Below are 115,343 nucleotides of genomic sequence, written 5' to 3' on the forward strand. Positions count from 1 at the left end.
CAGGATCAAACTCTACATTGTATAATTGACTTTTATCTTCAACCCTCAACGGACGTAAAGCCCGAAGGGTCTGTTCCTTTGCCGGAACGCCTTATCCCATAGCAACGGGCCGCCGGAACCGCGGAACTTGCCGCAGGCCTTTGGCCCACATCGGATAGCCTGAATGACCAAGGGCCAACAGGCAAACCTGAATGCTACTCTCTCCTCGTCTCTGTATCTCAGTTTCTCAAAGAACTCTTTCTTTTGGTGCTCATCAGGTTGTTCCCTGAAAGCGGATGCAAAGGTATGACGTTTTTCGCAATCCACCAAACGATTCTGCAAAAAAGTTTCAAAACAGGATAAATTTTTCTTAATTATTGACAAAACAAGGCCCATATTACACAAAAAGGCACTATCTTTGTATGTTGCATACCCGCTGGCAAACCGTAAGCTAACGTTGCTTGGACAATGCCTGCAGAACGACGCAGAGAGCCCGGACGCGACAGGCGGCAGAAAAGCAGCGTTGAGGTATGCAACCCATACAATAATATATAACAGGAAAAAAGCCAGACCAAGCATGCGGCGGAGGCACAGCAACAGCAACCAAAGCAAGGCTAAAGCAAAACCCAAAACAACGACTGACTATGGGAACAGAGTATATACTACGCATTTCGGTAGCCGCCATACTTGGCGGAATAATTGGCTTGGAAAGAAACTACCGCGCCAAGGAAGCCGGGTTCAGAACCCACTTCCTGGTTGCATTGGGCAGTTCGCTCTTCATGATAATATCGCAATACGGGCTGGCGTTTGACATGACAGAGGCCAGCGACATATCGTTTGACCCCTCACGCATAGCATCGCAGGTGGTAACGGGCATAGGGTTTATAGGAGCCGGCACAATAATACTACAGAAACATGTGGTGAGAGGGCTCACCACGGCTGCCGGCCTGTGGGTTACCTCGGCCATTGGCCTGGCCTGCGGTTCGGGGATGTACGCCCTGGCCGCAGCCGCGACAGTGTTCGTGCTGATATGCCTGGAGATACTAAGCGTGATGCTCGACCGCTTTGGAACAAGGAACATGTCGCTCACATTCACAGCCCCCGACCGGCAAAGCATAAGCCACACCATAGGCAAACTGAAGAAAGACCGGGTGAGAATATACAACTACAGCATAAAAGAACAACATTCGCCGGAGGGAAACAAATATAAAGTGTCGATGGAAATAAAAGTGAAACGAACACAATACGAGAGCAAGATGGCCGAATTTCTGAACGAATATGACGGCGTAAGCATCGAGAGCATTGAATGAGAGCCACAGGCAGCCATGGCAAGGCGTGCCACCACCGGCAACAAACGGGCAACCACCACACGGCACAGGCAACCGGAAGCAAGAGCCAAAGGCCTCGGAAAACTTTTTACAGGCAGGCGTTTGCCGGGAAGCGAACGCCCATGCAGGGTCACAGAATGCACCATATTGGCACTTGAAACGGGCAGTATTGCAGCGCAAAACGAGCCGTTTCGGAACGCAAAACGGGCCGAGCCGCAACCCTCTGACATACAATCCGTTATGCAACGACGCAGACGTGGCAATAAAAAATTACAATGCCGACACTTCCACAACATCCAATCCGGCAAACCGCACAACATGCCAAGAAAACCGACATACACAAAAACATAACCCAGCTGACGGCACATCCGACTGCGGCCACCACAAAACATTCTACTTAATTAGCTGATTTGTTTTGGCGGTATGGCATATTTATGTTATCTTTGCATGAATGAAACCGCGCACGGCAACGCGCAAACAGGCAGGCTGGAAGCCCATTCGCAACACCTGACACATAAGGCCGGCCCAGCCAGGCTGCCACGGCCAAGCAAACCAGACGCCCGCCTTGCATAGGCAAAAGGCAAGCAAGGCCAAGACAGAGACGCGCAACAAGGCAGCCTCGACATACCGACGCCGGGCCGCCAAGGCTAATGCGGCGCTGGCAAATAAAGGGCAAGGCCCAGAAGACAACCAGAAACAGACATACAGCAGGACACAACAACAGACAACATATTATGGACATTACAGAGAGATTTTTAAACTACACAAAATTCGACACGCAGTCGGCCGAGGACAGCCAGAGCGTGCCGAGCACCAAAAAGCAACTGGCTTTTGCCGAATACCTGATGAAAGAGCTCAAAGCCGAAGGCCTTGACGACGTGGAGATGGACGACAACGGCTATGTTTACGCCACGCTCAAGTCGAACGTCAAGGGCGAAGTGCCAACAATAGGCTTCATCAGCCACTACGACACAAGCCCCGACTGCAGCGGCAAGGACATCAAGGCCCGCATAGTGAAAAACTACGACGGCAGCGACATCACGCTGTCGGATGGCATCGTCTCGTCGCCGAAGAAATTCCCCGAACTGCTCAACCATGTAGGCGAAGACCTCATCGTCACCGACGGTCACACCCTGCTCGGGGCCGACGACAAGGCCGGCATAGCCGAGATTGTGCAGGCCATGTGCTACATGCGCGACCACAAGGAGATAAGGCACGGCAACATACGCATTGCGTTCAACCCTGACGAAGAGATAGGCATGGGCGCCCACCACTTCGACGTGGACAAGTTTGGGTGTGAATGGGCCTACACCATGGACGGCGGAGACCTCGGAGAGCTGGAATATGAAAACTTCAACGCCGCCTCGGCCAAGGTGAACATCAAAGGCGTGAGCGTACACCCGGGCTACGCCAAGGGCAAGATGGTCAACGCGGCAAGGCTTGCAGCCGAGTTTGCCTCGATGCTGCCGGCTGACGAGACCCCCGAGACAACCGAGGGCTACCAAGGCTTCTACCACCTGATAGGCATGAATGCCAACATAGAAGGCGCCACACTGTCGTATATAATACGCGACCACGACCGCAAGAAGTTTGAAGACCGCAAGGACTTCATAGAAGACTGCGCCCGCAAGATGAACGAAAAGTACGGTGAAGGCACGTGCGTGGCTGAGGTGAAAGACCAGTATTACAACATGAAGGAGAAGATAGACCCCAACATGCACGTAATAGACATTGTGCTGAAGGCCATGCAGGAATGCGGCGTGCCACCCCGCGTGCAGCCCATCCGTGGCGGCACCGACGGTGCGCAGCTCAGCTTCAAAGGCCTGCCCTGCCCCAACATCTTCGCTGGAGGAGTCAATTTCCACGGTCCTTACGAATTCGTAAGCATACAGGTAATGGAAAAGGCAATGTCCATCATAATCAAGATATGCCAGCTCTCGGCCGAGTATAACGACTGATAAACACCGGCAGCGGCCATGCCTGCGGGGCAGGCCGCTGCCGGACATTATGTGCGCCACAGTGCCCGCAGGGCCATCCCACAAGCAATGGGACTCTTTGCCGAATGGCTTTCGAGGGCACGGCAAACTTACATGTAGACGTCGAGCACGCCTCCGGCCATTATGTCGGAATGGCGCAAGACATACCGAAGGTGAGCCTTGCCATTGAGTCTCATCGCCTTTATCCTGTGGCCATGGCAGCCCTTGCGGTGCACCCTCACCTCGAATGTGCGCCCGGAAGCCAGCCTTATAGCCACTCTGTCGAACAGTGGCGACCCTATTGAATACTCACCCGACACGGGATTGACCGGATAGAAACCCATCGACGAGAACACAAACCATGAAGACATCTCGCCACAATCGTCGTTGCCGGCATATCCCGACGACGAATTGTTGTACAGCTCCGTACATATCTTATGCACAAGGTCTTGCGTCTTTTGTGGTTTGCCTGCATAATTGTAAAGGTAGGCAACGTGGTGGCTCGGCTCATTGCCGTGGACATACTGGCCTATGAAGCCGCTCGCATTGTCGTTCTTTGCCCCGCTGCTCTCGGTTAGTGAGAAAAAGGCGTCGAGCCTGTCGACAAACTTCCTGCGGCCACCGAGCAGCTCTATCAGCGCAGGTACATCATGAGGCACATACCACAGATACTGCCATGCATTGCCCTCTGTGTAAGGGTTGCCGCCGTTGGCGCCATAGCGCAGGGGGTCGAAAGGCTCAACCCACCTGCCGTCGGACGTTCGCCCACGGAAGAAACCGCTGCCGGCATCATAGAGGTTGGCAAAACTACGGCTGCGGATGGCAAAATGCCTGGCCACGCTATCGCTTTCAAGCCTCGACGCCAGCTGCGCCACACACCAGTCGTCGAACGACTGCTCGAGGGTGATGCTAACCGACTGCGACTGCAAATCCTCGGGCATATAACCGTATTCCTCCCAAACATCGAATGGCGAACCGGGATGGACAGTGGTGGCAGACGCCACACAGGCCCTCAGCGCACGCTCGGGGTCGATGCCACCTATGCCCTTGAGCACAGCATCAGCCACTACAGGAATGGCATGGTTGCCTATCATGCAATAATTGTCTTGCCCCCACAGCGACCATATCGGCAAATAACCGTAAGAGTCAAAGTGGGCAAGCATGCTGTTTACAAAGGCCGCATCCATCTCGGGGGCAATGATGGTGTAAAGCGGATGGGCCGCCCTGAACGTATCCCACAGCGAGAATGTTGTGTAATACTGCTGCCCGTGGGGCATCTTCTGCGTCGAATAGTCGGTAGAAGTGTATTCGCCGTTGATGTCGCTGATAACGTTTGGCTGAATCATCGTGTGGTACAAGGCAGTATAAAACTTCTGCATCTCTGTGCTGTCGCCCTTCACCTCGATGCGCCCCAGCATGCCATCCCACACCGCGTCGGCCCGGCGGACAAAGCCGTCGAAATCCCATCCGGGCGCCTCGTGCGCCATGTTGGCACGCGCATTGGCCAGGCTTGTGGTCGAAAGCCCTACCTTTACCACGACACAGTCGCTCCCGTCAGGGTCGAAATCCACCCATGCCTTAAGGTTGTTGCCATTGGCCACGGCAGCCCGCCCGTAGTCACGGTCGGCCGAGAGCAAAGAGCACGATGCCATGGGCCGCGACAGTTCGATGTGGAAATACACCCGGCGCAGCTTTGCCCAGCCCGTCATGACACGGTAACCCTCGATGGTCTGCGGCCCGGTGACACGCAGTTGCGACTGTATGATGCGCCTGTCCCAACTGCCTTTGGGCGCCGAGTGGTCAAGGTCTATATATAAACGCTGCCTACACCCTTTAGGATAAGTGTAGCGATGTATGCCCGTACGGGGCGTAGCCGTGAGCTCGGCAAGTATTCCCCCGTCTAATTCAAGTGAGTAATATCCCGGCGAGGCCTTCTCCTTAGAGTGGTCAAGGGCCGACCATACGCTGCTGTCGACAGACGGCATGAGCAGCAAGTCTATCAAATCGCATGCCCCTGTTCCGCTCAGCCGAGTATGGCTGAAGCCGCAAGTGTGTGTGTCGTTGTAGTCATACCCCGACGCCTTGTCCCAATCTGGGGCAGCTTGAGTGTCCGGGCTGAGCTGCACCATGCCAAAAGGCACCGTTGCCCCGGGGTAACAGTTGCCCGACAGAGAGTTCTCCACAGCCCCGGTGCCTATGGACGGGTTGACGTAAGCAGTGTATTTGCCGCAATATGCCGACAATGCGACAGCCAAAGACAGCAATGTGGTGATGTGTTTCATTTGTCAATAATCTGAGTTAGAACGGTATTTTCCATAAGAAAGCAGAGGCCAGTCGTCTGTACGGAAAGGGCATGCTGGCAACCCGGCCCCGTTGTACAGCGTCACTTCCGGATTGTCTTGCCATAGATAGCGCACAGCCACAGGCATGCTCACTCCGTCGGCCCATACCTCCACCAGGCCTGCGTCACCGTCGACGATGCGCGCTTCGGCATTGTACCACACGTGGTCAGGCCCCGCAACGGTGAATCCGGATATGCGCCCACCCCTCTGCACAAGGCCTCCGGCCACATCAGAAAATTCAACCATCACCCTGCTGTCGCCTATGATATGGTTCATATATCGCGGTCCGGTAAACACACAGTCGTGCCCATATATGTTGGCAAGTGCTATAAGCAATAGCCGCCTTGCCACTTCCTGCTTATTTGGATAGTGTACGTCGTTGCCCAAGCCCACATCGATGGCCGACGCCATGCCCGTGGCCGGCAGTCGGAGCGCCATGTCCTGAGCCTCACGCAACTCGGCCCACAGTGCCTCGACAGGCTCATTGCGCCTCTCGTGGAAGTTGGCCAGCTGCACAAAGTAGAAAGGTAGCCGGTCGGCATGCCATTTTCGGCGCCAGTCGCGTATGAGCATCGTAAACAAATCGCGGTACTGCCACCCACGAAGTTCGTTTTGCTCGCCCTGATACCACAACACTCCGCGCATTGCCATAGGCACCAACGGACTAATCATGCCGTTGTAAAGAGCTGCAGGCGAATTGCGCCAAGGCATATAAGCCGCACGGTCTATGCTGTCGCGACAGTCGGGCATCAGGCGTAGAGTCTCGGCAGAAATCCACGATTCGATGTTGCTGCCTCCCCACGTCGCATCAATCACGCCCACAGGCACTCCTTCCTTTGCAGAGATCTCGCGCGCAAAGAAATAGGCAATGGCCGAAAACTCAGGCAGCGTCGACGGCCCGCAGACCTGCCACGTGGGCGAGTTTGTTACCAACCGGGCAGAAGGCACGACCGAAGCAACCTTGTGCACCTGCAGTAAACGAATGCCGGGATGAACCGAATTGGCAAGTTCTTCGTCGGCGTTGAGCACCGATGTCCAGCCTTTCACGGGATATTCCATGTTGGACTGACCCGAACAAAGCCACACTTCACCGGCCATCACGCCATTGATAACAACCTTCTTGCCGTCGCTGACCGTTATGGAATGAGGGCCACCGGCCTTAGGCGTACGCACAGTAGCCATCCATCTACCGTTTGGTCCGGCCTTGGCCGTAACCACCTTGCCGCTCCATGAACAGCTGACAGTGACCGCCTTGCCCGGCTTGGCCGTTCCCCATATCGGGGCGTCGGCATTCTGCTGAATCACCATGTTGTCTGAAAACAGCGGCGACAGCTTTGGCACGGCATGCGCACCGAGGCCAAACGACAGTAACAAAAGTAAAATATGTCTCATCATCATTATGGTATGTATTTGTAAAAAAGAGCCTATCGTAACGCCAAACGCCAGAAACGCAAAACAGCCAAGACCGTTCAGCGCTCTACAACGACATTCCGCCTGATACGAATGTCATCTGACGCCGCTCCGATTTGAATTTCAAACTCACCCGGTTCGACCACTTCCTGCATGTCGGCATTGTAAAACGCCAGTTCGGAAACAGGCAGGGTCAAGGTAAACGTGGCGCTCTTGCCTCTGCCCACCAGTTTCTTTGCGAAAGCCTTGAGCTGCTGCTTGGGGGTTGCAACCGAACTGACCTTGTCGTGAACATACAGCTGAACCACCTCCTTGCCGTCCATTTTGCCCGTATTCCTCACCGTCACCTCAACCGTCAAAGTGTCGCCCGACCTCAAGACCGAGTCGCTCATGACACACTTTTCATACTCAAACGTAGTGTAACTCAACCCGGCCCCGAAGTTCCAAAGCGGCTCCGGCTTGTCGAAAACATAGTGACCCTTAGGCTCTTCGGGCGAACCGGGCTGGTCGAAAGGTTCCTCCCTGTCGGTGGCATAGTGATTGTAGAAGCACGGTGTGTTGCCTGTTGAACGCGGGAAAGACACATTGAGCTTTCCTGAAGGGTTGACACGGCCAAACAAAATGTCGGCCATCGAACGCCCCTGCTGCTCTCCGGCGTACCACTGAACCAACAACGCATCGGCATTTTCCTTCACCCATGGCATGGCCAAAGGCTTGCCGGAAATGAAAACAACTATCATCGGCTTGCCGACAGCGGCAACCGCCTCAAGCAACTGCTGCTGCACACCCGGCAATTCGAGCGAAGACAGGTCGAAGCCCTCACCTGCAGTCGAATACTTTGGCCCACGTCCCAGATACGTACTGCGCGTGCCAATGGCCACAATAGCCACATCACTGTTGCGAACAGCATCGACCGCTTCACTGATGTGAGTCGTATCGCGGCTCCACCAGTCACAACCCTCGGCGTGATTAATGGCAACCTCGTCGCCCACCAATTCACTTATGCCCTGCAACAGGCCAACCCCTTCGTCCGTGTCAGGGCCCGTCCATGCATAATCGCCATACAGAGCTTGCGAGCTGTTAGGGCCTACAACAGCTATAGAACGGTATTTCCGTGTGTCAAGAGGCAGTATGCCACCTTTGTTTTCAAGCAGCACCGCACTCTCGTCGGCCACTTCCTTTGCCAAGGCAACCTTGCCGGCATTGCGCACAATGCCTACAACAGAAGCCGTATCGACCGTAGAACCGTCAAACAGTCCGAGCGCAAACTTAACCCTGAGCACGCGACGCACTGCCTCATCAATGCACTCGAGAGGTATCTGTCCGTCTTCGACCTGCCGCTCAAGCGTCTCATACGACGAATCGACATTAACGTCGATACCTGCCAGGAGTGCCATCCGCGCAGCCTCCTCACGCGTAGCCACCGCATGGTGGAACGTCATCAGGCGCTCCACCGACCCCCAATCAGAATAAACATATCCGTCGAATCCCAACTCGCCCCGCAATATGTCGGTCATGTAACGGCGCGAGCCCGACACCGGCACTCCGTCGTAAGCACTGTAACAACTCATCACTGCCATGGGCGAAGTCTCACGTATCACCCGCCTGAAAGGATAGAGATAGAGGTTGTACAAATCGCGTTCTCCACCAGCGACCGAAGCACAATTAAGGCCTCCCGACGGGCTCCCGTGGGCCACGAAGTGCTTCGGCATGCAGGCAATACCACGGCTTTGGTAGCCTTTGACGAAAGCAATGCCCATCTCGGCGATGAGGAACGGGTCTTCACCATAAGTTTCTTCGATGCGGCCCCATCGCAGTTCGCGTGCAATGTCAAGCACTGGCGACAGCACCTGCCTTATGCCAATGGCAGACGCCTCCTCGCCCGCAGCGGCGGTCATGCGTTCAACCAAGCCTGGATTGAACGTGCTTCCCTGTGCCAAGGCATGCGGGAACAGCGTGCATCCGTTCTGCACTATACCTTGAATGCCTTCCGCACAAGCAAGCACCGGTATGCCCAACCTGGTGTGTGACCGCATGTATTCATGCAGCTTGGCATACATCACAGCGCAGTCGTAGGCCGACATTCCCATCTCATGTGTTGTTCCATAACTCTGCCCAGAGAAGATTCCGTCAATTTGGTCAGCCTTCCCCGAGGCTCGGTTCTGCAACTGCAACACTTTCTCATGAAGCGTCATTCGCCCCAATAGATCGTCCACCCTTTGATCAACCGGCGCAGACTTGTCCTTGTACAAAGGTTCGGCTTGTCGGGCTGAGGCACCGACAGCGATGGCACCAGCGGCAAGGAACATCACCAGCAACCTAACATTAAAATATCGTTCCATCTGTTTTCTGATATCATGTCACATGTAAAGCACGACAATAAGCCTGTCATTTGAACACTTTCCTGACGCTGTTGCCCTGCTTCAAGACATACAAGCGCCTTGCACCCTGTGTCGGGCTGCCGACCGCAGAGTCGGGCATTCGCCGTCCGAGAAGGTCGAAGGCCGTGGCCCCGCCTTCGTCCGACGGCCTTGAAAGCTCGACTATTCCGTCTGGATGACCTTTCTTTTCAATTCGGTAAATACGCGCATCGCACACAGGCACATTGTAACTGATGCCTTCCTGCGACGGATGCAGGACCTCGCCAGTCCACAGTTCCTTGACCTCACCAACGTCTGAAGGGTCTACGCCAATGTCGGCAAAGCTAACAATGCCGATGTTTGGCACCAGTATCTGGTAATTGAAAACAGCCAGGTAAACGTATTGCTCGTTTTCGTACATCATGAGCGATTCCGCCCCGACAGCCGTCGAGGCATTGCCATACACAGGCCGGAACGACTTGCACGTACGTGGAATTGCATTGATGTCTTCGTTTGTAAGAAGCTTAAGGGCACGTTCTCTCGACGCCTGATAATAGTTCGGCCGCTCTTTTCCGCTGCCATCGTGCAGCGTTACGTTCGGACTGAAGTTGTCGCCGGTGAGAAACGCACCAACGATAGCGCCCGACGTAATGCGCGCACGGTTGGCATTCTCGCCTTGGATGCCGCCGGCCTCCTGACGCAATGCCATGACCATGTGGTCAGGGTCGTTGGCCACGTAAAGCTGATTGACCCACCAGCCGTACGAAGCGTTGTTCATCACATACTTGGTATGGTCGATTGTTCCCCACGCGTCGCACGAAATGCGCCGCCCGTGGGCATATTGGTATGGGAACACCGGCGATATGCTAAGGTCGATATATATTCCGTCGCCAGCCTGCTTGAGCAAGAAAGCCATGCCTTCGTTGTATGCCTGCACCCCCGTGTGGCAATCTTTGTTGTACCACGAATCGGCCTCGATAGCGCCGTCCGACATGAAATCGCACTTAAGATACTCTATGCCCCACTGCTTAAACTTCATCATGTCGCTGACGATGAACTGCTTTGTACCTACATGGGTGGGGTCGAGACAGTATGCCCCGTCAACAACCTTAAACCGGCCATGCACTTTCAGGGCAATGTCACGGAAGCGGTACTTGTTGTTTGTGCCCGGCACGTAACTGTTCAAGTCGCCAAACCGACAGAACGAACCGTAATAAAGCCCGGGTATCATATTGTTTTGCTTGCAGTAATCAACGAACTGCCGCACTTGGTCTACAGTCAGATTGTCGTTCCACCATGCGTCGAGGCTCATCACGACCTTGCCTTGCCTGTCGTGGAAACCACGGCTTACGAGATTGTCGCGTATGAAGTCGGCACAGTCGATGACCCCTTGGTATGATATGTCGGTAGACTGCACTCCCCACGAACTCCAGCCGTAAGGGGCGCCACCGGCCCACTCACGCTTTGGCGCCACCATGGTGCAAGCCTTTCCAAACGCCTCCATGCCGTCACGCCAGTCGTCAAACCAACCCACGACAAAGCGCGCCGAGCTCACCGTGTCGGCTACTATCGTGCCATGGGGCATCACCCCTTGCTCGCTCAATATAGAGTCGTGGGTATGCTCGTCGGTATATCCGGAAATAAGGGCAAAGCCGTTTACCTTGTCATAATCGGAACACTCCACGTGGACGGCGCTCTTCCACAGGTCGTGGTCTACGGCCCCGGCTACCAGGCCCTCGCGCGTATCGGCATTGTAGATGGCCGTGACGGAATAAGAGTTTGTCTCGCCCAGCAACGGGTTTGAACCGTAACGTATGAACCCATCGTTGTCCCATGGGACAAAAAGCACACGGTTTTGCCGTCCGGAAGGCATGAAGCCAGCCGTATCGCAACTCTTCATCGGCACGGCATAGTTGCTCTCAACGGTTCCGTTGCCAGTCACTTCCAACGATGTGACGAAGTATGGCAGCCCGTCGTAGAACGCGAATGTCTGAACGAGCTCCGTTCCCGACGGCATGGTGTAAGTAATCCTGTAGCAGCTGCCCTCACCGAAGCAGTCGTCCACACTGTAGCGCCCGAAGCCAACGGTCGACGCTTCATACGAGCGCACAGTGTCTGCCCCGACCTTGGCTTCGGCATATACGCCGTCGAAGATGGGGCGCCCGGAATAGCCCACGGACAGCCTCTTGGTAGCCTCGTTGTATTTTATCGCCCAGTTTCCGCCAGTAAAATCTGCCGCCACGGCGCACGCCACCCAAAGGCAACAGGCTGCTATAGATAAACGTCTTTTCATATTTTCTTGAATCTAAACACTTTAACATCCTTTCCAGGCACCTCAACCACATCGTCGATGCCAACCTTGGCGTGGCTCCACAGTTCCTCGACGTCATAACCGGCGCCACGGTCGAGCTGCATCAGGCCGCGGTCGAAGCGGTACACCCGCTTGTCGTCGCCGTAATTGAACACGGCAAGATAAACATCGCCGTTGTCCTCATGTCTCACAAACACACTTTCCGACTGCTCGTTGTCGCCCACCAGCGGCCTGAAAGAACGCCCTGTAGCCATACGGTTGATGTCGGCGTTGGTAAGCAGCCGGCGCGCACGCGATATGGCCATGCTGTCGGCCGAGAAGTCGTCGCCCATAATAAACAGGCCCGTGATGGCGCTCGATGTGATGCGGGCACGGTTCTCGCCCTCGGTGGCATCGCGCAGCACCACATGGTCGGCGTCGTTATACTGATAAACGCGGTCAATCCACCAACCGTACGAAAGGGCGTTCATCGTATACTCAGTGTCCTTTATCTTGTTCCATGCATCGCAGGCTATGCGGCGGCTTTGGGCATACTGCGCGGGGAATATCGGCGAGATGCTCAGGTTGAGATACATGTCTGAGAAAATGCTGTCGAGCAGATGCATGCCGTAGTTGTAGGCTTCCGTGCCGGTGGTTATGCTCCGGTCGTACCACCTGTCGGCCTCCATGCGCCCGTGGGTCATGAAGTCCATCTTGACATATTCATACCCGCACCTCTTGAACAGTTCGTGAGTCTGCTCCATCATGGCGCGGACGGCGGGGTGAGTGGGGTCGATGGCGTAGGCCCCGTCGAGCTCCTGGGGCTGTCCGTTGGCATAGATGTACAGGTCTTTATACTTATACTGCCCCACCCCCGGCACCAGGCCCTCGGGGTTCTTGCCCCAGTCTGTGAACGGAGTCCAATAGATGCACGGCACCTGGTTGTTGCGCCTGCAACGGTCGGCGAAGTCTTTCAGTTCCTCTTCAGAGAAACTGTTCCATCCTGAGTCGAGCCCTATGTACAGCACACCGTCGGCGTTTGTGAACGAACGGTTCTGCAGTTCCTCGGCAAAGAAGTCGGATATGCGCGACGAGTTGGCGTGATTCACCTTGAAGGCCAGGGCGCCCCACGAGTTCCATCCCACAGGCATCGACTTGTCCCACTTGCGCGGGTGAGCCACAACGGCATTGGCCGAGGCAAACCGCTCCATGCCCTCGCGCCAATCGCTGTATACACCTATCATCATGCGCGCCGACGTTACAGAGCGCCCGCTCAACATGCCGTGTGGCAGCCGGTCGCGCGTCAGTGCGTCGGCCACGCCGCTGTAGGCCCTCAACGTCTTAGCGCTGTTGGTCATGTCTACTGCATTTTTCCACCGGTCATGGTCGATGGCGCCTATCACTATGCCCCTGCGGCTGCCGGCGTCATAGATGGATGTCACCTCATACGAGCGCATGGTGTCTGCCGAGAGCGGCCGTGAGGCGAAGCGTATCCAGGCATCGTTGTCGAAGGGGATGAAGAGCATGCGCCTGCCTTCGCCGCATATCAGCGAGTCGGTGCGCTCCATCACCACCGGAGCCATGTAGTTGGTGCTTACCCCACTGTCGGAAGCCACGCTGATGTCGGTGAGCAAATAGTCGTAATAAAGATAGAAAGTCTGCGTCAGCACGGGCAAAGCGGGGTCGGTGTAGGTTATCGTCCACTTCTTGCCTTTGCCAAAACCGTCTTTTATCCGCTCTTCTTTGAAAGAGTGCTTGCCGTAGGCCTGGGTGTTGACCAGGCGGTCGCCCAGTTTGTACTCTGCCGTCATTCCACGCACCACCCAAGTGTTGCCATGGCGGATGTCGACGCCTTTGTCGAAGGCGAGCTTCCAGTCTTCTTCTGTCACATTGGCTCCCCTGCCACAGCCTGCCAAGGCCATGGACGCCAACAGCGCAATCGTTGATATTCTTATCACATTCATTCTGAAATAGATGTTTTAGTGGTTTTGCACACAAAGTTAAGAAAAACGCCATGCAATCACGGTGAACATACGTACCATTATATATAAACTTTGTCGAAATAAAACCCCATTTTTACGTATTTTGCACTACTTGAAACAAATGCCACCGGCTGCAGCGGCCGCCGTGGCCGCTGCAGCCCACGCGCCCACTGCCTGCCGTAACGGTTGCCCGCGGCGCACACAGCGAAAAGGCCTGGGACAGAGCGGTTTTCAAAACGGCCGACATCGCAATGCGAAACGGCCCGTTTTGTGATGCGAAACGGCCCGTCCGGCCTTGCCGTCCGGGCCGTTCTGCTTTCCTGACAAACCACGGTGCCCATACGGTTGCCACGCGCCGCCACAGCCAGGCCGCGGCCATGTGGGGCCAGGGGGCACTTTTGCCATAAATGGGGCGACGGCCAGACACTACGGCCAGACGCAAAGCGGCAGCGCGCAACCCTCACAACTCATGGCGTCGGGTATGCCGCTGCCGCCCTGCAGGCCGTGGCCGGGACACGCCCGAGCCCCGTAAACGACAGGGCCCGGCGTAAGCAGTAACGTCAGTCTTTCTTTTGTGCAAACTCTTTGGGAGTCATGCCAAACTGCTTCTGGAACAACTTGATGAAATACGACGGCGAGTTGATGCCCACCATCTCGCACACTTCGTTGGCCCTGTATCCTTTCTCGCGGATAAGCTCGGCAGCTTTCTTCAGGCGTATGAGCCTGATGAAGTCTATCGGTGTCATGTCGCTCACCTCCTTGATTTTCCTGTGCAGCGAGCTGCGGCTGATGCACATTTCCGACGCCAGCTGCTCGACATTAAACTCAGGCGAGCGTATGTTCTTCGTTATTAGCTCCGTTATCCTGCTAATAAACTGCTCATCTACCTTGCTTATACCCGACGACTGCACCGGCAAGTATGGCTTCTTGACAAAGCTCTCGCGCTCGCGCTTGCGGTTGAGCAGCAGCGTCTCGACCTGCGTGAGCAGGTGAACAAACGAGAAAGGCTTTTCGATGTAAGCGTCGGCACCGGCCCGCAAGCCATCCAGGCGGTTGTCGAGCGTCTGCTTGGCGGTGAGCATCACCACCGGGATGTGGCTCGTCTCGATGTCTTCCTTGAGCCTGCGGCACATCTCAAGCCCGTCCATCTCGGGCATCATCACGTCGCTCACAACCAGGTCTACGTGCTCGCGGTGGGCCTTGGCCAAGCCCTGCACTCCGTTCTTTGCCGTCAACACGCTGTAATGGGGCGCCAAACCGTCGGCTATCATCCCCATCACCTCTTCGTTGTCTTCAACAACCAGTATGGTATAACCCTTGGTGCTGCCAGGCGACACATGCGTCTCTTCGGCGTAGTTCTCCAGCGACGGGTCGGCAGACATCTGCGGCTGCGGGGCCTCGCCGTCGATGTCTATCACGTGGTCTTGCCTTAGCGGCAGTACCAGCACAAACTCGTTATACTCCGACGCGGTGTCGAGCTCGAGCGTGCCGTTGTGCATCTCGGCCAGCGAGCGTGCCATAGGCAGGCCCAGGCCCGAGCCCGACTGGGTGTGGGTGGTGTCAAGTTGTGTGAATGGCTTGAATATCTCACCGGCCTTTTCGGCAGGAATCTTCTGCCCGTCGTTGACCACACGCACCGTCAGCCTGTCGCCGCTGGCAGCGACGGTTACCTGGATAAACGTCTCCGAGTATTTCCTGGCGTTGTTGAGCAGGTTGCTCATTATCTTGGTCACGGCCTCGCGGTCGGCCTGCAGCACTATCCCGTCGTCCTTGATGTCAAGGCTTATGGTCTTGTGCATGCGGTTTATGGTAGGCTCGAAGCGCTCTACAATGCCCGTCACCAGCTCGCCCAGGTTGATGTTGGTGAAGTTTGGCGTTATGCCGTTAGAGTTTACCTTGCGGAAGTCGAGCAACTGGTTGATCAGGTTAAGCAGCCTCTTTGTGTTCTTCTCTATCGCCCCGATGTTCTTCTGCACCACCGGGTTGGCCACATGCTGCTCTGCAATGTTCTCAACCGAGCCATTGATGAGCGTGAGCGGTGTCCTGATTTCGTGCGTAATGTTGGTAAAGAAGTTGATTTTCGACTGAAGCAGCTCCTTCTCTTTCTCCTCGACGAAACGCGCCGTGCGCTCTTTCTCCTTGGCCTTCTGCCTGTTCTGCATAAACCTGTAGACCAGCAGCGCCGCCACCACGGCCATAATGAAGTAAACTATCTTCATCGGCAGCGACGAATACCACGGATGGGCCACGTCTACCACAAGCTCTGTGACAGGCCCTCCGCCGACCATGCGCACCCTGAACGTGTATTTTCCGGGCGACAGGCGCGAGAACCCAATGTCCGACTTGTCGTGAACAGGTATCCAATCCTTGTCGATGCCGCTCAGCTGATATTCGTAGTTGGTGCTCTCGACGCCCGAATAGTTGAGAGACGACACGCTTAGCTGTATGTTTGAAAAGTCGTATGGCAGGTGTATCTCGCCCGCCTCGATGATATTTACGCGCAATACTCCGCCCTGTTCCGGGAAGACATCCTTGCCGTCAACCCTGAGGTTGGTTATCAGCACGCGGTCAAGGCTGTCCTTGCCGGCCAGCTGCGGATTGAAGGCAATGAGCCCGTTGGTGCCTCCGACATAGAATGTGCCGTCGTGTCCAGCCACTGCCGACTTATAGTTATACTGGTTTCCGGGCAGCCCGTTGTTGTTGTAGTACACCGTTATGCGCCCTGTGCGCGGGTCACGACACACCAGCCCGTTGTTTGTGCCGAACCAAATACGATGCAAAGAGTCCTCGAGCACCTTGTAGGTCACGTCGTCTGGCAACCCGTCGTCCTTGCCGATGGTAGTGAACGCGCCTTTCGCGGGGTCGTACGACACAAGCCCGCCACGGTCGGTTCCAAACCACAGGCAGCCACTATGGTCGATAGATATGCTCGAAACGTCGTTCGACTTTATTTCGCCCGTCTTCACCTGGAATTGCTTCTGCCGCCACGACTTGGCTTCGAGCCTGAAAATGCCACTGCCAATGGTTGCCACCCATATATTGCCGAACCTGTCTTGCGATATGTCTTGCACAAAAATGTCGGGCAACACGGTCACTTTGTTGAAGCGCATACCGGCACTCTTGATGTAAAGGCCGGCTCCGGTGCCCAGCCACACGTTGCCCTCGCGGTCTTTGAACAAAGCGTACACGGAGCCTTCGCTATGCAAACCGAGGTCTTTCGGCGAGTAGTGCATGATGTCGTGTGTGCTCACGCTGATTATGTCAAGGCCATTCTTAAACAGTCCCGACCACACCATGTCGCCGTCGACCATAAGCGCCAGGCGGTTGGTGCCACCCTTGTAATGAGGCGTGTTAAGCGTAAGGAAATCCTGGGTGGCAGGCCTGAATATGTTGATTTTGCCCTCTTCGGTGGCAATCCATATATGCCCGTTGGCGTCGCATTGCATTTCGCGGATATGCTTGTTGCTCAAAGAGTTGGCCCGAGCCAGCGGCACGTAACTGTAGAAGTGCAGCCCCGCCCGCGGCATATAGTCGACACCGCTCTGCATGGTGCCTATCCACAGACCGCCATCACGGTCGCGGTAAAGTTCGCATATCATGTTGTCAGACAGACAGTTGGGCGACAGGCCGTTCTCATGTATGCGCTGCTCCGTACGTTTCTTTTCGTTCACGATATAAAGTCCGTCCTGAGTAGCGACGAAAATGTTGTCTCCATCAACGTTGAGTGCCCTGATTATCTTGTAGTGAACGTTCGGGGCGTCGACCACAGCCATCTCTTTTGTCTTGGGATTAAACTTTTTCAACTGCCCCATGTGCTCACCCAACAGCATCCACTCGCCATAGTTCACCATCGTATATATGTGCTGTCCGGCCAGGCTTCCCAACACTCTGCGCACGTGGCCCGTATGTTCGTCGAGCAGGAAGACGCCCTGCCCGGCTGTGCCAATCCACACCTCGCCGTCCGGACGCAGGCAGAAGCACTGCGGGTTATACGATCCGTCGTCGGAGGAACCGCGGGTGGTGTAACGCCTCAACGTCTCCGTCGACGGGTCATAACGGAACACCCCCTCATCCGGCGAGGCTATCCAGATGCGCCCTTCCCTATCGGCCTCTATCTGGGCAATCCAGTTTCTCACCTGCTTACCGTCTTGGGAGACGACGTCCAACGACGAAAACGTCTCGCTTGTGAAGTCAAACAGGAACACACCCTTGTCTGTTCCTACCCACAGGCGCCTGCGGTCGTCTTCAAACAAAGCCGACACGTTGTGGTTGCCGCGCCCGGTCTTCAAGTCGTCAACATCGTAATGGCGCAGCGAACGGCCGTCATATCGGTTGAGACCGTTCTTTGTTCCAAGCCATATCAGCCCCCAATGGTCTTGCACAATGGCTTTAACACTGTTTTCCGACAGCCCGTCGCGACTGTCCAAATGAGTGAAATAATATAATAGATTAGCGTCTATTGCAGCCACTTCCGTACGCTGGAATAAAAGCATCGACAATGCCCAAACAAGGCAAAACGCCGTTCTGAATCTCTTCATTTCTATCGGTAGATAATTATTGGTGGCGTAAAGGTACTAAAAAAATATTGAATTTGACAAAATATAGACATTATTTTCATCTGCAACGGCTGCAGCCATGCAAACTCATGCCAACAGCAATTAGCATTAAAACAAACCGTTCAAGACATTATTTTGATAATCCGAACCCCAACAGACAACTTCAATCACTTGCATCTATCTATGTTTTACAACTCCAGGCAGGTGCATCCCAATGAAACTTTTCATTACATTTGCAATCCATCGAGGCAACGCCGTGAGCCCGACGTACGCCATCTGTGCAGGAGCTACCAATGCCACGCCTCGGCACCGGGTGGCCAACAGCACAAACAAGAAACCGTTTCTGCAAATGGAAAACCACCTGCAGAAACAGTTTCCATTGCCTTGCCACAACATGAAACCACATCAGCGGACTCGTGGTTTGCTGTCAAGCCAGATGTCAAGCTGCCCTCCGCTAACAAACTCGGCATGCGTTATGGCCGGCCGCTGCCGCCCCACTCCATTGAGACTGATGCGCCTTATGTAACAATTGTCGGCGCCATTGTTATGCGTGACAATGCGGAACTCACGACCACTGCAATAATCCGGGTGCAGCTTGATGGTAACCTTGTCGAATATAGGGGCAGTGACATCATAGTAGGAATTGCATCCCGACCCGCCGTCGATGGCAAACAGACCTATCGACATAAGCGCCGACAAACTGGATATCTGGCCCTGGTCCTCATCGTTGCCGCCGTAACCTTTGTCGGGAGTCACCCCTCCGTAGGTCTGGCGACGCACCCTTCTCACCCAATACTGGGTCAGGTCGGGCCGCCCGGCATGGGCGAATACATGTGCGTTGCTAAGCCCCGGCTGGTTGGAATAGTTGACATAGCCATTGCCATAGCCTGAAACGAAGTCATCCTTAGCCGACTGCCGGAACGCAAAGTCGAGGCGGCTGCACAGCGAGTCGTTGCCTCCCATCAGTTCGGCAAGTCCCTTTATGTCGTGCGAAAGGCCGAACGTAGCCTGCCACGCGTTGGCTTCCTCGTAGCCCCAACTGTCCATCGGGTCTGTGTGCAGCCACCCTCCTTCACGAGTTCGCGGCAACACAAGCCCCAGCTGCCTGTTGAACGAGGCCTTCCATCCGGCCGAACGACGGTAATACCGCTGCGCGATGTCACGGCGTTGCAGCCTCGACGCCATCTCTGCCAGCGCCCAATCTTCAAACGACCACTGTATGGTCAGCCCTGCCGCATTGGGCACATAGCCGTGCTGTTCGTAGAAGCGCAGGTCGTCGTCCTGGCCGTATGCGAGCATACCTCCGGGCTCGTGGTTGCGCACTATCTCGCGCAAGGCAACATCGGGAGAGAACTTCCGGCAGATGCCACGCTGGTATGCGCTGGTTATAAGCGACGTGGCTGGGCATCCGCTCATGATAAACGAATAGCCCCCGCACACGGCCCGCGCGCCAAAAGCCCCCCGTTGAGCGAGTATTGCAGGAACGATGCGGCGAAATCATCAAGCACATCTGGATATGCAAGCCCCCACATGATGTTAAGGTTCCACTGCGACAACCACAGGGCATCGCTGTTGTACATGTGGAAAGGGCCGTCAAGGTGGCGCACAACGAGGCGTGCACCCCTGACGTGCTTGCCATCCGGCCGTCCGCCACGCGTGTAGTCAGGGTAGTCGCCGCTCCTGTCGTCGAGCTTGTGGCGCCCCAACAGCGTGTGCCACAGGTCGGTATAAAACTTCACGCGGTCTGCCTCCGTGCCACCGCTGACGTCGATACGCCCCAGCATGTCGTTCCATTCGCGTTGTGAGGCGGCACGGGTGGCGTCGAAGTAAAAGCCTTCAATCTCGCCGAGGTTGCGTTCGGCGTTGTCCAGGCCGGTATAGCTGACGGCCATCTTTAGCATCAACTGCTCGCCGGCCTCCACCTTATAGCACGCCGAGACACCGGCAACGGGCGCATCGCTGTAGCTCATGCCTTCGTTGCGGGGCGTGGCCTTGGTGTCGGCCACGAGGCTGTCGGCCATTGCCCCGAACGGCCTCAGAGCATCGAACGGACGGCTGAACTCTGCAGCAAAAAACATCCTGACAACGTCGGGGCCGCCCCAGAGCCTGCCGGTAGTGTCGAAATAGCCCGCTATGCGACTGCCCTCAACCTTTGTCACATGCGCATTGACCATGGTCGACGTGCCGACATAGCCTCCCAGGTTGAGCAGAATGGCCGCATCATCGGCCTCGGTGAATGTCATGCGGTAAAGAGAAGCACGGTCGGTGTTGGTCTGCTCTACCCACACGTTGTACCTGTCGAGAAACTGCCTGTGGTAAGCCGGTTGCACAATCTCACCGTCGTGGCTGAAAGCCGACTTCCATGCCGACTCGCCGGCACCGGCGTCTACGCTCCCTGTTGTAGGCATGAGACATCGGCCGGAGAGCATCCAAGCATGCACTTGCGGGAAACCCAGCACCACATTGTCATTGTAATTGTAGCCTCCGCCGCCCTGGTTCTTGTTGCGGGTGAGCGGTGCTGCAGATATCATGCCGAACGGCTGAGAGCCCGTGGCGAAGAAAAAGTAACGCCCGCGTGTGGTCTCTATGTACGGGTCGACGGCCGTCAAGCAATCCGAAGGCGGGCCATAGACTTCAATCTCAGACAGCCCGAGGTTGCTGCCGTTGCCGTCGGTGACCTCGAAACGAAGGCTCCTGGTGCGTTTCGCCGGAAACTCTACCACACAGGGAGCGCCATTGTCTGGTATGGCACGCACCAGGACACGGCTTCCATCGTCGAACACCAGCTCGCCTCCGGCAGTGTGCGACTGCTCGCCGGGTATGTCGTAAAGCAACACCTTGCTTACTACCACGCTCTCATCCCAGTCGAGTTGAATCCAAGGATAGTCGATGACGCCCCAGAAAGTGACGGTGCTGGCCGACACCCAAGCCCCGCTGCCATTGACACGTATGCGTCCGTCGACGGCGTTTGACGCCGGTTCCTTCTCCGACGAAGCCGTGGCATGGGCCCAAACACCTATGTTATAGGTCGTGGCACGGCCGCCGGCAACAGCAAGCCACGCCAAACCCAACAAACATACAAGCCGTGCCACACGCCCCACACGCGGCACAATACAGAGCAATGCCATGGCCGCCACATTTGAAAAGCGTTCAGTCTTCATAGCCATCACCCAATGTTGTTATCTCCAATTCATGGCTGAAAGTGGCCAAGTCTTTGGAAGTCGTGACGTGAACAGTGCGCTTCTGCCCTGGCAGCAAGTCGAAATAGTTGTCAGAGAAGAAGTTGTCGATGCCCTTTATCTTCATGAACACCGCCCTGGCGAATATGTCTGAGCGCAGCGTTACGTCGTAGCCGTCGGCAGAGGCCACTATACCGGTTTCTATCTTCGGCTTCCTGTAAGCCATGTATTTCTGCCTCAACGGGTAAGCAATGTTGTAATACGTCTTTCCCCCGGTCTTGAATGTTATGTAAAAGAACACATTCGCCGGGTTCTCGCCACCCAACATGTCGGCCACGCGGACAGTTCCGGCATCGACGGCGCAGTTTTTGGGAAGGCTCACTTTCTCGGTCTTCTCCCACACCACGTCACCGTCGATGGTCATGGCCTGCACCCTAAGGATGCCGTTGGCGGCCGAACGGCGGTCGTTGACGAGTTTCACCTCAAGCACCTTGCGCCCAATGGCCACGTCGGACGAAGACTTCACGCCGGTGTCTTCCTGTCCGGGCAGTGCAGCCACCTGCCTGTTGCCGTGCGCCTTGGCGTCGTCGGCCTTGACACGCGGCGACACCAGTATGTCGTCGTAAGCCTTTTTGGTGACATAATGCAACGCTTTCCACCGCCCGTAATAGTCGCGGCTGCTCCACGAGGCCACCGGCCAGCAGTCGTTGAGCTGCCATACGAGCCCTCCCATGCAGTATGGCCGGTCGCGGCGGAAAGCCTCCATGCCCATCTTCACGGCGTCGGCCTGCAGCACCTGGCTCACATAAAGAAACGCCTTGAAGTCGTCGGGCACCCTATAGTCGCGCCTCATGTACTCCTCAATGCGGTGGTTGGCATACGTGCCGGCCTTCTGGTGGGCCATCATCACCTCCGAATAGATGTCGTGGTCGCGCGGGTCGGGATTGAACTTCAGCACCGACTCATATTCGGGGAACGACTGGAAGCCGTATTCCGACTGAAACCTGACATGGTGGTCGAAGTATGCCTCGATGGGGTCTCCGCCATGCCACACGCCCCAATAGTGGTCGTCGCCGTTCACTCCGTCGGATGGTGTATCCTCAAACGCCCATGGCGACGACGGCCTGTAGGCCGTTCCGCCCCCGTATAGGCTCACCACCTCGGGCAGAACCTCGTAGAATATGCTGCGCTGCATCTTCCACACTCGTTCGCCCTGGCCCATCTCGTCGAAGTAGCGCTTCTTGCCTCCCCATCCAAACCACACATCCTGCTCCTCGTTGTTGCCCGCGTAGACGGCTATGCAGGCATGGTTGCGCAGCCGCCTCACGTTGTCGATGGCCTCTTGCCTTATGGTTGCAAGGAAGGCTGAGTCGACCTCGTATGTCTGGCAGGCAAACATAAAGTCCTGCCAAACCAGTATGCCCATCTCGTCGCAGTAGTTGTAGAAGGCGTCGTCTTCGTAAATCCCGCCTCCCCAGACGCGTATCATGTTCATGTTTACGTCGGCGGCGTCTTTCACCACCCGCCGGTAGATGCTGTCATTGAGCCTCGACAGGAAGTTGTCGTTGGGCACCATGTTTGAGCCCTTGGCATATAGCGGCTCGCCGTTGAGCTCGAAATACAGGTTGTGGCCGTGCTCGTCTTTGTCGTTGTGCAGCTTCAGCGAGCGTATTCCAAGCCTTGTGGCCACGGTGTCTCGGCATCCCGCGTCGAGCATTGCCACCATTTTTGTGAGGTATGGCTCCCCGAGCCCGTTGGTCCACCACAGGCGCGGGCGGTTGACAGTATAGTCGAGAGCAATCTTGTTGATGCCTTTCGACAGCGATACCGTACGGCCGGCCACCCGCCTGCCGTCGGCGCAGATGGCCACTTTGGCCCTTTCGACGGGGCGGTCGGCCTCAACCTCAACCACAGTGCGCAGCTTTGCGCGGGCCTTGGTAACATCTTTCTGTATGTACCACACGTCGGCAATGCGCGCATCGCTCCAAGTCTCGAGCACAACAGGCCGCCAAATGCCGAAGGTGACAAGGCGCGGCCCCCAGTCCCAGCCATATTCAAAACCGGCAGTACGGGCAAATGGCGAAATGGTCTTGTCGAAAATGCCGCCTATCTGCGAGTGGTCGGGCCCGGTGTTGTGACGGTATGGCAGCGCGTCGAACTTAGGTATGTTCCGCCTGATGGGGCTTTTGAAGTACACCTCGAGCAGGTTTTCGCCCTCCTTGAGTATGCCTTTCACGTTGCAACGCCACTCGCGGTGCATGTTGTCGGCCTCGCAGATGCGCTGATGGTTGAGGTAAACATCGGCATAGGTGTCGAGCCCCTTGAACACAATCACCTGGTTGGTTGCCGACAGTTCGCTCACGGTGGGCGTAAATCGCGTCTCATACATCCAGTCTTCCTTGTCGACCCACTGCACCGCGCGCTCGTTGAGCCTGAAAAACGGGTCGTCTATAATGCGTTCACGCATGAGGTCGAGATGGGTGTTGCCCGGGACACGGGCCGGATGCCATATCTCCGAACTGCCCTGTCGGAAGCGCCAGCCGTCGTGAAGCGTGCGCTGGCATACTGATGCCGCGGCCGATGCGGCAAGGGCGAACAAGGCCAAGAAGGCCATAAAATGTAGTTTCATTTTGGTTTTCAGTTATTTGTTAGTGTCAATAATTCCGTTTTTGGAAACGCTTTCCTTTCGGATTCGCAACAGGTTGAGCTTCAACACGTTGCGAAACAGGTTGTTTTAGTTTGCAAAACGACCCGTTCCAAGTGGTGAAACGCGCCGTTTTGCAAACTCATTGAGGCCAAATGAGAAGATGACTATGTCAAGGCACAGTGGCTTGACCGATGGCGCCCGACGCCGGCAACGACAAAAGGCCATGCGCACTGCGGCCAGGAACAAATGTCTGTCGGGCTGATTGTGACATTCATCCCAGCAATGAGGCATGGCTCAGAGCAGTGTAAAAGGCACGCCGGCCTTAAGCTCTACCGTCTTCTCCTTGCCGTTCACCCTGACGCTCACCGTCTGGTCTACGCGCGAACGCAGCGTGGCCGACACCACCTTTCGGTTCTTCCATGCAAAGTCGGCCTCAATGCCGCCGCGTGCGCACACGCCCTTTATGCTTCCGTTCTTCCATGCCTTAGGCAGGGCGGGCAGGAAGTTGAGCATGCCGTCGTAGCTCTGCAGCAGCATCTCGCATACCCCTGCCACTGCGGCTTCGGTGGCGTCGAACGAGAAGATGTCGCTCTCGGCCCCGGCAATGCCTGCCGGCGACACGGTCATCAGGTTCTCGCGCATGAAGCCTGTGTATAGTCCCTTGAGGCTCTCGTAGGCCTTTTCGCCATCGAGCAGGCGTGCGTAGAAGTTGATGTTGTTGCCACGTGTCCACTCGGTGTCTTCCCAGTTGGCATGAGAAGTCTGGTTTTCCAGGAACAGCCTGCATCCCTCGGCCAGCCCAGGCGTCTTGAATGGCGAAATCTGCCCGAAGGGATAGAGTGCCAGCAGGTGTGAGGCATGGCGATGCGAAGGGTCGTCGCGCACGACGTCGAGATACCATTCGGCCAGTTCCCCGTTGTCGAGCAACCGCAACGGTGGCAGTTTCTTGATGTCGCGCTGCAAGCGTCGGCTGAAGTCGTCGTCGATGCCGAGAATCTTGGCCGACTGTATGCACGCATTGTAAATGTCGTATATCACGGCACGGTCTATCGTGGGCATCATCGACAGCGAGTATCCCCTGCCGTCGGCCCCCCTGAACCCGTTCTCGGGCGATATGCTCGGGCCGCTGAGCAGGTAGCCCGTCTTCGGGTCTTCCACCATGTAGTCTACAAAAAACTGAGCCGTCTCCTTGAGCAACGGGTAGCCAACCTCACGCAGGTAGTCCTTGTCGAGGGTGTATTCATAGTGAGTCCACAGGTGCGTGGCCATCCATGCGCCGGCCGTCACGTTCATAGCCCAGCTGCATGCGCTGCCCGGTGCCGTGTCGCCCCACACGTTGTTGATGGTGTGTGCCACCCATCCGCCGCAACCGTACATCTTGCGCGCCGTCACGCTGCCATACTTGGCCAGCAGTCCGATGTAGGTAAAGAGCGGGGCATTTGTCTCGGCCATGTTGGCAATATTGGCGCTCCAGTAGTTTTGCTGTATGTTTATGTCAAGATGGTAGTCGCATGTCCACGGCATGTTGCACGCCAGGTTGTCATTCCATATCCCCTGAAGGTTTGACGGCAGCGGCGAGTTTTCGCGCGACGACGATATCTGCATGTACCTCCCGTATTTGAAGAAAAGGGCGTCGAACGCCGGGTTCGACAGTCCCTTGTGTGCCTCGGCAAACATCTCGTCGGTAGTATTGGCATCTGTCGTTGGCCGGCCGAGGTCTATGTCCATGCGGTCGAATATGGCCTTGAAGTCGGCCACATGCTCCCTTTTCAGCTCATCGTATGGCCTTGACGCCGCCGTCTCTACCGTATTGAGGCACTGGCTGCGGTAGTTAAGGTTCTGGAAATCGGTGCGGATGTCGACGATGATGGTCATGGCGTCGGCCCTGTCCACCACCAGCCTGTCGCCCACGGCACGCACACTGCCACCGTCGGCCATCACCCTGACAATGCCCCTGAATCTCACCCCGCCCTCGCCGTTCTTGTCGAAGCGCGCGTCGCCGGTAATGTCTATCTGGTTGGCGCGGGCAGTCACCTCGGAATGGCGCAACATGCGCATCGACACCGTGGCGCTTAGGGCGTGAGCCTTGTCGGCCGTATACCTGACCACAAGGGCCTGTGCCGGGTTCGACGCGAAATACTCTCGGCTGAAGCGCGTGCCTCCGCAGACAAAGCCAACTCGAGCCACGGCCTCGTCGAGGGCCAGTTCACGCCGGTAGCCACTAACATCGCCGCCGACGGTCCCTATGAGCAGGTCGCCGAAAGGCAGGTTAGTACCAAACGACTTGCCGTGGCCACACAGGTACTGCCACCCGAGGTCGTTGCCGCGCTTGTAGTCGCCGCTAAGAAAAGCCTCGCGCATCTCGCGCAACCTGTCGGGGCCACACAGGTTGTTGGCCTCAGGGTCGGGCTGGCCCGACCACATGGTAACCTCGTTGAGGGCTATGGTCTCGACATCTGTGCCTCCGTAAACCATTGCCCCCAACCTGCCGTTGCCCAACGGCAGCGCCCCCATCCACTTCGCCGATGGCCGCGAGTAGACCAGGGCCGGCTTCGAGTCGGCAGCCATGACCTCGATGCCGAGCATGGCGGAAAGAACAATCGTGATAACTTGCTTTACTTTCATAAATAATCAATTGGTTTTGTTTTACTACTGCCGCAAAATTACTTTGTTATATATTGTTTGGCGTATCGTGCACGGCCATAAAATGGAAAGATTGTTTCATTCGTAGCTCTCTTGCAACATTCATTATATTTTCTGGCGCGAATCATTATCACGCCTATACATAATATGTATTACTTTTGTCGAAAGTTTTAGATAACTAACCTTTTTTATATGAAAAGATATCAATATTCTCGCCCTTTCCGATGGTCGGCCACAGTGGCCGGAATGCTAATCGCCGCGGGACTAGGGCTTGCCTCGTGCTCTGACAATTACGAATACGAGGACAAAGAACCCGACTTCCTCGGAGCAAGCATCTATGACTATCTGCAGCAAGAGGGCAATTTCAAAACCTACCTGAGACTGGTCGACGACCTGAACTACCAACAGGTGCTGAAGCTTACCGGCTCAAAGACGGTATTCCCGGCCCGCGACGATGCCTGGCAACGTTTCTTCGACGGAGGCAACCCCTACGGAGTGACGTCCTACGAACAACTCACGCCGGCACAGAAGCGAAGCCTGCTCAACGCCAGCACGATAAACATGGCCTATCTGGCATACATGCTGGCCAACACCAGCGACGCCGAAAACCAAAGCGGCGAGGGCACAGCCGTGCGCAGGGCCACACAGTACTCTTACCTTGACAGCATACAGAGGTGCACCGACGCAAGGCAGCTCGAAGCGCCATTCTGGACGAAGTACAGCAAGAAGGGGGTGATGCTGGCCGACAACGGCGACACTTACATGGTGCACTTCACACCGCAACACACAGCCGCCAACAAAATACCCGACGAAGACATGACGCTCATACTGGGCAGCCGGTATAGCAACCAAGACGTATATATCAATGGTTCGCGCGTGGAACAAAAAGACATCACATGCAAGAATGGCTACGTGCACGTGGTTTCCGACGTACTCACGCCCAACTCACCGATGAGCTATGTCATCAACCACAACGGGCAGACCGACGAGTTTGCACGGCTAATGGAGCGGTTCTCGGCCCCGTTCTACAGCAGCAGGCAGACAGATGCCGTACACCAACTGTATGACGGCAGCGACGCAAGCCACCCGCTGATAACCGACTCCATATTCGTGAAGAGGTACTTCACGGAGTCTTCTCCCCTCGACCCGGCCGACAACGACATGACAAGCTACGGGCTGTTGTACTATGACCCGGCCGACAACAGTTACTCGTCGATGCAAGACATGGGTGTCATGTTCGTTCCCACCGACCGTGCAATGGACGAATACATCAACGGCGGCAAAGGCTCTTACCTTAAAGATGCCTACGGCACATGGGACAACGTGCCCACCCAGCTGCTGGCCATGTTTGTGAAAAACCACCAGAAGAAGTCGTTCATGTCGTCATTGCCGTCTATGTGGGGCAGCATGAACGACGAATCGTCGTTTGCAATGCACGTCGACAAAGGAGACATCCTTAAATCTTATGTCTGCGGCAACGGCATTGTATATGTTACCAACAAGGTTTACCCGCCCATCGACTACCAAAGCGTATACGCATCGGTGATGACCAACGCGAAGACGAAGATAATGAACTGGGCACTGCAAGACCGCGACATGAAGTTCTATCTGTACCTGCGCTCTATGGAGAACATGTACAACCTGCTCGTGCCAACCGACAAGGCACTTGAAAACTACCGCGACCCGCTGAGCTGGGCCAAGGGGCGCAGCCAGAGGGAGATATGGGCTTTCCGCTACGACGACACCAAAGACCAACCCGTGACGGCCGATGTATACTCGGTGAACGACGACGGCTCTAAGGGAGAATACAAGCGCACGATTGAAGATGCCGCCATACTGCGCAACAGGCTCTACGACATCTGCGACTGCCACATCATAGTTGGCGAGAAAGCCGAAGACGGCACAATGAGCGGCTTTGTTGACGACGGCTCGCACCACTTCTACCAGTCGAAGGGCGGGAGCACGATACGCGTCAGCGGCACGGGTGCCAACATGACCGTGAGCGGCGGCGGCGACATCGAGCAGGGCATGCCTGCCGCAAGGCAGGTAAGCCGCTATGACGCCGACAACGGCCGCTGCTATGTCATAGACCGCATGATTCACGACCCTGTAAACTCTGTATACGCCAACATGCAGGCACACAAGGAGTTTTCCAAGTTCTTCGAACTGCTCAACGGCAACGACATGATTTTCCGCATATTCGAGGACGACCCTGAGATTAAAAGCATTTTCTCGCTCAACACCACGTCGTCGTCAGGACTCGGCAATGTGGTCAGCTCGTTCGGAAACTTCCAATATACAGTGTTCGTGCCTACCAACGAGGCCGTCGACGAGGCGTTTGCCAAAGACCCTACACTGCACACCTGGAACGAGATAGCCGAACAGACCGACACAAAGACACAGCACCAATGGGCCCTGAGGCTCATACGCTTCCTGAAATACCATTTCGTGGACAACTCTACCTACGTCGACTCGCAGCCCTTTGGCACGCGCACGTTTGAAACGGCGGCACGCTCAAACAGCGGACGATTCCAGAAAATAGACATCAGCAGCAACGGGCAGAACCTGAGCATCACCGACAGCAAGGGCAACGTGGCCCATGTGGTGAAGACAGCCGGGCTGTACAACCTGCAAAGCCGCGACATCATCGTTAACAGCAACGACTACCGAACAGCCACGCAGCTGGTTTCCTCGTCGCAATCAGTCATTCACTTGGTAGACCGAGCATTAATACCAGAATAATAATATGAAAAAGAAAATATTGACAATCATGTTACTGGCTGTCACGGCCTTGGCCGCACAGGCGCAGGGAGTGATGATAACAGGAAAAGTGACTACCACCGACGGCGAGTGCATAGGAGCCACCGTGGTGGAGCAAGACAAGGGAGGCCGCATTGTGTCGTCGGCAGTCACCGACATCAACGGCAACTTCTCGCTGCAACTGAAGAACCCCGACAACTCACTGAAGGTGACATACGTGGGCTGCAAGCCGCAGACACTGCCCATAAAGGCGCGCCGGCGCTTCGACATAAAACTCAACGACGACAGCCAGACCATTGCCGAGGTGCAGGTGAAAGGCAGGAAACGCACCAGCGAAGGCGGGTTCAGCATACCGGTGAGAGAGATTTCGGGAGCACAGCAAACTATTTCGATGAAGACGTTTGAAGGCATGTCTGTGGCATCGGTTGACGAAGCCCTGCAGGGCCGAATAGCGGGCCTCGACATTGTGGGCAACTCCGGCGACCTTGGCAGCGGCAGCTCGTTGAGGGTGAGAGGAACAACGTCGATAAACTCTAACTCCGAACCGCTAATCCTTCTCAACGACATTCCGTTCGACAGCCAGGTTGACGCATCGTTCGACTACAACACTGCGTCTAACGATGACTTTGCCACCCTGCTGAGCATATCGCCCGACGACATTGAGGAAATAACGGTGCTGAAAGACGGAGCTGCGTGCGCAATATGGGGAGCACGCGGCGCAAACGGCATCATATCGATAAAGACGAAGAAAGGCGTCACCGGCCCTACGCGTGTGACTTATTCGTACCGTCTGTCGGGCTCGTGGCAACCCAAAGGCATGGAAATGCTCAACGGCGACGACTACACAATGCTCATGAAGCAGGCTTACTTCAACCGCAACCAGGACGAAAACGAAAGCAACATACCGGAGTTTAACTACGACCAAAACTTCTCTGAATACGAGCAATACAACAACAACACCGACTGGGTGAAGGAGGTGTCGCAGTTCGGGTGGACACACGACCACACGCTCGCCTTTAGCGGAGGAGGCGAGAAAGCCAAGTTCCGCGCGTCGATAGGATACTACAGCCAGACCGGAACGGTGATAGAGCAGAAGCTCGACCGGCTGTCGACACGCATGAACTTGGAATACCAGGTGAGCGACAGGCTTAAGTTCACCTCGGACTTCTCGATGACATACACCAACAACAACCGAAACTACGAACAACAAGACCCTTACGACAGCTACAAGACGATGGGACTGCTCGACGTGGCTTACAGAAAGCTGCCCAACGTGGGCATCTACAGGCAAGACGCCAACGGCAACGATACTGACGTGTATTACAACATACTGCCAACATCGAACCTCGCCTCGTCACAGCAAGACCTGCTAAACCCCGTTGCTGTGGCCCACCTGGCCAGGAACGTACAGAAAAACATGCGCGTCATACCCACGCTGCGCATACAATATGACTTCATCGAACCCACCGACAACCAGCGACTGAGGTATAACGGATATGTTACTTTCGACATTGAGAACTACAAGATAAAACGTTTCCTGCCAAAGGAAATAGTGCCGAAGACATGGCTTAACGAATGGATAAACCGCAGCGAAGAGCAAGAAAACGAAGGCCTGACCATAATGACAGACCAAAACATAACATGGATGCCCGACCTTGGGGCCGACCACTCGCTGATGCTATACGGCTCATGGCAGATGACAAGCGGCAACTCTCAGAACCAGCAGTTCACAACCTATGGCTCGCCGTCTGAAAGCATAACGGACGCAACGGCCGGGGGAAACATCAACAACCTCAACTCCGAACTCGGACAATGGCGCTCGATGGCTGTGCTGGGACGCTTGCACTACGCCTACAAAGGCAGGTATATACTCGATGCAACCATAAGATGGGACGGCTCGACACGCTTCGGCCCGGGCAACCGCTGGGGCTCATTCCCGTCCGTATCGGGCAAATGGATAGTAAGCGACGAGAAGTTTATGTCGTCATTCCAAAAGTGGCTGTCGGAGCTTTCGCTCAGGGCCGGATGGGGCATCACAGGCAACATGCCCGACAGGGAATACCTGTACTTCGCCCGATACAACGGGTCGTGGAGCACGGGTGGCAACAACTACAACGGTACGCCGACCATCAAGCCAAGCTCAATAGAACTGACCAACCTAAAGTGGGAACGCTCGACAAGCGTTAACCTGGGATTAAACCTCGGACTGTTAGACGACCGTTTCTACCTCGACCTCAACGTATACCACCGCCGAACTGAAGACATGCTATTCAAAGACCAGCGCATACCTTCGTCGACAGGCTTCGGATCGCTAAGCTATATCAACGCCGGCACCATGGACAACGACGGCTGGGAACTTAACGTGAACACGAACAACCTGATAAACATAGGCAAGTTCACTATCGACCTGAACGCGAACCTCTCAAACAACAAGAACACAATCAGGGCGCTCGACGAAAATGTTCTCGACTCATACAACGGAGAGTTCGACTATAACAACGGCAACTACCTGACCCGAGTGCAGACCAACAACTCGTTCGGGTCTATCTACGGGCTACGGTCGCTGGGTGTCTACCAGTACGACAAGTACAGCGAGAAAGAAGTGCCGGGAGTGAGTGGCCCCAACGCCCCTGTGGTGCGCGACAAAAACGGCAACGTGGTGTTTGACAGCTATGGCGAACCTGTGCCGATGTACTTTGCATACGGCACCACCAACTCACGGAGGTTCCGAGGTGGCGACGCCATATATGAAGATGTAAACAAAGACGGCACCATCGACGAACTTGACGTTGTCTACCTTGGCAACTGCAACCCGAAACTAAACGGCGGCTTCGGATTCACCATCAGGTACAACCGACGCCTGTCATTGACGTGCTTCTTCAACTTCCGTTATGGCAACAAGGTAATCAATTACGCACGTATGAATGCCGAGAACATGTACACCAATGACAACCAATGCGTATCGGTGAACTGGCGCTGGCGCAAAGACGGTGACATAACCAACATGCCAAGGGCCCTATACCAAGACGGGCGCAACTGGATGGGGAGCGACAGGTTCGTTGAAGACGGCTCATTCCTGCGATGGAAACAGCTGACACTGAACTACCAGTTCGACCCGAAGACAATAAAGAAGATAGGCCTGAACACTGCCTCGCTCTACTTCACGCTGAACAATATCCTAACATGGACAAAGTATTCGGGCGTCGACCCCGAGGTAGGCTATGACGACAAGGGCATCTGCGCCGACTGGTCGAAAACGCCACGCTCGAAGTATTTCACCTTTGGTATAACTATCGGACTATAAAGAAGACAAAACATGAAAAAGATAATATGCGCATTGTGCATCGCCTGCGGCCTCAGCTCGTGCGAAGAATGGTTTGACATCAAGCCACAGACCGAACTGGTAAGCAACGACTTCTGGCAATCGAAAAGCGACGTGGAAAGTGCTGTGGCGGCCTGCTATCGCGCTTTTCTCGAACCCGACATGATGGAACGGCTTATAGTTTGGGGCGAAGTGCGCTCTGACAACGTGCTGACCGGCCTTAATGTCAGCAACGACATTTACTACATTCTGACGGCCAATGTCGATGCAAGCAATGGATATACAAAATGGGAACCAGTGTATAGGGTTATCAACTATTGCAACACAGTGCTGGAAAAAGCTCCTGCCGTGCAACAAAGCGACCCTAACTTCAAAGCCGGTGAACTGAGGGCGTATCAGGCCGAGGCCATCACGCTGCGCGCCCTATGCTACTTCTACCTGGTGCGGACGTTCAAGGATGTGCCATTCACCACTCTGTCATACAAAGACGATACACGTCCGTTCCAGCTGGCACAAACCGACGGTGACGACATTATCGACGAACTGCTCGGCGAACTGGAAAGCATAAGCGACAATTACGCCAAGGCTGTGTATTCTAACACGGGCGACACAAAGGGGAGAATAACCCAAAAGGCTATGTGGGCGCTAATGGCCGACATGTATTTATGGCGTAATGAGTACGACAAGTGCATCGGGATGTGCGAACGGATACAGCAAACGCAATCAAACCCTCTGCAACTTGAACCGTCAACACGCTACAACCAGCAGGTTTTCGGGGCAGGCAATTCGAGCGAAAGCATTTTTGAACTGCAGTTCGACACATACACGCCAAACTATGTTGTCAATGAGATGTACGGAACAACAGGAGGGCGCTCGAGCGTCAACCACCTGTCATCGCTCGACTTCGGCGAATACCAGCTATTCGACGGAAGCGACATCAGGCAGTACGACGCCTTCTACGGCAGCTCGTCGGCGGCTTTCATACCTATCCGCAAGTATGTTACCTACCGACTGGAGAGCAGCGGCAACCAAGTGAGCGCCTCAGACTACATAGTAAACCAAAACACTCAGGACTGGATTATCTACCGCCTGGCTGACGTTTATCTGATGGAAGCCGAAGCACTGGTGGAGCGTAATGCAGGTGGTGACCTCGAGAAAGCAATACGACTGGTAAGCAACACATACGACAGAGCCAATCCGTCACGCGGCACTGGCTCGCTGAAGTTGCAGAACTATAACTCCCAGGAGTTGATGCGCAACCTGGTGTTCGACGAACGCCAACGCGAGTTCCTGTTCGAAGGCAAGCGATACTTTGACATATTGCGACGCGTAAGGCGCCACGGCGACCTTAACAACATAGTGTCGACTTATCTGCTCAGAAAGTATGAAAGCCAAGACCAGGCAACCGTAATGACAAGGCTCAACACTCTCAACGCATTATACCTGCCCGTAAACCGCGACGAACTGAAGGTTAACAAACTTCTTAAGCAAAACCCTTTCTATGCAACTACGGGCGACATTGACAGGAATTGACTTAATAAACCAACCGAAAAAGCAAAAAGCAATGAAAAGATTCATATTTTCTCTTCTGGCGCCATTGGCAGTGTTTATACTGTGCTGTTGCGACAGTGACGACCTTTCGGGCGACAGCTACTATACATTCAAGGGAGAGACTGTGGCAACATACATCGAAAACAGGCCCGACTCGTTCTCGGTATTCACGCAGGTTGTGAAAGACGCCGGCGAAGAGTCGTTGCTGGCCACATACGGACACTATACGGCATTCATACCTACAAACGAGGCATTTGATGCATACTTCAAGGAACATAATACCTCGATGGAACAACTGACAGCCAAAGAGAAGAAAGAGATTGTGTACAACCACATAATACGCTCGACAACCATTGACTACAAGACGAAAGACTTCACAGAAGGAGCGTTAGGCACATCTAACATGAACAACAGATATATGATAATATCATATATAGCCAACGGCCAAGGACGCAACTCGATAATGGTGAACAAACAGTCGGAAATAATCATGCCAGACATCGAAGTGCACAACGGGGTGATTCACGTCATCGACCACGTACTCGTTCCCAGCGAAGAGACTCTAGGAAGCATTCTCAACGAAATGCCGGAATACAGCTACTTCGCCGAAGCTCTGCGCCTGACCCACCTTAACGACTCTATCACCGAGACCTACGACATGAGCTATGAAAGCCCCTACTCTACTGAGTACGTCAACATCCTCGGCTACACCATGAAGCCATTGCAGCAACGCCGCCTGGGCTACACCATGTTTGCCGAGCCAAACTCTGTGATGGAGGCATCGGGAATACACGGCATCGACGACTTGATAAAATATGCTCGGAAGTATTACGGCACACAAGACGCCGACAATCCGACAAGCCGCAACAACGCTCTCAACAAATTCATATCTTACCATATGCTCAACCGGCAGATGTCTACCAATTCGTTCATATACAGCGGACCCTGCACATCTTCTTATTATATGGACAAAAGATATGAGTATTACGAGACAATGCTCGAAAACAGATTGATGGAGATAAAGGCAGGAAACCACATCAACGAACAGAGCAACGGAAAATATGTGGGCATCAACGAGAGTGCCTCAAACATAGACGGGATGAACGGCTTCATCCACTCTCTGACCAACATGCTTGTATACGACGAGGATGTGATGGTAAGTGACGTGCTGAACAAACGCATCCGGTTCGACGCGTACTCGATTGCACCGCAACTGACCAACAACAACATCAGGTGGAAGCTGACCAATCTTGATGGCTTCGGTGGTTACACCATGTCACCCGACTATTGCGGAGACTACATCAAGTTCAACGACGCATCCAAGTTTATCATGTGGGCTTCAGACACATGGAGCAACTACCAGGCAGACGAGATATCGGTACGCGGTTGGTATGACGTGGTAGTGCGCATGCTGCCTGTTCCACCGGGAACTTATGAGATTCGCCTCGGATACTCTGCCCGCTCATGGGGAGGGATAGCACAGCTCTTCGTAGACGGCGGCATCATTGGCATACCGGTGAGTTTCAATTACACGGGAGAGCAACCGCAAATTGGCTGGGTCAGCGACGACCAGACAACAGACAACGGGGCTGAAAACGACAAGATGATGCGCAACCGTGGATATATGAAAGGCCCGAACTCGGTATACAGCCCTAACGGACAAAAGACCTTGCGCCAACAGATCAGCGCCCTGCGCTTCATTGTAGGTACATTCACGTTCCAAGAATATGGCCCCCACTATTTCCGTGTCAAGAACATTGAGTCGGAAAACGGCGAGTTCCACTTCGACTACCTTGAATACGTTCCCACAAGCATCATTGATACAGAAGACAAAGACTAATAAAACATGAAGAAGTTATTTTCAACAATATTAATCTCGGTTACCATTACGGGATGTACAGAATGGGCCGACCATTATGAGGAAGGTCCTGTCCAAGGCTCGGGACTCACCGTAATGCAACTGCTTGAACAAGATGATGCGACCAAGGCATTTGCCGGTCTCATCAGTAAATCAGGATATGCCGACCTGCTTTCCTCTAGCCAATCGTTCACGGTGTTTGCCCCGCCAGCCGACGCCATGGGCCCGGACGCAAATGCCGACATGGCTTCAATAAGGAGAATGGTAAGCAATCACATAGCAAGGCAGACTTACCCATCGTCGACCCCTGTGACGACAAGCGTCAGGATGCTCAATGGCAAGATATATTATTTCAACAGCAGTGATATGTTTGGCGGATGCACCATGGCACAACATGACATCAAGGCTACCAACGGCCTCGTCCACAAGCTAAGCAATGCTCAAATACCATACGCCAACAATATCTATGAGCACATTGAGGCCAGCAGCGAAATGTCAACACTCTATGAGTTCATACATTCATTTGATGAGGTTCGATTCGACCCTGATGCCAGCACAGAGATTGATATCGACGACAACGGACGCCCTGTCTTTGACTCTGTGATGGTTAGCTACAACAGGCTGCTTGAAGACAAGGCATACGGCATCGGACACATCAAAAGCGAAGACTCGTTGTACTCGATGGTCGTGCCGACCAACGAGGCTTGGGCCGCAGCCTACGAACGCATCGCCCCTTCGTTCAAGGTGTATGATACAAATGCACACGTGGCCGACTCAATACAAGACATACGCACAAAACTAGCAATCGTCAATGACCTCGTGTACAGAGGAAGCATTGCCGGGGCCGACTCCATTGTGTCGACAACAGGAAGCGTAATCCACTCTCCTGCCGACTTGATTTCCGGAACCCAAGAACTGTCGGCTTCAAACGGAATGCTGTTTACCGCCACCACACTCAACTACGACAACAGCGAGACGTGGAACAAACCGATAAGCGTGGAAGCCGAACAGCAGAACGGACGTACATATAACAACACGCTGACATCAGTATATATGCGCAATGTAACTGCCGCCAGCATTGTAAGCGGCGTTAGCAGCGACTCGTACATTGAGGTGATGCCGATATCCACGTCGACCAACCCTACCGTGATATTCGACATCCCAAACACTCTTGCCGGCAAGTATAATGTATACGCCGTGTTCCTGCCAGCAACTGTTGAAGGGCCAACCGCAGAACTTGACTCTACGCGAATCACGTTCACCGTCGCATACATGAACAGCAACGGCCGCTCAACATCAAAGCGAAACAACAGCCGCACACTGCTCACCTCGGGCTCAAAACCTGTCAAGATGCTCGCTTTCGAAGAGCTGGAGCTCCCCGTTAGCAACACCACCGACCGCCTATGGCTTATGGACAAGGCCCACGACCCGAGCATGCTTCCGGTGACCACCCAGCTGACCGTTGCCACCAATGTAACGTCACGCGAGTTTTCTTCTGGCGAACTGTCACGTACATTCAGGCTGGACAGAATAATATTTGAACCCGTTAAGAAATAAATTAAGCCAACAACCAATGAACATACGATATATAACCTTAGCTCTGTTTTGCTCGTCGCTGCCTTTGGCAACCATTGCACAGATAAACCTAAAAGGCACGGTGACCAACAGCAACACCGGAGAAAAGTTTGCAGGCAGCCGCATCACACTCATCAGCACAGACAATGTGGCCATGAGCGACGAAGAAGGTAATTTCGAGCTCAATGTCAGCAAGCTGGATGGAATCTTGCGCATCGAGGCTCCAGGGTTCGACCAGCAGCTTGTCCCCATATTGGGGCGCAACAGCCTGTCAATCAAGATGCAGCCTACAACCAAAGCCAACCCGGCATATAATGAGCACTCACTTAGCGCTTTTACAACAGCCAAGACCCAATCGATGCGCCCGGCAACCGTGGGAGCAGACGAGAACATACAGATGAACTTGCTTGGCGACGTGAATGCAATAAGCCACAGTGGAATTGATGCCGGCGGCATGGCAATGTTTGTGAGGGGCATGCACAGCATCAACATGAAGTCGCAGCCGCTCTTCATTGTCGACGGGCAGATATGGCAGTCGGACAATAACATAAGCTCGCTTTGCGAAGGGTATTTCAGCAATCCCCTGTCGCTGCTCTCACCCGACGACATCGAAAGCATTGAGATACTAAAGAACGGAACCGCCGTCTGGGGAGCGAAGGCGGCAAGCGGCGTCATCATCATAAACACCAAACGCAGCCACAACATGGCTACCGAAATAGAAGTGAACCTGTCGATGGGCATAAAGCAAAAAGGCAAGACGTTGCCCATGCTCAACGCCAACGCTTACCGTATACTTGCCACCGACCTAATCGGAGGGATGCCAGGACAGGACAGAAACTTCCAGTTCATGGACGACGACCCGACAAAATCGTATTATAACGCCAACCACAACAACACCGACTGGAACGACGAGATTGGACAGACGGCCATGACGCAGAACTACAGCATATCCGTGCACGGCGGCGATGAGATTGCCCTCTACTCTTTCTCGCTCGGCTATTCACACAATGACGGCTACGTGCGCAATACTAATTTCGACAGGCTCAACGTGCGCTTCAATAGTGACATAAACCTGACGAGACAACTGAAGACGCGTGCCGACATAGCATTTGCCCAAGTTACAAGGAACATTTTTGATGACGGCATCCTCAGTGAGACATCGCCCAGATACATGGCTTACATCAAGTCGCCGCTGTACAGCCCCAACCAATTCGACTCGCAAGGCAATATGTACGACCGACTGGCTGACGTAGACGAGCTGGGCATTGGCAACCCAATGGATGTAACAGACAACTCGGAAGGCAAGAACAAGAACTACCGCTTCACCGCAACTCTTGCGCCTACCTACACATTCAACGACCGCCTAAGGCTGTCGGCCCTCGTCGGATTCTCTTGGGACAAAATAAAGGAAAGCAAGTTTACACCCGACTTCGGACTGCCTGCCATACAGCTTGTCAACGCACAAGGAGACTGGTATGCCCAAGGAGACAACAGCATAGCCTCACTGATGACTCGCCACTCGACCCTGACTGTAGACATTCATGCAGACTGGAATGCCATCAAGTCGAATACTTCAAACCTCAAGATAACCGGCGGCTACAGATTCATCAACAACACGTTTGAGAGTGATTACGGGCAAGGCTACAACACAGGCAGCGACAATTTGCGCAGCCTGTCGGTAACCAATGCCAACCTTCGCACAATCGATGGTGTCAACGAAGACTGGCGTGACATGGCGTGGTACGCACAAGCCGACTTCGACTGGAAGAACCGTTATTTTGCCGGCGTACAGACAGCCATAGAAACCAACAGTCGATTTGGCCGCAAATCAGGCAGCGGACTTAACATCGGAGGTGTGGCATGGGGCGTATTCCCGTCGTTCAATGCAGCATGGGTGGTAACCAACGAGAAGTTCATGCACAAGGTGAAAGGCATCAATTTCCTGAAGCTACATGCAGGATATGAAATCACAGGCAACGACGACCTGCCTTCAGCGGCCACCCGCACCTACTTTGAAGCCATAAGCTATGCCGGACTGGCCAAAGGCTTGGCACTTAGCAACATCGGCAACGACAAGTTGAAATGGGAGCACACTGGCACGTTTACCGTCGGAATCGACATGCTCCTGCTCAACAACCGCCTGTCTGTACGCGCCGACTACTTCGACTCCACCACCAAAGACCTGCTCGTGCGCAAACAGCTCCGCGAGGAATATGGCCTGCAAAACTATTGGACCAACGACGGAAGCATGAGAAACCGCGGCTTTGAAGTATGCGTTGGCGGCAGGATCGTAGAAACCAAGGACTGGCAGCTAAACGCCAATGTGACCATGGGACACTATAAGAATGAGGTGGAACGGTTGACCGACGGCAACTTCATAACAAATGTCATGGGCGCTAACATGCTCACTGCCGAAGGCAACCCGCTTGGTGTGTTCTACGGATACAAGTCTGAAGGCGTATTTACTGACATGGAAGATGCAAGCAAAGCTAACTTGTCTGTTGTCGACAATACCGGACGCAACCTGAGATTCGGTGCCGGAGACATGCATTTTGCCGACATCAAAGTCGACGGCATCATTGACGAACATGACATGACCATCATCGGCGACCCCAACCCCGACATATATGGCGCGTTTGGTTTCAACGTCAATTGGAAACGCCTTTCTTTAGATGCGATATTCACATATTCGCTGGGCAACGACGCTTTCAACGCCATGCGACAGCAGATGGAGAACGGCAGCTCGCTGAACAACCAGAGTGAAGCCATGCTTCGCCGATGGACGGGCGACGGACAAGCCACCGACATTCCACGGGCCACCTATGGCGACCCTATGGGCAACAGCAGGTTCAGCGACCGTTGGATAGAAGATGCGTCATACCTCAAGCTGAAGCAGGTAAGCCTAAGCTACAGCCTGCCAGTAAAGCCAAGGTTTATCCAATGCGTCCAGGTGTGGGCATCTGTAACCAACGTCTTCACAATGACCAAATACCTGGGCACCGATCCCGAGTTCTTCTATGGGTCGCAAGCTCTTTGCCAGGGTATTGACACCGGCCTCATGCCACAGACCCGCACGTATAACCTCGGAATAAAACTTAACCTTTAACGTAGCAAACGATATGAAAAAGATAATAAACGTAATATGCGGCATATTCCTCATCTGCTGTGCCACAGCCTGCGAGGACATAATGGACACTGAATCCGGCCGTATTGCTTACGACGACCAGCACGAACTGAACAACCCTAACGACTCCATTTACTCTGTCATTGGGGTTTTGGCTCAGTTGCAGCAAGTGGCCGACAGGATATTAATCATGGGCGAGTTGCGTGGCGACCTGATGACTGTCGACCGCGAATATGCATCGACCGACCTGAAAGAAATAAACGACATCAGCTTTGCGGCAGACAACAGTTATGCCATTGCCCGCGACTTTTATTCCATAATAAACAATTGCAATTATATCATTGCACGCATGGACACCAGCATCACTGAAGGCCAGAACAAAGTGATGATGCCGGAGTACGCACAGGTTAAGACGCTCAGAGCTTACACTTACTGGCAGATGGCACTGATCTTCGGAAGGGTAAATTATTTCACAATGCCTTTGACTTCGATTGGCAGCATGGTTCCGGCTGACGCAAACATCGGCATCGACGAACTGTCACAGAAACTCATTGCCGACATAAGCCCCATAGCCGATGCACGACCGCTCGACTACGGAACGATAGACAACTGGACGTCTACAGAACTGTTTTACCCGACAAAGATGCTACTCGGCGACTTATACCTTTATAATAATATGTACGACAAAGCCGCCGAGGCTTATTACAGCCTCATTGCGAGCCGCAACATCGTGGTAAGCAGAACATACGCCAACACGTGGGAGTCGGCCACAAGGCAGAACTTGCAGACGGGCAATATGCAGGCCTACAAAAACGATGTTGTTACCCGACAGATATTCAACTCCGACCTTCGTGCCACACACAGCCAGATGCGCAAGCTCACATATAGCGATAAACCAAGCCTGTTGCCTGCAGCTCAGTTTACTGAATGGATGATGTCGAGGACGCATTTCCACACCGACAATGGGCAAGCTATATCGCGCTACTTCAACGGCGACTTGCGAGGGGCGGCCGAAATGGCCTCAGGGGCACTGGCGGCCGATGCCTTCGGGCATGCCGACCTGGCCCAGCTGCCTGCTGCCAACCCACAAGAAATGGTAATCACAAAGTTCTACAACAACCTTAGCGGAACGGTCACCGACGCGCTCGAACAACGCCCCCTGCTGTCGCTGGCCATGGTGCGCCCGTCAACCATATACCTTAGATATGCCGAAGCCATCAATCGCGCCGGCTATCCCACAACAGCTTTCGCCGTTCTCAAGTACGGACTGAACAAAAATATGTATGACACCATACAGCACAGGGTAGACTCAAACGAGGTTAAACGCTATCCGGCATACATCAATTTCCAAGCCGCACAATACGACCAGAACATCGGCACGGCGGCAAGGGGTCTTGGCCTTGGCATCGTATGGGACAGGGAGCAATACGTAATTCCGGCAGATGCCGACACTACCGACTTTGTTGAAAAGGCCATACTCAATGAGATGGCTGCCGAGACATGCTTCGAAGGCAACAGGTTTTTCGACCTACTTCGCATTTCTCACCACCGCCATGACCACCCTGCACTAATGGCAGAGAAGGTTGCGGCCAAACATGCCAACAGCGAGGCCATGAAACAAAGGCTTTTGGACATATCGGCGTGGTTTGCAAGATAGGCAGACACCCCAACTTACGCTGACGGCAACGGACCACATCCGCCCCCATTGCTCACTTAACGACCGGGCCATATACCTGCATCGCCGCTGCGGCGCCAGCCGCTATGAAGGCGCAAAGGTATATGGCCCGAATGATTGCGGGCAATCCAAGGGACACTGCATAGGCCGCGTAACTGGCCTGCCCACTGCCCCACCATACCACAAACACTTGAATCAGCCACAACACAAATCATAACCGCTGGCAGACGGCAGCAACTTCAAATTGCCGAAAAACAGCCCCGAAATACAAAATTTGTCTTACCAAATATGTTTTATCGGAATTTAGACACATCCTTTGCATCTTTCGCAACAATAGTTGCGGCAAATATATCTTTTATTTGATAGCTTTGCATCAGAAACGCAAACGTACACTACCTGAAACGTATAAATAATTGTAACATAAAACAGCATTGTTATGAAACATTCTACATTGACAAACTCATTGCTTATAGCAATGGCGCTCGGGGCAACAGCGTCTGCCCAAGCGCAGGTATTCCAGCTGAACGAAGAGAAGTCGGCCGAACTGTCACCTGTTCACCGTAGCACGCCAATCATAGGCGACGTCAACAACGACGGCACGCCCGACTTCTATTACGGTGGCCAAGGATTTGAGGGCGCCGATTCAAAATGGGCATGGGAAGACCCCGAGACAAAAGAGAAGCTCGACCTCAACTGGCTCACCAGCGGCTACCTTTACCAAAGCACCGCTCCGGGCAAGTGGACATGGTCCAGGTATATCGGCGCAAGATCGCCCGAGGGCGACTATTCGTCGTTGCTCGGCCTGCCGCCTTCGACATTCAACTACGGGCGCTGGCTTGACTTCAACAACGACGGGCTGCTCGACCTCTACCTCACCGGCAAAAACGAGATGGGATTTGAGCCGGCCGAGAATGTTGGCGACCAGAAAGGCTTTTACACCTACCTGATGAAAAACGAAGGCGGAAAGTTCACGTTCGCCGACATAAGCACGTTCCCCACCGGCGACAACGAGAAGAACCTGCCGAGCATGAACAACTCGTCACTGTCGTTCGGCGACTACAATAACGACGGCTATACAGACATATTGATTCAGTGCATGAAGCGCTGGGCCGAGGATGGCGATGACGGACGGGTGATGCAATACAAACGCCTGCTGGCACTCTACAAGAACAACGGCGACGGCACTTTCACAGAGCAGCATGTGTTCAACCCCATACCCTACGAGCAGAACCCAATGCCCACAGACCTGTTTGAGGCCGACGTGGAATCGGGCACCATGAAGCCTACGATGATAGCAAAGCCCATGTCGCACGGTGCCACCATCATGGGCGACCTCAACAATGACGGCTGGCTCGACATAGTGGCCAGCGGCTACTCTAACGACGGCCCTTGCTTCTACATTTACAAGAACAACGGTGACGGCACGTTCCAGGAGCTCGACCTGAAAGGCAAGGCGTTCGTGCCAGTATACGAGAGCGACCTCGCATTGGCCGACGTGAACAACGACGGATGGCTCGACATCGTTTCGTTCGGCACCGACCCGACACCCAACAGCCCCAAGCGCGGCGACATATTCCTAAACAATTGCGACGGCGACTTCAACTTCACACTCAGCTCTGTCGATGCAGGCAACGGCATTTACGGCTCGGCCGAGTCGACTCTCCGACTTGTTGACATCAACCACGACGGGCTTGTCGACATCATCGACGGTGGATGGACCAACGTAGACAACAAGCAGTGGGGCACACGAATACAGTTCCAGAACCCCGACGGCACGTTCTCACTCCAACAGACGCTGCGCCATTTTGACGGAGGAGCCTATGAGGTTGCCGACCTCAACGGCGACGGTGCCATCGACCTCATCGGCGATGGCTACGGATTCAGCATAGCCGGCTCGAACAGCACTGCTTACGAGTACTACGACGGATTGTGCACCGACAACATACAGGCTCCCGTCGCACCGACAGATGTAAAAGCCGAGTCGACAGAAAACGGCAAGCTGACAGTGAGGTTCGTCGGCGACGAGTTTGAACTGGGCAACGCCTACAACGTATATGTTAAGAACAAGGCCACCGGCGCAATGTCGATGATCATTCCCGCCGACCCCGTGACAGGCAAGCTGAAAGTGTTCCACAGCCTGCAGGCACTGCTGCGCAGCGACAATCCGGCCGAGATGGCTTACACCATCTCTGTGCCCGACGGCGACTATGAGGTAGGTGTGCAGACAGTGAAGAACGACTGGACGGCAAGCGAATTCACTAAGGCAGAAATCAGCATATCCTCCGGCATACAAAGCGCACAAGCCGTAAAGGATGAAACGACCACTGTATACGATGTAAACGGAGTATACATGGGCAACACCACCGAAGGCCTGGGACGCGGCATTTACATAGTAAAGCAAGGCAACAAGACGACTAAGGTCGTGAAATAAAACAGCAGCCGTACCCCATGCGTTGGCCTGTGGACAACGCAAACACAAGGGGCGCAAGGCGCAGCATATAAAAGAGGCAGAGCCGTGGCTCTGCCTCTTTTATATGCTGCGTGTACGCTCACCCATCGTTGTGCATGAGCCTGGCGAGCGCATCGTCCTCGCCTACTATCCATACGACGTCGCCCAGGGCGAAAGTCCGCGACGGATCGGGCTGCGAAAGGTTTTCCTTGCCTTCCTCGATGCCCACCACCAGGCATCCGTAGACATCGCGTATGCCACTCTCGCGCAATGTCTTTCCGAGCAATGGGCTGCCGGCCGTGACCACCATCTGCCTCAACTTGGTCTCTCGTTTCTCCATGTCGGCGTCGTCGCCATAGACCTCCTGCCTCATTGCCTTAGCCAAGGCCGACAGCTGCTCGTCGCTGCCTATCACCTGCAAGCGGTCGCCGGGGAAAACCACCGAATGGCCATCGGGTATGTTCAGCCTCCTGTTTGCCCTGAGTATGCTGCTCACATGAACCCCGAACCGGTTGCGCAACTCAAGCTCACGCAGTGACTTGCCTGCCCACGTCGATGCGGCAGGAATGTCCAAATCGGCCATGTGGACATCGCGGTCGAGCAGATGTCCCTCGTAAAGCGGGCGCTTGCGGCCGCGCACCTGGGCCTCGATGTCACGCGAACGCAGGTTCTGCACAAACATACGCTCCATCCTGATGCTCTCCATCTTAAGCCCCCGCGAAAGCACCATAAGCACAACCACCGCCAAGGCAATGGTTATCATAAGCGCATTGGTAAACCGGCTGAGATAATTGCAAACGTAGAACACGAACGAGCAGGCCACGGCCACGCGTACAATAACGGTGAATATGAGCGGCAGATGGTTTTTGCGGCTCTCGGCCCACAACGCCTTAAACTCGCGGCTGTGGTTTTTCTTCATTACCATGGCACGCAAGAATGGCGACATGACCATCACCGTGATTGCCCCGCAGATGAAGTTTGCCGTCCAGTGCCATCCTACAAGCAAATGGCGGACAAACGGCAGGAAGAACGTGAACATTAGGAATATCACGGCAAACGACAGTATGGAGTATACCAACGTGTTGGTTGCCATCTGGGTGAGCAGGCTCTTCCACTTGCTCTTTGCGGCCGACGTAGACGGGCGGCTCAGCGTGATGCCGTTGAGCGTGGCAATGACCCGCGGCGGCAAACGGCGCTCCATCAGCGTGTAGCAAGGCGTGGCAAAACGTATCATGTATGGCGTGAGGAATGTGGTTATCACCGACACGGCCACAACGACGGGATAGAGAAACTTGCCTATGACGCCGAGCGACAGGCCGAGCGAGGCGATGATGAATGCAAACTCACCTATCTGTGCCATCGAGAAACCGCATTTCATGGCCGTCTTCAGCGGCTGGCCGCTTATGAGATAGCCAAAAGAGCCAAACACGGCCTGCCCCATGAGTATGGCAAGCACCAACACCACTATAGGCACCGCATATTCGGCAATGACGCTCGGCTCGACCAGCATGCCCACCGACACGAAGAATATGGCCCCAAACAGGTTCTTGACGGGCTCTACCACCCTTATTATCTTCTCTGCCTCTATCGTCTCGGCAAGTATGCTGCCCATGACAAACGCACCGAAAGCGCTACTGAAGCCCACCTCGGCCGACACCACTGCCATGAGGAAGCACAAGCCCAAGGCCACCACAAGCAGCGTCTCGTCGTTGATGACGCCCCTCATGCGCCTCAGGAACATTGGTATGAGGAAGATGCCGACCACGAACCACAGCACAAGGAAGAACAGTATGCGCACCACTATGCCTATCATCTCGCCGCCGTCGGGGCTGCTGCCATGGGCCAGGGCAGACAGCATGACCATGAGCACTATGGCCAGCACATCCTCGAGAATGAGCACACTCATCACCAGCCCGGTGAAACGCTGCTGTCGCAAGCCCATGTCATCGAATGCCTTGTAGATGATGGTGGTAGAGCTCATGGCCAGCATTCCGCCGAGGAAAATGCAGTCCATATGTGTCCAGCCAAACATTTTGCCAACGGTCATGCCCGACACCATCATGCAGAATATGATTGTGCAGGCTGCGATGACGGGGGCCATGCCCATCTTCAGAATCTTCTTGAACGAGAAATCGAGGCCGAGCGCAAACAACAGGAATATCACCCCGATGTCGGCCCATGCCCTAACGTTGTCAATGTCGACAACAGATATTGTATAAGGAAACTGCGGACTGACCACAAAGCCAGCCATGATGTAACCCAAAACCAACGGCTGCTTGAGTCGCTTGAAGACCAGCGTCACGATGCCTGCCACGACGAGAATGAGCGCAAGGTCCTTTATCAGCGGATCTAATTCGGACATAACGGCAAATTGTAATTATAGGGACACCCCTTCCGGTAGTGTCAATACCACTGCACGGCATTGCTGTAGCTGCTGCGCTTGTCGTACTTGAGCACGTCGGTTAGCGTGGCTGCGTTGCAGCGGAACGAGAAGTTATAGCTTGTGTATGGCGACAATACAACCGAACACGACATGTTGAAGCAATGTAGGTCGCGGCCGAGTGATGCCGTGGTCATGGATATTTTCTTGTTCTCAAAGTCGTAACCAGACGAGAAGCTGATGTTCCATCCGTCGCTGAGGCGTATGTTGCCGCTGAAGTTCAGGGTCTGGGTGAACGCGTAGGGATAGCGCATCTTGTCGTAATTGAAGTTGCCGCCCACGTCTTCGCGCATGGATATGCCATAGCCGAAGCTAAGCGACCATGGTATGCTGAACTTCATGTAGCCGTCCTCATCGGTCTCGGCCTTGCCGGCATCTTTCTTCTTTGCCCCCCTCTGCCCCTCCTGCAGGGTCTTGTCCTCGTTGGTCTCAGGGTCGAGATAGTCTTCTTCCTCCTCGGCGGGCTTGTCTTCATCGTCGTCTTTCTTCACCTTCTCTCCCTTGAGCCACTTGATGAAGTTCATCACCTTGTTGTTGTCGAGTGTATAGGATATGTTTTGCGACATGCCCTGGAAGCGTCCGAACTTGCCCTGGCTGTAGCGCGTCACGTGGTCGCTCACGCGCGGGTTGCCGTTCTCGTCGAGCTCGTAGGCGTATGTGGCAAAGGTGGCGTTGAGGTTGAAGGTGTAGTTCTTTGTCAGCTTCAGGCGCAGCCGGGTGTTCAGGTCGCTCCACGGCCTGATGTCGGTAGCCATGTTGTACGACATGCTCGCCCCAAGCTCGTCGATGATGCTCACCTTCTTATACCCGGTTGAATCGTCGTCGGAGCGCAGCTTCATCTCAATGTTGTTTGATATGTCTACCGATATGCTTCCCGTCTTGCCCCTGCCCGGCACTCCGAAGAGCCCGTTGGAATACGGCGAGTATTCCACCAGCGACACGTTGCCGTCGGCGTCGGTGCGCTGGTAAGTCTCATAGTAGCCGTAACGGCTTGCGCCGAAGTCGGGCGCATAGTTGAAGCTTACCTGCGGCGTGAACACGTGGCGGATGGCCACAATCTTGTCGCCGAAGAGCTTGCGCCAAGGCACATACATGCCGTAGAGCTTGGTAGATGCCGACACGCTGAGGCGCCAGTTGTACAGGTTGTAGAATCCGTCGATGGTGTCGGTCACCTCACGCTGGTTCTCCGTGTCCCACGAACGCATTATCTTGTTGGTGTACATGCGGTCGGTGAACGTAAACTGCGGATTGATGTTCAGATAGTCGAAGAGCGTGAAATTGGCACTGATGGGTATGTTGTGCTGCATGCCGTTGCGCCAGTCGCGCGTAAGGCTGGAGTGCAGCAGCCTGTTTTCCTTTGTCGTTATAGAGTTGCTCAGCTGTCCGGTGTAGCTCAGCGATATCTTCTCGTACCACCGTTCCTTGCCTGCCATCTTCTTTCTCTTGAATGGGTATATGCGGCTCAGCGAGATGTTCAGGTCGGGCAACGTGAGCGAGATGGTTGAGTCTTGCATGCGCTGGTTGAGGTTCATGGTGGTGCTCAGCGTCAGCCCGATGTTTGAGAATGTGTTTGTCATGCTGACCGACGAGGTACGCGTGCTCTGCGTGTAGCTCTGCGGGTTGTACATGCTGGTCAGGTTGTTGCGCTCGTAGCTGCTCGTGGCGAAGTTGACACTTGCCGACAGCGTGCGGAAGGGGTTGGCCTTGGCGTCCTGGCGGTGGCTCCACTGTATCTTGAAGCTCGTCTGCTTTGAGTAGTCGGGCATGTTCTTCTCGCCGTTGATTGTGTTCTGGTAGCTGGCGTAGAAGCTGCCGCTGTAGCGGTAGCGCTTGCGGTAGTTGGAGGCTACCGACAGTCCCCACGAGCCCTTGGTGTATATTTCGCCAAGCAACTTGAGGTCCATCTTGTCGCTGATGGCAAAGTAATAGCCTCCGTCGCGCAGATAGAAGCCACGCTCGGTTTCGTCGCCATAGGTAGGCATGATGAATCCGCTTGAGTAGCTCTTGGTGAACGGGAAGAAGCCGTAGGGCACGGCAAGCGGCAGCGGCACGTCGGCGATGACAAGGTATGCCGGGCCGAACACCACGTCTTTGCCCGGGCGCACCTTTGCCCTCGACAGGGCTATGTAGAAGTCGGGGTGTGGCTGGTCGCAGGTGGTATAGCGGCCGTGCTGCAGGAAGAGCTCGCCCGACGATGCCCGCTTCGACAGCTCGCTGGTAAGGAATCCGTCTTGCTGGGCTGTATACACCTCGTTGATGAGTCCTTTCTTTGTCTTGAAGTTAAAAGCCATGGTGTCGCTCTCGTAGGTGTCGCTGCCCATGACAAACACCGGGGTGCCGAACATGGCACCCGACGAATCGCGTGCGCCGGTGGCATGCACCAGACTGCTGTCCATCGACATGTATACCTTCTCGCTCGTGAGGTCCATGTTCTCATATTTCACGTGAGAATCGCCAAAGAGATAGGCCAGGCCCGTGGCGCCTTCGTATATCAGTGAGTCTTCGGCCGAGTAGACAACAGGGGCGTCGATGCCGTTTTTCTTCTGACGGTTAAGGCTATCGAAAGCCAGTGAGTCGTCGATAGCCTTATTATGATGGTATATGGCCAGTTGCAGCGAGTCCATCTTTGTTGTGTCGGGGCCCTGGGCGGCGGCGTCACTGCCGAGGGCCGTGGGTATTCTGGCTGAAACGCCCTGCAGCGATGCCAGGGCGCCCTTGTCGTAAAGCGACACAGGGGCCACATGCCTGAGCACAAGTGAGTCGCCTGCCTTGCTGCCTGAATCGGGGGCCGACACGGCCTGAACCGACCTGCCCATCGGGGCAAGCGGCACCCCCGCCATCACAAAAATGAAGGCGAAAAGCATCAAAAATATCAATGTCTTTTTTCTCACGGCTGCAAAATTAATTATAAAATGGCGAATAACACATTGCTTTCAAATATTTAACGTTAATGAGCCTGCGGTTTTGACTTAGCCCAACGCCGTGCTGCGCCACGGCCCGCGGGCGGCAGCCACGAGGGCATTGGCCACGGCAGCCGATGTGCACAGACGGCACGCCGGTTGCCGGCAAGGGGACGGGAGCTATTTGGCGGCTTGGCAAAATGCAATCACATTCACCAGGCGGCCATGCTGACGCTGTGGGGGAACAATGGCTTTGGGGAGGTTTCCGGGCCGCAATTCTGGAAATGGCACAGCCACATCATTGCGCCACGCTACCGCCTTGATGGCAAGCGGGCTGCGTGACGGCAGACCACCGGGGCGGCCCGTGGCAGGGCCGCCAACCGAGCCTGGGCGCAAGACGGGCCGTATGGCCTTGCAAAACGGCCCGTTCGGTGGTGCAAAACGGGCCATATTGCAATGTCAAACGGCACATATTGAAAACCGACGGCACTGATGCAGAAAGACTGAAAGTAAAGTCGTAGGTGAAAGCGCTTGCCGGGTGGAGTTAAGATGCCGGAAAAACAGCGCAACAGAGCGGTTTGCCTGTTCCCGCAACAATTGCATTGTGTTGCCGCCGTGATTGGCCGCCCATGCGGCCCAAGGAGCAACGGGCCAACGCAAGGCATGGTTGCCGGCAAGAGACAGGCTATGGGATGGTGGCTGGCGGGAGGCACGGCAGCAGGCAGGATGGCATAAATGGCATTGGCCTGCGGCTGCACGCGGGCTATAAACGGGCAAGGCCATCACAACCGTATGGCCTTGCTCAACGTGGGATGGCAGCCTGGCGAGGCCCTTGACTGTCAACTCCGCCTACCGCAACGGGAGGCAAGCGGAAGGCAAGGGCCGCCAGTGGGGGCTGAAACAAGCCCCCGTCACTCAAACATCGAGGCCCATCGCATAAACCGCCCCAAGCCTTCGTCACCAAACTTCGACAGACTCTTGGCTGCCTGCTCGACAGTGCGCACACGGTCGGGGTGCGACTTTGAGAAGAACTTGTCGGCATAACAAACCACCTGTTCCGTAAGCGTCAGCGGCAGATAGTCTTGTGGCGGGAGCGGCAATCGCTGCTCCTCTACCTGCCTACGGCTTATGCCTGCCCCGGTGTGGCGCTCGCACACGCTGGCGTAGTCGGGCCATCCCTCTGCCCTTACTATGGCTGCCCCGCAAATGCCGTGGCGTATGTAAGGCTCCGTTCCGTGGCAGTGGATGCTCGGGGCGTCGGTCATGAAGATGCCAATGTCGTGAAGCATGGCGCAGTCTTCAACAAACTGGGCGTCGAGACCCAGCTCGGGGTGCTTCTTCACTATGGCCAAGGCGCGGTCGGCAACGTCGCGGCTGTGCCTCAACAACAGCCTGCGCAACTCGTTGTCTTCGGGATAACACTTGTTTATGATGTCTGTCACAAATTGTGATTGCATAACTGATATGATTGCTGTATGTTGGTTTTTGTCAACTGTTAACTGCAGCCTGCAGCTCCTGGTAGCAGCCGTTGTCAGACTATATCGCGGCAGCCGGGCAAAGACGGCAGCCGGGAACCGCCCCGCGCAGTGTGGCATCATGCGGCCCGACGCCGCACGACAGCCACATGGCAGGCTGCAGCCACACACCGCAAGGCACGGTTCCCGACTTCATTGCGCCGGCCACAGCCGGGCGTTAATCCTTGTCGCGCTCTATCCAGCCGAGTATGTCGCCACGGCGAACGTTGGCTCCCTGGCGTGCGGTGACCTCAACCAGCTTGCCGCCGAGGTCGGATGGCACCGGCACAATCTCGCCCCACTTGGCCTGGATGTAACAGAAAGTGTCGCCCTCCTTGTAGTGCTGTCCGATGAACGGCTCGAGGCAAGGAGCACACTCGCTGGCGCCGCCAAACTCGTAATACAGGTGTCCGCCCAACGGGGCCACTATGGCATCGGCCTTGGCATGCTTCAGGGCAGCCAGTTGCTCGGGCGTCAGCTGTGAGCCGAGGCGCGCGTCCTTGGCCTTCTGCAGGTCGACAAGGAAGTTTTTCTTGGCCTGTCCGCTCTTGTAGTTGCGGTACTGCTCGGGGTGCATGGCCAGTTCGAAGAGCTCTTCGTCGTCGGGTCCTGCCTCCCACCCGTTCTTCTGCATCTCTTCGCGGAAGCCGTCGAGGGCGTCGGGCAGCAGCGTGTGCGGGTCGTCGTCTGTAAACTTGCGGCCTTGCTTCTCGGCCAGGGCGATGAGCTCCGGGTCGATGGTTCCGGGCACCTTGCCGCTCTTGCCGAGTATCATGCCCCACATTGAGTCGTCCATCATCACGAAGCGGCCCTTGCCCTGGGTCAGGGTGAGCAGGTTCATCAGGGCGATGTTCTTTACATACTGCGAGAACGGCGTGACCAGTGGCGGGTAACCAACGCGAGGCCATACATAGGCCACCTCGTCGAACAACTTGACCAGCATGTCGTCCATGCTCAGCTCTTTCTCGCCTTTGCCGCGCAATATGCCGTTGATGACGTTGCGTATGCCACCCATGTCGGCCATCATCGAGCCCATCATGCCGCCGGGCAGTCCGCAACCGAGCAACAACGAAGACATGTGCTTGTTGGCCGGGTTGATGAAATAGCCCAACCACTCGTCGATGAACTCCTGTGTGAGCGAGCGGGCCTGCATGTATGCGTTCATGTTAATCTCTGGAACGTCGAAGCCTTCGTTCTTTAGCATGCTCTGCACAGATATGATGTCCGGGTGAACCTTGCCCCAGCTGAGCGGCTCGATGGCCGTGTCGATGATGTCGGCACCGTTGTTGCACACCTCAAGTATCGAGGCCATGGACAGGCCGGGGCCCGAATGGCCGTGGTACTGTATGATTATGTCGGGGTGCTTTGTCTTGATAGCCTTGGTCAGGGCGCCCAGCATGGCTGGCTGACCTATTCCGGCCATATCCTTGAGGCATATCTCGGGGGCGCCGGCCTCTATCAGCTGGTCGGCTATGTTGCTGTAGTATTCAACCGTATGTATGGGCGATGTGGTGATGCAGAGCGTGCCCTGGGGGGTCATGCCGGCCTCGGCTGCCCACTTGATGCTCGGTATGATGTTGCGCACATCGTTGAGACCGCAGAATATTCGGGGTATGTCGACACCCTGGGCATGCTTCACCCGGTACATCAGACGGCGCACGTCGTCGGGCACAGGATACATTCTCAGGGCATTGAGGCCGCGGTCAAGCATGTGGGTCTTGATGCCGACTTCATTGAATGGCTTGCAAAATGCTCTCACGGCTGCATTAGGGTTCTCACCGGCAAGCAGGTTGACTTGCTCAAATGCACCGCCGTTGGTCTCCACACGGGCAAAGCAGCCCATGTCAATTATGACTGGAGCGATGCGCTCCAACTGGTCCTTGCGTGGCTGGAACTTTCCGGAAGATTGCCACATGTCGCGGTAAACGAGACTGAACTGGATTCTTTTCTTCATAACCTTTTCCTTAATTTAAACCGTGATACTTACCCACCGGCCGCACAAGCGCTTCATAGGTTGGCAATCATGCGGCCACGTGGCTGGCGGAAAGACATTAACCCAAGTGCACAGAGGGTAATCTGAAGGCACATGGCGCAATGGCCTATCCGATTGCAAATATAGGAATTATTATTTGAAAAGCATAAAAGGTAGGCGTTTATTTTGCCTGTCGGTTGTAAATAAATCGGTAAAAGATACAATGCAAACAGTATGTGGCGTGGTTCTGCCACCCCGGCTTGGCATTCCGGTGCACTGCCGCCGGGCATTAATGCGGCGCAATATGAGCCCACAGCGGGCTGCGTCAGAACTCATAGCCGAGGTTGAGGTAGAAAAACACGCGGCGCGTCTTGCTCGAGTAACCGATGTTTGCATTGACGGGGCCGAACATGGAATTGTATGCCCACGACAGCTGGTAGCCGTGCAACAGCGGGCTGTCAATGAGATTGCGTATCTTGCCTGAGTTGAGCGCAAACGCCGCTCGGGCTATCAGGTAGTTGTTGTCCATGATGCGCTGCTGCAGTTTTATGCCTGTAGCCACAAAGGCGTTGTCAGCCACCTCGATGTTGCCGATGCCGGCAAAGGGCAGCTGCTGCTCCACGTAATGGCCGGCATAGTCGCCGCCAATGAAGTTGCTCAGGCACCACGGCATCTCGTTGCCGAGCAATATGCGCCCATACACGGCCGGCTGGAGCGTCAGGCGGTCGGTCAGCCGCACGGCAAAACGCCACCGTCCGTTGACGACATGGACGGGGGAAGACGAGCGGTAGTGGACGAAGTCGTCGGTATACATTGAGTAGCCGGCCTCGAGCGAAGCGCCATGGGTGGTGAAATAACGGTCGTTCTCTGAGTTGTAGTTCAGCCAGAGGTTGTAGCTGTACAGATGCTCGTCGCCGAACACCATGTCGCTGAACTCGTCGCCGATGAGCATTGTGCCGTAATTGAAGTTCTCCCAGCGCGCGGCCAGGTCGAGGGTGAAGTTGCGGAGGTTGAAGCTTATTATGCCCAACTTTACCGAATGGTAATCGTATGTCACGTTAAAGTCGCGCTTGCCGCCGTTGTAGATGTTGATGTCGTTGTAGCGGAATGTGTAGTCCAGCGTCCAGTTGCGCCTGTTGGCTGGCATCACCGTGGCCGACACGTTGGCCATGTAGCGCCGCCCGAGCCTGCCGGTTACCGACACCTCGACAGGCAGCCGGATAGGCAGCCGGAAGTCGCTGTTGGCCTGCAGGGCCACGGTCTCTTCCGTATCGAACCTAACACCAAGGTTGAGCTGGGTCATCTTGCGCCTTCCGGCCACGATGCGGAGCCAGTAGCCGCCTGCCATCTGGCGCAGTGAGTATTCTGCCGATGAGTACATCAGGTCTGAACGGAGCGACACCATGACGCTCTCGAGTGTCTCATGGCTCACGCTGTCGCCCTCGACAAGTCCGAACTTGCGCGTGATGTAGCTGCTGTCCGCTTGGTTCACACCTTCAAAGTCGACCTCGGCGAGTTTCATGCGCTGAGGCTTGAATACCGCGGCCGCACGGTGCAAGCGCCTCGGCACGTAAGAAGAGTCAAGCCCTATGGCGCGCTTGAGGGCCATGAGCGAATCCCATTGGGCCATGGCGGCCTGCTCGCCGAGGGTTATCAGCGAGTCGACGGCGCTTGGCGAGAAACTCTTCGACGAGTAGTCTTTGGTGTCTACGGCTATCTGCACGTCGGTATGGCCTACGTTATCGTCAAACTTGTTCTTCACACTGAAGTCTACCAGCTGCATGATAATGTCGACGGCAGTGTTCAATTCCTTTGATGAGCGGGCGGGCTTCTGCAGCGTCACGCCTATCACGACATCGGCGCCCATGTCAAGGGCCACGTCTACGGGGTAGTTGTTCTTCAGCCCTCCGTCGACAAGCACCATCGAATCAATCCTCACCGGGGTGAAGACGCCTGGTATTGCCATGCTCGCACGCATGGCCTGCGACAGCCATCCGCTGCGGAAAACCACCTCAGAGTAGTCCACCATGTCGGTAGCCACACAGGCAAACGGTATGGGCAGGTTCCTGAAGTCGATGGAGTCGTGGTAGCCAACGGTGAGCCACGAGAAGAGGTTTGAGAGGTTGTGGCCCGACACAAGCCCGCCCTCGGGCATCAGGCCGGTGGTTCGGATGATTGGACGGGACAAGAGGTAGGTTCCCTGGTTGTATCGTTCACGCATGCTCTGGTTGCGTGGCTCAACCATGTCGGACAAGAGGTAGCGCCAGTCTTGGCAGCGCACGAGTGAGTCGAGCGTAGGCGCGTCGTAGCCGATGGCATACAGTCCGCCCACTATTGCGCCCATGCTGGTGCCTACGACGTAGTCGACGGGTATGCCGGCGCGCTCAATCACCTTCAAGACCCCGATGTGGGCCATGCCCTTGGCGCCACCGCCGCTGAGCACCACCGCCACCTTCTTGCGCTCGCCGGCAAACGAGCATAGAGCGAAAAGAACGGCGAAGAGCAGCGACAACGCCCTCAAGCCACCACGTGATGACAGACACGGCGACTTTGACACGCTGGCGATGCATGCGCTATGTTGGTGTATTACCGGCATATACAACTATTATATGTTTGGTGAATGGCTCCGGCCTGAACAGCTCCTGAGGCTCGCCAGATGGGCTGGCGGGGCACTTGCTGTGTGCAAAGGCCTGCCGGCATTTTGCCGACAGCCCTCTCTACGGCCTCGACGGAACCGGCGTTCCGCCATAGTATTCCAGCCTTCGCTCTGCCATAGCCTCATACTTGGTGCCTGGCATGCCGTAGTTGGCGTATGGATGGATGCTTATTCCGCCGCGCGGAGTGAACAGACCGGTCACCTCGATGTACTTGGGCTGCATGAGCTTTACGAGGTCTTTCATTATTATGTTTACGCAGTCTTCGTGGAAATCGCCGTGGTTGCGGAAACTGAACAGGTATAGTTTCAGGCTCTTGCTTTCCACCATGCGCTCTCCCGGGATATACATTATGCGTATTTCGGCAAAGTCCGGCTGCCCGGTTATCGGGCAGAGAGAAGTGAACTCGGGGCAGTTGAACTGCACCCAATAGTCGTTTTCCGGATGCTTGTTGACGAAAGTCTCAAGCACTTCCGGTGCATAGTCCATCGAATATTTTGTTTTCGAACCGAGAGCATGCAGCCCTTCGGTTGTCCTGTTGCCTGAATCAGCCATTGCCTTAAGTATGTTTTATAATGTTGTCTTGGCGCTTCATCAGATGTTGCGCACATTAAATATATTGTAACTGATGCCGTTGTCGTAGACATCCTCGCCCTCATGCCGCTTTGTGATGCCCACCACACGGATGGTGAGCGGCAGGGCCAGCACCTCGTAAAGGGTCTTCAAGACCACCTGGGAGATAATTAGCGAGGGCATCTGGCTCATCGGAACCACGCCTGAAAGGGCAAGAGGAAAGAACACCACCGAGTCGGCCGACTCGCCGAGCACGGTGCTCACCACCGCCCTGACGGAGAAATGGCGGCCTCCCTGCGACAGTTTCATGCGGCTCATCACGTAGGCATTGATGAACGAACCCACCAGGAAAGCCACAAACGAGGCTGCCGCCACACGCGGCGCGAGCCCGAACACGGCATGGAACCCTTCGTCGTTATCCCAATAGGGGGCACCGGGAATGGCGTCGGCCAAGGCCCCGAACATCACGAAAAGGAAGTTCATGGCGAAGCCAACCCATATTAGCAGCCGCGCCCGGCGGAATCCCCACACCTCGCAAACGCAGTCGTTGATGATGTATGACACCGGGAACACCAGCAAACCGCCGGTAATCGTCACCGGCCCGAAGGCCATCTGCTTTGTCTCAAGCACGTTTGCCGTTATCAGGCAAACGCAAAACAGTATGCCGAACAGCATGAACAGCACACTCACTTGTTCTCTTTTCTTGTTCATTCCTTGTTTTATTGATGGAGGTTAGGCAAGCACTCCACCCGCCACCGTGGCGGGATGATCACACTATTTTAAGCGTACAAAGTTACGAAAAAACTTCCAGCATCTTGCAACCTTTAGCCAAATACTTTTCCACAAGCCACAAATGAACGCCTGTTTTAAATGTTTTTCCATGCTTCTTGTGCCGCGGTTTGCCAACCAGCCATGCCATATTGCATTGAGATGCACAGGCAAAAGCTGCATAGGATATTGCCTGCTCTTTCCACAATATGGACGACAACGCCTCAGCCTTTGCCTGAAGGTGAACTACCAACAACTTGCCAATGAAAGGCGGAATGTCACCTGCCATGTTCTTTTACCACGCCTAAAACTGGCTGATATCCCACAAACGCATATAATATAATGTGGAAAACGCTTGCAGGGCAGAGCCACTGGAGCCCAACAACATGGCCCCCCGGTTGCATGGCAATGCCATCAACAACAGAAACAAAGGGCCGGACAAGGGCAAAGAAACGGCGTGACGACATGAACGCCACATTGCGTCAGCGAAGTCACAACGGACAAGACAAAGGCCGGAAACACAACGCAGCAAGGGCGTGAAATATGCTTTCACGCCCTTGCATTGCTTGAATGTCGTACGCCTGAGAATAAAGTCAGAACACCTCGCCTATCACCCTTTCAATCACTTCGGGGAAATACATCTGCTCGAGCTTGTGAACCGAGGCAGCTATGTCGTCGGGGGTGTCAGTAGGCAAGACCGGGGTCTTGGCCTGGAATATTATCTCACCGCCGTCGCACACGTTGCTTACGTAGTGTATGGTGATGCCCGTCTCGGTGTCGCCCGACGCCCTCACCGCCTCGTGGACATGGTGGCCATACATCCCCTTGCCTCCATACTTGGGCAGCAACGCCGGGTGTATGTTGACAATGCGGCGCGGATAGCGCTCCGTGAGGAAAGGCGGCACCATGAGCAGGAAGCCGGCCAGAACGATGAAGTCGATGTGATGACTGTCCATCAGTCCCATGAGCTTGGCCTCGTCGGCGAAATCTGCCTTGGCCATGACCGCGGTGGGCACGCCCAGGTTCGACGCGCGCACAAGGGCATAGGCATCGGCGCGGTTGCTCAGCACGAGGGCAACGCGAACCGACCCGCTGCCGCTGAAGTGGCGGATTATGTTCTCACAGTTGGTGCCACTGCCCGAGACGAATATCGCTACGTTGACCATCAGGGCAGAGTGCTGGAGTAAGTGAACGTGTATTTCACCTTGGCGCCCTGCTTGTTGGTGACGGTCATGGTGCTGACACTCTTGTCGGAGTTGAGCGTTGTCTCAACAACAAACTTGCCGTCGGCGGCAGATGCCTCAGAGATTATCTTGCTGTTGCGGGCGTCGCGGAACATGGCTACGAGCTGGTAGGGGTTGCACTCCTCTATGCCGAGCAGCAGTTGGTTGACGTCTACCGACTGGCAGCGGTTGCTGTTGTCGCTGTAACTCAGCTTGAGCATCTCGCGATAGACAATTCCCTCGGCGTTGCCACGCTGGTAACGCAGGCTGTCGGCCACATACTCGCCATCGGGGTTGCCGTCGCGCAGGCTTCCGTTGGTATAGAGCAATGCCTGCACCGTGTACTCGCCGCCCCACTTGTGCTCCTCCACGTTGAAGGCATCGGCGTCGCCGGCAAATATGCTTTGCTCATAGTATCCCACGGTGTCGCGGTCAGACTGCAGGCGGTCGGTCTGGTATCCAAGGTCATAGACGCCGGTGAGGGTCGACGAACCGTCGCTCACCGACACCGTTGAGTCGCTGGTATGATAGCCGATGGTCAGCCTGCGAAGCTGCTCGCCGTTCTTCTCCATCACGAGCAACGTCGGGCGGCAAAGCGTGTCATACTCAATCGTTATGGCGCTGCCGTCGTCGCCGCTGATGCCAGTCACGAGCGAGGCGTTGCCCAGGCTGCCGTCGCCGCGGGTGGCATACTGCGAGAAATAGAACGTGCCGTAGGCGTCGTCGCCGTTGCTGTTGTCCCTGACAACGAAGCGGGCCACCCTCGACTCGCCCGTCGTGTTGAGCGTAAACCGAGCCGGTATGGAATAGAACGCCCCGCCATTGCCCTGCATGAGGTCTAGTTTGCACCAATCGGCCCCCGACTCCTGGTCGATGTGCCATGCGCCGTAAGAGCCGAAAGTAAGAAAGGCATACGCCGTGTTGGCATAGACGGGCCTGCCGCCATTGGCGTTGACCCCGAAGAATCCGGCATAGGAATTGCCGTCAGACATGCACGACGAGAGCATGGCAACGGCCAACAGGGCCAACACAAGATCCTTGATTTTTTTCATATTAGTAAGAAAGTTTTTAATTGTTACGACTGTCTCAAATCAATAGTCACCATCGTCGTCCCAGTCGTCGAAGCCTTCGAGCGACGGACCGATGAACGCATCGAGCGAGCGGCGCTCTTTCTTCGTGGGGCGGCCAGTGCCGCGGGCCCGGTCGACAAACCCGCTTATGCGGGTCATCTCCAGCAGTTCGTATTGGTCGGGCGTGGTCACATTCTCGTATACCTGGGGTATTAGCTTTGCCCCCACGCGCTGCTCTATGGCCTGCAATATCTTGAACGAGTAGGTGATGGGAGGCTTGCGCACGCTCACCGTCTCGCCCACCTTCACCATGCGCGAGGGCTTCACGTTGGTGCCGCCCACCGTGACGCGGCCGTTCTTGCATGCGTCGGCAGCGATGGAGCGCGTCTTGAATATCCGCGCCGCCCACAGCCATTTGTCTATCCTTGCCTCTTCTGCCATCTATCTTTTCTTGTTGTATTGGTTCATAGTGATGTCGACGCCGGCCAGCACGAAGCTCCTTATCATCTCGCATGCCGTGTCGATGGCCGGGGCGAGGGCCTTCATCTCCTCGTCGCTGTAGCGCCCGAGCACCCACTCCACCTGCATACCGCGGGGGAAGTCGTTGCCTATGCCCACCCTCAGGCGGCAGTAGCGCTCGGTGCCGAGCACCGACTGTATGTTGCCCAAGCCGTTGTGGCCGGCATTGCTGCCCGATGCCTTGAGCCTGAGCGAGCCCAACGGCAGGGCCAGGTCGTCGACAACGACGAGCATCCGCTCGACGTCTATCTTCTCCTTGGCCAGCCAATAGCGCACGGCATTGCCGCTGAGATTCATGAACGTGGTCGGCTTGAGCAGGAATATCTTGCGCCCTTTCAGGCTGGTCTCGGCCACAAAGCCGTAACGGCGGTCGTCAAAAACAATATTGGACGCCTTTGCAAAAGCGTCCAATACCATGAATCCTGTGTTGTGGCGGGTCATGTCGTACTCCTGTCCGACATTGCCCAGCCCAACAATCAAGTACTTATCCATCAATTACCTGCTTCAGCTGCTGCGGCGGCCGAACGAGACGCACGTGTGGCCTTAACCGAACATACGATCACATCTGCCGGAGTAGCCAGCTCGAGGCCCTCGAAGCTCAGGTCGCCCACCTTGATGCTCTTGCCCAACTGGAGCGAAGTGACGTCGATGTCAAGATGCTCTGGGATAACCTGGTAGGGAGCAGTAACGTTGATCTTGCGTATAGAGAGGTTTATGCGGCCACCGTCGCGCACACCCTGAGCCAGTCCGTTGAGCTTGACGGGGATGCCGATGGTGATTGGCTTCTGGTCGTTAACCTCGTAGAAGTCTACGTGCAGCACCTGGTCGGTAACCGGATGGAACTGCAGTTCCTTCATCACAGCCGTGTGGCTCTCGCCGTCGATGACGAGGTTGACCACATAGATGTGGGGCGTGTAGACAATCTTGCGGAGGTCGCGCATTGAAACGGCGAACGACAGAGCTTCGGGAAGCCCGTTCTCACCCTTCTTCTCGCCATAAACATTACACGGAACAAGTCCTTCCTTGCGCAGCAACTTTGTGGCCTTCTTGCCTGTCTCGGTGCGCTTTGTGCCTTTAAGTTCGATTTCTTTCATCTTGTAAGTGTTACTCTAAATTAAGTTTTTACATTGTTGCGCTTAATTCACCATCACACGAATGCTAATTTCGATGTGTCTGAAAAAGCGGTGCAAAGTTACATGTTTTTATTCAATCACGCAAGCATTTCACTCAAAATAACATACCGACGGCCACGCAACGAGACTTTGCATGCCTGATCAGGGCAAGGATTATCTGGCCCGACAGCGCGGCATTTGCCACGGCCGGCGGCCTAACCAGCCAGGATGGCCAAATGCGGGCTAACGAGCCAACCCGCTGGCTTACAGCCGTTTCGCGCCGGGCACAGCCAAAACAGCCAGCCAAGGCAACGCCGCGCCGGCGTGAAACGGCCCGTTCGGCAAGCCAAGACGGCCCGTTTCGGCATCCGGCGGAGGCCGTTTCGGCCGTCAAAAACCATGATGCGGCAGGCCCAAACGGCCCCGACGGCGGAGCAACGGGCCCGGCCACCGACCCATGCGGCGCCATAGCCATGGGCCGAAACCAGCCGCGGGCACCTGCCTTGCGACTTTTGTTTGTAAAAGATTCAAAACATACGGCAGCCCACCCCACCCCGCCAGCCACCGCCAGCCCGCCGCAGCATCGCGTGCCGGCGGCGACATGGCCTGCCAGCTGCCGCAAGGGCAAGCCCCGCGGCAGCCCGACGGCCCCGCGGCGGCAGCCCCCAACAATCCACTTTCATAAAAAAACTCAATTAAACGACATAATTCTTGCAACATAAAAGATTTTTATCTAAATTTGCACTCGTTAGTGGGCAGAAGCCTGCCTGCGGCACGTAAGGATTAGAGAGTCTACATTTAGAAAAGTATGATCAATCGAGAAATAATAAGGATAAAGATAGTCCAGTTAACCTACGCCTACTATCAAAACGGCAACAAGAATATTGACTCGGCAGAAAAGGAGCTGTTCTTCAGCCTCTCAAAAGCCTACGACCTGTATAACTACATGCTGGCGCTCATCGTAAGCATAACCAAGGAAGCACGCCGACAGATTGAAATAGTGCAGAGCAGGGCCAGGAGGGAAGGCACAGACATGCCTTCGCAGAAATTCGCATACAACAGGTTCGCGCTGCAACTCGAGGAAAACAAGATGCTCAACGACTTCATCGAAACGCAAAAGAAGACGTGGGACAACGAAATCGAGTTTGTAAGGAAGCTGTACAAGCAAATAACGGAAAGCCAGATATACAAAGACTACATGGCCGACACCGACGACTCGTATGCAGCCGACAGGGAGCTGTGGCGCAAGATATACCGCACGCTGATACAGGAAAACGAGGAGCTCGACGCCTTGCTCGAGGAACAGAGCCTCTATTGGAACGACGACAAGGAGATTGTCGACACGTTTGTGCTCAAGACCATAAAGCGGTTCGACGAGAAAAACGCCGCCAAGCAGGAACTGCTGCCCGAATACGACAGCGAGGAAGACCGCGACTACGCTCGCAAACTGTTCCGCGCCACCATCATGAATGCCGACGAATACCAGCGGTACATGAGCGAGGCGTCACACAACTGGGACTTCAACCGACTGGCATACATGGACATCGTGATCATGCAGATAGCACTCGCAGAAATCATGACGTTCCCCACCATACCCATAAGCGTCACCATCAACGAGTTCGTAGACATAGCAAAGCTTTACAGCACGCCACGCAGCGGCGGATACATCAACGGGATGCTCGACGCCATAGCCCGCCACCTGATACAGACCGGACGGCTGATGAAGCACATGGACGAGCCACGCAACAAGCGCGACAAGGCCAAAGAAGACAACGGCAACGAAGCCAACAGCTACGAAACGGCCGACGAGAGCGAAAACAACGAACAAAACAAACAATAAAAAAGAGTAACGACAATGACAACGACTATCCTGGCCGCACAGGCCGCACAAGGCGGAAGCAGCATGAGCTTCATCATCCTGATGATAGCAATGTTCGCCATCATGTACTTCTTTATGATAAGGCCGCAGCAGAAGAAGCAAAAGGAGATACAGAAATTCCAGAACTCTATCGCCGAGGGAACCTCTGTGGTTACCGGCGGCGGCATCTACGGCACCGTAAAGCGAATTGACCTAGCTGCCAACATCGTCGAGGTGGAAATAGCACGCGGCGTGGTCATCAAGGTCGACAAGGGCTACATATTCAAAGACCCGACCAGCTCGCAGATAACAAAGTAAATGGATAGCCGGCGCGACATAAAGCAACTGGTCAGGAACTTCCTATTCAGCTCAGTGAATAAGGAGTTTCTGACCTTTTTGTTCTTCCTTGCATTGTCGGGCGTCTTCTGGCTGATGATGACCCTCAACGAGACATACGAGAAAGAAGTGGAGATACCTGTGCGCATCGTCAACGTGCCCAAGAACGTGGTGCTCACCTCCGACGAGCTCGACACCGTCAAGGTTACACTGCGCGACAAGGGCCTGATGCTCATAAGCTATCTCTACGGCGAAGGCATGCGCCCGCTTACAATAAACTTCAAGACCTACGCCAAGGGCAACGGATACAGTGCCATACCGGCATCCGAACTGCAACGGCTCATCTACCAGCAGCTGTCGGCATCAACCAAGATTGTGGGGTCCAAGCCCGACAAACTGGAGATTTTCTTCAACTACGGACTAAGCAAGAGGGTGCCGGTGAAATGGACCGGGAGGGTAATCCCCGAACACCTGTACTTCATCTCGCACGTCGAGTACTTCCCCGACAGCGTCAGCATTTACGCCTCGCAGGAAAAACTCGACAGCATCAAGGTGATATACACCGAGCAACTCAACTATGCCAACTTCCGCGACACACTGTCCGTCACCTGCAAGCTACAGAAAATACGCGGCGTGAAGGCCGTTCCCGACAGAGTGAAAGTGGCGTTCCATACCGACGTTCTCACCGAAGAAAGCATCAGCGACATACCCGTCAAGGGCATCAACATGCCAGAAGGCAAGGTGCTGCGCACGTTCCCGTCGAAAGTGACGGTGAGGTTTGTCACCGGAGTAAGCCAATTCAGAAACATCAAGGCGCAAGACTTCGTGGTAGTTGCCGACTATGCCGAGATAATGAAAAACCCATCCGACAAGTGCAACATATACCTGAAGTCGGTGCCCAACGGCATTTCGCGACCGTCGCTAAACATAAAACAAGTTGACTACCTTATAGAAGAAGAATGAAAACGGGCATCACCGGCGGCATAGGCAGCGGCAAAAGCTACGTCTGCGCACGCCTGGCGGCACGGGGCATAAGCGTGTACGACTGTGACAGCGCTGCCAAGCGGCTCATGCGCACCTCGCCCGCCATAATGGAAGCACTGTCGCGCCTCATCGGCCCCGACACCTACACAGACGGCAGGCTGAACAAGGCCAGGGTGGCCGAGTTCCTGCTTGCCTCCGAGACCAATGCCAAGGCAATAGACGGCATTGTGCACCCGGCAGTGGCCGACGACTTCAACAGGAGCGGGGCAGAGTGGATGGAATGCGCCATACTCTACGAATCGGGATTCAACAACCTTGTAGACTTCGTGGTGGCGGTGACCGCCCCTGAGCACGTCCGCCTGCAGCGCGTGATGGCACGCGACAACATCACCGAGGCCAAGGCGCGCGAATGGCTCTCAAGGCAGATGCCGCAGGACGAGGTGGAAAGGCTGGCGGACTTCGTCATCGTCAACGACGGACAGTCTGACATAGACAAGCAAATAGACCAACTAATCAATAAACTGAAATAAGAATAGATCATGTTACAGACAATCTTAGCCATTTCAGGCAAACCCGGGCTCTATAAACTCGTGTCAAGAGCCAAAAACAGCCTCATCGTCGAGGCTATCGACGAAACCCACCGCCGCATGCCTGCATTCGCGGCAGACAGGATTACGTCGCTCGCCGACATAGCCATGTACACCGATACCGACGACGTGCCATTGCACAAAGTGCTTACCAGCATCAAGAACCTGGAAGAAGGGAAGCCCGCCTCGATAAACTACAAGAAGGCAAACAACGACGAACTGCGTGAGTACTTTGCCAAGGTGCTGCCCAATTTCGACAGGGACCGCGTCCACAACAGCGACATCAAGAAGCTGCTGCAATGGTACAACATACTTGTAAACAACGGTATCACCAACTTTGACGAGGAAATGAAGCCCACCGAAGGCGACAACATAGACAACCGCCTTGAGAAAAAAGAAGAGCAGGAAGAGGCATAATGCCCACTGCCACGCTTCATTCACATAAAGCATGCAGTCCATTGGCGATGGCCGTGCCATTCATCCGGGCGCCGCTTCACGCCAATGGACTGCTTCAATATCCCCCTGACCACCCTACCCTAATGTAAAAGCTACAGTGACAATGGCGGCAAAAAACAGTTCTTCACTCAAAGACATAGCGGCTAAGCTGGGCATAAGCATAGCCACGGTGAGCCGTGCCCTACAAGACAACCCGGCCATAAGCAAGGCCACGAGGGAAAGGGTGGCACAGGCGGCAAGGGAGATGAACTACTCGAAAAACTTCATTGCAGACAGTCTTAGAAGCGGTCAGCTACCGGTGATAGGCGTCATCGTGCCCCACGCCGTCACGTTGTTCTACTCTTCTGTGCTCGACGGCATAGAGCAAGTCGCGGCACAAGACGGTTACGCGGTCATCAACATGAACTCCCACGAGAGCTACGAGGAAGAGCGATGCAACGTGAGAAGCTTGCAGAACCTGCATGTTGCGGGCATCATAGCCAGCGTGACGCAGGAGACGGAAGACTTCAGCCACTTCGACGCGCTTGCCAAAGAGCACCTTCCTGTCGTCTTCGTTGCCCGCGACATCCCTACCCGCAACTACTCGTCGGTGACGGCCGACAGCGTCGAGGCAGCCCACAGGGCCACGCGCCACCTCATCGAACAGGGCTGCAGGCGCATAGCCATACTGTGCGGCCCAAACCGCCTGAAGATGGTAACCGAACGAAAGCACGGCTACATCGAGGCGCTGCACGACAACCGACTGCTCGTAAGGCCGGAATACGTGGCATACAGCGACATCAACACCCAGGCCGCCATGCAGGCCACCGAGAGGCTGCTGTCGATGCCAGAAAGGCCCGACGCCATCATTGCACTCAACGACACGCTGCTCTTCGCGGCCATGAAAGCCATCAAGAACAAGGGATTGGACATGCCCGACGACGTGGCACTGATTGGCTTCAGCGATGTCGAGTATGCCGAATACGTCTCGCCTTCACTATCAACCATTGAAGACCAAAGCCGCCTGATGGGCGAAACGGCATGCAGGATTCTGCTCAACCACATCAACGGGTCGCCTGCCCCGGTAAAGAAAATCATCCCGACCATACAGAGAGTACGCGAAAGCAGCTGCAAAAAACGGTAAACGCTTAAGGCCTGCCAAAGCAAAGCCGACCAGCGCCACGACAAAACGAAGCTGCGCCACCTGCCGTGAACACCGAGCAGGACTGTGCACGTCGCCGCTCATTTCACGCAAGATGGCGCAGCCATTTTGCAATTACCACGAATCGGCCATAAGGCCACCGGGCTTTTACTCTACATTTATATCCTGCCCACCAAACAGCTTTACGACCCTTGCCGCTGTCTTGTAAGGCATTTATGTAGTGATTGTCACTTCATCTTAGTTATCTCCGAACCGGCCATGAGGAACGCCCCGAGCCCGAAATCATCGAAGTCCGGCTCGCGGTCGTAAGTCACAGGCTGGGCTTCCTTGGGCTCCTTGCCCGTGCCCTGAACATATCCCAGGAAACCATTGGGGTGCAGGCAGTCCTTCACCATGGCGTTCCATGCCTTGTAAATCACAGGCGAGAACTCTGCGGCATCAAGCAGACCGTGGTTCACTCCGTAAGCCATGCCATATATAAACATGGCCGTTCCGCTGAGCTCCTTGCCGCCATAGTTCGACGGGTCGTGCAGACTCACGTTCCAGAAACCGTCTTCACGCTGCAACGGCTTCAAAGCCTTGCACATCGACACGAGCATAGTCTCGTATTCCTTGCGGTGCTTTTCGTCTTCGGGCAGCAGGTCGAGCATGCGCGCCATGGCCACCACAATCCATCCGTTGCCGCGCGACCAGTAGCAGTCTTCGCCGTTAGGCTCCTTGTATGGTGGGTCGAAGTCAGCGTCGCGCCACCACAGCGAGTCCTTCGGATTGTACAGACCGTTGTCGCCGTGCTTTGTCTTGGTAAACATATACATGTCGTACGCACGGTCGTAATAAGCCTTGTTGCCCGTGAGGTTGCCCATCTGGGCGAATATCGGCATAGCCATCTGCACCGCGTCTATCCACGACCAGTCGTCAATCTTGTCGGTAGCCATCATCGAATCGATGGCCGAGCGTATGGCGGTGATATACTTTTCGGGCTTCTTAGGGTCGAGCTGATACAGGTAAATGTACGTCTGCCCGGCGCACAAGTTGTCGGCATTGCGTGGCAGCACCCCGTTCTTAGTGCCCCTCAAGCCCCAGTTGTGCTTGTTGCCCCACTCAATGGCGTAGTCGAGGTAACGCTGCTGCGGGTCTACTTCATACAAGTCCATGAGCCCCTCGAAATAATATCCGCGCGTCCAGAGGTTGGCCTCATAGTTCTTTTTGCGCGAGGGATAAGGTATAACCTGCCCCGGATCGCTCCATTTATTCATGAAATAGTCGTTGGCCACACGCATGGCCGTAATCACGCTCTTTTTCGACGGCTTTGCCTCATTGGTCTCCGCGGCGGGCAACGCCGTGGCAAACAGAGTCGCACAAAGCACCGGAGTGATGATTTTCTTCAGCTTCATAACGATTGAATTAACATTTATAATATTATTGTTCTATAGTTTCCGATTAATAATTATAATAATGTGGCGGGCTCGCACTTAAGCTGTGTGCAGCCGGCATTTTTTGATTTGCATTACATCCGAGCCCCGTCACAGACGCCGGATGCCCCACATGGCACCATCATCAGCCCGGCCGCTCTTTCTGCAAAAATACTACTTTAATCCTGCAAACACCGGAAAAAGGCGATGCTTTTAATTTTGTTTAACGATAACAGACGACGGTGAGCGCGTCGCTTTTTGCAACAACATCTAATTGTATGGCCAAGTTCGGGCAGACAAACGCACGGCAACCGGCTTAGCGGTGGGCTGCACGGCACGGCAAAACACCACAAAAAGCCACGCCAACGAGGTCACATTGCAGAAAAATTGCTACCTTTGCAACTGCATAAGCCGCTGCCGCACATCCGCCCTACAGCCATGACTGGGCTTCGGCGCCTGCCGGAGCGCCCGACAGAGGAGCCCGAAGCCTAAGCCGCAAGGCCCGTACAGGAGTGGCCGACAGGCAGCCGGCACAGTTATCTACCAGAAACAACAAGAAGCATAATCAGCCATGACTATGCTCACAGAAGACTAAAACGAATGAAAACAGGAAAAATCTTACTGGCCTGCATAATGCTCACCGGGGCATCGCATGCAATGGCCGACAACGTTAAGACCACCGAACGTGGCGTTGAAATCTACGTGGCCGACGCTTCGCCCGCGGCGGCCGGAATGGTCAGACTAAGCGTTATAACCGACAACATCGTGCGCGTGGAGGCCGTGCCGGGCGACAGTCTGCCAGCACCGCGTGCCAGCCTGATGGTGGTTCCGCAAGAGCCTTGCGGCCGATTCGACTGCACCGAGCGGGGCGACAGCATACATTTGACTACCCGCACGCTGCTCGTCAGCGTGAGCAAGGCCACGGGCGCCCTCGTGTTCAGAGACAGGGCATCGGGCCGTGTGCTGCTGCGCGAAACGGCAAATGGCGGCAAGAGCTTCACCAAATACGTGTCGCCGCAGACCACGCTGCCCCCCAACTACCGACCGTCGGCGCCGGGCGAGGTCAACTGGGGCCGCCGTGAGCACCTCAACCGGCTCACCGAGGCCGACCGTACGGGCTACTCCTGGCACGCGCTGTTTGACAGTCCGGCCGACGAGGCGTTCTACGGACTGGGCCAGCATCAGTCGGAAGAGATGAACTACAAGGGCCGCAACGAAGAGCTTTTCCAGTATAACACCAAGGTGTCGGTGCCGTTTGTAATGAGCACACGGGGCTACGGACTGCTCTGGGACAGCTATTCGTATGGCAGGTGGGGCAACCCCGACGACTACCTACAGCTGGGCCGGGCTTTCAAGCTGCGCGACAAGGACGGACAGGCCGGGGCGCTCACCGGCACATACACCGACAAACGGGGGCGCACGCTGACAAGGCGTGAAGACTCGATTTACTTTGAGCACTCTGGCGTGATAGGCAACCTGCCGAAAGGATTCAACCTCGACGGGTCGTCGGTGATATACGAAGGCACCATAGAAGCCCCCACAACAGCCAACTATCACTTCATCCTTTACTACGCGGGCTACGTGAAAGTGTATCTCGACGACAGCCTGGCGGTGGCCGAGCGGTGGCGCACGGCATGGAACCCAAACTCATACAAGTTTACAGCACGGCTCACAAAGGGCCGCCCCGTGACGCTACGCATAGAGTGGAAGCCCGACGGGGGCACGTCGTACTGCGGCCTGAGGGCTGCCAGCCCGCTCACCGACGAGCAGCAGGGGCGCCTGTCGATATGGAGCGAAATGTCGCCGTCGATGGACTATTACTTCATTGCCGGAAGCTCGATGGACAGCATCATCAGCGGCTACAGGCGCCTTACGGGCCGCGCCCAGGTGATGCCCAAGTGGGCGCTGGGCTTCTGGCAGAGCCGCGAACGCTACAAGACGCAGGACGAGGTGCTGTCGACGCTCGCCGAGTTCCGCCGCAGGCGCATACCCATAGACAACATTGTGCAAGACTGGAACTACTGGGAAGACGACCAGTGGGGCAGCCACCGCTTCGACCCCAAGCGCTATCCCGACCCGCAGCTGATGCTCGACAGCGTGCATGCCATGCACGGACGGTTCATGATATCTGTCTGGCCCAAGTTTTATTGCAACACCGACAACTACAGACAGCTCGACTCCAACGGCTGGATATACCGCCGGGCAGTGGCCGACTCCATACGCGACTGGGTAGGGCCGGGCTATGTCGGCTCGTTCTACGATGCCTACTCTGCCGGGGCGCGCAGGCTTTTCTGGAAACAGATGGACGACAACCTATACTCAAGATACGCAAAGGGAATAGACGCCTGGTGGATGGACGCATCTGAACCCAACGTGCGCGACTGCACCCCGATAGGCTACCGCAAGGCCCTATGCGGCCCCACGGCCCTGGGAACCAGCGACGAATACTTCAACGCATACTCCATTGTCAACGCCGACGCCATCTACAACGGGCAGCGATCTGCCGCCCCCGACCGCCGCGTGTTCCTGCTTACGCGCAGCGGTTTCGCCGGACTGCAACGCTACAGCACCGCCACATGGAGCGGAGACATAGGCACCCGGTGGGAAGACATGCGCGCGCAAATGACCGCAGGCATCAATTTCTCCATGTCGGGAATACCGTTCTGGGGCATGGACCAGGGCGGCTTCTGCGTCGAGAAACGGTATGTGGCCGCCCAGAAACTGTTTGACAAGACCGGAACGGAGAACGCCGACCTGGCCGAATGGCGCGAGCTGCAGGCACGCTGGAACCAGTTTGGGTGCTTCATACCGCTCTACCGGGCCCACGGCCAGTGGCCTCTGCGCGAGGCGTGGAACATTGCCCCCGAAGGGCATCCGGCCTACGAGAGCATCACTTTCTACCACAGGCTGCGCTACCGGCTCATGCCTTACCTCTACTCAATGGCCGGATGGGTGTGGCTGAAGGACTATACGATGATGCGCGGACTGGCAATGGACTTTGCCGACGACCCCGCCGTGCGCAACATTGCCGACCAATGGATGTTCGGCCCGGCGCTCATGGCATGCCCTGTGAGCCGATACAAGGCGCGCAGCCGCGAGGTTTACCTGCCAAGGCAATGCGGTTGGTACGACCTGTACACGGGCCGCCACACAGCCGGAGGGCAAAAGCTGACCGCCGACGCCCCCTACGGCCGCATACCGGTCTTTGTGCGTGAGGGCGCAATAGTGCCATTCGGGCCGGCCATACAGTGGAGCGACGAACGACAGGCCGACACGATTTGCCTTTACGTATATGCCGGGGCCGACGGCGAATTCATGCTCTACGAAGACGAAGGCACCAACTATAACTATGAGAAAGGGCTCTACTCTACCATCAGGATTGCCTACGACGACTCTTCGCGCCGCCTTACCATAGGGCCGAGGCAGGGCTCGTTTGACGGCATGCTCCGCCGCCGCAGTTTCCGCATCGTGTATGTGACGGCCGGGAAACCTGTGCCCATGAATCCCGACACCCGTGAAGGCAGGATGGCCGAATACAGCGGCAGCGAGGTGACCATTGACTTGTGAAACAACAACAATGCACAATATGAAAAGAATATTATTGCAAATCATTGCCGCGGCAGCCACGCTACATGCCGCCGCACAGACCGAGACGCCCACCTACCTCAATCCGGGGGCCACGGTGGAGGAGCGCGTGCAGGATGCGCTGAGCCGCATGACGCTGCACGAGAAGGTGCAGATACTGCACGCACAGAGCAAGTTTTCGTCGGCCGGGGTGCCCAGGCTCGGCATCAGGCAGCTTAACATGGCCGACGGGCCGCACGGCGTGCGCGAGGAGATAGAGTGGAACTCGTGGAGCCCGGCGCGCTGGACCAACGACTCGTGTGTGGCGTTCCCGTCGCTGACGTGCCTTGCCGCTACATGGAACCGCGACCTGGCCACGCTCTACGGCGACGCCGTGAGCGAGGAGTTTGCATACCGCGGAAAGGACATCATGCTCGGCCCGGGCACCACGATAGCACGCATGCCGCTCAACGGAAGGGCGTTTGAGTATATGGGCGAAGACCCCTTCCTGGCCGGCGAGCTGGCTTCCGGCTACATAAGGGCGGCCCAGGCCAACGGCGTGGCATGCTGCCTGAAGCACTTCGCGCTCAACAACCAGGAGGTGGGACGAATGACGGTGAACGTCAACGTCGACGAGCGCGCCCTGCGCGAGATATACCTGCCGGCCTTCGAGAAATGCGTAAAGAAAGGCGGCCTGTGGACTATAATGGGCTCATACAACAAGTGGCTCAACGCACACTGCTGCCACAACGACTCGCTGCTGAACGGAATACTGAAGCGCGAATGGGGCTTTGACGGCGCCGTGGTGAGCGACTGGGGCGGCACCCACGACACTTGGCAGGCGGCAACGGGAGGGCTCGACCTTGAGATGGGCACGGGCACCGACGGCAAGACCACCGACAAGAGCCTGGGCTACAACACATACTACCTGGCCGACGCCTTCGAGAAGCTGGTTAGAGAGGGCAAGGTGCCCATGTCTACGCTCGACGACAAGGCAGCAAGGGTGCTGCGCACGATATTCCGCACGGCCATGAACCCGAAGAAGGCCGTGGGCTCCATGTGCTCGGAAGCCCACTATGAGGCCTGCAGCCGCATAGGCGAAGAGGGGGTGGTGCTGCTGCGCAACAAGGGCTCGATGCTGCCAATCGACGCCGACCGCTATGGCCGCATACTCGTGGTGGGCGACAATGCCGTGAGAAACATGAGCGAAGGGGGCGGCTCTTCCGAGCTGAAGACGCGCATGGACATATCGCCCCTCGAAGGGCTCAGGGCCGTATATGGCGACAAGGTAGACTTTGCCAGGGGCTACTATGCCGGGCGCGCGCTGTATGCCAAGGCCGACAAGCTGGACCCCGACTCGCTGGCGGCACTGCGCAATGAGGCCCTTGAAAAAGCCAGGCAGGCCGACCTGATAATCTTCATAGGCGGAATGAACAAGAACGGGTATGAAGACTGCGAGAACTCTGACCGCAAAAGCTACGACCTGTCTTACGGCCAGAACGAACTGATAGAGGCTTTGGCCGCCGTGCAAAAGAACATAGTGGTGGTCACCTACGGTGGCAACGCCTACGCCACGCCATGGCTCGACAAGGTGAAAGCCTTGTTACACTGCTGGTATCTCGGCTCCATGTCGGGGCAGACGCTGGCCGACGTGCTGTCGGGCAAGGTCAACCCCAGCGGCAAGCTGCCCGTGACGTTTGCCCGTGAGCAGTCAGACTACCCTTGCTTCAGATACGGGGCCGAGGGCTATCCGGGCGTCGACGGGCAGGTGTATTACAAAGAGGGCATCTATGTGGGCTACCGATGGTTTGACACCAAGGGCGTGGAGCCGCAGTTCCCATTCGGGTTCGGACTAAGCTACACCACCTTCAAGTATGGCCGCCCCAGGCTCTCGGCCGACAGCATGGATGCCGGCGGCAAGATAACGCTGACCGTCGACGTGACCAACACGGGCAGCCGCAAGGGCAAGGAGACAGTGCAACTGTACATAGGCGACGAGGAAGCAAGCGTTGACAGGCCCGACAAAGAGCTGAAAGGCTTTGAGAAAGTGGAGCTTGAACCGGGCCAGACAAAGACCGTAAGGTTTGACATCACAGCCGAAATGCTGAGTTTCTGGTCTGACAAGACGCATGGCTGGACAGCCGAGCCCGGCCGCTTCAAGGCCTATGTGTGCGCCAGCCAGACCGACGTCAGGGGCACGGCAGGGTTCAGTCTGCACTGAGAAAAAACACAACATCAACGCCACCGCGGCCCCGCCATGGCCCCATTGCCGGGCCAAACGGGTCCCGTGGCCCAGCCAAACAGGCCGTTTGGCACCCTGGGAAAGGCCGTTTTGCAAGTCAAAACGGCCTTTTTCGCAACCCACTGTCCATCAGCACATTGAACCTTGCGACAGCCTTGGCGAAACTGTTTTACACAAAAATCGGGGCAACCGATGTAAATTTAAAGTGGAAAATCACTAACTTTGCATGGCCGCAACAACCGCCGACGGCTGCCGGCCGCACGCGAAAACCACGAAAAAGCATCTGCAGAAATCAATGGAGATAAAACCGATAGCACACTTCCGCTCACCCTTCGCCACCAAGTTTGGCATACCGCGCCAAAGCGGCATAGTGCCGCAACTGCGCGGCAGGATAATAATGGAGCCGCAATATGCCTCGGCCGAGGCACTGCGCGGGCTCGACGGATTCGACTACCTGTGGCTCGTCTGGGGCTTCTCGGCCAACGCCGGTGCCCCCGTCCACCTCACGGTGCGCCCTCCGCGTCTCGGCGGCAATGCGCGCATGGGGGTGTTTGCCACCCGGTCGCCATTCCGGCCAAACGGCCTCGGCCTGTCGTCGGTAAGGCTGGAAGGCGTAAGTGTCGACACGGCCGAAGGCGCCGTGATAACCGTTTCGGGCGCCGACCTCATGGACGGCACGCCCATCTACGACATAAAGCCCTACGTGGCGTTCACCGACAGCCACGCCGCCGCACGCAGCGGCTTTGCCGACACCGAGCGATGGGGCACGCTGAAAGTGGAATACGACAAGGAAACGCTCGGCTGCATGGACGGCGCTGAGGCCGAGGCGCTGCTGCGTGTGCTCGAGCAAGACCCCCGCCCGCAATACCACGACGACCCTCAGCGCATCTACGGCATGCCCTACGGGCAGTGGGACGTGCGCTTCAGGGTGGCCGACGGCATACTGACAATAGTCGAGATAGTTGGAAGCCGGTGACGGCAGCCTACTGCTTGGCAAACCTGACAACGATGTTCTCAAAGCCCATGGCGCGCAACATGTTGCGGAACTGGGCGTCGGCGTTGTTCTCTGCGCTCTTTATGTTGGCCTCGGTAAACCCGTGGCTCAACATCTGGCTGTAGGCCCTGCGGTACAAGGCCTCGCGGTCGGCTGCCGACCAACGGCCGCTTTCAAAGAACGACTTGGTTCGGGCCTCGTCTATGAAGTCGTGGTCGAGAAGGCTGATGGGCGGCAGCGTCACCGTGACCGAGTCGCCGCTGGCCACTATCCAGCCCGGCTTGGCTTGGCCGAGGTCTACGCCGAAGCGCAACGTTCCGTAATAAATGCGCACCAGATGGTCGTCGCTGAAAATGCCGCGGCGCACGGTGTCCACCAGCTCCTCGTCTGTTACAGACAGAAACTCCCACTGCCCGATGGCCTTGATTGAGCGTATCTGCTCGGGCGTTATGTCTATCTTCTTGTCCGACCCTATGCTTACCGTGCTGTTGTGGGCCGTGTGGCCCACCCAAAAGAAAGCGGCAAGCACAGCCACGGCAATGACGGCCACCGCCACAATGCGGGCCTTTGATATGTTATTGAGCAGTTTTTTCATCTTTCAACGGTTGAGTTGTCAAGTAAAACGCTTATGTCACGCTCTGTAAAATCCTTTCGGAAAGCTATAGTGATGTCGCTCTCGGCATAGCCCATCTGCTTTATCATGGGTATAAGCACGCGGGCGGCGTTGTCGCGAGCCGTCTCAATGATACCCAGACGCGGTATGCTCGCAATTATCGACGCCCGCCCCTGCTGCTCAAAACTGGCCATCTCGGCATCGGTGAAGTGCGAACGTGTGAACGAAACATACTCCTTGGTGTTCTTGTGGTCTACCTTGCTGCTTGTCAAGGCCACCTTCGGGTCGGGCAGTATCACGGTAATCTTGTTACCACGGCGCTCGATGTTGCGCTCTGAAAAGCCCTCAAAGTCGATGTATGCCTTCAGTGTGGCGTCCATGGGGATGGCTATCTTTCGGTCGCCGAGGGGCAGCTTCACGTTGAAGTCGCGCTTGAGCACGCTCCCCTTGAGCCTTACTATGTCGTCGTAAGTCACAATCTTGTGTATGTTATACTCGGCGGTGTACAGCCGCGAGCACTTCTGTACCTGCATGATTAGCATGGGTATGGTGTCGATGGCCCTGTATTCGGCCTTGGGCTTGGCCTCCTTGCGCTGCGTGCAGCCACACAACACAAAGGCAACCGCCATGGCATAAAGTGCAAAACGTCTCATATTCATTCATTGGTTGATGCACGGCCGGCGGCAACGGGCCTGCGGCGGCACGCTGCTTGCGGGGCTGCATGACGCCCGGAAGCCTGCAACCGGGGAGCTGGAAGGCCGGGGGGCACTGCTGCCGAAGCCGTGGTTGTTGACTGCAAATATACTGAAAATATCGGTATCGGGCACACACCAGCCATGATTTATTGCCGTTCTGGGCGCCAAAAGACAGAAAAATGGAAAACATTTTCGGTGATATACAATAATTTTTTGAATCTCACGTTAAACCAATAGAAGCCATAAACGTCATAATAATGGTTGCAGCCAATATAATTTACAAGAACATTTGACGAATAAAAAAGCAAAGTCATGAAGAAGATAATATTAGGACTGATGGCCGCTATGACGATTGGCACTACGGCAATGGCTCAAAGCCAGGTTGCAGACAGGAGCGAGATGATACAGAAACGCACCGAGTCGGTAGCCAAGAAATACGGACTGAGCGACGAGCAAAAGCAAAAGCTGCTCGAACTCAACACCAAGTATGCCGACATTATGGGGCCGTCGATGCGCATGCACGGCAACCGCGGCAATGGCGGTGCAATGAGGCAAAGGCCTGGTTCGAACTTCGGGGCACGGCCTGAAAACGGCGACTCGGCGGCACTGGGGCGGTTCAGGCTCAGCGAAGAGCAAAGGGCCAGGCTTGACGAAAGGCGCAAGCAGATGAACGAGCAGCGCGAAGCCTACAACAAGGAGCTGCAAGCGATAATGTCTGACGAACAATACAAAAGCTACACGGCCGACATGGAAAAGCTCTTGCAGCGCAGGCCGAGGAAATAAAAGGAACATAGTGATTTAGGTTAATTATATGTTATAGGATGGCAAGCGTGCCATGAATTGGTTATTATCGGTAGAAGTTGTTTAGGAAAAAATGTATTTTTAGGATAGCTCACGGTGCGCCCCACAATTGTGGGGCGCACTTATTTTTACATGCCAACGCCAAGGCTGTTGCGCATTCCACCCTGTCGTCATGGTCGCAAAAGCCCGGGCGATGCCGATAATGGCCAGCCGAAGGCCATAAGCATGGCATGAAGCATTGCCAGTGTCGCTTTTTTTTCGTACCTTTGCACAGGTTTTGCTGCACTCGGGCCACGGCAGGCATAATGGCAGGGTTCCCGTTTGCACCATCCGTTCCAGACAAACAAACACAAAGACCCAGATGAAAAGAATCATTCCCATGCTCGCAGCAGGACTGTTAGCGGCAGCCGTCGCTGGATGTGGCGGCAAGAAAGAGAGCGACACCATCATCGCCCCGAAACTTGAAAAGAAGAAACCATCGGCACCGATACGCATGCAAGATTACACGCAAACGCGTGAGATAGAATGGAACGGGAACAGGCTGGTGAGCGAAATACGCCGCACGGCCGACGACAGCCTGGCCATGGTGACCGACGAAACAGGGCAGAAGTTTGTGGACAACAGCATCGAGCTCGTGGTGAGAAGGGCCGACGGGAGTGTCTTCTTCAAGAAAACGTTCACCAAAGAGGCCTTCGACCAGTACCTGGACAACGACTACCGCAAGACGGGAATACTCGAAGGGCTCGTTTTCGACAGGGTTGACGAAAGCTCACTGAGGTTTGCCGCCAGTGTGAGCCACCCACAGACGGATGAGTACATACCGCTCATCGTGACCGTATCTAAGGCTGGCAAGTTGGGCATTGAGCGCGACACGCAGCTCGACACCAGCTCAATCGAGGAGGAAGAATAAGGCAACTCTACCTTGCCTCCTATCGTTTGCCAGACCGGCAGAAGGCTGCCTGATCCCCCGTGCCACGCCCGCCAAACGATAAAACACGCATGCTGCCACCTTGCTTGCGGCTTCGCAACGGAATGGCGCGCCACGCCCCGGGCTGTGGCCAAAAGCGCCATGCACGGCGACGGCATGGTGGCGGTTGTGAATTCAACGCCATTCAGGGATGGAAAACAAGGCTTGCCCGACGGCCAACGGCATTTCGCCGGCCGCCGGGCAAGCCTTTTCATGCCTCCATCGGCTGCATTGGCGGCATATGGCATCACACTGCCGCCGGCCGCAAAATCAGCTTCCGCCAGTTGGAAAGGAAATCGGCCATGCGGTTGAATACCAGTCCGGCGCCCTCAGCCAACAGTGCCTCAGGCGGCAACGGGCCCGTGTTGACAGCCACGGTGAATATCCGGGCCGCCACAGCGGCGCGCACACCAAGCGGCGCATTCTCGACCACAACAGCCTCCCATGGCTCAACCCCGGCCTTGGCAAGGCCTTTGAGATACGGCTCGGGATGGGGTTTGCCACGGCTGACGTCAAAGCTCGACACAATAAGACGCTTGTCGACAAGGCCATGAAAGTCGTCTACGAGCTTCTCGAGCAGTGAGTGCTGCCCGCTGCCTGTGACCACCACAATCTTCAGGCCGGCCGACTTCAGCTCCTGCTGCAACTGCATCACGCTGTCCATCACCTTGGCCTGAGGGCATGTGGAGAACACCCTCGACTTCTCGTCATACATTTTCTGCGCCTCGTCATCGGTTATCTCGCGGTGCCATTGCTCGCGCGCCTTCAGCTTGATTGTCTCTACCCCACGCATGCCTTCATACTTATAGGCCTCGGCCTCGGGCATGTCGATGCCAAAACCGGCCATGGCCTTGTGCCAGCTATAGGCATGGTTGGGCATGGAATCGTAGAGAACGCCGTCCATATCGAAAAGAACGGCTTTAGGGCAAAACGCCCCAAAGCCGTTCTTCCGTAAGTATTGACTTATCTCATCGTCGTACATAAAACACAAAACGATTGGTTAGATTTCATTGGCAAGCCTCTCCTTGATGGCCTTGCTGTCGGCCTCATACCCCGGTTTGTCAAGAAGGGCGAACATGTTCTTCTTGTATGCCTCTACGCCGGGCTGGTTGAAGGGGTTCACCCCAAGCACGTTGCCACTGATGCCGCAGGCAATCTCGAAGAAGTAAATGAGCTGGCCGATGTAGTATTCGTCGAGCTTCGGCACGCTGATGCGTATGTTTGGCACACCGCCGTCAACGTGGGCGAGTCGCGTTCCGAGCTCGGCCATCTTGTTGACCTCGTCAACCCGCTTGCCGGCGAGGAAGTTGAGACCGTCAAGGTTCTCCTCGTCTGAGGGGAAAAGCAGGTGGCTGTTGGGCTCCTCAACGCTTATCACAGTCTCGTATATGGTGCGCTCTCCCTGCTGAATCCACTGCCCCATGGAGTGCAGGTCGGTGGTGAAGTCGCACGATGCGGGGAAGATGCCCTTGCCATCCTTGCCTTCGCTCTCACCGTAAAGCTGCTTCCACCACTCGCTGAAGAAGTGGAGCTTGGGCTGATAGTTTACCATTATCTCAATCTTCTTGCCTGCCTCGGCATACAGGGCGTTGCGCACTGCAGCATAGAGAGCGGCCGGGTTCTCGCTGAAAGGCACGTCGATGCCGCATGCCTTTTCCATGTCGGCAGCACCGCCAACAAGTTTCGTGATGTCGAAACCGGCGCAGGCAATGGGCAGCAAGCCCACCGGGGTGAGCACAGAGAAGCGCCCCCCGACGTTGTCGGGTATGACAAACGTCTTGTAACCCTCCTTGGTGGCAGCTGCGCGGGCTGCTCCCTTGGTGGCATCGGTAACGGCAACGATGACCTTGCGGGCCTCTTCCTTGCCTCGCTGGTCCTCGCACTGCTTCTTGAGGAGCCTGAACGTGAGTGCAGTCTCGGTGGTTGTGCCCGACTTTGAGATGTTAATCACACCGAACTTCTTGCCTTTCAGGTAATCGGTAAGCTCCGACAGGTAGTCCTCGCCGATGTTGTTGCCTGCGAAAAGGATAACGGGGTTCTTCTTGTCGCCGACCAACCAGCCGAACGAATTGCCCAAAGCCTCGATCACGGCACGCGCCCCGAGGTAGCTTCCGCCGATGCCTGCGACAACGATGGCCTCGCAATTGTCACGCAAAACGTTGGCACAATCCTGTATTTCCTGCAGGAATGCGGGAGTGATAGACGTCGGAAGGTGAAGCCAACCGAGGAAGTCGTTGCCCGGGCAAGTGCCTTCTTCGAGAGCCTTGCGCGCGTCGTTCACTTTTGCTTCATAAGCATTCACGGCACCGTCTGCCAGGAACTGTGCAGCCTTGGTGATGTTTAAGCAGATTGTATTCATTGCTTTTATGTTTAAATGGTTTATACCTTGTCAAATTATTCCACGCCTGTGCCACGGCCATGCCACCCAGCCATGAGGCTCACCTGAACGAGTCGGTGAGCAGCTTAATCTCTATCTGTGGGCTGATGCGCTCGTAAAGAATGTTGTATACGGCATCGAGTATCGGCATGTTGACGTGCAGGTGGCGGTTGATTTCCTTCATGCACTTCGTTCCGAAGTATCCCTCGGCAATCATCTCCATCTCGATCTGGGCGCTTTTCACGCTGTAGCCCTTGCCTATCATCGTACCGAAGGTGCGGTTGCGCGAGAAGTTGCTGTAGCCCGTCACGAGCAAGTCGCCGAGGTAAACGGAGTCGTAGACGTTGCGCTCGAGCGGGTGCACGGCCTGAAGCAGGCGCGACATCTCCTGCACGGCGTTGGCCATGAGCACGGCCTGGAAGTTGTCTCCGAACTTCAATCCGCTGCAAATGCCGGCGGCAATGGCGTATACATTCTTCAGCACCGACGAGTATTCGATGCCCACCACGTCGTCGCTGGTCTTCGTCTTTATGTATTCGCTCGACAGGACATCGGCAAAAGCCTGCGCCTTGTCGCGGTCGGAGCACCCCACGGTGAGGTAAGACAGCCGCTCGAGCGCCACCTCTTCGGCGTGGGAGGGGCCTCCAAGGCAAGCCAGGTTCTCGTAAGGCACGTCGTAGACCTGATGGAAATACTCCGAGCACACAAGGTTCTCGTCGGGCACTATGCCCTTGATGGCAGTCACCACAAACTTGTCCTTGAGCCTGACGCGCAACTTCTTGAGGTGGTTTTTGAGGTAAGGCGATGGCGTGACGAACACGAGCGTGTCGTAGCTGTCGGCTATCTTGTTGATGTCACTCGAGAAGAATATCTCGTCAATGTCAAAGCGCACGCCCATGAGATAGGCCGGGTTGTGGCCCAGACGGCGGAAATCGTCGATGCGGTCGTCGCGCCGCATATACCAGCCGATGTGATGAGTGTGCCCCACCACTATCTTGGCGATGGCCGTAGCCCAACTGCCGCCACCGATGATTGCTATTTTTCCGCAGTCAAACATTTCTTGATCAGCTTGATGTCAGGCGGCCGGGTGGAGCGGGCCTGAGCCCCTCCGCCACCGGCCATGCCTAATATGTTCATTTGCCGGCAGCCTCAATCCATGCGGCAAAGGTATCAACACTCGGGTTGTCGTAGCCCAGCTTATACTTCTTGTTAACCCCGCAGACATCCATCTGCAGCTTTTGCGGGTTGACCTCCTTGATGTCTGACACGAGGTAATAGCCGCACTTGTTGAGCACGGGCACCCACTCCGCGGGCACGCCGAGTGCAGCCCACTCTTCGGCCGAGCTGCGCGGCGCCTTTTTCTCGGGTCGCATCTGCGGGAAGAAGAGCACCTCCTGTATGAACGTCTTGCCGGTCATGAGCATCACAAGGCGGTCGATGCCTATGCCGATGCCGCTTGTCGGGGGCATGCCATACTGCAGGGCGCGCAGGAAGTCCTGGTCTATGATCATGGCCTCGTCGTCGCCCTTGTCGGCCAGGCGCATCTGCTCCTTGAACCTCTCTTCCTGGTCTATCGGGTCGTTGAGCTCGGAATAGGCGTTGGCCAGCTCCTTGCCGTTGACCATGAGCTCGAAACGCTCTGTCAGCCCGGGCTTAGAGCGGTGCATCTTGGTGAGCGGCGACATCTCGACGGGATAGTCGGTGATGAACGTGGGCTGTATGAACGTGCCCTCGCAGAACTCTCCGAATATCTCGTCGATGAGCTTTCCCTTGCCCATCGTGTCGTCTATTTCCATGCCGAGCTTGCCGCACACCTCGCGTATCTGGGCCTCGTCCATGCCCGTGAGGTCGTAGCCGGTCTTCTCCTTTATGGCGTCGAGAATGGGCAGGCGGCGGTAAGGAGCCTTGAAACTGATTACCCGCCCGTCGATTTCGCGCTCGGGCTTGCCGTTGACGGCTATGCACACCGTCTCGAGAAGCTTCTCGGTGAACGACATCATCCAGTTGTAGTCCTTGTATTGCACGTAGAGTTCCATGCAGGTGAACTCGGGGTTGTGGTTGCGGTCCATCCCCTCGTTGCGGAAGTTCTTGCCAATCTCGTAGACGCCCTCAAAGCCGCCAACAATCAGCCTCTTAAGATATAGCTCGGTGGCGATGCGCATGTACATGTCGCAGTCGAGCGCATTGAAGTGCGTTATGAACGGTCTTGCGCTCGCCCCGCCGGCTATGCTCTGCAGGGTGGGCGTCTCCACCTCGGTGTAACCGGCCTCGTCGAGCACGCGGCGTATGGTGCGTATCACCGTGGCGCGCTGCAGGAAGGTGTCCTTCACGCCGTCGTTGACCACCAGGTCTACGTATCTCTGGCGGTAGCGAAGCTCCGGGTCGTCAAACTTGTCGTAGGCCACGCCGTCCTTGTATTTCACTATGGGCAGCGGCTTGAGGCTCTTCGACAGCAGCGTCAGCTCGCGGGCGTGAACCGAAATCTCGCCCGTCTGCGTGCGGAACACAAAGCCTCGCACCCCGATGAAGTCGCCAATGTCGAGCAGGCGCTTGAATACCTTATTATATAAGTCCTTGTCTTCGCCCGGACAAATGTCGTCGCGGGTGATGTAAACCTGTATCCTTCCCTTCGAATCCTGGAGCTCGGCGAAGCTGGCCTTGCCCATCACGCGGCGGCTCATCATGCGCCCGGCTATGCAAACCTCCCTTGGCTCGCCCTCATCTACAAAGTTTTCCTTTATGTCGGTAGAGAAAGCATTGGTCGGGTACTCCGCGGCGGGGTATGGGTCGATGCCCATGTCACGCAACTCTTGCAGACTCTGGCGCCTGCCGATTTCCTGTTCACTTAGTTCTAAAACGTTCATAATGTCTGAATGCCTTTCTTATTCTAGCTGCAAATTTACGAATTTATTTTGAATGTGCCCGCTTTTTTACTTTTATTATCACCTGACCCGCAGTGGCATTTTTGTAATATTTCATTACCCGAAGGCAAGAAAACGACAACACGGTGACTGTCACAATGTTACAATCCCGCCCGTTTGGCAGTGCAAAACAGGCCGTATGGCAGCATGGAATGTGCCGTTTGGCACTGCCGTTCGGCCCGTTTTGCGACGCATTGTGGCATCGGGCTCATAGCCACCGTGCGTTTGTACGGTTATATTACCGCGCAAGGCAACCTCAGGCACTGCCCACCCCGCCCCACCACACAGCCTGGCCCGCCAGCAAACGGCCGAGGCGCTTTTGGGCCGGGCATATCTGCCGAACCGGCAACACACCGGCCTGCATACGGCCATATCGCACAAGTCGGAATGCAACCGCGATTGTTCGATATGGCGAGCAGGCTCACAATTGGCATATATTTTGACAAAAACCAATGCCAACTAATCAAAAATTAGCACCCAGCTCTACTTTTTCTTCGTTACTTTGCCATTATTAACAGACCAATCAATTACCAATAACTATTTTAAATTTTTACATGACTAAAACCAAAACAACTATCCGTCAAGGGGCAAACTGCAATGCAAGGCTCCTTGCATCGGCCGTGTTTGCACTGACGGCCATTGTGGCCAATGCCCAACAACGGGTGACAGGAAGAGTGGTAGACGAGCATGGCGAGCCTGTGATTGGGGCCAGCGTGGCGGTGAAGGGCACCGGCACGGGATGCGTGACCGACATCGACGGCAGGTTCACCCTGGCCAAGGTGAAGCCCGACCAGGCCATAGCCGTGTCTTACGTAGGCTTCGCCACCCAAACCATGACCATTGGCAACAACACCAGCCTGACTGTGACGCTGAAGGCAAACGACGCTGTGCTCGACGAAGTGGTGGTGGTGGGCTACGGCTCTATTACCAAGCGCTCGGTGTCGACAGCCATGTCTACCGTCAAGGGGGCAAGCATTTCAGACATGCCAACGTCCAATGTCACGCAAAGCCTTTCGGGGCTCTCGGCGGGCATAAGCCTGCAACAGACCAGCGGCGAGCCCGGGGCAGCGCCCTCGATACGCATCCGCGGGGCGGGCTCGATAAACAGTGGCAACGACCCTCTGTACGTTATCGACGGCTACCCGACCACCGATGCCGAACTGTTCAACAACCTCAACCCAAGCGACATCGACGACATACAGATATTGAAAGACGCGGCCTCGTCGGCCATCTACGGCTCGAAGGCCGGCAATGGCGTGATCATCGTGACCACAAAGAGGGGCAAGGCCGGCAAGCCCACGGTGAGCCTGTCGACGCAGGTTGGCATAAGCCAGGTGCAACGCAAGGTCGACGTGCTTGAAGCCGACGACTTCCTGGACATGGTAATAGAGGCCCGGACCAACAACGGCACCATAAACAACTACCCGGATTTGGTGAAACTGCGCGAGTCGGGCAACTATTGCAACACCGACTGGCAGGATGCCATTTTCCGCAATGCGCTAAACTACCGGGCAAACGCCACGGTGACGGGTGGCAACGACGTGGTGACCTACAGCCTGTCGGTGAACTACCAGAACGAAGACGGCATTCTGCTGAACTCTTATTTCAAGAAAATAAACATCAAGGCTGGCTTCGACGCCAGGCTGGGCAAGCACGTAAAGGTGGGCGCCAGCTTCTCGCCAAGCTACAACAAGAAACGCTCGCAGCAGCCGTCTGGAGGCAACACCGAAGACGCCAAGGGCATCATTGCCGAGGCTCTGTCGTACCCGCCGATACTGCCCGTATACCAGCCAAACGGCGACTACACCCAGATGGCACAGCACTACGCCGGGAAGAACGGGACACCCGACTACGGACTGAACATGCAACTGCGCAACCCTGTGTGCAACCTGCTCGAGAACAACAACGACAGATGGGCCTTGCGGACGCTCACCCACGCCTACGTTGAAATCAAGCCGGCCAGGCACCTCACAGTGAGGTCGGCCGTCGACTTCGCCACAAACTCGCAGAAAACAGACTACTATCAGTCGGCCTACCTATTTGGCTCTGCCGCCACGGGCAACAAGTCGACGCCTTACCTCAATGCAATCAACGCCTATCGCGCATCGGGATTCGGCTACGACGCCTACTGGTCGACCACGGCCACATACGACCGCGACCTCACCGACAAACTGAACCTAAACGCCGTGGCCGGCTACGACTTCGAATACAACAGCGATTTCAGCGTTAGGCAAGACGACCGAACCGACGCCGACAACCCGATAGCATATCTGGGCACAAGCATCAGAAACGTGATGGGCGCCAACCTGTGGACGGGTTCGTCGACAAACTCTAACTATGTGTTCGACGCCATGTTTGCCCGCATCATCTTGAACTACGACAGCAAGTATGTGGTTTCGGGCTCGCTGCGCCGCGACCGCTCCAGCAAGTTCGGCCCCGACAACCGCGCCGGGCTGTTCTACTCGGCCTCGGCGGCATGGAACGTCACCGAGGAGGAATGGATGAAACCCGCAGAATGGCTCTCGCTGGCCAAGGTGCGCGCCAGCTACGGCGTGACGGGCAACGACCAGGTGGGGTCCAACTATGCCTGGGTGTCGGCCATCAGCACCGACCACAACGTGGTGTTCGGCACATCGTCGGTGCCGTCGTATTATCCGAGCGGCTACTCAAACAGGAGCCTCGGATGGGAAAAGAACAGGCAGATTGACCTCGGACTCGACCTAGCATTCATCAAACGCATCAACCTCAACATTGATTTCTACAAGCGGACGAGCGACATCGTGATGCCGGCCAACATACCTAACTTCAACGGCATAGCCGGTTCGGTGTACATGAACTCGGGCCAGGTGGAGAACAAAGGCGTGGAGATAGCGCTCAACGCGAAGGTTCTGCAGGGCAGCCTCAACTGGGAGACCACGCTGAACTGGTCGTTGAACAGAAACAAGATTCTGTCGCTGGCCAACAACCAGAGGCAACTGCCCAACGGAAAGGCCGGAACGAAATGGGGAAACGTGATACGCAACATCGTGGGCCGGCCCATGGGCGACATGTATATGCTCAAGGTGATTGGCACTTACAACAGCGAAGACGACCTGAAAAAGTATCCGAAGTATGGCACTGAGAGCATCGGCGACCTGATATACGAAAACACCAACGGCGACAACACCATCAACACCGACGACTATCAGTATGTGGGCAACTACCAGCCCGACTTCACCTACGGTTGGACAAACAGGCTGGGATACAAGAACTTCGACCTTGCCATAACCATCGACGGCCAGGCCGGGGGCAAGGTGATATACGCCGCGGCACGCGCATACTCGCTGAACCTGTGGGACAACGTGCTCGCCGAGTCGGGACTGGGACGCTGGCACAGTGCCGAACAGCCCGGCAACGGCACTTCGCACAAGGCCGGCACCAACAACCTGGGCTCGAACATACAGCCGTCGACGCGCTACCTGTACGACGCCGACTTCCTGCGCATACGCAACATTGCCCTGGGCTACACCCTGCCGGCAAAGGCCTGCGAGGCTGTTGGGCTGCAACGCCTGCGCCTGAGCGTCAACATACAGAACCTGTGGACGTTCGACTCGTATCCCGGCTACTCGGTGGAAGCCAACTACAACGGCAACTCTGCCACCAACAACGGGGTTGACTTCGGCAGCTACCCAATATCGCGCGTAATGACTTTCGGCATCAACGCCACATTCTGAAACACCATAAAGCAACATCATTATGAACTCATCACATATCAACAAAATACTCACAGCGGCATGCATAGCCGCATCCGCACTGGCTGTCACGGCGTGCAGCGACGGTTTCTTCGACCGCTACCCGTCCGACTCGATGCAGATGGAAACGTATCTTACCAACGACAGCGAGGCAGAAAACATACTGCTCGACGCTTACTACTATCTGCGGACGGTGCAGGAAGAGGTAATCATGGTCAACGGACTGTGCACCGACGAGGCCTACGACTACAAGAAAAACAACCAGGCCGACTACATCAGCCTCAACGAAGGAACGTGGGACGCCACCTCGGCTACCATCGACGCCATCTGGGCCAACTGCTACAGCATGATAAACCGATGCAACTCCGTGCTCGACAAGATTGGCAATGTCAGCGAGAAAAACAGGAAGCAATATGAAGGCGAAGCCTGCATGCTCAGGGCTTACGCCTACTTCACACTGGTAAGGCTGTTCGGCCCGGTGCCACTGACGGAGCATGTAGTCGACGACTACAGCGACCTTTACAACTACGGACGCAGCCCCGAGAAAGACGTCTACGCACTAATAGGCAGCGACCTGGGCAAAGCCGCTGCCTGCCTGCCGCCCCACTACAGCGAAGCAGGCAATGCGGGGCGAGCCACAAGCACTGCCGCCAAGGTGATGATGGCCGACACCCACATGACGCTGGGCGACTTCGGCGCTGCCAGAAAAGTGCTTGAAGAGGTGATAGGCTATGCCAAGGCCAACCCCGCAAGCCTCGGGTTGCTCGACGACTATGCCAGTGTGTTCGACTCGCAAAACCCTGTCAACAAGGAGATAATATTCGTGGCACAATTCAACAACGGGGCTACGGTGGTGGCCAACTATCTCATGAAGCGGTGCATACCGGCCGTGAGCCCCAACGACCAACCGGCCTACACCATGCCCGACGGCACCGCTTCCACGATACTTACTACCCAGGGAGTGGGCTGTCTGCTCATGACGTGGGACTTGTACAACCGGCTTAGGAGCAACCCGGCAGACAAACGCTACAGCCAGATGGTCTACGACAGGCTTTATGACGCATCGCAAGGCACTTCAAGGCAAACCGAAGAGGTGGACGTAAACGATAACGGCGACGCCTTCACTCCGGCCACCCTAAAATACTTTGACATGCACAACCAGGGCCTGAAGACGTGCGCCAGCGGTTGCGACGACATCATATACCGCTACGCCGACGTGCTGCTCATGTATGCCGAATGCCTCAACGAGACCAACGCCACGGCCGAAGCCAAGGAGTATCTCGACGCCGTGCGCCACCGCGCAGGCCTGGCAGGCACGCAAGTCACGTCGCAAAGCGAAATGCGACTGGCCATAGAAGACGAGCGTCTGCTCGAACTGTGCTTCGAAGGGCACCGATGGTATGACCTGAACAGGACGGGCCGGATAAACAAGGTGATGACCGCCCACTTCAATCATCGCGTCAAAGGACTGTCGGCACCGCTGCAAGCCAACAACAACGGAATGGCCGTAGCAGATTGCAACGACGCCTCCGGCCGTCCGCTTGAGTGGCGATGGAACGACAGCGACGGCAGGATACTGTTCCCAATACCCTACAGCCAGTTGCAACTGTCTGGCGGATGGAAGCAGAACCCGGGCTATTGAAAACATTAAATCCTTTATATTCGCCGGTGTGTGGCACTGTTTGCCCACACCGGCGATTGACATATCGGTAAGCCGCCACGCACGTCCTACCGTCCATCACGGCGACATGCCCAAGGCACTATATGGCCATCGCCGGGCACAACGCCGCTTATGCCAACGCCGGGCATATCAGATGGATTTCCATTCCCCGTGCCCCGCCACTTTGACTTCAACCAAAAAGCTTTTATATTAAAAGCCAAGAAATCCCTTGAAATGCACTGAATATTTTGTATCTTTGCATGAATTATGCCGCAACAGGCATTTCATGGGCAAGCTCATGCTGCGCCGGCGTTGTGCCCGCCTTGCTGTCTTAGCATAAAAGCGGGCGCTACCGGGAGACAGGACGCATACTTCCGCCACTGCCGTTTGCGCTGCGTAGAAAGCCCAACATTGAACAATGAAGACTGTGGGGCAACAAAGTCAGCACCCCACATATTTTATATTACACGATGGATTTAGAAAAGATAAAAGACCTTATAAGACAAAAGCCAAACATAGCCGACAACCTCGGCATGGACTTCATATCCACTCCAGACGATGAGACGTGCTTGGCCACGATGCTGGTGGACAGCCGAAACTGCCAGCCAATGGGCCTTCTGAGCGGCGGCGCCACCCTGGCCTTGGCCGAATACATGGCCGGTGTGGGGTCGTCGATACTGTGCCCGGACAGGGCCTGCGTAGGTGTCAACGTCAGCGGGAGCCACGTCAGGAGCGCTTTCGAGGGCGACACGGTCACTGCCACGGCCCACATTGTACACCGGGGGCGCACGCTCCACGTGTGGAACGTGACCGTGGCCGGCTCCGACGGGAAGACTATATCGACTGTAAGCGTGATGAACTTCATCACCGACAAACCCACGGAGGCCGCAAAATGACAGCCCGCGCACTGTTCAGGCTGCCCTATTCCGACACTTACACCATAGTGGAGCAGGGCAGCGGGCATCCCGAGGAGCTTGCGGCTTACGGCGCCCTGGACGGGCGCGAGGGCTTTGTCATAGCCCCGTTTGCCATCACTGCCGCCGAGCCACTGCTGCTGTTGCGCCCCGACCGCATCGAAACAAGGCGCACAACAAGCGAGACCGAGGTGGCCGGGAGGGCCCGGCGCAAACATGGGGCAGACGCTGCCGACCGCAGGGCATACGCCGGCGACTTCGCCAGATGCCACTCGCAACTCTTGGCGGGCAGGTTTGCCAAGCTGGTGCTTGCACGCCGCGCCACCGAGCGGATGGCCAGGCGCGTGGACGCCGAACAGCTTTTCTTGCGCGCGTGCCGCCTGTATCCGCGCATGTTCGTAGCTCTTGTAGAGGCACAACGCTGCGGGACATGGCTCTTTGCCACGCCGGAAAGACTGCTCAGCGGCACATCCGGCCGATGGCACACCGTGGCCCTGGCCGGCACACAGCGCCTTGACGGCGATGCCGCACGCTTCGACTGCCCGCCCAAGCCGCACGCGCCTGCCGACGAAACCATTGCCTGGGACGGCAAGAACAGGAGAGAACAGCGCATTGTGGCCGACTACATAGCCGACACCCTGCGCCCTCTGACAACAGGACTGAGCCGTAGCGAAGCCCGCACGGTGCGCGCCGGCAACGTCATCCACCTGCGCACCGACTTCGACTTCACGCTCGCTGACGGCCAAGGCATAGGCAACGTCATCAACGCCCTGCACCCAACGCCGGCCGTCTGCGGGCTGCCAAAGGACGAAGCACGCCGTTTTCTCACAACAGCCGAGCACTCGCCACGCAGCTACTACAGCGGATTCATGGGCCCGCTAAACATTTGCAACGAGACCCACCTGTACGTATCGCTACGCTGCATGGCCATCGACGGCGACAGCTGCAGCCTTTATGCAGGCGGCGGACTGCTAACCGACAGCATCGAAGAGCAGGAGTGGCTTGAGACAGAGGCAAAGATGGAAACGATGCGCAACGTCATCGGAGACACCGTCACTGACGAATAACAACACTACAGACCATGTATAGCGACAAGGAAAACGTCAACATACTCACAGCGCTGCTCGCGGCTCACGGCATAAAGCACGCCGTGGTGTGCCCGGGCAGCCGCAACGCCCCCATTGTACACAACCTCAACGAGTGCCCCGGCATATCTTGCATCCCCGTAACCGACGAGCGTTCGGCGGGTTTCGTGGCTCTCGGCGTAGCCCAAGCCACCGGGATGCCGGTGGTGGTGTGCGTCACCTCGGGCTCGGCATTGCTCAACCTGGCACCCGCCGTGGCCGAAGCCTGCTACCAGCATTTGCCGTTGGTGGTAGTCTCAGCCGATAGACCGGCGGCCTGGATCGACCAGCTTGACGGACAGACCCTGCCGCAGCCCGACGCCCTTGGGCGGTTTGTGCGCAAGGCCGTCAACCTGCCCGAACCGCATGATGACACAGACCGCTGGCACTGCAACCGCCTTGTGAACGATGCACTGGCCCTGGCTGTGCTGCGGCAGCCGTGCCCGGTGCACATCAACGTGCCAATAACCGAACCGTTGTTCGGCTTTTCCGCTGCACGGCTGCCGGCCGAGCGTTGTTTCAAAACCATCACCCCCGACCCCACCACTTGCCGCTGCACCACGCTCGAAAAGGCGTTCGACAAGGCAGAGAGGCCCATGGTGGTCATCGGGCAGATGCCGGCCGGAACCATCGGCAGCCGCCTCGTCGGTCAACTCTCGCGCCGTGCCGTGGTCATAACCGAACCATTGGGCAGCGACTACGGGGCAATGCCGGCCGACGAGGTGCTGTATGCCATGGCCGACGATTCCAGGCTGTACCCCGACATCATCGTTTATGCAGGCGACACTGTGGTGAGCAAGCGCATGCGAAGTTTTCTCAGGCGGTCGAATGCGCCCACGTTTGTCGTCTCGCCAGCCCCCTGCCTCACCCCCGCCCCTACCACCCACCTCGTTGCCACGGTCGACTGCGGCTGCCGTGAAGGCGTGGCCGCCATGCTCAACCAGCTCGCAAACGGCAGCGGCAACAGCCCTGCCAGGCAAGAATACCTGTCGCGCTGGTCGTCGGCATTGGCCACCGCCGATGCCAACCGCACCGACTACAGCCCGCCATTCTCGCAAATGGCAACGGTGAAATACTTTGAGCAACAGCTCGAAGACTATGCTTCCGGCTTTAACGTACATTATGCCAACAGCTCGGCAATACGCCTTGCAAACATCTACGCGGGCCACTACGTGTGGTGCAACCGAGGCGTCAACGGCATAGAGGGCTCGCTCTCGGCGGCCGCAGGCTTCTCGGTGGCCTCCGAGCAGACCGTGTTCTGCATCATCGGCGACCTCAGTTTTTTCTACGACCAGAATGCCCTCTGGAACACTTCGCTGCGCGGCAACCTCAGGATAATACTGCTAAACAACCACTGCGGGGGCATTTTCCATATACTGCGCGGCCTCGAAGACAGTCCGGCGCGCGACTCAATGGTATCGGCAAGCCACAATGCCGACGCACGGGGGATATGCACCCAAAACGACATAGGCTACATGCGTGCAGCCGACATGGCCGAGATGCAACTCGGGATAGTGACGCTCATGACACGACAGTCGGCCCGACCGATGCTTCTCGAAGTGTTCACCGACGCCGACGAAGACGGCCGCGCCATACGCGAATACTACTCACGGCTGAAAGAAGCCATGAATGCCAGGCCATGACTGAGCCGTGGCAAAAAGACAGACAAAACTGAAACAAACATAAGACTCATGGAAAAAAGAGAATGGAAGCCCATCGAAGGGTTTGACTTTAAGGAAATACTGTTCGACGAATTCGACGGAATAGCGAAGATAACCATCAACCGTCCGCGCTACCGCAACGCCTTCACGCCACGCACAACGTGGGAGATGAGCCAGGCGTTGGCATGGTGCCGCGAAGCCCGGCACATCGGAGTGGTCATACTCACCGGCGCCGGCGACAAGGCGTTCTGCTCGGGCGGCGACATGAACGTGAAGGGGCGCGGCGGCTATGTTGGCGAAGACGGCGTGCCAAGGCTCAACGTTCTTGATGTGCAGATGCAGATACGCCGCCTGCCCAAGCCCGTCATCGCAATGGTAAACGGCTACGCCATCGGCGGCGGACATGTGCTCCACCTCGTCTGCGACCTCACCATAGCGAGCGAGAATGCCATCTTCGGACAGACAGGGCCAAAGGTTGGCTCGTTCGATGCCGGCTTCGGTGCAAGCTACCTTGCCCGCATCGTAGGACAGAAGAAAGCCCGCGAGATATGGTTTATGTGCCGCCAGTACAGCGCGGCCGAGGCAGAGCGCATGGGCATGGTCAACAAAGTGGTGCCCTTCGAGCGCCTCGAAGACGAGTGTGTAGAGTGGGCCCAGACGATGATGGAGCGCAGCCCGCTGGCGCTGAGAATGATAAAGGCGGGGCTCAACGCCGAGCTCGACGGACAGGCCGGCATTCAGGAACTGGCCGGCGACGCCACCATGCTCTATTACTTCCTCGACGAGGCACAGGAAGGGGGCCGCGCTTTCCTCGAGAAACGCAAGCCCGACTTCAAGAAATACCCCAAGCTGCCTTGACATAAAAACCAACTTCTAACTGATGGAAAGGTACAAAATATCAATCACTCCGCGCACATTCCACTTCAAGCAGCCCGCCGGGACATCGCGGGGAACATACACCACGAGGACATCATGGTTTGTTGAACTGACGGCCGCCGACGCCCCCGGGCGCCTGGGTGTGGGCGAATGCGCCCCTATGCCCGACTTGAGCTGCGACGCCCGCCCCGACTATGGCGAACGCCTGAGGGCTTTCTGCGACATGTTTGAGCAACAGGGGCTGATAGACTACGACGCCATGGCCGACTACCCCTCGATGCTTTTCGGACTGGAGACCGCCCTATTGAACTTCCAGCGTGGCTCGGCCGCCCTGTTCGACACTGCCTTCAGCCGCGGCGAGACTGGCATTCCAATCAACGGCCTGGTGTGGATGGGCTCATACGAAGAGATGCTCGACAGGATGGAAGAGAAAATAAGGCAGGGCTTCAGGTGCATAAAGCTGAAGATTGGAGCCATCGACTTTGATGCCGAGACGGCCTTGCTAAAGCGCATCCGCGAGCGTTTCTCACCACGGGAGATGCAAATAAGGCTCGACGCCAACTGCGCCTTCCCTTACGACCAGGCCCTCTACAAGCTGGAACTGCTGTCGCAATACGCCATCCACTCCATCGAGCAGCCCATCAAGACGCGCCGCTGGGGCGACATGGCCGAACTGTGCCGCGACTCACCACTGCCCATAGCTCTCGACGAAGAGCTCATTGGCGTCAACGACACCGAGACGAAAGCCCAGATGCTAAACATCATCAAGCCGGCCTACATAGTGCTCAAGCCTTCGCTGCACGGCGGCATGCGCGGCACGGAAGAATGGATAAGGCTGGCCGGCGAGCGCGGCATAGGATCGTGGATAACAAGCGCGCTGGAGAGCAACGTGGGCCTCAACGCCGTGGCCCAGCTCACAGCAAAGATGTATGGCGACCGCATCACGATGCCGCAAGGGCTCGGCACGGGGCTGCTATACACCGACAACATCGACATGCCGATAGAAATGAGGAACGACTCTGTTTGGTTTAAGCCGCAGCAATGAACGCAGAAGAGTTTATAAGAGAATGGAACGATGGCTCCGAAAGGCTGCTGGTGCACACCAGCGGCTCAACAGGCGCCCCCAAACCCATGTGGGTCGAGAAAAGCAGGATGAAGGCATCGGCACTGACAACATGCCGTTTTCTCGGCCTGAATGCCGGCGACACGGCATTGCTATGCATGCCGCTCGACTACATAGCGGGCAAGATGATGGTCGTAAGGGCCATTGTCTGTGGCCTGCGCCTTATCGAAGTGCCTCCTTCGGGGCATCCGCTGGCAGGCCTTAAGAGCGCCCCCACGTTTGCGGCCATGGTTCCCATGCAGGTATACAACTCGCTACGGGTGGCCGAAGAGCGCCGCCTGCTCGGCAGCATCAGTCACCTCATCATTGGCGGAGGGGCCATAGACAACGACATGGCTGCCGAACTGGCCTGCTTCGGCAATGCAGTCTGGAGCACCTACGGCATGACCGAGACGCTGTCGCACATAGCACTGAGGCGCCTCAGCGGGCCCGAGGCGTCCGAGTGGTACACTCCATTCGACGGGGTTTCGGTGAGCCTCACGCCCGACGGATGCCTTGCCATCGACGCGCCCGACGTATGCGCAACCACCATCACCACCAATGACATTGCCCGCCTGGCCCCCGACGGCCGCCGCTTCCGCATCATCGGGCGCAAGGACAACGTGATATGCAGCGGCGGAATAAAGATTCAGGCCGAGGAAGTGGAGCGGATGCTTGCCCCGCACATAGGCTCTCCGTTCATCGTAACCAAGCGCAAGGACCCAAAGTATGGCGAAGCCGTGGTGCTGCTTGTGCAATCGGCCGACACGGCCAGAGTCGAGGCGGCATGCCGCAACGCGCTGCCAAAGTACTGGCAACCGCACCACATCATCTCGGTATGCCGCATTCCAACCACCGCCACGGGCAAGCCGGCAAGGAAAGAGGCCGAGAGACTGGCCGAGGAAAGCCGCTGAACAACCATCAGGCGATGGCCGCCGCCGGCCGTGCCGACTCCTGTGGACAACAGGCTCGGCACGGCCGGCGGCATTTTACCAACCTGCTACAATATCTAAGAGTGTTTGTTTAGATATTGCCATCGTTATCCCAAAACTTTGACATCCCGCTTCCATGCACATTGATTGCCGCTGTGACCTGGGCCGTTGCCTTGTCATCGAAGCATTGTGCAACACACCGGGCGCAGCAGCAGCCATGCACATGGCCTTATGCCCGGGCCGGGCAGCCCCGCCGCCAAAGGCTTGATGGCTGTGGCCGCAGTCCGGCAGCACGCCCCACGGCAAGGCAACGGCGGTGCAGAATGTGTAAACATGTTTCGCGCCGAGTATGCGGCAAGCCAACATCCTGGTAGCCAACCATTTGCACTGCTGCAGAAACAGCCCCGCGAAACGGCCTCGGCTGGATGCCGATACGGGCCGTTTGGCAAGGCGAAACGGCCCGTATCGGCACGCAAAACGGCCCGCACGGCATTGCCATGCAACAGATGTAAACAAAACATACCAGCCGTGCGGCATGGGGTAACGGTGCATGGCGGCTTGCCCGGCAGGCCACACGCCGCTGCCCCACGCCGTGTGCCACATGCAACCGAAGGCATCGGGCTACCACCAAGCAAGCCATAGCGCACAACTGTTTGAAACGCCCGAAAATGCAGTTAAAAAGACTTAACACAACACCCGCCACGACTGCACATCGACATAAAAACGATATGGATATGCTAAAAAATTAATTTCATTAAAACAAAGTTTTCTTTTGATTAAACGTTCGACCAAACCAAACGTCATAATAGCGTAACTAATCTCCACGCATAGAAATGAAAAGACTCTTATTGTTGATTGCCGTCGTGACGGCAACTCTCGCTGCTCTCGCGCAACGCAACGTGACCGGAAAGGTCATCGAAGCTGAAACAAACGAGCCTCTGGCCATGACAACGGTGAAACTGCTGAAGACCGACAGCACAATGGCCAAGGGAGGACTGACCGCCACAAACGGTTCGTTCAGCATAGCAGCCCCGGCCGACGGCAAGTACATACTGCAAGTGACGTGCATAGGCTTCAAGACTTACCACAAGAACATCACCATCAGCGGCGGAAAGAACATGCCGCTGGGCACGATAAGCATGGAACCCGACGCCATAATGCTGAAGGGGGCCACCGTGACAGGCCGCGCCCTGAAGGTGACCACACGCGAAGACACGTTTGTCTACAACGCTGCAGCCTACAGGACTCCCGAGGGGTCGGTGGTCGAAGAGCTGATAAAAAGACTGCCGGGAGCCAAGATTGACGACGACGGAAACATAACAATCAACGGCAAGGAGGTAAAGAAGATTCTCGTAGACGGCAAGGAGTTTATGGTGGGAGACACCAAGACCGCTCTGAAAAACCTGCCTACCTCGATAATAGAGAAGGTGAAATCGTACGACGAGAAGAGCGACCTCGCCAGGGTGTCGGGCATCGACGACGGCGAGGAACAGACCGTGCTCGACTTCGGAATAAAGAAAGGCATGAACAAAGGACTACTGTCTAACGCCGACCTCTCGTACGGAACTAAAGACCGCTATGCCGCAAGGCTCATGGCAATGCGGTTTACCGACAAGCTGAGGCTGATGGGATTCGGCAGCGCCAACAACACCAACGACCGCGGCTTCGGCGGGCGAGGCGGACGGTTCGGCGGCGGACGGCGCGGACTGCAGTCGTCGAAGATGCTCGGTCTCAACTTCAACTACGAAGAGAAAGACAAGCTGCGCCTTGACGGAAGCGTGAGATGGAACCACGGCGACGGCGACACGCGCACGAAAAACTCTACCGAAAACTTCGTAAGCACAGAGGGGTCGTTCTCCAACAGCCTCAACCAGAGCTATTCGCGCAGCGACTCGTGGAACGCCCAGATGCGCTTTGAATGGCATCCCGACACAATGACCACCATTATGTTCAGGCCTACTTTCAGCTACTCGACAAGCGACGGGATTAGCCTGAGCGAGTCGGCCACGTTCAACGAAGACCCGTATCTGTATGTTTCCGACCCGCTGGCAGCTGCCTCAATAGAGCAGATGGCCGCCGACTCTATGGCTGTCAACTCACGGAGAAACAGCAGCATAACATACAGCGAGTCCAAAAGCTTCGGCGGAATGCTCATGTTCAACCGACGGCTCAACAACGATGGGCGAAACGTTACGCTGAGACTGAGGGGCAACTTCGGCGACAGCGAGAGCAAAAGCCTGAGCACCAACAACGTACACTTGTACAAGACAAAGAACATGCTGGGCCAAGACTCGACTTACCAGACCAACCGTTACAACCTCACCCCGCAGAAAAACTGGGACTACAGCATCAGGGCCACCTACAGCGAGCCTATCTTCAAGGCCACGTTCCTGCAATTCAGCTATGAGTTCCAGTACAAATACACGAAGAGCGACCGCTCTACGTTCGACTTCAGCAACCTCGGCGAGAACTTCTTCGCCGGCCTGTCGCCTGTATACCGCGGCTGGGACGACTACCTGAACCGCCTCGAAAACCCATACACTACGTATCTCGACGAAGACCTCAGCCGCTTCTCGGAGTACAAGAACTACATCCACGACATCGAGGTGATGATGCGAATAATACGCCCAACCTACAACCTGAACTTCGGAGTGACCGTGATGCCGCAGAAAACAAACTTCGTTCAGCGCTACCAGGGGGTGACAACCGACACCACACGCACGGTAACCAACATATCGCCGACGCTCGACTTCAGATGGAAGATATCTAAAGTGAGCCAGCTTAGGGTGCGCTACCGCGGCACAACCAGCCAGCCGAGCATGAGCGACCTGCTCGACATCACCGACGACAGCGACCCCCTGAACATATCGATGGGTAACCCCGGCCTTAAGCCGTCGTTCACCAACACCCTCAATATGTTCTACAACAACTACATAGAGAACCACTACAAGACCCTGATGGCCAACTTCAGGTTCCAGACAACGAGCAACTCCATCAGCAACATGGTGCGCTATGACCCTGAGACCGGCGGAAGGACGACACGCCCCGAGAACATCAACGGCAACTGGTCGACGCGCGGACAGTTCCTGTTCAACAGCGCAATAGACTCTGCCGGGCTCTTCAACGTAAGCACAAACACCGAGATAAGGTACACCAACAGCGTAGGTTACGTGAGCATCGACAACCAAGACTCGCAAAAGAACACCACCCGCAGCACTTCATTCGAAGAGGAACTGACTGCCGGTTTCCGCAACGACTGGTTTGAATTTGAGCTCAACGGCTCTGTGGAATATGAGCACTCGCGCAACAAACTGCAGCCAAACAGCAATCTCGACACGTGGGAGTTTGCCTATGGTTTCAACTCTAATGTAAGGTTGCCGTGGGGCACCGAGGTGGCTTTCGACCTCAACATGAACAGCCGCAGGGGCTACAGCGACGAGTCGCTCAACACCAACGAGCTGATATGGAACGCCCAGGTGAGCCAAAGTTTCCTCAAAGGCAAGAACCTGATCGTGATGCTTCAGTTCTACGACCTGCTTCACCAGCAGAGCAACTTCAGCCGTACCATCAACGCCATGCAGCGCAGCGACACCGAATACAACGCCATAACGAGCTTCGGCATGCTACACGTGATTTACCGCCTCAACCTGTTTGGCTCAAAGGAGGCACGCCAGAACATGCAGCCTCGTGGCCCGAGAGACCGCGGCATGGGCCCACGCGGCCCGCGAGGTGGTGGGTTTGGCAGGCCGGGGCGCTTCTGACGGCACCGGCGCCACGCCGCAACGGCAACACCGAATGCGGCCACAAAGCTCCGAGGGGGCTGCAAACGGATTGTTTGCAGCCCCCTCGGAGCTTTGTGACGCAGCCCACACCGCCGGCAAAAGTCTGCCCTGCCGTACGGCCACGCCCACAGAAATGTAAAAAGTCTGGGCAGCAACTGCTACCCTGCACCATCGGTGCGAGCCTGCGGCGAGTTGACCGCCTCGAGCAGCTTGATGGCGTCTACATACTTGGCAATGCCCTCGGCAACGAGCTTGGCGTCGCGCATGGCAAGCACAACGGTAGACGGGCGGTTGACCACATCGCCGCCGGCAAACACGCCCTTGCGGCTTGTCATGCCGTAAGGCGTCTCGCGCGTGAGCACGTAGCCGCGCTCATCGACATCTATTCCCTTTGTAGTCGACACGATGCGGCTGGCCGGTACCGAGCCGATGGCCATCAAAACCTTGTCGGCTTTCTCTATCCTGCGCTCGCCGCCGCTCTCAATCACCACACCGCTGAGGATGCCGTTGTAGTCGAGAATCTCGACTATGCTCGACTGCCAATTGAACTTCACGCCCTCCTCTACGGCCTCGTCGTACTCCGACCTCAGCGCGCTCATGTCGTCGATGGTGCGGTGATACACAATCTCCACGTCCTTGGCGCCCATGCGTATGGCCGTGCGTGCGGCGTCCATGGCCGTATTTCCGCAGCCGATGACAAAGACCCGGTCGCCGTCGTGCACCGGTACGTCCTCGCGGGCTATGCTACCCTCGTTGTACAGGCTTACCTTCCGCAGGAAATAGACGGCCTGCCTCACACCCCTGAGGTTGCGCCCCGGGATGTCGGGCTTGCGCGGCTTGACCGTCCCGGTGCCCATGAAGATGGCGTCGAAACCGCGTTCAAACATCTGGTCGATGTTGAGGTCGGTGCCAATGGTGGTGTTGCAGTGGAACACCACGCCCAGTTCCTCAATCTTCTTTATCTCGCGCCGCACCACGTCCTTGGGCAGACGGTACTCCGGTATGCCGAACATGAGCACGCCGCCTGGCTCGGGCTCCATCTCGAACACCTCGACGTTGAAGCCCATGCGGGCCAGGTCGCCGGCAATGGTGAGCCCGGCGGGCCCCGAACCGATGACGGCCACGCGGCCGCGGGTCTTGGGTTGCAGCTTCTCGCGTATCAGACCCATGTCGCCATCGAAGTCGGCGATGAAGCGCTCCAGCTTGCCCACATGTATGCCCTGGCCCTTCTTGGTGAGCACACAGTGGCCTTCACACTGCTTCTCGTGGGGGCACACGCGCCCGCAAACAGCCGGAAGGTTGCTCTTGTCGTTGATTATCTTCATCGCATTGCCGAAGTTTCCCTTCGATATCTCATTTATCCAGTCGGGAATATCCTGACTGATGGGACAGCCCTTGCGGCACGACGGCACCTTGCAGTGAAGGCAACGCTTGGCCTCGTTGATAGCCTCAAGGATGGTATAACCCTCGTTGACCTCGTGGAAAAGGTCTCTCTGTTCGTGTTCTTTCTCCATGTCGTTTAAGTAGTTTATCCTTAATTACAGCGATAAATATGCCACAAAGATACGTCAAGTTTGACATTCGGCAAAATAATAACGCCTTTTTATTTCAAGACCCACATATTTACAGTAACTTTGCAACATGCAAAACAGCTTGAAAAATGGAAAAACAGAAGATTACAATATCCGATAACCTGGGCCAGGCACTGGCCGGGGCGATTGCCGAATGCGCCCCCGACCGCATCTTCGTGCTTGCCGACGAAACCACGGCACGCCTGTGCCTGCCGCTGGCGGCAAGCTGCCCCGGGGTCAATGAGGCCGGGCTGATTACCATAAAGGCCACAGACTCCAACAAGAACATCGACTCGCTGCAACACGTGTGGGCCGAACTGGGCCGGATGGGGGCCACGCGCCACTCTATGCTCATAAACATAGGAGGGGGCATGGTGACCGACCTTGGCGGGTTTGCCGCATCGACATTCAAGCGCGGGATAAGCTACGTGAACGTCCCGACAACGCTGCTCGCCATGGTAGACGCATCGGTCGGCGGGAAGACGGGCATAAACTTCAACGGGCTGAAAAACGAGGTCGGGGTGTTCAACAATGCCAGCCGCGTGATATTAGACACCGACTTCCTTGGCACCATGGACACCGAGAACATGCTGTCGGGGTATGCCGAGATGCTGAAGCACGGCCTGATAAGCAGCGAACGAATGTGGGCCGAGCTCCTGGCGTTCGACGTGGAGCACCCGGATCTCGGCCAACTGAGGCGGATGGTGGCCGATTCGGTGGCCGTAAAGGAGAGGATTGTGCTCGAAGACCCCACCGAACGCTCGCTGCGCAAGGCCCTCAACCTGGGCCACACGGCCGGCCACGCCTTCGAGTCGTTCGCCCTGGCACACAGGCCTGTGCTACACGGGTATGCCGTGGCCTACGGACTAGTGTGCGAGCTGTATCTCAGTGTGGTGAAAACGGGCTTCCCCGCAGACAAGATGAGGCAGACGGTGGCGTTTATCAACGAGCATTACGGAAAGATGAACATAACGTGCGACGACTATGCCACGCTGTTTGAACTGATGACTCACGACAAGAAGAACGTGGCCGGGACGATAAACTTCACGCTGCTCGGCGGCATCGGCGACATCAGGATAAACCAGACGGCCACGAGAGACGAGATATTTGAAGCTCTCGACTTCTACCGCGAGGGCAACTGAACGGCGCGTGCGGCAGGGCGGCATGACCGGGCCGGCGCCACAGCCCGGTTGCCGCAAACGGACGCAAGCGGCGCCGCGACACGCCAACGGCGGCCGCTTCAGGGTGGTGCATGGGCAGCCCCACGGCAGCGAATGATGTTTACAGCAGTATGCAACGTGAGCCGCGGCGGTGCCAAACAGGCTGTTTTGCACCGCAAAACGGCAGGTTTTGAACAGCGATATGGGCCGTTTTGCATTGCAAAACGGCCCATATCCGTAACCCATTGGCCTTCAGCGGGTTTGCCGCCACGCCGCCACGGCATGGCAATTCAATACAAACAGATGGCCGAGGGGGATTCAAAGCAAGTCTCTCCGCTTGGCCGAGGTCTCCCTGATGACAAGCTGCTGGGGCACCACCTCGCGGCACACAGCCTTGTCGCCGGCAATGTTGCGCAACAGCATCCTGCACGCCGTAACGCCCATCAGGTGAGACTGGTCTACGATGGCCGACAGGCGAGGGGTGACATACGCCGCATGGGCATCGTCGGTGAAGCCTATCAGCGCCACCTCGTCGGGTATGCTGAGCCCCATGTGCTTGATGGCGGCAAAGGCGGCAAAGGTGATTGTGTCGTTGAAAGCCAGTATGGCATCGGGGCGGTCGGGCCGGGCCAGCATCTGCCCGACGGCCTTCATCGCCACGTTGTAGTCAATCCGGTCGCAGGCAACGAGCGTGCGGTCGATGGCTATGCGGTTGTCGCGCAAGGCCTCGAGGTAGCCGTGCTTGCGCCTCCTTACCATGTCAAGGTGGTTGGGGCCGCCGATGAAGGCTATGCGGCGGCTGCCGGTGTCTATCAGGTGCTGCGTGGCCTGCCTGGCGGCCTCGTCGCCGTTGGCCGTGACCGACGAGAAACGGTCGGGCAGGCATGTGCGTCCGCAAAACACAAGCGGTATGCCCATGGCTGCCAGTTCCTCGAAATGAGAGTAGTCGGTGGTGTCTTGCGCCAGGCAAGCCACTATGCCTTCCACATGCAGGCTTATGAAATTGTCGATGGCCCTGGCCTCGGCAGCAAAATCCTCGTGGCTGTTTGCGCTTATCACAGAATAGCCGGCCTTGGCCGCCTCGTCCTCTATGCCGTCGAGAACGGCTGCATAGTAGTGGGAGACGAGGTTGGGCATGACCACGCCTATAACCCTCGGCGACTCACGCCTCAGGCTTCTTGCAAATGGATTGGGACGATAATTGAGCCTCTGGGCCAAGTCCTTGACCCGCTGCTGCATCTCCTTGCCTATCTCTGGACTGCTGCGCAGGGCGCGGCTCACGGTGGCAATGCTCACCCCAAGCTCCTGGGCAAGGTCTTTGAGTGAAACTCTTCGTCTGCTGTCAGCCATAGTTTTAAGTGTTTGTTGTAAGGTCGTAAATAATTGTTTCTAACCATTGTAGCTGCTGCAATGAGTGTTGGCACTTAAGCGGCGAATCGCAAACACGGCCGCTTCTTGCTGCAAAATTACGTAAAGTAGACCAAATGCGCAAACGTTTACGTTAGTTTTTTCAATATAACGGCGACATTGTAATGAATTTGTAGCTATCTTTGCATCAGAAAAATTGGACTCGGCAATCTGTGAGAAAGCTCACATTGCACTCGTCGGCATTATCATTCGAAAGGATAAGCGGCAGGCGGCAATACATGAGCAAGCTCGTTTTGCACTCGTTGGCACTATCCCTGCCGAGGCTGAGTCGATATTCCTTGTGACCTAAACAAAATCGCCCGAGGCAATGCCTCAACCAACATGAAATGGCAAGGCGAATTGTAGGGCATGACATCCGAAATGAAAATGAGTAATGAATAGTTGATAATAAGTTAGTTAGAAAACATCGGGCCAAGACTGTCGGGAGACATGCTTGGCCCTTTCTCTTTTGGCTTTGCCGGCCACGACGGGCGGCGCAAGCCACCGGCCGTCATTCTGCCGTCACGCCGTCGCCGTCGGCATCACAGCTGGTAAACCCCATCTCCCTTGCCTTTTCGGGCGGAAACGTGAAATAGGTGGCTTCGCCCTCGGTGCAGAGTTCACCCTTTGAGTTGGCTATCTCGACATGAATCAATGCCATGTTGCGGCGCATCTCGCTCAAGGTGGCACGTATGGTAATCTGCTCTTCGGTGGTCATTATCGACTTGCGGTAGCGCACCTCAAGCTTGGTGGTGACGCCTGTGGTCTGCAACCGGCGGAACACCACCCACGAAGCACACTCGTCTATCAGCGTGGCCTGTATGCCGCCATGCAACGTGTCTATCCATCCCTGGTAGTGGGCCTGCGGCTTCCAGAAGCAAACCACGCTGTCGCCGTCTTCATAAAACTCCATCTTGACGCCCAGCGGATTGTCTGGGCAACAACCGAAACAGTCGTATCCAGGCTTGGAAAGCCAAGGGTTGTTTATCTTTCTCATAAGCATTGTTGTTTGGTTACACCCGCAAAAGTAAGCAAAAAGCGGCATAAAACGCTCTCGGCAGCCAAGTTTTTCAGAACTTCAAGGTGAATTTGAAGCGCACGCCGTGCTTGGTGGCTGTGGGCAAATCGAGGTAGGTGAGCCTGCGGACATACTCTATATGGAAGAAACGGAACACATTGTGCACACCGACAGCCACCTCGACGTATGGCGTCGAGGGATTCATGACATACGAACCCTCGGGAAACTGCATCAGCACGGAGCTTCCCGCATTGCGCGCCAGCATGGGGTTGTTCTTGTCGGTAAGGTCGCCCCACAATGCCCTCACGGCCAGGAACTCACGCCACTTGAGGTGCTTGATGAGCGGCAGGCGGTTGAATAGCTTGCCATTCATGTCCCACGACACATCAAGGCTGGCGTAGCGGTCGTTGAGGAACTCCATGTTGTTGATCAACTCGAACGTTCCGCGCTGCACGACATACGACAGGTTGGCCGCCGGCATGATGAGCAAGGGGAACGGAACCTGGTTCCACTGGGCCCCGGCGCGCAGGTCTACGTCTACCTTTCCCCAGCTCTTGGCCCATATACGCTTAAAGAACGTGGCCTCGGTGAAGTTGTATCTGTACTGCCCGCCAAGCAAACCGCCCACGCCCATGGCATGGCTCAGGGTGAGCACAGGTGCATCCCGGTTTATCGGACGGCTGCGCTGCTTGGTGTACACAAGCTTTTCGCCGGGCGCATAGCGAAGCTCGGCCCTCACCTCGGTGGTGCGTATAGAGCGCGACGGGGCCGTCACGCCCCCACCCGACGCCTCGGCCCGGGCCTTGTCGGCAAGCGTCACGAAGCGCAACTGGCCGCAGGGCTCGTTCTCTTCGGCCGTGACGGTGAGCGTGGAGCGCAGCCCCCACACCTCCTCGCGCACCATCTTGAGTTGCTGCCGGTTGTAGAACATCATCTTGTCTACGGTTGTCCACTTAAAGGAAGCAAACACATTGTCCTTGTCTGTCGACATAAACTTGTCGGTGGGAGCGCACACGTCGTAGGTCGAAGAGAGCGTGATGTTGCGCAAGGGCTGCTCGTGGGGCATGTACTCCTTGGCGTTGAACGAATAGGTGAGCTCTCCTTTGTAATAGTTCTTGCGGCTTTTCCACCCGCGGGCGTAGTATCCGCTCATGAAGAAATGCGGGTTGAGGTTGGCCGTTGTCTGCGCGCTCAGCCTCGTGCGGAAGCCGTCTATGAAGTTTGAAGTGACCATGGTGTTCACCGGCCCGATGTCTACCTTGCTCGGTCGGCCGCCCACCCCCGTCTCGATGAAGTTCTCTACAAGCAGCTTCAAGCCCATCATTATGTACTTGAAAGCCCCTCCCCGCTCCATCGTGCCAAGGAAGTTGCCCATGTTCTGCTCGCTCCTTGTCAGCTCTACCTGCCTGTTTTGCTGCCAATACTCCTGCGAACGCCGCTTCGCCCCCGGCTCGGAGCTCAACGCGGGCCTGCCTTCAAACTCGCCCGGGGCTATAGGCCCGAAGGCATAATCGGTGATTCGCGTGTTGCGAATCACGGCCGCCTTCTGCATGAAGTCGAACAGTTCGAGCTCGACAATCATGTCGTCGGTGGTGAGAAGCCAGTCGCCGTCTGGCGACTTCGTGAACTCCTGGAGTATCATCATGCCGTCGACGAAGTTGACTTCGCTGCGCTGCGGTATGCTCAGTTCGCAGCGCTTTACCTGGTATGAAGAGTCTTTGATGATGTAGATGTCGCCCCGGAATCCGAAGTCCTGCTGGTTGTTGGGCAGGAAGTGCAGGTGTATGCAACTGTCGCCGCTCACGCTCAGCGTGTCCTGTATGTAGAAACGGTAGAACCTGATGGCGTCTTTTCCGATGGGAGATGTAAAGGGGTGCTGCAGCAGGCGTATCTGGTCGTCGTAAATGTTGACGTCGGTGAAGAAGTCTTTCAGCGCGCTTGTCAGGATGTCGCCCGACTGGAAGAACTGCTCTATGCCCTCCGAGCGTTCGCCTTCCACGATGTCTTTCTCTGCCTTGGGGCGCTTGCGGTATATCCGCCGGGTCACCGTCTCGCTCACCGTGACCGGCAATATCAGCTTGTTGGTCATCAGGCACGGCTCAATCTGGTTGAGTGCGCCCGGTATCTTGCTAAGCAAGCCATGCTCAAAGTCGCTCGGCACCACCTCGTTGGCGGCAAAAGTGAGCTTCTGGTACTTGCGGTACTGATAGTAATCACGGTTAGACAGGTCGGTGCGACGCTTGGCCGCGATGACCTTTTTCATCAGTTCCACGGCCGGGTTGTTCTTCCGGCTGTAGCGTGAGCGCTTGGAGCGCACTGTAATCTCGCTGACACGGTGGGTGCGGTTGAACCACTTTGTTGTGTCACGGCTGAGCTCCGAGTTCACCTGTGCCGCGGCTCCTGCAGGGCAGAAGAGCAGCAACAGAAACACAAACGCCGCCCACCTGCCCATCAGCAATACCTGTGGCTAAGCCCAAGGCACAGCTGCTCGTGCCTTGAACGCATGTAACGGTACATGGCAGTGAAGACAACAATCTCCACCAGCGGGTAAACGTAGGGCACATTGAGCAGGCACGTGACATAAATGAGGATGGCACGTGAATTGAACGTCAGCAAGTTGGCATATTTCATCAGCGGCAGCGAGCCACGCCTGAAGTCGTCGCGCAGCTGCCGGGGCATATCCTCCACCGACTGGTAGCGGGCGCGCAGGCACTTGTAAAACTGCTGGAAGGCCGGCGTGCGGCGCTCCTGGCTGCGGCAATAGTTGGCATAGTTGTAATAGAACTTGTGGGCCCAGAAGGCTCCCTTGCGCGGCAGCGAGTCGTAAATGGCACGCTGCGAGGCCGAGTCGTCGAGCTCGCTGCCCTTCTTGCCAAGCAGGAAGTAAAGGTGAATCTGTCGGTAGTAATCGGCGAGCGAACTCTGCGGCGAATGGCACAAGAAGCCGGCCACGGCGCAAAGCAGTATGCCCAGCGGCCCCCAATGCACCGATGTGAACGGTATGAGCTGCGGCCAGAGCCTCAGCGCGATGGCCAGATAGATGGCAAAAAACCACAGGTCGCCCGAGAATCCGTCGAGCACACGGCCCACCAGCGTCTTCTGGCCGGTGAGACGGGCCAGCTGGCCGTCGGTCGAATCGCAGAAATTTGCGAGCATCAGCAGGGCTATTCCTGCCACGTTGTGCCACACATCGGTGAAGTAAAACATGTAGCCGGCCCCCAGGCCGAGGAATATCGACATCACGGTTATGGCGTTGGGATGCACGTGTAGGCGCTCCCAGAACAGCGCGAAGGCCAGCCCGACGGGCCGTGTGAAGTGTACGTCGAGCCACTCTTCGGTATCCTCAGACTTGAATGAGGCATGTAGCAGTTCCTTGAAATTGCGTTTCATCGTCATTCTGCACTTAAAAACTCCTCGGCTTTCTGTATGTCCGAGGCATGGTCTACATCGAGGACTTTAGAAAACGGGTATGCCCTCAGCACGAGCCCGTCGGCAATCATGGCGCGCTGGAAATTGCGCATGCGGCTCTCGCCGCGCCTCATGCAACCGTCGAGCGTGGGCAACGACGATGGCGTGAGCCCGTAGATGCCGGCCGACACATAGCGGCATGAGTCGGAAGTGTCGAGGAACGCCGTTATCCCCATGGCCTCGTCGGTCTGCACATACAGGGGTTTCTCGTCGTCGATATAGTCGGTGACGCCCATCATGCCCTGGCACTTGCCTGCCGACACCTCGCTCTTGAACGCGCGTATGTAGCCTCCGAACTCATCGGGACGGAATATTGTGTCGACCGTTGTCACACAGAACGCCCCCCCGCCCATATACCGGCTTATCTCGAAAAAGCTGTGCATGGAGCTCGGAGTGGTCTTGACCACATAACGCAACGGCAAGCGGACACCGTCGAGCCCGTCGCGCTGGAGCTCACGCAGGTGGGCCACGACCGACGACATGCGGTCGTTGCATATCACTATTATCTCTTCGGCATCGTTCTGCATGAACACATCGAGCAGGCGGTCGATGAGCGGACGGCCGCCAACGCGTACGAGCGGCTTGGGCTCGGCCACGCCTTCAGCTGCCAAACGGCTGCCATCGCCAGCGGCAATAATGGCATATTTCATATTTGAATCTACATTTATTTGATAAACGGTGGCAAAATTACACATTATAAACGAGACGGGGAAAGAAATTAGTTTTTTTTGTCTTTTTTGCCTGTATGGCTTCCCACGCGCCACCGCGGCACGCTCCCGTGAGGCCGGCTTCGGCCGCACGCCGCAACCACCTGGCACACAGGCGGTTGCAAAACGGGCCATATTGCACCACAAAACGGCCCGTTTCAAAATACAGTATGGGCCGTTTGGCATCGTAAAACGGCACATACGGCACAGTCGGGGCCACGTGAGCCCCTTCCGGCACAGGCGGGCGATGGCTTACGCCACGGCGGCGCTATCGGCTACGGGGCGCAGAATGGCGTCACGCCAACCGCCCGCCATTACGCTAAAAACCCCATTCGGCCATGGCATCGTTGCGACGCCATGGCCGAATGGGGGTGAAACGGCAAGCCGAAAGCTGTGGCAGCACTGATTGCCGGCGCCAAACCGGCATTGGTCAGAACGTCATGCGGAACATGAAACGAACGCCGTGCTTGTGGGCCGTGGGCAGGTCGAGGTAGTTGAACCTGTGAACATACTCGACATGTATTATCTTGAATATGTTGTGTATGCCGAACGACATTTCCACATACGGCTTCTTCGGGTCCATCACATAGCAACCTTCGGGGAACTGCATCAGCACTGGGTCGGCCGCATTCTGCGCCACGTAAGGGTTGTTCTTGTCGGTGAGGTCTCCCCACAACACTTTCACGGCTATGTACTCACGCCACTTGAGCTTCTTGATGAGCGGTATGCGGTTGAACAGCTTGCCGTTGAGGTCCCACGAAACGTCGGCGCTGACGAAGCGGTCGTTGAGGAACTCCATGTTGTTTATGAGCTGGAACGTCTGGTCTTGTATGATGAACGACAGGTTGGTGGCAGGCATGCACAGCAGCGGGAAGGGCACCTTGCTCCACTGCACGCCGCCCCTGACGTAGCAGTCTATCTTTCCCCAGCTGTTCACCCAGAAGCGCTTGTAGATGCTGGCCTCCGTATAGTTGTAGTCATAGTCGCCTCCGAGCACGTTCTTCAGCCCAAGCGTGTGGCTGACGGTGAACACAGGGGCGTCGAGGTTTATCTTCAGTCGGCGCTGCTTGGTGTTGATGTAGGTCTCGCCCGGGGCAAAGCGCAGCTCAGCGCGCAACTCGGTGGTACGGAACTTGGTGTCGGCTCCGGTGGCCATCGGCCTGAAATGCAGGTAGCCGCAGGCCTCGTTCTCTTCGGTCTTCATCGACACCGTGGTCTTGAAGCCCCAGTCTTCCTCGCGCTCGAAGGTCAGTTCCTGCCTGTTGTAGAACATCATCTTGTCCACCTTCGTCCATTTCAGCGCCGTAAACACATTGTCCTTGTCCGTGTGCATGAACTTGTCTGACGGCGACGTGACGTCGTAGGTCGACGAGAACGTCAGCGTGCGCTTTGGAAACTCCCTCGGCAAGTACTCCTTCTTGTTGAAAGAGTAGGTCACTTCGCCCTTGTAATAGTTCTTGTGGCTGTCCCATCCCCGGGCATAATAGCCGCTAAGGAAGAGGTGCGGGTTGAGCTTGGCGGTGGTCTGCGCGCTCAGTCGGGTGCGCACCCCATCGATGAAGTTGCTCGAAATCATGGTGTTGATGGGGCCGATGTCGACCTTGCTCGGGTTGCCCGTCTCGACATAGTTCTCTATGAGGGCCTTCGCGCCGAAGATGATATACTTGAATCCCTTTATCTGCTCAAGGTTATGGACAAACGCATCCATCTTGCTCTCGCTCTGTGTGAGGTGCACCTGGCGGTACTTATTCCAGAAATCGTCGTCGCGCATCATCGCATCGGCCTCCTTTACCTCACGCGCCTTGCCCTTGAACAGTTGCTTTGGCAGCGCGTCGAAGGCGTAGTCGCTGAGCCTTGTGGTGCGTATGACGATGGCTTTTGCCAGAAAGTCGGTCAGCTTAAGCTCGGCCACCATGTCGTCTTGCGTAAGCACCCACGTGCTGTCGGGCAGTTGCTTGAACTCCTGGAGCACGCGCAGGTTCTCGACGAAGTTGACATCGCTGCGCTTGGGTATGGTAAGCTCGCATCGCTTCACCTGGTACGACGAGTCGGCCATGATGTATATGTCGCCCCTGAAGCCGAAGTCTTGCTGGTTGTTGGGCAGGAAGTGCAGGTGGAAGCATTTTTCCCGATCCACAAACACGGTGTCTTCGATGTAGAAACGGTAGAAAGCTATGGCGTTCTTTCCTATCGGCGAGGTGAACGGATACTGCAGAAGGCGCACTTGGTCGTCGTAAATGTTCACGTCGGTGAACACGTCCTTGAGCGTGGTTGTGAGTATGTCGCCGGTCTGGAACAGGTCGTTGATGCCCGTAGAGTTCTGCCCCTTCACAATGTTCTTCTCGCTGTGAGGGTCTTTGCGGTATATTTTCTGCGTCACGGTCTCGTCGACCGAAAGCGGCAGAATGAGCTTTCCGTTGTATTGGCACTTCTCCACCTGGTCGCGCAGCCACGGCATCTTCTTGAGCTTTGGCGTCTGCAGCTTCTCCGGCGTGATGTCGTTGATGGCCAGGGTTATCTTCTGGTACTTGTTGTACTGGTAAAAGTCACGGTTGTCCAGGTCGGTGCGCTTCTTCGCCGCTATGACTTTCTTCATCAGTTCCACGGCCGGATTGTTCTTCCGGCTGTACTTTCCGCGCTTGGCGCGCACCGTCACTTCTTTCAGCTTGCGCGTGTCGGGCTTGAGCTTTATGTCGAGCCGCCCCTTGGTCTTGGGCCCGATGGTTACCGTCTGAGGCTCGTAGCCCACCGAACTGAACGTAAGCTGCCATCCGTCATGCCGCTCTATGGTGTAATACCCGCTCAGATTTGAGGCCACTGCGACATTGTGCCCGCGGTAAATCACGCTGGCATAAGGTATGCTGTCACCCGTTGCGTCGTCAATGATATATCCAGAAATCTGCGCATTGAGCGGCAACACAACGGCAAACAGCATGAGAATCAAATATGTTATTCTGTTTTTTCCCAAATCTTTTTAGCTTAAATGGCATTACACAAAAACAAGAAAGCAATGGAGCCGAGAAGCCGAAACACCCAAAACAAGCGCCGGCCGTGAGTTAAGCGGCCTGCCCCCGGCCTCTGCATCAATATGCCGCCGCGCCACAGGCCTATGGCCATACGACCGGCTTCCCGGCTCCACAATGTCAAATAAGGGCTGAGAGCGTGGCTCAGCCCGCGTCAATCGTCAATCTATTTCTTCGTCTGCCTCGTAGCCGCCCATCTCGCGTATGGCGTTCTTCAGCATGGTATACTGCTGGTAGAGGTTGTTGACGGCTTCCTCGCCCTTGGTGTAATCGTGCATCGGGCTCTTGAGGAAGAAGCTCAGGAAGCGCTGTATGCCGTAGCGGCCTGCACGTGCAGCAAGGTCGCTCAGCAGTGTAAGGTCGAGCAACAGCGGCGCGGCCAGTATCGAGTCGCGGCAAAGGAAGTTGATCTTTATCTGCATCGGGTAGCCCATCCAGCCGAAGATGTCGATGTTGTCCCACCCTTCCTTGTTGTCGTTGCGCGGCGGATAGTAGTTGATACGCACCTTGTGGTAATAGTCGGTGTAGAGGTCGGGCTGCACTTCGGGCTTCAGTATGGTCTCAAGCGTAGAGAGCTTGCTCACCTCCTTGGTGTGGAAGTTGGCCGGTTCGTCGAGCACGAGACCGTCGCGGTTGCCGAGTATGTTGGTCGAGAACCATCCGCTCAGTCCCAGGCACCTTGTTCCGATTATCGGGGCGAACCCGCTCTTCACCAGCGTCTGGCCTGTCTTGAAGTCCTTTCCGGCTATTGGCATCTTCGTCTTCTCTGCCAGTTCCCACATGGCGGGTATGTCTACGGTTGTGTTGGGGGCTCCCATGATGAACGGGGCGCCCTCTGTAAGCGCGGCATAAGCATAGCACATGGACGGTGCGATGTGCTCGCGGTCGTCAGCTTTCATGGCAGCCTCGAGTGCGGCAAGCGTTCCGTGCAACGTCTCGTCTACCGGAACGTATATCTCTGTGGACGCGGCCCAGATGACAACAATGCGCGAACAGCCGTTGTTCTGCTTGAAGTCGCGTATGTCCTGGCGTATTTGCTCCACCATGTCCCAGCGCGTCTTGCAGTCTTTGACGTTGTCTCCGTCAAGCCTCTTGGCGTAGTTGCGGTCAAATGCGGCCTTCATCGGTACGACTTTCTCCAGTTCGTCCTTGACAGGGTTGATGTCTTTCTCCTTCAGCACCTCTGCATACATTGCTGCCTGGTATGCGTTTTGCGGATAAACATCCCATGTTCCGAACACGATGTCGTCGAGCTTTGCCAGTGGCACTATATCGCTGTAATGCAAGTACTGCTTATCTGCTCCGCGGCCGACACGTATTTTGTCGTACTGTGTCATAGAACCAATTGGTTTGGCCAATCCGCGCCTGGTCATGAACACGCCTGTCATGAATGTTGTCGCAACGGCGCCGTTGCCGACAATCATAATGCCTAATTTGCCGTCTGCCGGCTTTACATTAGTTTGTTTCATTACAATTTAATATTAAATGTATGTATACTTATAACTGTTTCAATGTCGTTTTTAAGCCTTCTGCAATGATGTGCCGCTGCCGCATTACAGCAACTCGGCCAGTCTGTGTATGGTGAAATCAGCCGCTGAGGTGTCGGCGGCCTCGTCGTCAGTCCAGCCCTCGCCGCGCATCCACACGGTATGGCAGCCTGCGGCCTTGGCCGGCACGATGTCCTTGGCATAGCTGTCGCCCACCACGGTAACCTCGCCCGGCTCCATTCCCAGCGCCTTGACGCCGAGAGAGAATATCTGCGGGTCGGGCTTGCGCACCCCCACCACAGCCGATTCGACCACGCCGGCAAACAGGCCGTCAAGGCCGAACTCGCCGAGCACGGTGTGTATGTTGCCGTAGAAGTTGCTGACGAGCACCAACGGCATGCGTCCGGCCAGCCGGGCCAGCACGTCACGGCTGCGCGCGGTCTCGGCCTTGACCGAGCCATAGAGGTCGGCGAGCACCGCGCCGTGCCACTTGGGGGCATCGAAGCCTCCCATGCACCGCCCTATGTGCTCCATCTCTATGCGCAGCTTGACAGACAACGTCTTCTCGAAAGTATAGTCGGGCTGTATAATGGGGTTGCGCCCCAGCTCACGCTCGGCATAGACATAGGCCTCGCGGAAGAGCTCTTCGCCTACAGGCACGCCCATGCGCTCGTATGAATGCCATATCACACGTCCCCAATGGTTGCCTCCGGTGTCGAGTGTGCCACCGTAGTCGAATATACATCCGCGGCTTCCAGTCAAAATATCTGATGCCATACTCTTTTCTTTTTAATTGTTTGTGCAAGCCGGTCGGCCGTCAGCTTCGCAATGGCCTGCGCCGCCTCGTCGCGGCAGCGTGAAAAGCTGGGCCAGTCGTTGAAGTCGATCAGGCAAACACTGCCGTCGGCCCTGACAATGCAGTCGCCTCCGTAAACATCCACTCCGGCCACCCTCGAGGCGAGCTCGGCGGCAAGCCGCAATGCCGACTCATCAAAAATGTAGTGGTGCGGGCGGCCGTTGAGCCTCTCGTCGCCGAATTTCGACATCCCGTCGTCGCCGGGATAGAAATACCGGAAGAAGCCGGTGCCATGCACGCCATAGAACTTCAGCAGGTCGCCCTCAACGTGGGCCGACACCATTATGTCGTCAACGCCGTGCCGCCTCATGTCCTCCATCACCACGGCGACGTCGGCCTTGGTGGCCGCAAACTGCACGTCGTGACGGCTCTCGGCCACTCCGCTGCCTCTTTTGAGCCAATAGCCGTGGCTGCCTTCGGCAGGAGCCACCGGCACGCCTGCCATCCGCAAGGCTTCGGTGAGCCGCCTCCGGTTGCAGCACAGGTCGACCCCGGCCGGCGAATTGACAACGACCGAGCCCCGGGCCTGCATCTGGGTGAGGTAAGCCAGCGTCTGGGGCAAGCGCCCCATCGACAAGCATGCCTCTGCAACGGGACCGGGTTGCAAAGCCGTTTCACCAACGGTCTCAACTACGTAGCCGTCGTGCCGAAGCACGTCAGCCACGCCTTCCAGTATCGCTGCGTCCTTTTCTACCGAGTTGGGAGAGAATCGTTCTGCCCTGCCAATGGCCAATATCATGTCCGGATTACATTATATCATTATGTTCCGGGCAACAAAGTTAGGTAAAATCCGCCTTATAACAGAAAACTCCCTGGGCATTTTAATTTTTCTTAGCAATATATTTGATTAAAGCGTTCTAAACATCTACGAATCTATTCAAAAGGTAAATGAACACACATTAACGTATGTCTGCCACTTATATGCGACAAACAATCATGACATATACATTTCATAACAAATCGGCCAGGCCCATGCCCACCCTCCGGCCGGGCTTGGCGCCACCTGCCTGCATGGCTTTGGGCTGTGGAATGCAGGCGGTAGCGAAGGCCGGCGGCACGGATTGCCGAACCGCCTGAGGGCCAACCATTTATCGGAACGTGCCGTTTCACTCTGCAAAACGGCCTGTATCGCGGTGCAAAACGGCCTGTATCGCGGTGCAAAACG

69 protein-coding genes and 1 pseudogene are annotated in these 115,343 nt (G+C 56.1%); 31 read left to right on the forward strand and 39 right to left on the reverse strand.

Annotation, left to right across the window (positions count from 1 at the left end; translation table 11 throughout):
* Positions 1-623: 623 nt before the first annotated feature.
* Together H6B30_RS04060 and pepT are read left to right on the forward strand one after the other, a co-directional pair.
* Positions 624-1,289 carry an MgtC/SapB family protein gene (locus tag H6B30_RS04060; RefSeq protein WP_205108196.1) on the forward strand — a complete coding sequence of 222 codons (666 nt, stop codon included), beginning with the start codon at positions 624-626 and terminating at the stop codon, positions 1,287-1,289.
* 752 nt (positions 1,290-2,041) lie between these two features.
* Positions 2,042-3,265, forward strand: a complete 1,224-nt coding sequence (gene pepT / locus H6B30_RS04065) for a peptidase T (RefSeq protein WP_205108198.1) — start codon at positions 2,042-2,044, stop codon at positions 3,263-3,265.
* Positions 3,266-3,393: 128 nt separating this feature from the next.
* Here the strand turns inward: pepT and H6B30_RS04070 are convergent, their stop codons facing one another.
* The 9 genes and pseudogenes from H6B30_RS04070 to H6B30_RS04110 form a co-directional block, all read right to left on the reverse strand.
* Positions 3,394-5,565, reverse strand: coding sequence for a GH92 family glycosyl hydrolase (locus tag H6B30_RS04070; RefSeq protein WP_205108200.1), 2,172 nt, complete (start codon positions 5,563-5,565; stop codon positions 3,394-3,396).
* A gap of 3 nt (positions 5,566-5,568) precedes the next feature.
* The gene (locus H6B30_RS04075; RefSeq protein ID WP_239483539.1) at positions 5,569-7,023 is read right to left on the reverse strand and encodes a sialate O-acetylesterase; all 1,455 of its coding nucleotides are present in this window, start codon (positions 7,021-7,023) and stop codon (positions 5,569-5,571) included.
* A 71-nt stretch (positions 7,024-7,094) separates the two neighbouring features.
* Positions 7,095-9,344 carry a glycoside hydrolase family 3 N-terminal domain-containing protein gene (locus H6B30_RS04080; protein WP_239483588.1) on the reverse strand — a complete coding sequence of 750 codons (2,250 nt, stop codon included), beginning with the start codon at positions 9,342-9,344 and terminating at the stop codon, positions 7,095-7,097.
* A 79-nt stretch (positions 9,345-9,423) separates the two neighbouring features.
* Complete coding sequence (locus H6B30_RS04085) at positions 9,424-11,688, reverse strand: alpha-galactosidase (protein WP_205108204.1); 2,265 nt, start codon at positions 11,686-11,688, stop codon at positions 9,424-9,426.
* On the reverse strand, positions 11,685-13,649 hold the full coding sequence (locus tag H6B30_RS04090) for an alpha-galactosidase (RefSeq protein WP_205108205.1): 1,965 nt from the start codon (positions 13,647-13,649) through the stop codon (positions 11,685-11,687). The genes H6B30_RS04085 and H6B30_RS04090 overlap by 4 nt, the downstream gene beginning before the upstream one ends.
* Positions 13,650-14,227: 578 nt before the next feature.
* Entirely contained in the window at positions 14,228-18,205 is a 3,978-nt protein-coding gene (locus tag H6B30_RS04095; RefSeq protein WP_205108207.1) for a two-component regulator propeller domain-containing protein, read from the reverse strand.
* A 423-nt stretch (positions 18,206-18,628) separates the two neighbouring features.
* A pseudogene (locus H6B30_RS16740) lies at positions 18,629-21,390 on the reverse strand (GH92 family glycosyl hydrolase).
* Positions 21,374-24,031 carry a beta-mannosidase gene (locus tag H6B30_RS04105; protein WP_205108209.1) on the reverse strand — a complete coding sequence of 886 codons (2,658 nt, stop codon included), beginning with the start codon at positions 24,029-24,031 and terminating at the stop codon, positions 21,374-21,376. The pseudogene H6B30_RS16740 and the gene H6B30_RS04105 overlap by 17 nt, the downstream one beginning before the upstream one ends.
* 312 nt (positions 24,032-24,343) lie before the next feature.
* Positions 24,344-26,674, reverse strand: coding sequence for a glycoside hydrolase family 95 protein (locus tag H6B30_RS04110; protein ID WP_205108211.1), 2,331 nt, complete (start codon positions 26,672-26,674; stop codon positions 24,344-24,346).
* A gap of 210 nt (positions 26,675-26,884) precedes the next feature.
* Between H6B30_RS04110 and H6B30_RS04115 the strand changes: the two genes are divergently transcribed.
* From H6B30_RS04115 to H6B30_RS04150, 8 genes are all read left to right on the forward strand, one after another.
* Positions 26,885-29,434 (forward strand): fasciclin domain-containing protein, encoded by a 2,550-nt coding sequence (locus H6B30_RS04115; protein ID WP_205108213.1) that lies wholly within the window; start codon positions 26,885-26,887, stop codon positions 29,432-29,434.
* A gap of 4 nt (positions 29,435-29,438) precedes the next feature.
* On the forward strand, positions 29,439-32,756 hold the full coding sequence (locus H6B30_RS04120; RefSeq protein WP_205108215.1) for a SusC/RagA family TonB-linked outer membrane protein: 3,318 nt from the start codon (positions 29,439-29,441) through the stop codon (positions 32,754-32,756).
* Between the two features lie 12 nt (positions 32,757-32,768).
* A complete protein-coding gene (locus tag H6B30_RS04125) occupies positions 32,769-34,307 on the forward strand; it encodes a RagB/SusD family nutrient uptake outer membrane protein (protein WP_205108217.1) in 1,539 nt (512 codons plus the stop codon).
* A gap of 31 nt (positions 34,308-34,338) precedes the next feature.
* Positions 34,339-36,165, forward strand: coding sequence for a fasciclin domain-containing protein (locus H6B30_RS04130; protein ID WP_205108219.1), 1,827 nt, complete (start codon positions 34,339-34,341; stop codon positions 36,163-36,165).
* Between the two features lie 6 nt (positions 36,166-36,171).
* On the forward strand, positions 36,172-37,740 hold the full coding sequence (locus tag H6B30_RS04135; protein ID WP_205108221.1) for a fasciclin domain-containing protein: 1,569 nt from the start codon (positions 36,172-36,174) through the stop codon (positions 37,738-37,740).
* 16 nt (positions 37,741-37,756) lie between these two features.
* Positions 37,757-40,864 carry a SusC/RagA family TonB-linked outer membrane protein gene (locus tag H6B30_RS04140; protein ID WP_205108223.1) on the forward strand — a complete coding sequence of 1,036 codons (3,108 nt, stop codon included), beginning with the start codon at positions 37,757-37,759 and terminating at the stop codon, positions 40,862-40,864.
* Positions 40,865-40,877: 13 nt separating this feature from the next.
* Positions 40,878-42,539, forward strand: coding sequence for a RagB/SusD family nutrient uptake outer membrane protein (locus H6B30_RS04145; RefSeq protein ID WP_205108224.1), 1,662 nt, complete (start codon positions 40,878-40,880; stop codon positions 42,537-42,539).
* Positions 42,540-42,993: 454 nt separating this feature from the next.
* Positions 42,994-44,988, forward strand: a complete 1,995-nt coding sequence (locus H6B30_RS04150; RefSeq protein ID WP_205108226.1) for an FG-GAP repeat domain-containing protein — start codon at positions 42,994-42,996, stop codon at positions 44,986-44,988.
* Between the two features lie 118 nt (positions 44,989-45,106).
* Here H6B30_RS04150 and H6B30_RS04155 read toward each other — a convergent pair whose 3' ends face one another.
* The 13 genes from H6B30_RS04155 to H6B30_RS04215 all read right to left on the reverse strand — a co-directional run bounded on the left by H6B30_RS04155 (position 45,107) and on the right by H6B30_RS04215 (position 61,733).
* Positions 45,107-47,368, reverse strand: coding sequence for a cation:proton antiporter (locus tag H6B30_RS04155; RefSeq protein WP_205108228.1), 2,262 nt, complete (start codon positions 47,366-47,368; stop codon positions 45,107-45,109).
* A 41-nt stretch (positions 47,369-47,409) separates the two neighbouring features.
* Positions 47,410-50,337, reverse strand: a complete 2,928-nt coding sequence (locus H6B30_RS04160) for a putative LPS assembly protein LptD (RefSeq protein WP_338088939.1) — start codon at positions 50,335-50,337, stop codon at positions 47,410-47,412.
* 920 nt (positions 50,338-51,257) lie between these two features.
* Positions 51,258-51,803 (reverse strand): HDIG domain-containing metalloprotein, encoded by a 546-nt coding sequence (locus H6B30_RS04165; protein WP_205108230.1) that lies wholly within the window; start codon positions 51,801-51,803, stop codon positions 51,258-51,260.
* A 235-nt stretch (positions 51,804-52,038) separates the two neighbouring features.
* A complete protein-coding gene (locus H6B30_RS04170) occupies positions 52,039-53,814 on the reverse strand; it encodes a hydroxymethylglutaryl-CoA lyase-like TIM-barrel protein (RefSeq protein ID WP_205108232.1) in 1,776 nt (591 codons plus the stop codon).
* A gap of 343 nt (positions 53,815-54,157) precedes the next feature.
* Positions 54,158-56,428: a patatin-like phospholipase family protein gene (locus H6B30_RS04175; protein ID WP_205108233.1), complete on the reverse strand. Its 2,271-nt coding sequence runs from the start codon at positions 56,426-56,428 to the stop codon at positions 54,158-54,160.
* 121 nt (positions 56,429-56,549) lie between these two features.
* The gene (gene queF, locus H6B30_RS04180; protein WP_205108234.1) at positions 56,550-57,041 is read right to left on the reverse strand and encodes a preQ(1) synthase; all 492 of its coding nucleotides are present in this window, start codon (positions 57,039-57,041) and stop codon (positions 56,550-56,552) included.
* 39 nt (positions 57,042-57,080) lie between these two features.
* Complete coding sequence (locus H6B30_RS04185; RefSeq protein ID WP_205108235.1) at positions 57,081-57,770, reverse strand: queuosine precursor transporter; 690 nt, start codon at positions 57,768-57,770, stop codon at positions 57,081-57,083.
* A gap of 82 nt (positions 57,771-57,852) precedes the next feature.
* Entirely contained in the window at positions 57,853-58,116 is a 264-nt protein-coding gene (locus H6B30_RS04190; RefSeq protein ID WP_205108236.1) for a hypothetical protein, read from the reverse strand.
* Between the two features lie 304 nt (positions 58,117-58,420).
* Positions 58,421-58,993, reverse strand: coding sequence for a phosphoribosylglycinamide formyltransferase (gene purN, locus H6B30_RS04195; RefSeq protein ID WP_205108237.1), 573 nt, complete (start codon positions 58,991-58,993; stop codon positions 58,421-58,423).
* Positions 58,993-60,102 carry a hypothetical protein gene (locus tag H6B30_RS04200; RefSeq protein WP_205108238.1) on the reverse strand — a complete coding sequence of 370 codons (1,110 nt, stop codon included), beginning with the start codon at positions 60,100-60,102 and terminating at the stop codon, positions 58,993-58,995. The genes purN and H6B30_RS04200 overlap by 1 nt, the downstream gene beginning before the upstream one ends.
* Positions 60,103-60,141: 39 nt before the next feature.
* Entirely contained in the window at positions 60,142-60,561 is a 420-nt protein-coding gene (locus H6B30_RS04205) for an RNA-binding S4 domain-containing protein (RefSeq protein ID WP_205108239.1), read from the reverse strand.
* Positions 60,562-61,131, reverse strand: a complete 570-nt coding sequence (gene pth / locus H6B30_RS04210; protein ID WP_205108240.1) for an aminoacyl-tRNA hydrolase — start codon at positions 61,129-61,131, stop codon at positions 60,562-60,564.
* Complete coding sequence (locus tag H6B30_RS04215) at positions 61,131-61,733, reverse strand: 50S ribosomal protein L25/general stress protein Ctc (protein WP_205108241.1); 603 nt, start codon at positions 61,731-61,733, stop codon at positions 61,131-61,133. Before H6B30_RS04215 ends, pth begins: the two co-directional genes overlap by 1 nt.
* 826 nt (positions 61,734-62,559) lie before the next feature.
* Between H6B30_RS04215 and nusB the strand changes: the two genes are divergently transcribed.
* The 6 genes from nusB to H6B30_RS04245 all read left to right on the forward strand — a co-directional run bounded on the left by nusB (position 62,560) and on the right by H6B30_RS04245 (position 67,095).
* Complete coding sequence (gene nusB / locus H6B30_RS04220) at positions 62,560-63,591, forward strand: transcription antitermination factor NusB (protein ID WP_205108242.1); 1,032 nt, start codon at positions 62,560-62,562, stop codon at positions 63,589-63,591.
* Between the two features lie 15 nt (positions 63,592-63,606).
* Positions 63,607-63,927, forward strand: a complete 321-nt coding sequence (gene yajC / locus H6B30_RS04225; RefSeq protein ID WP_205108243.1) for a preprotein translocase subunit YajC — start codon at positions 63,607-63,609, stop codon at positions 63,925-63,927.
* On the forward strand, positions 63,928-64,908 hold the full coding sequence (locus H6B30_RS04230) for a CdaR family protein (RefSeq protein WP_205108245.1): 981 nt from the start codon (positions 63,928-63,930) through the stop codon (positions 64,906-64,908).
* Positions 64,905-65,459: a dephospho-CoA kinase gene (coaE, locus tag H6B30_RS04235; RefSeq protein ID WP_205108247.1), complete on the forward strand. Its 555-nt coding sequence runs from the start codon at positions 64,905-64,907 to the stop codon at positions 65,457-65,459. Before H6B30_RS04230 ends, coaE begins: the two co-directional genes overlap by 4 nt.
* Positions 65,460-65,468: 9 nt before the next feature.
* Positions 65,469-65,933 (forward strand): DUF5606 family protein, encoded by a 465-nt coding sequence (locus tag H6B30_RS04240; protein WP_205108249.1) that lies wholly within the window; start codon positions 65,469-65,471, stop codon positions 65,931-65,933.
* A gap of 142 nt (positions 65,934-66,075) precedes the next feature.
* A complete protein-coding gene (locus tag H6B30_RS04245; protein ID WP_205108253.1) occupies positions 66,076-67,095 on the forward strand; it encodes a LacI family DNA-binding transcriptional regulator in 1,020 nt (339 codons plus the stop codon).
* A gap of 245 nt (positions 67,096-67,340) precedes the next feature.
* On the opposite strand, the gene H6B30_RS04250 is transcribed toward H6B30_RS04245, so the two are convergent.
* Positions 67,341-68,507 carry a glycoside hydrolase family 88/105 protein gene (locus tag H6B30_RS04250; RefSeq protein WP_239483579.1) on the reverse strand — a complete coding sequence of 389 codons (1,167 nt, stop codon included), beginning with the start codon at positions 68,505-68,507 and terminating at the stop codon, positions 67,341-67,343.
* 618 nt (positions 68,508-69,125) lie between these two features.
* Between H6B30_RS04250 and H6B30_RS04255 the strand changes: the two genes are divergently transcribed.
* The 3 genes from H6B30_RS04255 (at position 69,126) to tsaA (ending at position 75,307) form a co-directional block, all read left to right on the forward strand.
* Positions 69,126-72,092 carry a glycoside hydrolase family 31 protein gene (locus H6B30_RS04255; protein WP_205108255.1) on the forward strand — a complete coding sequence of 989 codons (2,967 nt, stop codon included), beginning with the start codon at positions 69,126-69,128 and terminating at the stop codon, positions 72,090-72,092.
* Between the two features lie 19 nt (positions 72,093-72,111).
* Positions 72,112-74,310, forward strand: a complete 2,199-nt coding sequence (locus H6B30_RS04260) for a glycoside hydrolase family 3 C-terminal domain-containing protein (RefSeq protein WP_205108257.1) — start codon at positions 72,112-72,114, stop codon at positions 74,308-74,310.
* 316 nt (positions 74,311-74,626) lie between these two features.
* On the forward strand, positions 74,627-75,307 hold the full coding sequence (tsaA, locus tag H6B30_RS04265; protein WP_205108259.1) for a tRNA (N6-threonylcarbamoyladenosine(37)-N6)-methyltransferase TrmO: 681 nt from the start codon (positions 74,627-74,629) through the stop codon (positions 75,305-75,307).
* 7 nt (positions 75,308-75,314) lie between these two features.
* Here the strand turns inward: tsaA and H6B30_RS04270 are convergent, their stop codons facing one another.
* Complete coding sequence (locus H6B30_RS04270) at positions 75,315-75,920, reverse strand: DUF4230 domain-containing protein (RefSeq protein ID WP_205108261.1); 606 nt, start codon at positions 75,918-75,920, stop codon at positions 75,315-75,317.
* Positions 75,917-76,591, reverse strand: a complete 675-nt coding sequence (locus tag H6B30_RS04275) for a DUF4230 domain-containing protein (protein ID WP_205108263.1) — start codon at positions 76,589-76,591, stop codon at positions 75,917-75,919. The genes H6B30_RS04270 and H6B30_RS04275 overlap by 4 nt, the downstream gene beginning before the upstream one ends.
* 354 nt (positions 76,592-76,945) lie before the next feature.
* Here H6B30_RS04275 and H6B30_RS04280 point away from each other — a divergent pair, with 354 nt between their 5' ends.
* Both H6B30_RS04280 and H6B30_RS04285 read left to right on the forward strand, forming a co-directional pair.
* Positions 76,946-77,416: a DUF4890 domain-containing protein gene (locus H6B30_RS04280; protein WP_205108265.1), complete on the forward strand. Its 471-nt coding sequence runs from the start codon at positions 76,946-76,948 to the stop codon at positions 77,414-77,416.
* A 379-nt stretch (positions 77,417-77,795) separates the two neighbouring features.
* Positions 77,796-78,344 carry a DUF4738 domain-containing protein gene (locus tag H6B30_RS04285; RefSeq protein ID WP_205108267.1) on the forward strand — a complete coding sequence of 183 codons (549 nt, stop codon included), beginning with the start codon at positions 77,796-77,798 and terminating at the stop codon, positions 78,342-78,344.
* Positions 78,345-78,648: 304 nt separating this feature from the next.
* Here the strand turns inward: H6B30_RS04285 and H6B30_RS04290 are convergent, their stop codons facing one another.
* From H6B30_RS04290 to lysS, 4 genes are all read right to left on the reverse strand, one after another.
* Positions 78,649-79,383, reverse strand: a complete 735-nt coding sequence (locus tag H6B30_RS04290) for an inorganic diphosphatase (protein ID WP_205108269.1) — start codon at positions 79,381-79,383, stop codon at positions 78,649-78,651.
* Between the two features lie 18 nt (positions 79,384-79,401).
* Positions 79,402-80,760: a glucose-6-phosphate isomerase gene (locus H6B30_RS04295; protein ID WP_205108271.1), complete on the reverse strand. Its 1,359-nt coding sequence runs from the start codon at positions 80,758-80,760 to the stop codon at positions 79,402-79,404.
* Positions 80,761-80,839: 79 nt separating this feature from the next.
* On the reverse strand, positions 80,840-81,835 hold the full coding sequence (locus H6B30_RS04300; RefSeq protein ID WP_205108273.1) for an NAD(P)H-dependent glycerol-3-phosphate dehydrogenase: 996 nt from the start codon (positions 81,833-81,835) through the stop codon (positions 80,840-80,842).
* 76 nt (positions 81,836-81,911) lie between these two features.
* Entirely contained in the window at positions 81,912-83,642 is a 1,731-nt protein-coding gene (gene lysS, locus H6B30_RS04305) for a lysine--tRNA ligase (protein WP_205108275.1), read from the reverse strand.
* Between the two features lie 611 nt (positions 83,643-84,253).
* Between lysS and H6B30_RS04310 the strand changes: the two genes are divergently transcribed.
* The 9 genes from H6B30_RS04310 to H6B30_RS04350 all read left to right on the forward strand — a co-directional run bounded on the left by H6B30_RS04310 (position 84,254) and on the right by H6B30_RS04350 (position 99,460).
* A complete protein-coding gene (locus tag H6B30_RS04310; RefSeq protein WP_205108277.1) occupies positions 84,254-87,412 on the forward strand; it encodes a SusC/RagA family TonB-linked outer membrane protein in 3,159 nt (1,052 codons plus the stop codon).
* 22 nt (positions 87,413-87,434) lie between these two features.
* On the forward strand, positions 87,435-89,072 hold the full coding sequence (locus H6B30_RS04315) for a RagB/SusD family nutrient uptake outer membrane protein (RefSeq protein ID WP_205108279.1): 1,638 nt from the start codon (positions 87,435-87,437) through the stop codon (positions 89,070-89,072).
* A gap of 488 nt (positions 89,073-89,560) precedes the next feature.
* The gene (locus H6B30_RS04320; RefSeq protein ID WP_205108281.1) at positions 89,561-89,986 is read left to right on the forward strand and encodes a PaaI family thioesterase; all 426 of its coding nucleotides are present in this window, start codon (positions 89,561-89,563) and stop codon (positions 89,984-89,986) included.
* Positions 89,983-91,071, forward strand: a complete 1,089-nt coding sequence (locus tag H6B30_RS04325; RefSeq protein ID WP_205108283.1) for an isochorismate synthase — start codon at positions 89,983-89,985, stop codon at positions 91,069-91,071. Before H6B30_RS04320 ends, H6B30_RS04325 begins: the two co-directional genes overlap by 4 nt.
* Before the next feature lie 14 nt (positions 91,072-91,085).
* Positions 91,086-92,771: a 2-succinyl-5-enolpyruvyl-6-hydroxy-3-cyclohexene-1-carboxylic-acid synthase gene (gene menD / locus H6B30_RS04330; RefSeq protein WP_205108285.1), complete on the forward strand. Its 1,686-nt coding sequence runs from the start codon at positions 91,086-91,088 to the stop codon at positions 92,769-92,771.
* A gap of 48 nt (positions 92,772-92,819) precedes the next feature.
* Complete coding sequence (gene menB / locus H6B30_RS04335; RefSeq protein ID WP_205108287.1) at positions 92,820-93,647, forward strand: 1,4-dihydroxy-2-naphthoyl-CoA synthase; 828 nt, start codon at positions 92,820-92,822, stop codon at positions 93,645-93,647.
* Positions 93,648-93,669: 22 nt separating this feature from the next.
* Positions 93,670-94,710: an o-succinylbenzoate synthase gene (menC, locus tag H6B30_RS04340; protein WP_205108289.1), complete on the forward strand. Its 1,041-nt coding sequence runs from the start codon at positions 93,670-93,672 to the stop codon at positions 94,708-94,710.
* Positions 94,707-95,681, forward strand: coding sequence for an AMP-binding protein (locus tag H6B30_RS04345; RefSeq protein WP_205108291.1), 975 nt, complete (start codon positions 94,707-94,709; stop codon positions 95,679-95,681). Before menC ends, H6B30_RS04345 begins: the two co-directional genes overlap by 4 nt.
* An 851-nt stretch (positions 95,682-96,532) precedes the next feature.
* Positions 96,533-99,460 (forward strand): TonB-dependent receptor, encoded by a 2,928-nt coding sequence (locus tag H6B30_RS04350; protein ID WP_205108293.1) that lies wholly within the window; start codon positions 96,533-96,535, stop codon positions 99,458-99,460.
* Between the two features lie 179 nt (positions 99,461-99,639).
* Here the strand turns inward: H6B30_RS04350 and H6B30_RS04355 are convergent, their stop codons facing one another.
* Positions 99,640-100,995 carry an NAD(P)-dependent oxidoreductase gene (locus H6B30_RS04355; protein ID WP_205108295.1) on the reverse strand — a complete coding sequence of 452 codons (1,356 nt, stop codon included), beginning with the start codon at positions 100,993-100,995 and terminating at the stop codon, positions 99,640-99,642.
* A gap of 146 nt (positions 100,996-101,141) precedes the next feature.
* Here H6B30_RS04355 and aroB point away from each other — a divergent pair, with 146 nt between their 5' ends.
* Positions 101,142-102,194, forward strand: a complete 1,053-nt coding sequence (gene aroB, locus H6B30_RS04360; protein WP_205108297.1) for a 3-dehydroquinate synthase — start codon at positions 101,142-101,144, stop codon at positions 102,192-102,194.
* A 336-nt stretch (positions 102,195-102,530) separates the two neighbouring features.
* Here the strand turns inward: aroB and H6B30_RS04365 are convergent, their stop codons facing one another.
* The 9 genes from H6B30_RS04365 to H6B30_RS04405 all read right to left on the reverse strand — a co-directional run bounded on the left by H6B30_RS04365 (position 102,531) and on the right by H6B30_RS04405 (position 114,917).
* Positions 102,531-103,562, reverse strand: coding sequence for a LacI family DNA-binding transcriptional regulator (locus H6B30_RS04365; protein ID WP_205108299.1), 1,032 nt, complete (start codon positions 103,560-103,562; stop codon positions 102,531-102,533).
* Positions 103,563-104,130: 568 nt separating this feature from the next.
* A complete protein-coding gene (locus tag H6B30_RS04370; protein WP_205108301.1) occupies positions 104,131-104,616 on the reverse strand; it encodes a PaaI family thioesterase in 486 nt (161 codons plus the stop codon).
* Between the two features lie 73 nt (positions 104,617-104,689).
* Positions 104,690-107,089, reverse strand: coding sequence for a DUF5686 family protein (locus H6B30_RS04375; RefSeq protein WP_205108303.1), 2,400 nt, complete (start codon positions 107,087-107,089; stop codon positions 104,690-104,692).
* Entirely contained in the window at positions 107,089-108,027 is a 939-nt protein-coding gene (locus H6B30_RS04380; RefSeq protein WP_205108305.1) for a CDP-alcohol phosphatidyltransferase family protein, read from the reverse strand. Before H6B30_RS04380 ends, H6B30_RS04375 begins: the two co-directional genes overlap by 1 nt.
* Positions 108,028-108,029: 2 nt before the next feature.
* Positions 108,030-108,755 carry an NTP transferase domain-containing protein gene (locus H6B30_RS04385; RefSeq protein WP_205108307.1) on the reverse strand — a complete coding sequence of 242 codons (726 nt, stop codon included), beginning with the start codon at positions 108,753-108,755 and terminating at the stop codon, positions 108,030-108,032.
* 487 nt (positions 108,756-109,242) lie between these two features.
* A complete protein-coding gene (locus H6B30_RS04390; protein WP_205108420.1) occupies positions 109,243-111,747 on the reverse strand; it encodes a DUF5686 and carboxypeptidase-like regulatory domain-containing protein in 2,505 nt (834 codons plus the stop codon).
* A 249-nt stretch (positions 111,748-111,996) separates the two neighbouring features.
* The gene (locus H6B30_RS04395; RefSeq protein ID WP_205108309.1) at positions 111,997-113,304 is read right to left on the reverse strand and encodes an inositol-3-phosphate synthase; all 1,308 of its coding nucleotides are present in this window, start codon (positions 113,302-113,304) and stop codon (positions 111,997-111,999) included.
* A gap of 84 nt (positions 113,305-113,388) precedes the next feature.
* Positions 113,389-114,099: an HAD family hydrolase gene (locus tag H6B30_RS04400; protein WP_205108311.1), complete on the reverse strand. Its 711-nt coding sequence runs from the start codon at positions 114,097-114,099 to the stop codon at positions 113,389-113,391.
* Positions 114,081-114,917 carry an ATP-grasp domain-containing protein gene (locus H6B30_RS04405; RefSeq protein WP_205108313.1) on the reverse strand — a complete coding sequence of 279 codons (837 nt, stop codon included), beginning with the start codon at positions 114,915-114,917 and terminating at the stop codon, positions 114,081-114,083. The genes H6B30_RS04400 and H6B30_RS04405 overlap by 19 nt, the downstream gene beginning before the upstream one ends.
* Positions 114,918-115,343 lie beyond the last annotated feature (426 nt).

This window comes from Marseilla massiliensis (assembly GCF_016899955.1).
Taxonomy (GTDB): domain Bacteria; phylum Bacteroidota; class Bacteroidia; order Bacteroidales; family Bacteroidaceae; genus Prevotella; species Prevotella intestinigallinarum.

What these genes read in the sequence shown, in the direction of transcription:
- H6B30_RS04060 (WP_205108196.1), top strand. Translation starts at nt 624, where the DNA reads ATGGGAACAGAGTATATACTACGCATTTCGGTAGCCGCCATACTTGGC.
- pepT (WP_205108198.1), top strand. Translation starts at nt 2,042, where the DNA reads ATGGACATTACAGAGAGATTTTTAAACTACACAAAATTCGACACGCAG.
- H6B30_RS04070 (WP_205108200.1), bottom strand. Translation starts at nt 5,565, where the DNA reads ATGAAACACATCACCACATTGCTGTCTTTGGCTGTCGCATTGTCGGCA.
- H6B30_RS04075 (WP_239483539.1), bottom strand. Translation starts at nt 7,023, where the DNA reads ATGATGATGAGACATATTTTACTTTTGTTACTGTCGTTTGGCCTCGGT.
- H6B30_RS04080 (WP_239483588.1), bottom strand. Translation starts at nt 9,344, where the DNA reads ATGTTCCTTGCCGCTGGTGCCATCGCTGTCGGTGCCTCAGCCCGACAA.
- H6B30_RS04085 (WP_205108204.1), bottom strand. Translation starts at nt 11,688, where the DNA reads ATGAAAAGACGTTTATCTATAGCAGCCTGTTGCCTTTGGGTGGCGTGC.
- H6B30_RS04090 (WP_205108205.1), bottom strand. Translation starts at nt 13,649, where the DNA reads ATGAATGTGATAAGAATATCAACGATTGCGCTGTTGGCGTCCATGGCC.
- H6B30_RS04095 (WP_205108207.1), bottom strand. Translation starts at nt 18,205, where the DNA reads ATGAAGAGATTCAGAACGGCGTTTTGCCTTGTTTGGGCATTGTCGATG.
- H6B30_RS04105 (WP_205108209.1), bottom strand. Translation starts at nt 24,031, where the DNA reads ATGAAACTACATTTTATGGCCTTCTTGGCCTTGTTCGCCCTTGCCGCA.
- H6B30_RS04110 (WP_205108211.1), bottom strand. Translation starts at nt 26,674, where the DNA reads ATGAAAGTAAAGCAAGTTATCACGATTGTTCTTTCCGCCATGCTCGGC.
- H6B30_RS04115 (WP_205108213.1), top strand. Translation starts at nt 26,885, where the DNA reads ATGAAAAGATATCAATATTCTCGCCCTTTCCGATGGTCGGCCACAGTG.
- H6B30_RS04120 (WP_205108215.1), top strand. Translation starts at nt 29,439, where the DNA reads ATGAAAAAGAAAATATTGACAATCATGTTACTGGCTGTCACGGCCTTG.
- H6B30_RS04125 (WP_205108217.1), top strand. Translation starts at nt 32,769, where the DNA reads ATGAAAAAGATAATATGCGCATTGTGCATCGCCTGCGGCCTCAGCTCG.
- H6B30_RS04130 (WP_205108219.1), top strand. Translation starts at nt 34,339, where the DNA reads ATGAAAAGATTCATATTTTCTCTTCTGGCGCCATTGGCAGTGTTTATA.
- H6B30_RS04135 (WP_205108221.1), top strand. Translation starts at nt 36,172, where the DNA reads ATGAAGAAGTTATTTTCAACAATATTAATCTCGGTTACCATTACGGGA.
- H6B30_RS04140 (WP_205108223.1), top strand. Translation starts at nt 37,757, where the DNA reads ATGAACATACGATATATAACCTTAGCTCTGTTTTGCTCGTCGCTGCCT.
- H6B30_RS04145 (WP_205108224.1), top strand. Translation starts at nt 40,878, where the DNA reads ATGAAAAAGATAATAAACGTAATATGCGGCATATTCCTCATCTGCTGT.
- H6B30_RS04150 (WP_205108226.1), top strand. Translation starts at nt 42,994, where the DNA reads ATGAAACATTCTACATTGACAAACTCATTGCTTATAGCAATGGCGCTC.
- H6B30_RS04155 (WP_205108228.1), bottom strand. Translation starts at nt 47,368, where the DNA reads ATGTCCGAATTAGATCCGCTGATAAAGGACCTTGCGCTCATTCTCGTC.
- H6B30_RS04165 (WP_205108230.1), bottom strand. Translation starts at nt 51,803, where the DNA reads ATGCAATCACAATTTGTGACAGACATCATAAACAAGTGTTATCCCGAA.
- H6B30_RS04170 (WP_205108232.1), bottom strand. Translation starts at nt 53,814, where the DNA reads ATGAAGAAAAGAATCCAGTTCAGTCTCGTTTACCGCGACATGTGGCAA.
- H6B30_RS04175 (WP_205108233.1), bottom strand. Translation starts at nt 56,428, where the DNA reads ATGCCGGTAATACACCAACATAGCGCATGCATCGCCAGCGTGTCAAAG.
- queF (WP_205108234.1), bottom strand. Translation starts at nt 57,041, where the DNA reads ATGGCTGATTCAGGCAACAGGACAACCGAAGGGCTGCATGCTCTCGGT.
- H6B30_RS04185 (WP_205108235.1), bottom strand. Translation starts at nt 57,770, where the DNA reads ATGAACAAGAAAAGAGAACAAGTGAGTGTGCTGTTCATGCTGTTCGGC.
- H6B30_RS04190 (WP_205108236.1), bottom strand. Translation starts at nt 58,116, where the DNA reads ATGGCAGGTGACATTCCGCCTTTCATTGGCAAGTTGTTGGTAGTTCAC.
- purN (WP_205108237.1), bottom strand. Translation starts at nt 58,993, where the DNA reads ATGGTCAACGTAGCGATATTCGTCTCGGGCAGTGGCACCAACTGTGAG.
- H6B30_RS04200 (WP_205108238.1), bottom strand. Translation starts at nt 60,102, where the DNA reads ATGAAAAAAATCAAGGATCTTGTGTTGGCCCTGTTGGCCGTTGCCATG.
- H6B30_RS04205 (WP_205108239.1), bottom strand. Translation starts at nt 60,561, where the DNA reads ATGGCAGAAGAGGCAAGGATAGACAAATGGCTGTGGGCGGCGCGGATA.
- pth (WP_205108240.1), bottom strand. Translation starts at nt 61,131, where the DNA reads ATGGATAAGTACTTGATTGTTGGGCTGGGCAATGTCGGACAGGAGTAC.
- H6B30_RS04215 (WP_205108241.1), bottom strand. Translation starts at nt 61,733, where the DNA reads ATGAAAGAAATCGAACTTAAAGGCACAAAGCGCACCGAGACAGGCAAG.
- nusB (WP_205108242.1), top strand. Translation starts at nt 62,560, where the DNA reads ATGATCAATCGAGAAATAATAAGGATAAAGATAGTCCAGTTAACCTAC.
- yajC (WP_205108243.1), top strand. Translation starts at nt 63,607, where the DNA reads ATGACAACGACTATCCTGGCCGCACAGGCCGCACAAGGCGGAAGCAGC.
- H6B30_RS04230 (WP_205108245.1), top strand. Translation starts at nt 63,928, where the DNA reads ATGGATAGCCGGCGCGACATAAAGCAACTGGTCAGGAACTTCCTATTC.
- coaE (WP_205108247.1), top strand. Translation starts at nt 64,905, where the DNA reads ATGAAAACGGGCATCACCGGCGGCATAGGCAGCGGCAAAAGCTACGTC.
- H6B30_RS04240 (WP_205108249.1), top strand. Translation starts at nt 65,469, where the DNA reads ATGTTACAGACAATCTTAGCCATTTCAGGCAAACCCGGGCTCTATAAA.
- H6B30_RS04245 (WP_205108253.1), top strand. Translation starts at nt 66,076, where the DNA reads ATGGCGGCAAAAAACAGTTCTTCACTCAAAGACATAGCGGCTAAGCTG.
- H6B30_RS04250 (WP_239483579.1), bottom strand. Translation starts at nt 68,507, where the DNA reads ATGAAGCTGAAGAAAATCATCACTCCGGTGCTTTGTGCGACTCTGTTT.
- H6B30_RS04255 (WP_205108255.1), top strand. Translation starts at nt 69,126, where the DNA reads ATGAAAACAGGAAAAATCTTACTGGCCTGCATAATGCTCACCGGGGCA.
- H6B30_RS04260 (WP_205108257.1), top strand. Translation starts at nt 72,112, where the DNA reads ATGAAAAGAATATTATTGCAAATCATTGCCGCGGCAGCCACGCTACAT.
- tsaA (WP_205108259.1), top strand. Translation starts at nt 74,627, where the DNA reads ATGGAGATAAAACCGATAGCACACTTCCGCTCACCCTTCGCCACCAAG.
- H6B30_RS04270 (WP_205108261.1), bottom strand. Translation starts at nt 75,920, where the DNA reads ATGAAAAAACTGCTCAATAACATATCAAAGGCCCGCATTGTGGCGGTG.
- H6B30_RS04275 (WP_205108263.1), bottom strand. Translation starts at nt 76,591, where the DNA reads ATGAGACGTTTTGCACTTTATGCCATGGCGGTTGCCTTTGTGTTGTGT.
- H6B30_RS04280 (WP_205108265.1), top strand. Translation starts at nt 76,946, where the DNA reads ATGAAGAAGATAATATTAGGACTGATGGCCGCTATGACGATTGGCACT.
- H6B30_RS04285 (WP_205108267.1), top strand. Translation starts at nt 77,796, where the DNA reads ATGAAAAGAATCATTCCCATGCTCGCAGCAGGACTGTTAGCGGCAGCC.
- H6B30_RS04290 (WP_205108269.1), bottom strand. Translation starts at nt 79,383, where the DNA reads ATGTACGACGATGAGATAAGTCAATACTTACGGAAGAACGGCTTTGGG.
- H6B30_RS04295 (WP_205108271.1), bottom strand. Translation starts at nt 80,760, where the DNA reads ATGAATACAATCTGCTTAAACATCACCAAGGCTGCACAGTTCCTGGCA.
- H6B30_RS04300 (WP_205108273.1), bottom strand. Translation starts at nt 81,835, where the DNA reads ATGTTTGACTGCGGAAAAATAGCAATCATCGGTGGCGGCAGTTGGGCT.
- lysS (WP_205108275.1), bottom strand. Translation starts at nt 83,642, where the DNA reads ATGAACGTTTTAGAACTAAGTGAACAGGAAATCGGCAGGCGCCAGAGT.
- H6B30_RS04310 (WP_205108277.1), top strand. Translation starts at nt 84,254, where the DNA reads ATGACTAAAACCAAAACAACTATCCGTCAAGGGGCAAACTGCAATGCA.
- H6B30_RS04315 (WP_205108279.1), top strand. Translation starts at nt 87,435, where the DNA reads ATGAACTCATCACATATCAACAAAATACTCACAGCGGCATGCATAGCC.
- H6B30_RS04320 (WP_205108281.1), top strand. Translation starts at nt 89,561, where the DNA reads ATGGATTTAGAAAAGATAAAAGACCTTATAAGACAAAAGCCAAACATA.
- H6B30_RS04325 (WP_205108283.1), top strand. Translation starts at nt 89,983, where the DNA reads ATGACAGCCCGCGCACTGTTCAGGCTGCCCTATTCCGACACTTACACC.
- menD (WP_205108285.1), top strand. Translation starts at nt 91,086, where the DNA reads ATGTATAGCGACAAGGAAAACGTCAACATACTCACAGCGCTGCTCGCG.
- menB (WP_205108287.1), top strand. Translation starts at nt 92,820, where the DNA reads ATGGAAAAAAGAGAATGGAAGCCCATCGAAGGGTTTGACTTTAAGGAA.
- menC (WP_205108289.1), top strand. Translation starts at nt 93,670, where the DNA reads ATGGAAAGGTACAAAATATCAATCACTCCGCGCACATTCCACTTCAAG.
- H6B30_RS04345 (WP_205108291.1), top strand. Translation starts at nt 94,707, where the DNA reads ATGAACGCAGAAGAGTTTATAAGAGAATGGAACGATGGCTCCGAAAGG.
- H6B30_RS04350 (WP_205108293.1), top strand. Translation starts at nt 96,533, where the DNA reads ATGAAAAGACTCTTATTGTTGATTGCCGTCGTGACGGCAACTCTCGCT.
- H6B30_RS04355 (WP_205108295.1), bottom strand. Translation starts at nt 100,995, where the DNA reads ATGGAGAAAGAACACGAACAGAGAGACCTTTTCCACGAGGTCAACGAG.
- aroB (WP_205108297.1), top strand. Translation starts at nt 101,142, where the DNA reads ATGGAAAAACAGAAGATTACAATATCCGATAACCTGGGCCAGGCACTG.
- H6B30_RS04365 (WP_205108299.1), bottom strand. Translation starts at nt 103,562, where the DNA reads ATGGCTGACAGCAGACGAAGAGTTTCACTCAAAGACCTTGCCCAGGAG.
- H6B30_RS04370 (WP_205108301.1), bottom strand. Translation starts at nt 104,616, where the DNA reads ATGAGAAAGATAAACAACCCTTGGCTTTCCAAGCCTGGATACGACTGT.
- H6B30_RS04375 (WP_205108303.1), bottom strand. Translation starts at nt 107,089, where the DNA reads ATGGGCAGGTGGGCGGCGTTTGTGTTTCTGTTGCTGCTCTTCTGCCCT.
- H6B30_RS04380 (WP_205108305.1), bottom strand. Translation starts at nt 108,027, where the DNA reads ATGAAACGCAATTTCAAGGAACTGCTACATGCCTCATTCAAGTCTGAG.
- H6B30_RS04385 (WP_205108307.1), bottom strand. Translation starts at nt 108,755, where the DNA reads ATGAAATATGCCATTATTGCCGCTGGCGATGGCAGCCGTTTGGCAGCT.
- H6B30_RS04390 (WP_205108420.1), bottom strand. Translation starts at nt 111,747, where the DNA reads ATGCTGTTTGCCGTTGTGTTGCCGCTCAATGCGCAGATTTCTGGATAT.
- H6B30_RS04395 (WP_205108309.1), bottom strand. Translation starts at nt 113,304, where the DNA reads ATGAAACAAACTAATGTAAAGCCGGCAGACGGCAAATTAGGCATTATG.
- H6B30_RS04400 (WP_205108311.1), bottom strand. Translation starts at nt 114,099, where the DNA reads ATGGCATCAGATATTTTGACTGGAAGCCGCGGATGTATATTCGACTAC.
- H6B30_RS04405 (WP_205108313.1), bottom strand. Translation starts at nt 114,917, where the DNA reads ATGATATTGGCCATTGGCAGGGCAGAACGATTCTCTCCCAACTCGGTA.